The 87,893-nt window shown below is 64.8% G+C and carries 88 protein-coding genes, 1 tRNA gene and 1 riboswitch; of the genes, 56 read left to right on the top strand and 33 right to left on the bottom strand.

Annotation, left to right across the window (positions count from 1 at the left end):
- Positions 1-154: 154 nt before the first annotated feature.
- The 3 genes from AB4Z51_RS18965 to AB4Z51_RS18975 are packed head-to-tail and all read right to left on the bottom strand — an operon-like array spanning position 155 to position 2,832.
- Entirely contained in the window at positions 155-1,543 is a 1,389-nt protein-coding gene (locus tag AB4Z51_RS18965) for an ATP-binding protein (protein WP_028151545.1), read from the bottom strand.
- A gap of 18 nt (positions 1,544-1,561) precedes the next feature.
- Positions 1,562-2,293, bottom strand: coding sequence for a response regulator (locus AB4Z51_RS18970; protein WP_028169830.1), 732 nt, complete (start codon positions 2,291-2,293; stop codon positions 1,562-1,564).
- The gene (locus tag AB4Z51_RS18975; RefSeq protein ID WP_441497784.1) at positions 2,290-2,832 is read right to left on the bottom strand and encodes a MarR family winged helix-turn-helix transcriptional regulator; all 543 of its coding nucleotides are present in this window, start codon (positions 2,830-2,832) and stop codon (positions 2,290-2,292) included. Before AB4Z51_RS18975 ends, AB4Z51_RS18970 begins: the two co-directional genes overlap by 4 nt.
- Before the next feature lie 336 nt (positions 2,833-3,168).
- Between AB4Z51_RS18975 and AB4Z51_RS18980 the strand changes: the two genes are divergently transcribed.
- The 5 genes from AB4Z51_RS18980 to AB4Z51_RS19000 all read left to right on the top strand — a co-directional run bounded on the left by AB4Z51_RS18980 (position 3,169) and on the right by AB4Z51_RS19000 (position 7,554).
- On the top strand, positions 3,169-4,251 hold the full coding sequence (locus tag AB4Z51_RS18980; protein WP_085403340.1) for a branched-chain amino acid aminotransferase: 1,083 nt from the start codon (positions 3,169-3,171) through the stop codon (positions 4,249-4,251).
- Positions 4,252-4,389: 138 nt separating this feature from the next.
- Entirely contained in the window at positions 4,390-4,914 is a 525-nt protein-coding gene (locus tag AB4Z51_RS18985; RefSeq protein WP_085403432.1) for a YegJ family protein, read from the top strand.
- Between the two features lie 84 nt (positions 4,915-4,998).
- Entirely contained in the window at positions 4,999-6,651 is a 1,653-nt protein-coding gene (gene hisS / locus AB4Z51_RS18990; protein WP_085403339.1) for a histidine--tRNA ligase, read from the top strand.
- A 55-nt stretch (positions 6,652-6,706) separates the two neighbouring features.
- Positions 6,707-6,955: a tautomerase family protein gene (locus tag AB4Z51_RS18995; protein ID WP_071909549.1), complete on the top strand. Its 249-nt coding sequence runs from the start codon at positions 6,707-6,709 to the stop codon at positions 6,953-6,955.
- 206 nt (positions 6,956-7,161) lie between these two features.
- A complete protein-coding gene (locus tag AB4Z51_RS19000) occupies positions 7,162-7,554 on the top strand; it encodes a thioesterase family protein (protein ID WP_063985570.1) in 393 nt (130 codons plus the stop codon).
- Between the two features lie 150 nt (positions 7,555-7,704).
- Here AB4Z51_RS19000 and proC read toward each other — a convergent pair whose 3' ends face one another.
- Both proC and AB4Z51_RS19010 read right to left on the bottom strand, forming a co-directional pair.
- On the bottom strand, positions 7,705-8,541 hold the full coding sequence (gene proC / locus AB4Z51_RS19005) for a pyrroline-5-carboxylate reductase (RefSeq protein WP_244623315.1): 837 nt from the start codon (positions 8,539-8,541) through the stop codon (positions 7,705-7,707).
- A 191-nt stretch (positions 8,542-8,732) separates the two neighbouring features.
- Complete coding sequence (locus AB4Z51_RS19010) at positions 8,733-9,233, bottom strand: YbjN domain-containing protein (RefSeq protein WP_028169834.1); 501 nt, start codon at positions 9,231-9,233, stop codon at positions 8,733-8,735.
- A gap of 387 nt (positions 9,234-9,620) precedes the next feature.
- Positions 9,621-9,796, top strand: a riboswitch (FMN riboswitch).
- A gap of 74 nt (positions 9,797-9,870) precedes the next feature.
- On the opposite strand from AB4Z51_RS19010, the gene AB4Z51_RS19015 reads away from it, so the two are divergent.
- From AB4Z51_RS19015 to AB4Z51_RS19055, 9 genes are all read left to right on the top strand, one after another.
- On the top strand, positions 9,871-10,428 hold the full coding sequence (locus tag AB4Z51_RS19015; protein WP_071909551.1) for a 6,7-dimethyl-8-ribityllumazine synthase: 558 nt from the start codon (positions 9,871-9,873) through the stop codon (positions 10,426-10,428).
- A gap of 100 nt (positions 10,429-10,528) precedes the next feature.
- The gene (locus tag AB4Z51_RS19020; protein ID WP_085403431.1) at positions 10,529-11,731 is read left to right on the top strand and encodes an MHYT domain-containing protein; all 1,203 of its coding nucleotides are present in this window, start codon (positions 10,529-10,531) and stop codon (positions 11,729-11,731) included.
- A 365-nt stretch (positions 11,732-12,096) separates the two neighbouring features.
- Positions 12,097-12,960 (top strand): FAD binding domain-containing protein, encoded by an 864-nt coding sequence (locus AB4Z51_RS19025; protein ID WP_085398496.1) that lies wholly within the window; start codon positions 12,097-12,099, stop codon positions 12,958-12,960.
- Positions 12,961-12,973: 13 nt separating this feature from the next.
- On the top strand, positions 12,974-13,474 hold the full coding sequence (locus AB4Z51_RS19030) for a (2Fe-2S)-binding protein (protein WP_063985567.1): 501 nt from the start codon (positions 12,974-12,976) through the stop codon (positions 13,472-13,474).
- A complete protein-coding gene (locus AB4Z51_RS19035) occupies positions 13,471-15,891 on the top strand; it encodes an aerobic carbon-monoxide dehydrogenase large subunit (RefSeq protein WP_085398486.1) in 2,421 nt (806 codons plus the stop codon). Before AB4Z51_RS19030 ends, AB4Z51_RS19035 begins: the two co-directional genes overlap by 4 nt.
- A gap of 2 nt (positions 15,892-15,893) precedes the next feature.
- Positions 15,894-16,760 carry an AAA family ATPase gene (locus AB4Z51_RS19040; RefSeq protein WP_085398487.1) on the top strand — a complete coding sequence of 289 codons (867 nt, stop codon included), beginning with the start codon at positions 15,894-15,896 and terminating at the stop codon, positions 16,758-16,760.
- A complete protein-coding gene (locus AB4Z51_RS19045; protein WP_441497785.1) occupies positions 16,757-17,965 on the top strand; it encodes a vWA domain-containing protein in 1,209 nt (402 codons plus the stop codon). The genes AB4Z51_RS19040 and AB4Z51_RS19045 overlap by 4 nt, the downstream gene beginning before the upstream one ends.
- Before the next feature lie 11 nt (positions 17,966-17,976).
- Positions 17,977-18,816 carry an XdhC family protein gene (locus tag AB4Z51_RS19050; RefSeq protein WP_085398489.1) on the top strand — a complete coding sequence of 280 codons (840 nt, stop codon included), beginning with the start codon at positions 17,977-17,979 and terminating at the stop codon, positions 18,814-18,816.
- Between the two features lie 10 nt (positions 18,817-18,826).
- Entirely contained in the window at positions 18,827-19,285 is a 459-nt protein-coding gene (locus AB4Z51_RS19055; protein WP_085398490.1) for an SRPBCC family protein, read from the top strand.
- Positions 19,286-19,430: 145 nt separating this feature from the next.
- Here the strand turns inward: AB4Z51_RS19055 and AB4Z51_RS19060 are convergent, their stop codons facing one another.
- The 4 genes from AB4Z51_RS19060 to AB4Z51_RS19075 form a co-directional block, all read right to left on the bottom strand.
- Positions 19,431-20,465, bottom strand: coding sequence for a D-alanine--D-alanine ligase family protein (locus AB4Z51_RS19060; RefSeq protein WP_441497786.1), 1,035 nt, complete (start codon positions 20,463-20,465; stop codon positions 19,431-19,433).
- Positions 20,462-21,490: a putative zinc-binding metallopeptidase gene (locus AB4Z51_RS19065; protein ID WP_063985560.1), complete on the bottom strand. Its 1,029-nt coding sequence runs from the start codon at positions 21,488-21,490 to the stop codon at positions 20,462-20,464. The genes AB4Z51_RS19060 and AB4Z51_RS19065 overlap by 4 nt, the downstream gene beginning before the upstream one ends.
- A 254-nt stretch (positions 21,491-21,744) precedes the next feature.
- Positions 21,745-22,698, bottom strand: coding sequence for a ribose-phosphate pyrophosphokinase (locus AB4Z51_RS19070; RefSeq protein ID WP_028151562.1), 954 nt, complete (start codon positions 22,696-22,698; stop codon positions 21,745-21,747).
- Between the two features lie 193 nt (positions 22,699-22,891).
- Positions 22,892-23,506 (bottom strand): hypothetical protein, encoded by a 615-nt coding sequence (locus tag AB4Z51_RS19075; protein WP_085398491.1) that lies wholly within the window; start codon positions 23,504-23,506, stop codon positions 22,892-22,894.
- A gap of 87 nt (positions 23,507-23,593) precedes the next feature.
- On the opposite strand from AB4Z51_RS19075, the gene AB4Z51_RS19080 reads away from it, so the two are divergent.
- Complete coding sequence (locus AB4Z51_RS19080; protein WP_135216021.1) at positions 23,594-24,166, top strand: hypothetical protein; 573 nt, start codon at positions 23,594-23,596, stop codon at positions 24,164-24,166.
- 38 nt (positions 24,167-24,204) lie between these two features.
- Here AB4Z51_RS19080 and pgeF read toward each other — a convergent pair whose 3' ends face one another.
- Genes pgeF through AB4Z51_RS19100 form a run of 4 tightly spaced genes read right to left on the bottom strand, consistent with a single transcriptional unit; the run spans position 24,205 to position 27,700 of the window.
- The gene (pgeF, locus tag AB4Z51_RS19085) at positions 24,205-24,972 is read right to left on the bottom strand and encodes a peptidoglycan editing factor PgeF (protein WP_085398493.1); all 768 of its coding nucleotides are present in this window, start codon (positions 24,970-24,972) and stop codon (positions 24,205-24,207) included.
- Entirely contained in the window at positions 24,969-26,087 is a 1,119-nt protein-coding gene (locus tag AB4Z51_RS19090; protein ID WP_085398494.1) for a class I SAM-dependent methyltransferase, read from the bottom strand. Before AB4Z51_RS19090 ends, pgeF begins: the two co-directional genes overlap by 4 nt.
- Before the next feature lie 21 nt (positions 26,088-26,108).
- Positions 26,109-26,954 carry a prolipoprotein diacylglyceryl transferase gene (gene lgt / locus AB4Z51_RS19095; protein WP_085398495.1) on the bottom strand — a complete coding sequence of 282 codons (846 nt, stop codon included), beginning with the start codon at positions 26,952-26,954 and terminating at the stop codon, positions 26,109-26,111.
- A 14-nt stretch (positions 26,955-26,968) separates the two neighbouring features.
- Positions 26,969-27,700 carry a dienelactone hydrolase family protein gene (locus AB4Z51_RS19100; protein WP_085398497.1) on the bottom strand — a complete coding sequence of 244 codons (732 nt, stop codon included), beginning with the start codon at positions 27,698-27,700 and terminating at the stop codon, positions 26,969-26,971.
- Positions 27,701-27,867: 167 nt separating this feature from the next.
- Between AB4Z51_RS19100 and AB4Z51_RS19105 the strand changes: the two genes are divergently transcribed.
- The 4 genes from AB4Z51_RS19105 to ychF all read left to right on the top strand — a co-directional run bounded on the left by AB4Z51_RS19105 (position 27,868) and on the right by ychF (position 30,862).
- Complete coding sequence (locus AB4Z51_RS19105) at positions 27,868-28,128, top strand: accessory factor UbiK family protein (protein WP_071909564.1); 261 nt, start codon at positions 27,868-27,870, stop codon at positions 28,126-28,128.
- Positions 28,129-28,326: 198 nt separating this feature from the next.
- Positions 28,327-29,043, top strand: a complete 717-nt coding sequence (locus AB4Z51_RS19110) for a 50S ribosomal protein L25/general stress protein Ctc (RefSeq protein ID WP_071909565.1) — start codon at positions 28,327-28,329, stop codon at positions 29,041-29,043.
- Positions 29,044-29,104: 61 nt separating this feature from the next.
- On the top strand, positions 29,105-29,710 hold the full coding sequence (gene pth / locus AB4Z51_RS19115) for an aminoacyl-tRNA hydrolase (RefSeq protein WP_085399290.1): 606 nt from the start codon (positions 29,105-29,107) through the stop codon (positions 29,708-29,710).
- Between the two features lie 54 nt (positions 29,711-29,764).
- Complete coding sequence (ychF, locus tag AB4Z51_RS19120; RefSeq protein ID WP_135216022.1) at positions 29,765-30,862, top strand: redox-regulated ATPase YchF; 1,098 nt, start codon at positions 29,765-29,767, stop codon at positions 30,860-30,862.
- Between the two features lie 160 nt (positions 30,863-31,022).
- Here the strand turns inward: ychF and AB4Z51_RS19125 are convergent, their stop codons facing one another.
- Positions 31,023-31,319, bottom strand: a complete 297-nt coding sequence (locus AB4Z51_RS19125; protein WP_441497787.1) for a DUF4282 domain-containing protein — start codon at positions 31,317-31,319, stop codon at positions 31,023-31,025.
- Positions 31,320-31,475: 156 nt separating this feature from the next.
- On the opposite strand from AB4Z51_RS19125, the gene AB4Z51_RS19130 reads away from it, so the two are divergent.
- The 3 genes from AB4Z51_RS19130 to AB4Z51_RS19140 all read left to right on the top strand — a co-directional run bounded on the left by AB4Z51_RS19130 (position 31,476) and on the right by AB4Z51_RS19140 (position 32,753).
- Entirely contained in the window at positions 31,476-31,928 is a 453-nt protein-coding gene (locus AB4Z51_RS19130; protein WP_085399292.1) for a MaoC family dehydratase, read from the top strand.
- A complete protein-coding gene (locus AB4Z51_RS19135; RefSeq protein ID WP_085399293.1) occupies positions 31,928-32,407 on the top strand; it encodes a MaoC family dehydratase in 480 nt (159 codons plus the stop codon). The genes AB4Z51_RS19130 and AB4Z51_RS19135 overlap by 1 nt, the downstream gene beginning before the upstream one ends.
- A gap of 199 nt (positions 32,408-32,606) precedes the next feature.
- Positions 32,607-32,753, top strand: coding sequence for a hypothetical protein (locus AB4Z51_RS19140; RefSeq protein ID WP_166103493.1), 147 nt, complete (start codon positions 32,607-32,609; stop codon positions 32,751-32,753).
- 42 nt (positions 32,754-32,795) lie between these two features.
- Here AB4Z51_RS19140 and AB4Z51_RS19145 read toward each other — a convergent pair whose 3' ends face one another.
- The 5 genes from AB4Z51_RS19145 to AB4Z51_RS19165 form a co-directional block, all read right to left on the bottom strand.
- Complete coding sequence (locus AB4Z51_RS19145) at positions 32,796-32,933, bottom strand: hypothetical protein (protein ID WP_014492018.1); 138 nt, start codon at positions 32,931-32,933, stop codon at positions 32,796-32,798.
- Positions 32,934-33,352: 419 nt separating this feature from the next.
- On the bottom strand, positions 33,353-33,775 hold the full coding sequence (locus AB4Z51_RS19150) for a hypothetical protein (RefSeq protein WP_071909569.1): 423 nt from the start codon (positions 33,773-33,775) through the stop codon (positions 33,353-33,355).
- Positions 33,776-33,990: 215 nt separating this feature from the next.
- Positions 33,991-34,914, bottom strand: a complete 924-nt coding sequence (locus tag AB4Z51_RS19155; RefSeq protein WP_085399294.1) for a hypothetical protein — start codon at positions 34,912-34,914, stop codon at positions 33,991-33,993.
- Between the two features lie 381 nt (positions 34,915-35,295).
- Positions 35,296-35,736: a nuclear transport factor 2 family protein gene (locus AB4Z51_RS19160; protein WP_063985546.1), complete on the bottom strand. Its 441-nt coding sequence runs from the start codon at positions 35,734-35,736 to the stop codon at positions 35,296-35,298.
- Positions 35,737-35,973: 237 nt separating this feature from the next.
- The gene (locus tag AB4Z51_RS19165; protein ID WP_441497788.1) at positions 35,974-36,426 is read right to left on the bottom strand and encodes a nuclear transport factor 2 family protein; all 453 of its coding nucleotides are present in this window, start codon (positions 36,424-36,426) and stop codon (positions 35,974-35,976) included.
- Positions 36,427-36,718: 292 nt separating this feature from the next.
- On the opposite strand from AB4Z51_RS19165, the gene AB4Z51_RS19170 reads away from it, so the two are divergent.
- A complete protein-coding gene (locus AB4Z51_RS19170) occupies positions 36,719-36,955 on the top strand; it encodes a hypothetical protein (protein WP_028151579.1) in 237 nt (78 codons plus the stop codon).
- A 97-nt stretch (positions 36,956-37,052) separates the two neighbouring features.
- On the opposite strand, the gene uvrB is transcribed toward AB4Z51_RS19170, so the two are convergent.
- Positions 37,053-40,025: an excinuclease ABC subunit UvrB gene (gene uvrB / locus AB4Z51_RS19175; protein WP_135216023.1), complete on the bottom strand. Its 2,973-nt coding sequence runs from the start codon at positions 40,023-40,025 to the stop codon at positions 37,053-37,055.
- A 245-nt stretch (positions 40,026-40,270) separates the two neighbouring features.
- Here uvrB and AB4Z51_RS19180 point away from each other — a divergent pair, with 245 nt between their 5' ends.
- Positions 40,271-41,827 (top strand): hypothetical protein, encoded by a 1,557-nt coding sequence (locus AB4Z51_RS19180; protein ID WP_135216024.1) that lies wholly within the window; start codon positions 40,271-40,273, stop codon positions 41,825-41,827.
- A 15-nt stretch (positions 41,828-41,842) separates the two neighbouring features.
- Here AB4Z51_RS19180 and AB4Z51_RS19185 read toward each other — a convergent pair whose 3' ends face one another.
- From AB4Z51_RS19185 to AB4Z51_RS19200, 4 genes are all read right to left on the bottom strand, one after another.
- Positions 41,843-42,739, bottom strand: coding sequence for an HAD family hydrolase (locus AB4Z51_RS19185; protein ID WP_085399298.1), 897 nt, complete (start codon positions 42,737-42,739; stop codon positions 41,843-41,845).
- A 104-nt stretch (positions 42,740-42,843) separates the two neighbouring features.
- A complete protein-coding gene (locus AB4Z51_RS19190) occupies positions 42,844-43,074 on the bottom strand; it encodes a hypothetical protein (RefSeq protein WP_063985544.1) in 231 nt (76 codons plus the stop codon).
- Between the two features lie 54 nt (positions 43,075-43,128).
- Complete coding sequence (locus AB4Z51_RS19195) at positions 43,129-43,356, bottom strand: hypothetical protein (RefSeq protein WP_071909573.1); 228 nt, start codon at positions 43,354-43,356, stop codon at positions 43,129-43,131.
- Between the two features lie 124 nt (positions 43,357-43,480).
- Positions 43,481-44,398, bottom strand: coding sequence for a LysR substrate-binding domain-containing protein (locus AB4Z51_RS19200; RefSeq protein ID WP_063985542.1), 918 nt, complete (start codon positions 44,396-44,398; stop codon positions 43,481-43,483).
- 307 nt (positions 44,399-44,705) lie between these two features.
- On the opposite strand from AB4Z51_RS19200, the gene AB4Z51_RS19205 reads away from it, so the two are divergent.
- The 3 genes from AB4Z51_RS19205 (at position 44,706) to AB4Z51_RS19215 (ending at position 46,593) form a co-directional block, all read left to right on the top strand.
- A complete protein-coding gene (locus AB4Z51_RS19205) occupies positions 44,706-45,485 on the top strand; it encodes a sulfite exporter TauE/SafE family protein (protein WP_085399299.1) in 780 nt (259 codons plus the stop codon).
- On the top strand, positions 45,482-45,712 hold the full coding sequence (locus AB4Z51_RS19210) for a hypothetical protein (protein ID WP_085399300.1): 231 nt from the start codon (positions 45,482-45,484) through the stop codon (positions 45,710-45,712). The genes AB4Z51_RS19205 and AB4Z51_RS19210 overlap by 4 nt, the downstream gene beginning before the upstream one ends.
- 185 nt (positions 45,713-45,897) lie before the next feature.
- Positions 45,898-46,593 carry a glutathione S-transferase family protein gene (locus tag AB4Z51_RS19215; RefSeq protein ID WP_063985539.1) on the top strand — a complete coding sequence of 232 codons (696 nt, stop codon included), beginning with the start codon at positions 45,898-45,900 and terminating at the stop codon, positions 46,591-46,593.
- A 172-nt stretch (positions 46,594-46,765) separates the two neighbouring features.
- Here AB4Z51_RS19215 and AB4Z51_RS19220 read toward each other — a convergent pair whose 3' ends face one another.
- Positions 46,766-46,984: a cysteine-rich CWC family protein gene (locus AB4Z51_RS19220; RefSeq protein ID WP_085399301.1), complete on the bottom strand. Its 219-nt coding sequence runs from the start codon at positions 46,982-46,984 to the stop codon at positions 46,766-46,768.
- Positions 46,985-47,098: 114 nt separating this feature from the next.
- Here AB4Z51_RS19220 and AB4Z51_RS19225 point away from each other — a divergent pair, with 114 nt between their 5' ends.
- From AB4Z51_RS19225 to AB4Z51_RS19235, 3 genes are all read left to right on the top strand, one after another.
- The gene (locus AB4Z51_RS19225) at positions 47,099-48,655 is read left to right on the top strand and encodes a DUF1800 domain-containing protein (protein WP_135216026.1); all 1,557 of its coding nucleotides are present in this window, start codon (positions 47,099-47,101) and stop codon (positions 48,653-48,655) included.
- Positions 48,656-48,657: 2 nt separating this feature from the next.
- Positions 48,658-49,875 carry a DUF1501 domain-containing protein gene (locus AB4Z51_RS19230; protein WP_167768214.1) on the top strand — a complete coding sequence of 406 codons (1,218 nt, stop codon included), beginning with the start codon at positions 48,658-48,660 and terminating at the stop codon, positions 49,873-49,875.
- Between the two features lie 86 nt (positions 49,876-49,961).
- Positions 49,962-50,285, top strand: a complete 324-nt coding sequence (locus AB4Z51_RS19235) for an antibiotic biosynthesis monooxygenase family protein (protein WP_085399303.1) — start codon at positions 49,962-49,964, stop codon at positions 50,283-50,285.
- Positions 50,286-50,303: 18 nt separating this feature from the next.
- Here AB4Z51_RS19235 and AB4Z51_RS19240 read toward each other — a convergent pair whose 3' ends face one another.
- From AB4Z51_RS19240 to AB4Z51_RS19265, 6 genes are all read right to left on the bottom strand, one after another.
- Entirely contained in the window at positions 50,304-51,245 is a 942-nt protein-coding gene (locus AB4Z51_RS19240) for an aldo/keto reductase (protein ID WP_028151823.1), read from the bottom strand.
- A 262-nt stretch (positions 51,246-51,507) separates the two neighbouring features.
- A complete protein-coding gene (locus AB4Z51_RS19245; RefSeq protein ID WP_085399304.1) occupies positions 51,508-51,963 on the bottom strand; it encodes a GNAT family N-acetyltransferase in 456 nt (151 codons plus the stop codon).
- Between the two features lie 87 nt (positions 51,964-52,050).
- Positions 52,051-52,863, bottom strand: coding sequence for a PAS-domain containing protein (locus AB4Z51_RS19250; protein WP_085399305.1), 813 nt, complete (start codon positions 52,861-52,863; stop codon positions 52,051-52,053).
- Between the two features lie 128 nt (positions 52,864-52,991).
- A complete protein-coding gene (locus AB4Z51_RS19255) occupies positions 52,992-53,150 on the bottom strand; it encodes a hypothetical protein (RefSeq protein WP_085965621.1) in 159 nt (52 codons plus the stop codon).
- Between the two features lie 73 nt (positions 53,151-53,223).
- Positions 53,224-53,388, bottom strand: a complete 165-nt coding sequence (locus tag AB4Z51_RS19260) for a hypothetical protein (RefSeq protein ID WP_441497789.1) — start codon at positions 53,386-53,388, stop codon at positions 53,224-53,226.
- Between the two features lie 152 nt (positions 53,389-53,540).
- The gene (locus AB4Z51_RS19265) at positions 53,541-54,191 is read right to left on the bottom strand and encodes a glutathione S-transferase family protein (RefSeq protein ID WP_071909583.1); all 651 of its coding nucleotides are present in this window, start codon (positions 54,189-54,191) and stop codon (positions 53,541-53,543) included.
- Positions 54,192-54,752: 561 nt separating this feature from the next.
- On the opposite strand from AB4Z51_RS19265, the gene AB4Z51_RS19270 reads away from it, so the two are divergent.
- The 9 genes from AB4Z51_RS19270 to AB4Z51_RS19310 all read left to right on the top strand — a co-directional run bounded on the left by AB4Z51_RS19270 (position 54,753) and on the right by AB4Z51_RS19310 (position 64,176).
- Positions 54,753-55,955: a pyridoxal phosphate-dependent aminotransferase gene (locus AB4Z51_RS19270; RefSeq protein WP_039157959.1), complete on the top strand. Its 1,203-nt coding sequence runs from the start codon at positions 54,753-54,755 to the stop codon at positions 55,953-55,955.
- A gap of 172 nt (positions 55,956-56,127) precedes the next feature.
- The gene (locus AB4Z51_RS19275) at positions 56,128-56,610 is read left to right on the top strand and encodes a DUF992 domain-containing protein (RefSeq protein WP_085399306.1); all 483 of its coding nucleotides are present in this window, start codon (positions 56,128-56,130) and stop codon (positions 56,608-56,610) included.
- A gap of 153 nt (positions 56,611-56,763) precedes the next feature.
- Positions 56,764-58,812 carry an elongation factor G gene (locus tag AB4Z51_RS19280; protein WP_085399307.1) on the top strand — a complete coding sequence of 683 codons (2,049 nt, stop codon included), beginning with the start codon at positions 56,764-56,766 and terminating at the stop codon, positions 58,810-58,812.
- Positions 58,813-59,119: 307 nt separating this feature from the next.
- Entirely contained in the window at positions 59,120-59,392 is a 273-nt protein-coding gene (locus AB4Z51_RS19285) for a helix-turn-helix domain-containing protein (RefSeq protein WP_014492044.1), read from the top strand.
- Positions 59,393-59,488: 96 nt separating this feature from the next.
- Positions 59,489-61,243: a SulP family inorganic anion transporter gene (locus AB4Z51_RS19290; RefSeq protein WP_135216028.1), complete on the top strand. Its 1,755-nt coding sequence runs from the start codon at positions 59,489-59,491 to the stop codon at positions 61,241-61,243.
- A gap of 66 nt (positions 61,244-61,309) precedes the next feature.
- On the top strand, positions 61,310-61,954 hold the full coding sequence (locus tag AB4Z51_RS19295) for a YoaK family protein (protein ID WP_085399309.1): 645 nt from the start codon (positions 61,310-61,312) through the stop codon (positions 61,952-61,954).
- A gap of 53 nt (positions 61,955-62,007) precedes the next feature.
- Complete coding sequence (locus AB4Z51_RS19300) at positions 62,008-62,847, top strand: shikimate dehydrogenase (RefSeq protein WP_085399310.1); 840 nt, start codon at positions 62,008-62,010, stop codon at positions 62,845-62,847.
- A 67-nt stretch (positions 62,848-62,914) separates the two neighbouring features.
- Entirely contained in the window at positions 62,915-63,541 is a 627-nt protein-coding gene (locus AB4Z51_RS19305) for a hypothetical protein (protein ID WP_085399311.1), read from the top strand.
- Positions 63,542-63,555: 14 nt separating this feature from the next.
- On the top strand, positions 63,556-64,176 hold the full coding sequence (locus AB4Z51_RS19310; RefSeq protein ID WP_441497790.1) for a hypothetical protein: 621 nt from the start codon (positions 63,556-63,558) through the stop codon (positions 64,174-64,176).
- A gap of 125 nt (positions 64,177-64,301) precedes the next feature.
- Here AB4Z51_RS19310 and AB4Z51_RS19315 read toward each other — a convergent pair whose 3' ends face one another.
- Complete coding sequence (locus AB4Z51_RS19315) at positions 64,302-65,438, bottom strand: alpha-hydroxy acid oxidase (protein WP_014492050.1); 1,137 nt, start codon at positions 65,436-65,438, stop codon at positions 64,302-64,304.
- Between the two features lie 119 nt (positions 65,439-65,557).
- On the opposite strand from AB4Z51_RS19315, the gene AB4Z51_RS19320 reads away from it, so the two are divergent.
- The 12 genes from AB4Z51_RS19320 to AB4Z51_RS19375 all read left to right on the top strand — a co-directional run bounded on the left by AB4Z51_RS19320 (position 65,558) and on the right by AB4Z51_RS19375 (position 78,679).
- Positions 65,558-65,725 carry a hypothetical protein gene (locus AB4Z51_RS19320; protein WP_166103414.1) on the top strand — a complete coding sequence of 56 codons (168 nt, stop codon included), beginning with the start codon at positions 65,558-65,560 and terminating at the stop codon, positions 65,723-65,725.
- Positions 65,726-65,943: 218 nt separating this feature from the next.
- Entirely contained in the window at positions 65,944-67,287 is a 1,344-nt protein-coding gene (glmM, locus tag AB4Z51_RS19325) for a phosphoglucosamine mutase (RefSeq protein ID WP_441497791.1), read from the top strand.
- 297 nt (positions 67,288-67,584) lie between these two features.
- Positions 67,585-68,835 (top strand): MFS transporter, encoded by a 1,251-nt coding sequence (locus AB4Z51_RS19330; RefSeq protein ID WP_441497792.1) that lies wholly within the window; start codon positions 67,585-67,587, stop codon positions 68,833-68,835.
- A 229-nt stretch (positions 68,836-69,064) separates the two neighbouring features.
- Positions 69,065-69,901, top strand: a complete 837-nt coding sequence (locus tag AB4Z51_RS19335) for an outer membrane protein (protein ID WP_028151808.1) — start codon at positions 69,065-69,067, stop codon at positions 69,899-69,901.
- Positions 69,902-70,069: 168 nt separating this feature from the next.
- Positions 70,070-70,879, top strand: a complete 810-nt coding sequence (locus AB4Z51_RS19340; protein ID WP_193560917.1) for an outer membrane protein — start codon at positions 70,070-70,072, stop codon at positions 70,877-70,879.
- 72 nt (positions 70,880-70,951) lie between these two features.
- The gene (locus AB4Z51_RS19345; protein WP_085399312.1) at positions 70,952-71,542 is read left to right on the top strand and encodes a glutathione S-transferase family protein; all 591 of its coding nucleotides are present in this window, start codon (positions 70,952-70,954) and stop codon (positions 71,540-71,542) included.
- 30 nt (positions 71,543-71,572) lie between these two features.
- Positions 71,573-72,037 (top strand): GNAT family N-acetyltransferase, encoded by a 465-nt coding sequence (locus AB4Z51_RS19350; RefSeq protein ID WP_085399313.1) that lies wholly within the window; start codon positions 71,573-71,575, stop codon positions 72,035-72,037.
- Positions 72,038-72,210: 173 nt separating this feature from the next.
- Entirely contained in the window at positions 72,211-72,402 is a 192-nt protein-coding gene (locus AB4Z51_RS19355; protein ID WP_014492058.1) for a hypothetical protein, read from the top strand.
- A 79-nt stretch (positions 72,403-72,481) separates the two neighbouring features.
- Positions 72,482-73,654 (top strand): phosphoserine transaminase, encoded by a 1,173-nt coding sequence (locus AB4Z51_RS19360; RefSeq protein ID WP_085399314.1) that lies wholly within the window; start codon positions 72,482-72,484, stop codon positions 73,652-73,654.
- Positions 73,655-73,892: 238 nt separating this feature from the next.
- Entirely contained in the window at positions 73,893-75,482 is a 1,590-nt protein-coding gene (serA, locus tag AB4Z51_RS19365; protein ID WP_085399315.1) for a phosphoglycerate dehydrogenase, read from the top strand.
- A gap of 201 nt (positions 75,483-75,683) precedes the next feature.
- Complete coding sequence (locus AB4Z51_RS19370; protein WP_085399316.1) at positions 75,684-76,856, top strand: thiolase family protein; 1,173 nt, start codon at positions 75,684-75,686, stop codon at positions 76,854-76,856.
- Positions 76,857-77,131: 275 nt separating this feature from the next.
- Positions 77,132-78,679 carry an FAD-dependent monooxygenase gene (locus AB4Z51_RS19375; RefSeq protein ID WP_085399317.1) on the top strand — a complete coding sequence of 516 codons (1,548 nt, stop codon included), beginning with the start codon at positions 77,132-77,134 and terminating at the stop codon, positions 78,677-78,679.
- Between the two features lie 79 nt (positions 78,680-78,758).
- Here the strand turns inward: AB4Z51_RS19375 and AB4Z51_RS19380 are convergent, their stop codons facing one another.
- A complete protein-coding gene (locus AB4Z51_RS19380; protein ID WP_441497793.1) occupies positions 78,759-82,211 on the bottom strand; it encodes a PAS domain-containing protein in 3,453 nt (1,150 codons plus the stop codon).
- Between the two features lie 737 nt (positions 82,212-82,948).
- Between AB4Z51_RS19380 and AB4Z51_RS19385 the strand changes: the two genes are divergently transcribed.
- The 5 genes from AB4Z51_RS19385 (at position 82,949) to AB4Z51_RS19405 (ending at position 87,082) form a co-directional block, all read left to right on the top strand.
- Positions 82,949-83,383, top strand: coding sequence for a phasin (locus AB4Z51_RS19385; RefSeq protein WP_063985516.1), 435 nt, complete (start codon positions 82,949-82,951; stop codon positions 83,381-83,383).
- A 191-nt stretch (positions 83,384-83,574) separates the two neighbouring features.
- Positions 83,575-83,651: transfer RNA gene (locus AB4Z51_RS19390), tRNA-His, on the top strand.
- Positions 83,652-83,747: 96 nt separating this feature from the next.
- Entirely contained in the window at positions 83,748-84,557 is an 810-nt protein-coding gene (locus AB4Z51_RS19395) for a hypothetical protein (protein ID WP_135216031.1), read from the top strand.
- Between the two features lie 584 nt (positions 84,558-85,141).
- Entirely contained in the window at positions 85,142-85,579 is a 438-nt protein-coding gene (locus AB4Z51_RS19400; protein WP_135216032.1) for a hypothetical protein, read from the top strand.
- Between the two features lie 36 nt (positions 85,580-85,615).
- Complete coding sequence (locus tag AB4Z51_RS19405; protein ID WP_144030685.1) at positions 85,616-87,082, top strand: tetratricopeptide repeat protein; 1,467 nt, start codon at positions 85,616-85,618, stop codon at positions 87,080-87,082.
- The last annotated feature ends 811 nt before the right edge of the window (positions 87,083-87,893 follow it).

The raw sequence follows: 87,893 nt of genomic DNA on the forward strand, positions 1-87,893 counted from the left end.
GTCACCGCAACGTCTACAATAGCAGACCTGCGGCGCTTCGACTTACAAGGGGTATCTCTCCGCGCGTGACTCTCTTACTTCTGAATTCGCGGAAACAACCCCTCATCCGGCGCTTCGCGCCACCTTCTCCCACAAGGGGAGAAGGAAGAGCCGCCTACACCGGAATCCGGACACTCGCCCTTAATCCCCCCATCGGGCTGTCGCCGAGGGTGATGTCGCCGCCATGCGAGCGCGCGATGTCGCGGGCGATGGCTAGCCCCAAGCCGGTGCCGCCTTCGTCCTGGTTGCGGGCGTTGTCGAGCCGCAGGAACGGCTTGAACACCTCTTCGCGCAAGTGCGCGGGAATGCCGGGGCCGTCGTCCTCGACCGTGACGGTCAAATAACGGTGATCGCGCTGGCCGTTGATGGCGATGCTCTTGCCGTAGCGCGCCGCGTTGGTGACGAGGTTGGCGAGGCAGCGCTTGAACGAGGCCGGCTTCACGGTCACCACGGGCAGACCGTGGAACGCGACGGTCGCGGTGTGGCCGTGGCGCTCGGCGTCGCTGCGCAGCTCCTCGAGCGCCTGCGCCATGTCGGTCGGCTGCGACTGCTCGCCGGAATCGCCGCGGGCAAACGCAAGGTAGTCCTCCAGCATCATCGACATCTCGTCGACGTCCTTGCGCATGCCCTCAAGCTCTGGGTTGTCGCCAATCAGCGCCAGCTCGAGCTTGAACCGGGTCAGGATGGTGCGCAGATCGTGGCTGACGCCGGCTAGCATCGCGGTGCGCTGCTCCATCGTGCGCTCGATGCGTGACTTCATCTCGAGGAAGGCGACCGCCGCGCGCCGTACCTCGCGCGCGCCGCGCGGCCTGAAGTTCGGCGCCTCGCGGCCCTTGCCGAAACTCTCGGCGGCGTCTGCCAGCCGCAGGATCGGCTTGATCTGGTTGCGCAGGAACAGCACGGCTACGATCAGGAGGATCGAGGACGTGCCGACCATCCAGAACAGGAAGATCTCCGAGTTCGAGGCATAGGCGGCGCTACGCTGCGCGAACACGCGCATTACGGCATCGTCGAGCTGGATGCGGATCTCGACGAGGTTGGAGCGGCCGACGGTGTCGATCCAGAACGAGCGTCCGATCTGGCGGCCGAGCTGCACCGACAGCGTCTGGTCGAGCAGCGAGAAGAACGGTTTTGGGCCCGGCGGCGGCATGTCGCCGGCGGGGAGGAAGTCGACGACGAGGCCGAGGCGCTGCTGGGCGATGCGGCGGATCTCGTTGCGGTCCTTGTCCTGCGGATAGCCCTTGTAGACGTCGATCAGCGCGGCGATGTCCTGCACGACGGCAGCCGACAGGCGGCGCGTCACCGTGTTCCAGTGCCGCTCCATGAACACGAAGGCGACGACCGATTGCAGGATCACCATCGGCACGATCATGATGAGCAGCGCGCGGGCATAGAGGCCGGTCGGCATCCAGCCTTTGAATGCGTTGCCCATCCAGCCATTGGCGGCGGAGACGCGGCCGGCGGCGCTCTTCAACAGCGTCAGGCCGGTATCGATCGTGCTCATCGGTCGCGCTTCACTGCTTTATGGCGAGGCCACCAGGCGGTAGCCGATCCCGCGTACCGCCTGGAGGAACAGCGGATTGGCGGGGTCGGTCTCGATCTTGCGCCTGAGGCGGTTGATCTGCACGTCGACGGCGCGCTCGTTGACGCTGCCATTGCCGGTGAGCGCGCTGCGCGGCACGGTCTCGCCCGGGGTCTCCGAGAGAATCCGCAGCATCTCGCGTTCGCGGTCGGTGAGGTGAATGACCTCCTCGCCCTGGCGCAGCTCGCCGCGATCGAGATGGTAGACGTAAGGGCCGAACGCGATCTTCTCCACCGCGGCGGTTTGCGGCGGCGGTGCGGCGCGCTTGAGGATGTTGTTGATGCGCAGCGCAAGCTCGCGCGGCTCGAACGGTTTTGCCACGTAATCGTCGGCCCCGATCTGCAGGCCCTCGATGCGGGCTTCGGCCTCGTGCCGCGCCGTCAGCATCACGATCGGCACCGAGGAGGAGGTCCGGATGAAGCGGGCGAGATCGAAGCCGGTCTCGCCGGGCATCATGACGTCGAGGATCAGGAGATCGAAATGCAGCCCCATGAGCTTCGAGCGTGCATCGCCGGCGCTTGCGGCGGTAGTGACGCGATAACCTTCGCTGGCGAGGAAGCGCGACAACAGATCGCGGATGCGGCGGTCGTCGTCGACCAGCAGCAGATGCGGCGCATCGTCGGCCGGTTCTACCGGCGGGCGGGCGAGCGTGGCAGCGAACGGCACGTTCACTCCTTTCCGTCCTGATTGACGTTGGCGAAGATCGTCTCCAGCACCTTGTCCGGATCGTCGCGGTCGATCATCGCGCGCAGGAAACGCTTGACGGTATCGGCATCCTGCGGCGCCAACTCGGCGAGCGCCTTGGTGATCCGCGTGGTCTGGAGCCCGGCGAGCTTCTGCACCAGCGCCTCGCCCTTCGGCGTCGCGTAGAGCAGGCGCTGGCGGCGGTCATTGTCGCCGGTCTTCTGCACGATATAGCCCTCGTCCAGGAGCTRCTTGAGCACGCGGCCGAGCGACTGTTTTGTGATGCGCAGGACATCGAGCAGGTCGGCGACCTTGAGGCCGGGATAGCGATAGACGAAATGCATGACCCGGTGGTGGGCCCGGCCGAAGCCGAAAGCCTCCAGCTCCTGGTCGGGATCGCCGACGAAATCACGATAGGCGAAGAACAGCAGTTCGATGATATCCCAGCGCAAATTGCCTCCATCGCCTGCGGCCGGCCGCGGCTCGGCTGCGTCTTGAGAGGGAGTTGCGAAATTTATGTCAGGCATATTGACGTATCTTGGGTTCAATGTTACAAAACGATCAGCCCGCACGAAATTCTAGATCGCTTCGCGTCGGGTGGCAGTTCTAGGAGCGGCCGGAGAGAGCCGGACAGGCGACGACGGCCGAAGCAGATCTACCGTGCGATTGTCGAGCGGCATTTCGGCAAAACATACTGGACTTCCGCGTTCCGCAAAAGCATGTCCTCGGCGACATGCTGGCCACGGAAACCGGCCGTAACAAGGCTGGCGGCGGTCCAGCCACAACCTAATCAAGCCAGCCGGGCCCAAACAGGGCAGGCGGGCGCCAGAACAGCGCCGCTACCGGCAGCGGGAGGCAAGGACATGAGTATGAAATTCGACATCCAGCCCGCATCCAATCCGACATCCGAGAAGGACCGCGTCGCCAAGCTGGTGGACCCCGGCTTCGGTCGGGTTTTCACCGATCACATGGCGATCGTCCGCTACAACCAGGCCAAGGGCGGCTGGTACGAAGCACGCATCGAGGCGCGCGCCAACTTCCAGCTCGATCCGGCCGGCGCGGTCCTGCACTACGCGCAGGAAATCTTCGAAGGCCTCAAGGCCTACAAGCGTGACGACGGCGGTGTGAACCTGTTCCGCCCCGACGCCAATGCGCGCCGCTTCAAGGATTCCGCCGACCGCATGGCGATGGCGCAGCTGCCCGAGGACGTCTTCATCGAGGCGGTGGAGCAGGTCGTGCGCATCGACCGCGCCTGGATGCCGGGTGGCGAGGGCAGCCTTTATCTGCGCCCCTTCATGATCGCGAGCGAGACCTTCCTCGGCGTCAAGCCGTCGTCCGAATACATCTTCGCGGTAATCGCTTCGCCGGTTGGCTCCTATTTCAAGGGCGGACCTGCGCCGGTCTCGATCTGGGTCTCGGAGAACTACACCCGCGCCGCGATCGGCGGCACCGGCGCCGTCAAGTGCGGCGGCAATTATGCCGCGAGCCTGCGTGCGCAGGCCGAAGCGATCCAGCACGGTTGCGATCAGGTCGTCTTCCTCGACGCGGTCGAGCGCCGCTACATCGAGGAGCTCGGCGGCATGAACGTCTTCTTCGTGTTCGAGGACGGCTCGCTCTCGACGCCGCCGCTCGGCACGATCCTGCCCGGCATCACCCGCGACTCCATCATCGCGCTCGCGAAGGATGCCGGCAAGACGGTGCGCGAGAAGCCGTACTCGCTCGACCAGTGGCGCAAGGATGCGGCGAGCGGCAAGCTGAAGGAAGCGTTCGCCTGCGGCACCGCTGCCGTGATCTCGCCGATCGGCAAGGTGCGTTCGGTGAGCGGCGATTTCGAGATCAGCGGCGGCGCCGCCGGCCCCGTCGCCACGGGCCTGCGCAAGCAGCTCATCGACATCCAGTACGGCCGCACCAACGATCCGCACAACTGGATCCGCAAGGTGTTTTGATCGACGGCGATTACGTTTCCCCTCTCGCACAAGGGAGAGGGGAAACGCGCAACGTTTGTGGCTTATTGCGCTATGAACGTGCTGCTGCCGACACGCGACAAAGCCAGGAGACATCGAAGCATCCTGGACATCGCGAACATGGCAACAAAACTCTCCCAGCCCATGAAATGGGTCGTTCTCGCCGCAATCACCGGCGTCAGCGTTTTCGGCATCCTGACCATCGGGCCCATGCCGGAGGTCGTAGCGCAAGACCGCTCGCCGATCGTCGACGTGCGCACCACCGATCCCGAGATGAACACCGCGATCGCGCGCGCCCGCGGTACGCTTCCCACCTTCTGGGCGTCCTATGACGCGCCAAAGCCGTCGGAGAGCGGGCACGCCTTGAAGGTGCGCTTTTCGACCCGCAGGGGCGGAGAGCATATCTGGATCGGTGACGTGAAGAAGCTGCCGAACGGTACCTATTCGGGCCTCTTCGCCAACGAGCCGCGCGATCTGCCGGGCAAACGGGCCGGCGACGCGGTCAAGTTCAGCGAAGCGGACATTTCAGACTGGATGTTCATGCGCAACGGCAAGATCGTCGGAGGCGAAACCATCAAGCCGACGCTGAAGTCGCTGCCAAAGGCCGACGCGGATGCCCTGAGGGCCCGGATGGAGCAGCCGTAGATTCTCTTCCCCTCTCCCCGCAAGCGGGGCGAAGTAAAGCGAACTTCGGTTGCCGCACCGCGCGTCGGCTGGTAAACGCCGCGCATGGCCGAGAAACCCAAAAAACCCCAGAAACTGAAGGCGCGCCTGCCGCGCGGGCTCGAGGATCGCGACCCCGCCGCGATCCGGGCGACGCGCGAGATGGTCGAGAAGATCCGCACCGTCTACGAGCTCTACGGGTTCGAGCCCGTGGAAACGCCGGCGATGGAATACACCGACGCGCTCGGCAAGTTCCTGCCCGATCAGGACCGTCCGAACGAGGGCGTGTTCTCGTTCCAGGACGACGACGAGCAGTGGATCAGCTTGCGCTACGATTTGACCGCGCCGCTCGCCCGCTATGTCGGCGAGCGATACGGCACCGACGGTCTGGTCCTGCCCTACCGCAGCTACCGCGTCGGCTACGTGTTCCGCAACGAGAAGCCCGGCCCCGGCCGTTTCCGCCAGTTCATGCAGTTCGATGCCGACACGGTCGGCTCGGCGACGCCGGCGGCGGATGCAGAGATGTGCATGATGGCCGCGGACACGATGGAGGCATTGGGAGTTCCTCGCGGCTCCTACGTAGTGAAGATCAATAGTCGCAAGATATTTGATGGGGTATTGGAATCCATTGGACTGGGCGGCGAAGAAAATGCGGTACGTAGGCTCACCGTTCTGAGGACAATCGATAAACTTGATAAGTTTTCAACCGACGACATCAGGAAACTGCTCGGACCTGGTCGTTGGGATGGCGGTGAGGAAGGCAAAGGGGATTTTACTAAGGGCGCGGGCCTTACTCCAGATCAAATGGAGATAGTCTTTCGTGTTGCAGGCGGACACAATGAGTCTTGGGTAAGAGTTGATAGCGACAACCAGCCCTACGAAGACGACTGGTGCTTAAGTCCCGCGCAGTTCAAACAGCATTTGTCCGACAATCAAGCTTGGGCCGCAGATGATGGTGCCCCCGGCTACTTCTTTTCTAACGACACTTTGCTCACAAATTGGCGACCACTTCTGAATTCTCCAACCGGATTACAGGGGCTAGAGGAGCTTGAGCAGATTTGTTCTATCTTGACGTCGGCTGGTTATGGCTCTCAGCGGATACGTATTGCTTCCGAAGTCGTCCGCGGTCTCGAATATTACACGGGTTCCGTACTTGAGGTCGAGCTGCTGCTCGAGACCAAGGATGAAAAGGGCCGGCCCGTGCGGTTCGGCTCCGTCGGTGGTGGCGGCCGCTACGACGGCCTCGTCTCGCGCTTCCGCGGCGAGCCGGTGCCGGCGACCGGTTTCTCGATCGGCGTATCACGGCTTCAGGCCGCGCTGACGCTCCTCGGCAAGCTCGACACGCGGCCCGAATTCGGCCCCGTCGTCGTCACCGTGTTCGATCGCGACCGCGTCGCCGACTATCAGAAAATGGTGGCGTCCTTGCGCGCTGCCGGCATCCGAGCCGAGCTCTATCTCGGCAATCCCAAGAACATGGGCAACCAGCTCAAATATGCCGACCGCCGCAACAGCCCTTGCGTGATCATCCAGGGCTCGGATGAAAAGGCGCGCGGCGAGCTGCAGATCAAGGATCTGATCGAAGGCGCCAAGGCCGCCGCCGCGATCGCCTCCAACCAGGAGTGGCGCGAGAGCCGCCCGGCGCAGTTCTCGTGCAGCGAAGCCGACCTCGTCGCCAAGGTGCGCGAAGTCCTGGGCCGCCATGACGTAAAGTGGGGATAGCCATTCCGGAAGGCCGTCACGCCCGGGCTTGTCCCCGGCATCCACGTCTTGTTTGATGGCGACCGTCAATGGCCGGTGTTCGGCCGCAAGGGAGAGAACGATGCCTGAGATTACCGTCAGCATGGCCGAAGGCCGCACCGACGAGCAGAAGGCCGGCATGATGCGCGACATCACCCAGGCCCTGGTGAAGAATCTCGGCGTCGATGCCGATGCCGTCGTCATCCAGATCAACGAAGCCCCGCTCCGTCACAAGATGAAGGGCGGCAAGACGTTTGTGGAGCGCGCGGCGGCTGCGAAGAAGTAGCCAGCGCTATATCGGCAGTCTCCACTGTCGTCCCCGCCGAGTGCGCAATTGCGCACGGGAGCGGGGACCCATAACCACAGGCAGTGGTTATTTGGCGAGCTGGTAACTCCGAGTCTTCGCCAAACTACTCCCTGTGGTTATGGGTCCCGGATCGGCGCTCCGCTTCGCTGCGCTTGTCCGGGACGACGGCGGAGTTTGAGGCCCCCATGGACGCACGCGACTTCATCAAGGTCGGCATGAGCGCCGAGCGCACGCTGGTGGTGCCGGCCGAGCGGACGGTCGGGCATTTCGTGCCCGGCATGCCCATGGTCTATGCGACGCCGATGATGATCCTGGAGATGGAGATGACGTCGGGCGATGCGATCCGCGCCGCGCTTCAGCCGGGCTGGGTCACCGTCGGCACCGAAGTCGACATCCGCCACCTCGCAGCCGCTCTCGTCGGTGCGACGGTGCGGACCACCGCGAAGGTGGTCGCGGTCGAGCGCCGCGTCATCCGTTTCGAGGTCGAGGCGTTCGAGGGCACGCGCAGGCTCGGCGAGGGCCGCCATGCGCGCGGGCTCGTGAATGTCGAGATGTTCAACAAGCGGCTCGGGGCGTAGCGGCGAGCGCGATGCCGTAGGGTGGGCAAAGGCGCGAAGCGCCGTGCCCACCATCTTTTCGGGATCGCGAACGAAGTTGGTGGGCACGCTTCCGCCTTCGCTCGTCGAGCTTCGGCGGACAAGCCGCTTTGCCCACCCTACGACACCTGCTTACTTCGCCAGCTCCTTCGACCGCTTCGTCGCGGCCGCGATTGCGCGGATCATCAGATCGCGCAGGCCCGGCTCGCCCATCAGCACGCCGAGTGCCGCGGCGGTGGTGCCGCCGGGCGAGGTGACGTTCTGGCGTAGCGTGCTGGAGGGAAGCTCCGACTGGTGCAGAAGTTCACCAGAGCCGGCGACGGTTTCGCGTGCAAGCTTCGTCGCCAGCGCCTCGGGCAGTCCGGCCTCGACGCCGGCGCGCGCGAGCTCTTCGGCGAGCAGGAACACATAGGCCGGGCCTGAGCCGGACACCGCGGTGACCGCATCCATCAGGCCTTCATCCTCGACCCATTCGACCGAGCCGGTGGCACGCAGCAGCGCATCGGCTACCGCGCGCTGCGTGGTGCTGACGTTCTTCGCCGCGACGGCGACCGTGATGCCGCGACCGATCGCGGCCGGCGTGTTCGGCATCGCGCGCACCACGGCGCCACCGCAGACCTCTTCGAGCGATGCGATCGTGGTTCCCGCCATGATCGAGACCACCGAGGTCTTGTCCGAGACGAATTGCTTCAGTTTGGCGCCGGCCTCGCGGAACATCTGCGGCTTCACCGCGACGACCAGAGTCTCGACCGTGCCGACGGCGCTGACATCGGGATTGAGCGCAACGCCGTTGGCGGCAAGCGCGGTGATCTCAGGTGAGATGTGCGGATCGATCACCGCGACGCGGCGCGGATCGAGCCCGCCCGAAAGCCATCCGGTCAGCATCGCGCCGCCCATCTTGCCGGCGCCGGCGAGGAGGATGGTGCCGGTGATGTTCTTGAGAGTGCTGCTGTCTGCCACTGTGGTCACCACAAACAAAGGTGTCGTCCCGGCGAAGGCCGGGACCCATAACCACAGGCGGTTCTAGTGGATGGAGGGCGGAGCAACAAGCATCGCGCGATACGGAGAAATCACGCGGTATGGGTCCGGATCTGCGCTCCGCCTGTCCGGCACGATGCTGAGGAGGGCGCGCGCGCCCCTCACCATCTTGGAGAGAGGCCTTACGCCTCTCCCACCGTGTCGAACATCGCCGCGTCCATCGCCTGCGCGGTGGTCTTGCCGGCCCACACCACGAACTGGAACGCCGGAAAGTAGCGCTCGCAAGCGTGGATGGCGCCGGCGAGCATGGCTTCGCATTGCGCGGTCGAGGCGGTGAGCCCGCCCGGCAGCACCAGGGCCTGGCGGTGCATGATCATGCCGGTGTTGGTCCACAGGTCGAAATGGCCGACCCACAATTGCTCGTTGACCGCAGCGACCAGCCGTTGCACTTCGCTCCGCCGTGCAACCGGAATCTTCATGTCGAAGGCGCAAGCCAGATGCAGCGCCTCGATCTCACCCATCCAGGTGAAGGAGATCTGATAGTCGGTCCATTGTCCCTTGGAGACAATCGTGAGCTCGTCTTCGCCGGAGCGTTCGAACGGCCAGTTGTTGCTGGCAGCGATGTCCTCGACCACCGCGAGCGGGTGATTTCTGGAATCGATAGTGCCTTCGAGCAGGGACATTCCGTCTCGACCTCTTGCCTTTTTGTTGTCTTTGATACGCACTCGGTCGGCCCGGCGCGCTCCCTCAACGTCGCTGTCGCGATCCCCTCGGATCAGCGCGAGCCTATCGCGGATCAAGTGATGTGATTTGCGGAATCTGCGCAACTGGCTGCCGAGTCCGTCCACAAGCCAGGACTCGTTCGTCCACAGCTCATCTCCGCCACAATTCTTAACGAATGAGAACAAATCGGAATCGGATTCGCCGATGGCGCGCCAATCGTTAATTCCGCCGGGCGAGGCCACACCCGTCATGGCGGCATGGGACCATGCGGTTTTTCATGCGGAACGCGCTTGCTGCGGCCGCCGGGTGGCGTCATATTTCCGGTCAGGCCGTTCATCCCGGGCGGCCGATGTTCTCAGGGCGGGGTGAAAGTCCCCACCGGCGGTAAGGGTCGCAAGGCCCAAGCCCGCGAGCGCCTTCCCCCAAGGATCTTCCTGAAAAGGAATTTTGCCGAAGGGAAGGGTCAGCAGATTCGGTGCAACTCCGAAGCCGACGGTTAAAGTCCGGATGAAAGAGAACGGTCGGTGGCAGACGCATCGCAAGGTGCGGCTGCTTGTCGTTCCGTGTGCCCTGATTCTGGTCCTTTGAAGGAAAGCCATGAATCAGATGTTGCAAGACCCCCAAACCGAAACTTCCGAAGTCACCCAACCGCCGGTTCCGCAGGATCCGGCACCCGAGCATCCGCGCTTCGCGAAACCGCAGCGGGTGGCCTTCGTGCAGGCCTGCTGGCACCGCGACGTGGTCGAGGAGGCCCGCATCGCCTTCGTGAAGGAGGCGGCCGCACGTCACCTCAATCATGTCGACGTGTTCGAGGTGCCGGGCTCGTTCGAGATCCCGCTGCATGCGCAGATCCTCGCCAAGACGCGGCGCTACACCGCGATCGTCGCGGCGGGCCTCGTCGTCGACGGCGGCATCTACCGACACGAGTTCGTCGCCGACACCGTGATCAAGGCGCTGATGGACGTGCAGCTGCGCACCGAGGTGCCGGTGTTCTCGGCGGTGCTGACGCCGCAGCAATTCCACGAGACCGAGGTGCACTACGATTTCTTCCGCAGGCATTTTGCGATCAAGGGCGTCGAGGTCGCCGCAGCCTGTGCCGAGACATTGCTCGGCCTGGAGCGCCTGCGCGGTCAGGTCGCGGCGGGCATTGTGTAGCCGTCCGCTCACACGCCGCTGATTGTCAATCCCGTCGCCGTCCCTATAAAGTCGGCGGCGGGAGGAGGCCGTGCCGTGGAGACGGGCGGCCGACAAGATCATGTTCGAAGGACACGATCCCTATCTCGTCGCGCTCTCTGTGGCRATCGCGAGTCTGGGTGGCTATACCGGCTTTGCGCTTGCTGCTCGCATCCGCAACACGCCCGGCGTCAGCAACCGCGTTCTGCTCGCGGGTGCGGCGGCATTTCTGGCCGTCGGCATCTGGACCATGCATTTCGTCGGCATGCTGGCCGCGCCGCTGCCGCCGGACACGGTCTATCTCGTTCTTCCCACCATCATCTCGTTCCTGATCTGCGCGCTGGTGGTCGGCATTTCTCTTTTCTTTGTCTCGATCGGCGAGCCATCCCTGAAGCGAGTGGCCTCGTCGGCGGTCCTGCTCGGCGTCGGCATCGCCAGCATGCATTATGTCGGCATTCATGGTCTCGCCGGTCACTTCGGCATCGTCCACGACCGGACCATGGTGCTGCTCTCGGTCGTGGTCGCGATCGTCACCGCCTATGGTGGTTTGCGCGCCTTCCTGGCGCAGCAGGAGGGCGTCCGGCTGATCGTCAGTTCGGTTGCGTTCGGCATCGCCGTCTCCGGCATGCATTACACGGCGATGCTCGGCATGCATTTCGAGCCGCTGACCGGCGCGGCGCATCACCATGCCGGCGGCGGTCTTGCCGCGTCGCAGCAAATCCTGTCGATCATCGTTGCGGTGCTGTGCTTCGTCATCGCAGCCGGCTTCCTGCTGTCGCTGGTTCCCGACCAGCGGCGTCAGACGTCGACCTCTGTTGCTGCCGAACCGGCTGCTTCGCCGGTCGCGGCGGCCGCCATCGAACTGATCGCTGCGCCGGCTGCAGCTCCGCGCCCGGTGGCCCCGCTCGGCGGTCTCGGCCAGCCGCCCCGCACGCCGGTTCCCCGGTTGCCGGTCGAGAGCGCCGACGGCACGCACTTCATCGAGACAGCCAATGTCCGCAGCGTCCGGGCCGATGCGCATTACACCCGTGTTCACGACGGCACCCGCGAGCGAATGTGCCCCTGGTCGATCTCGGAGGCCGAGGCCCAGCTCGATCCCTCGTTGTTCCTCCGGGTGCACCGCAGCCATATCGTTGCCATCCCCCATGTCGCATTGGTCCGCAAAGAGGGGGATGGYGCCGTGCTCGAGCTCGACGGTCCGTCGCCGCATCGGGTCCCGGTCAGCCGTGCCAAGATAGCTGAGGTGAAGGCAAGGTTGGGCCTAGCGAACCGGCGGCACGCGTAGAGTCGGGCCGCACGGGAGGCGCGTTCTTTCTTACCCTCCCCTGGAGGGGGAGGGTCGCTTCGCATGGAGCGGAGCGTAGTGCGGAGCGGGGTGGGGTGACGGTCCCTCCGCGATGAATACCCCCCGAGTGGAGAGATCACCCCACCCCGCCCGCGCTTCGCGCGGTCGACCCTCCCCCTCCAGGGGAGGGTAGGTGGCCGCCGCGCCATACGTCGCCTCACCTGACGCAATTCGTGCGTTCCCCGCCGCAACTCGTGCGAAATCCGCTGTTCCGTGCCCGAATGATTGCGGGTTGCCCCTCTCGGAGTGACCGTCCCCTCCAACGTCCGCGCCGTCACGCGCAAGAGGACGACGAGGAGGAGATGATGATCCCAGGCTCATTCAGCTATCACCGGCCGGCGAGTGTCGCCGATGCCGTCAAGCTCTTGGCAGACCTCGGCGAGGACGCCCGGCCGCTGGCCGGCGGGCACAGTCTGGTGCCGATGATGAAGCTTCGGCTCGCCACCCCCGCCCATCTGATCGACCTGCACGGCATCGCCGCCCTCAAGGGCATCAGCCGCGACGGCAACAATCTTGTCATCGGCGCGATGACCACCCAGCACGAGCTGCTGGCCTCCGACGAAATCGCCCAGTCGATGCCGATCCTGCATGAAGCGGCACTGCTGATCGCCGACCCGCAGGTGCGCTACCGCGGCACGATCGGCGGCAATGTCGCCAATGGGGATCCCGGCAATGACATGCCGGCGCTGATGATGACCTTGGGGGCAACCTATCGCCTCGAAGGCCCGGGTGGCTCCCGCGACGTCGCGGCGGCCGACTTCTATCAGGGCGCCTATTTCACCGCGCTCGAGCCCGGCGAGATCCTGACCTCCGTCTCGGTTCCCGTGCCCGCGGCCGGCCACGGCTACGCCTACGAAAAACTCAAGCGCAAGGTCGGTGACTACGCCACCGCCGCCGCCGCCGTGGTTCTCACCATGTCCGGCGGCAAGGTCGCGACCTGCGCGATCGGGCTCACCAACGTCCACGAGACGCCGCTGCTGGCTGCCGATGCCGCCAAGGCCGTGATTGGCACCAGCCTCGATGCGGCGACGTTGAAGAAGGCCGCCGCTGCGGCCGCAGCGATCATGGCACCAGCTGCGGATGCCCGCGGCCCGGTCGAATACCGAAAACATGTCGGCGGCATCATGGTGACGCGCGCGCTTCAGCGCGCCGCCGCTGTCGCGAAGTAAGGGAGGGGGATCGATGGCTAAAACACACGTCACCATGAAGGTGAACGGCGCCGAGGTCGAAGGCCTCGTCGAGCCGCGCACGCTGCTGGTGCATTTCATCCGCGAGAATCTGCAGATGACCGGCACCCATATCGGCTGCGAGACCACGCATTGCGGCGCCTGCACCGTCGACATCGACGGCATGTCGGTGAAGTCCTGCACCATGTTCGCGGTGCAGGCCGATGGCTCCGACATCACCACGATCGAAGGCATGGCCAACGCCGACGGCACGCTGTCGGCCTTGCAGGAAGGTTTCCGCATGATGCACGGCCTGCAATGCGGCTTCTGCACGCCCGGCATGATCGTCCGCGCGCATCGGCTGCTGAAGGAAAATCCCTCGCCGAGCGAGCCGGAAATCCGGATGGGCATCTCCGGCAACATCTGCCGCTGCACCGGCTACCAGAACATCGTCAAAGCCATTCAATACGCCGCCGCAAAGATCAACGGCGTGGAATTCCAGGAGGCCGCAGAATGAACGACCTCACTCCCACGCGGGAACAACGCACCGCCGCACTCGAAGGCATGGGCTGCAAGCGCAAGCGCGTCGAGGACATCCGCTTCACCCAAGGCAAGGGCAATTACGTCGACGACGTCAAGCTGCCCGGCATGCTGCACGGCGACTTCGTCCGCTCGCCGCACCCGCATGCGCGCGTCAAGAAGATCGACGACAGCGCGGCGCTGAAGGTGCCCGGCGTGCTCGCGGTGATCACCGCCGAGACGCTGAAGACCGTGAACCTCGCCTGGATGCCGACCTTGGCCGGCGACGTGCAGATGGTTCTGGCCGACGGCAAGGTGCTGTTTCAGAATCAGGAGGTCGCCTTCGTCGTCGCCACCGACCGCTATGCGGCCGATGACGGCATCAACGCGGTCATCGTCGAATACGAGCCGCTGCCGCCGCTGGTCGATCCCTTCAAGGCGATGGACGCGAACGCGCCGGTGCTGCGCGAGGATCTCGTCGGCAAGATGTCCGGCGCGCATGGTCCGCGCAAGCACGACAACCACATCTTCGAGTGGACCGTCGGCGACAAGGACCTCACAGACGCCGCCTTTAGGAAGGCGGAGGTCACGATCAAGGAGATGATCTCTTATCACCGCACCCATCCGTCGCCGCTCGAAACCTGCCAGTGCGTCTGCTCTTTTGACAAGATCAAGGGCGAGCTGACGATCTACGGCACCTTCCAGGCCCCGCACGTGATCCGCACCGTGGTGGCGCTGATCGCAAAAATTCCGGAGCATAAGATCCACGTGATCGCGCCCGACATCGGCGGTGGCTTCGGCAACAAGGTCGGCGCCTATCCCGGTTATATCTGTGCGGCGGTGGCCTCCATCGTCACCGGCAAGCCGGTGAAATGGGTCGAGGACCGCATCGAGAACCTCACCGCGACCTCGTTCGCGCGCGACTATCACATGACCACCGAGATCGCCGCGACCAAGGACGGCAAGGTCACCGGCCTTCGCGTCCACGTGCTCGCCGATCACGGTGCGTTCGACGCCTGCGCCGACCCGTCGAAATGGCCGGCCGGCTTCTTCAACATCGTCACTGGCTCCTATGACTTCCCGACCGCACATCTGGCTGTCGATGGCGTCTACACCAACAAGGCGCCGGGCGGCGTCGCCTACCGTTGCTCGTTCCGCGTCACGGAGGCGGCCTACTGCATCGAGCGCGCCATGGATATTCTGGCGCAGAAGCTCAACATGGACCCCGCTGAACTCCGGCTGAAGAACTTCATCAAGCCGGAGCAGTTCCCCTATCACTCGGCGCTCGGCTGGGAATACGATTCCGGCGACTACCACACCGCCATGCGCAAGATGATGGAGACGACCGGCTACGCCGCGCTCCGGAAGGAGCAGGCGGAGAAGCGTGCCGCGTTCGCGCGGGGGGAGACCCGCGAGATCATGGGGCTCGGCATCTCCTTCTTCACCGAGATCGTCGGTGCTGGCCCGTCGAAGAACTGCGACATCCTCGGCATTGCGATGTTCGACTCCTGCGAGATCCGGATGCATCCGACCGGGGCCGGCATCGCGCGGGTCGGTTCAAAAAGCCAGGGCCAGGGCCACGAGACCACCTGGGCCCAGATCATCGCCACCGAGATCGGCATTCCCGCCGATAACATCATGGTGGAGGAGGGCAACACCGACACCGCGCCCTATGGGCTCGGCACTTACGGCTCACGCTCGACGCCGGTCGCGGGTGCCGCAATCGCCATGGCCGCGCGAAAGATCAAGGCCAAGGCGCAGATGATCGCGGCCTACAAGCTCGAGGTCCACGAGGACGATCTCGAATTCGACATCGACGGCTTCCGGGTGAAGGGCCTGCCGGAGAAGTTCATGTCGATGAAGGACATCTGCTGGGCGGCGTACAACTCGGTGCCGCCGGGCATGGAGCCGGGACTGGAAGCGGTGAGCTATTACGATCCGCCCAACATGACCTATCCGTTCGGCGCTTATCTCTGCGTGATGGACATCGACGTCGATACCGGCGTGTACAAGGTCCGGCGCTTCTATGCGCTCGACGATTGCGGCACCCGGATCAACCCGATGATCATCGAGGGGCAGGTGCATGGCGGCCTGACCGAAGCCTTCGCCATCGCGATGGGCCAGGAGATCCGCTACGACGAGGTAGGTAACGTCGTCACCGGCTCGTTTATGGATTTCTTCATGCCGACTGCGGTGGAGACGCCGCATTGGGAAACCGACTTCACCGTCACCCCGTCGCCGCATCACCCGATCGGCGCCAAGGGCGTCGGCGAAAGCCCGAATGTCGGCGGTGTGCCGGCCTTCTCCAATGCCGTCAACGACGCGTTCTCGTTCCTGGGCAGCACGCACATCCAGATGCCGCATGATTTCTGGCGCAACTGGAAGGCGGCGAAGGATCTGGGCGCGGTGGCGTAGCGATGAAGGGCCGTGATGAGATCGCGCAAGCGCTGGCCGCATCGGGCTATATCGCCGATGCGGACCTCGCGACTGCGATCTCGCTGATGCAATTGTTGCGGCGTCCGCTGCTGCTCGAGGGCGAGGCGGGCGTCGGCAAGACGGAAGTGGCGAAAGCACTTGCAAAAGTGCATGCGACCGAGCTGATCCGGCTGCAATGCTACGAGGGCCTAGATCAGTCCTCCGCGCTCTACGAGTGGAATTACCAGCGGCAATTGCTGGCGATCCAGGCCCATCGCGGCAGCGATAGCATCGAGGACCAGGTGTTCTCGGAAAAATACCTGCTCGAGCGCCCCTTGCTCGCCGCGATCCGTCGGCCGAAGGCGCCGGTGCTGCTGATCGACGAGATCGACCGCGCCGACGACGAGTTCGAGGCGTTCCTGCTGGAGCTGCTTTCGGACTTCCAGGTCTCGATCCCCGAGCTCGGCACCATTCCCGCAATCACCATCCCGCATGTCGTGCTGACCTCGAACGGCACGCGCGAGCTCTCCGACGCGTTGCGCCGGCGCTGCCTCTATCACTATGTCGACTATCCCGACGTCGACCGCGAGACCCGCATCATCCTGGCGCGCGTCATGGGCGCGAGCCCGTCGCTGTCGCTCCAGATCGCGCGCATGGTCGAGGGTGTGCGCAAGGAGGAGCTGCGAAAAGTCCCGGGCGTGGCGGAGACGCTGGATTGGGCGGCAGCTCTCGTCGGCCTCGACGTAACCAATCTTCACGACGCACCCGAGATTGTGCATGAGACGCTCGTCTGCCTGTTGAAGACTCACGAAGACCGCGCCCGTGTCACGCCAGAGGTGACACAGCGCCTGCTGGGAAAGGTCGCATGAGCTGCTGTGGCTCCAGCCCCGGATATGATGACCTCAACGAGGTCTCGCGCCTCGTCTCCGCGAAGCTTGCGGCGTTCCTGCGCACGCTACGCGAGGCCGGCTTTCGCGTCGGGCTCGCCGAAGGGCAGGATGCGGCGACGCTGATATCATCGGGCTATGCGGCGCGGCCGGGTCTGCTGCGCACGGCGTTCAAGCACCTGTTCTCGGCACGCAAATCCGACTGGGACAAGTTCGACGGTCTGTTCGACGCGTTCTGGTTGGGCAAGCGCGTGCGCTCGCGCTCCCGCACGAATGGATCAACACCGGGCGCCAGCAATCCCTCGCTGAAGAGCTTGCAGGATGCCGCGGCGGAGCAGGGCAGTAACCAGTCCGCCGTAGACCAGCTTCCGTCCTCCGACGACGCGCCGGAAGGCCGTTCCGGCGAGGGCCGCATGGAAGGTGCTTCACGCGCCGACAATTTTGCCGAGGTCGATTTCCGAAAGCTGAGCGATCCAGACCAGGTCGCGCAGGCCCATGAGGCCGCAGCAGCGCTCGCCAAGGCAATGCGGACGCGGCTGACCCGGCGCGATCTGGCGCGCCGGCGTGGCTACCGGCTTGATCTCCGCCGCACGATTCACCGCAACATCAGCCATGGCGGCGTTCCCATCAGCCTGGTGAAACGCCAGCGCAAGGACAAGCCGTTGCGGCTGGTCGTGCTGCTCGATGCCTCGGGCTCGATGAGCATGTACACGGCAGTCTTCTTGCGCTTCATCCACGGTGTGCTCGACCAGTTCCGTGAGGCCGAGGCGTTCCTGTTCCACACGCGCCTCGCCTACGTCTCCGACGCGATGAAGGAGAAGGACGCCGGCCGCGCGCTCAACCGGCTCTCGATCATGGCGCAAGGCGCGGGCGGCGGCACCAGGATCGGCGAGTGCTTGCAAACCTTCAATCGCTGGCACGCCGCGCGCGTGATCCATTCCCGCAGCTGCGTGATGATCGTGTCCGACGGCTACGAGACCGGCGATGCCGCATTGCTTGGCCGCGAGATGGCGGCGCTGCACCGGCGCTGTCGCCGCATTGTCTGGCTCAACCCGATGATGGCGTGGGAGGGCTACACGCCCGAAGCGCGGGGCATAAGAGCTGCGTTGCCGCATGTCGATCTCTATGCGCCCGCGAATTCGCTGAGCAGCCTGCGAGCGCTCGAACCCCATTTAGCGAAGCTTTGAGGAGGCTTCCGATGACCGCTCATGTCGAAGTGCTTGATGTAGTCGCTCAGATGAAGGCCGCCGAGCGTGCCTTCGTGCTCGCGACGGTGGTGCGCACGGTGTCGGTGACCGCGGCGAAGGCTGGCGCCAAGGCGATCATCGCCGCCGACGGCACCATCGTCGCGGGTTGGATCGGCGGGGGCTGCGCCAAGGGCGCGGTGCTGAAGGCGGCGCGCGAGGCGCTCGCCGATGGCGAGCCGCGCATGGTCTCGGTGCAGCCGGAGAACCTGCTGGCCGAGCTCGGCGTCAGCGCGGGGGAGAGCCGCGACGGCATCCGCTTTGCCAGCAACATGTGCCCGAGCAAGGGCACGATGGACATCTTCGTCGAGCCGGTGCTGCCGCATCCCTCGCTCGTCATTCTCGGTGCGAGCCCGGTGGCGCTGTCGCTTGCGGCGCAGGCGCGCGTGCTCGGCTATCACGTCACGTTTGCTGCGCCGTCCGCCGATCTCACGGCGCAGCCGGACGCCGACGCGGTCATCGATGGTTATCAGCTCGGCGAGCTCAACGACTCCAAGCGCTTCGTCGTCGTCTCGACGCAGGGCAAGGGCGACGAGGCCGCCTTGCGCGCGGCGGTCGCGACCAAAGCCTGTTATCACGCCTTCGTCGGCAGCCGCCGCAAGATGGCTTCGCTGCGCGCAAAACTCCTTGCAGAGAGCGCCAGCGCGGCTGCGATCGACGATTTCAAGGCGCCGGCCGGCCTCGATCTCGGCGCGATCACGCCGGAGGAGATCGCAATGTCGATCCTCGCCGAGATCACCAGAGAACGCCGGCGTGGCCAGCGCGCGGCCAATCAAACAGCAAGCAGAGAGTGAGACACCGATCATGCAGATGAACGACAGCCAGCGAATTCCCGCCTCACGCGAGCAGGTGTGGGCGGCGCTGAACGATCCCGCTGTGCTGAAGCAGTGCATCCCGGGCTGCCAGTCGCTCGAGGTGACCGCGCCGAACGAGATGACCGCGACGGTGGTCTTCAAGGTCGGCCCGGTGAAGGCGACGTTCAGCGGTAAGGTGACGCTGTCCGATTTCGATCCGCCCAACAGTTACCGTATCTCAGGAGAGGGCTCCGGCGGCGTCGCCGGCTTCGCCAAGGGTGGCGCGGTGGTGCGGTTGGAATCCGAGAGCGCCGACGTGACGGTGTTGCATTACGAAGTCGATGCGCAGATCGGTGGCAAGCTCGCGCAGTTGGGAGCACGGCTGATCAATTCGACCGCGACGAAGCTGGCGGGGGAGTTCTTCAAGTCATTTGCCGACGTGGTGAGCGCGAAGGCCGAGGCAGGCTAGCTGCCGTAGGGTGGGCAAATCGACTTGTCCGCCGTAGCTCGAAGAGCGAAGGCGGAAGCGAGCCTACCGTCTTCATCGCTACAAAAGAAGGTGGGCACGGCGCTTTGCGCCTTTGCCCACCCTACGATAGTCGCGCAAGCCGCCATCACCCCAACGACACCCCCGCCTTGGCCCGGCTGATCCCCAGCGTCAGGATGCGCTGCAGGAGATCCGGATATTTGAGCCCGGCATGTTGAGCCGCCGTGGCGAACTCCTGGCTCTTGGCGATCTCGGGGTTGGGATTGGCTTCGATGAAATACGGCGTGCCGTCGGCGGCGAGACGAAAATCGATGCGTGCGTAGCCGTCGAGGCCAAGCGCCCGGTAGATGCGCTTCGCGGCGCGCTGGATGCGCGCGGTGACTTCGGGCGCGAGGTCCTTGGCCGGCCCGTCGACGATGCCGAGCTTCTCCTGATAGTCGGTGTCGTGCTTGGCTTTCTCCGTGGCGATGTGCCGTGATCTGCGCCCGCCCATGCTGCCGAATTTCAGTTCCCAAACCGGCAGGACGCGCAGCCGGTTGTTGCCGAGCACGCCGACATAAAGCTCGCGCCCCTCGATGAACTGCTCGGCGATGGCGGCGGATTCGAYCCGCTCGTGGATGAAGGCGACGCGCTCCACGAGCTTCTCGTCGGTATCGACGATCGAGGCCTGCGAGATGCCGAAGGACCCGTCCATGTTCAGGCTCTTGACGATCAGCGGCAGCGCAAGGCGCGTCGGGCGCTTCACCTTGCGGCGCATCGGGAAGACGGCGAAGGCCGGCGCTGCGATCCGGCGGTGATGCACCAGCGTCTTGGACAAATCCTTGCCGCGCGCCAGGATCAGGCCGCGCGGATTGCACCCGGTATAAGGGACCTTCATCAGCTCGAGATAGCTGGCGATGTGCTGGTCGTAGGCGACGTTGTTGTGGAATTCCTCGAGCAGCGTGAAGRCCACGTGGGGCTTGAATTCTTCGATCGCCTCGCGGATCGGCTTGATCTCGTCCTGCGCACCGAGGGCGCGAACCTCGTGGCCGGCCGCACGCAAGGTGCTCACCACGTCGTATTCCGTCTTCCAGTTGTTGATTTCCTGCGGCGTGTATCCGTCGGAGGAGTCCGGAGGCATGAAGTCCGGATGCATCAGCACCAGAATGCGTGAGCGTCTCATAGCGCGATCCATTTGCGCCGAGACGGGCCAAACAGCGCGTGCATCGTCTTGGCGGTCACGAGGACGGTGAAATCGAGAACGAGCTTCTGTTCGGGGCCGACGGCGCGCAGATCGAGCTCACGGCAGCGGGAGATCATATCATCGAGCACGGCATCGAGCGTGAGCTGGTTCTCGCCCGTCCACCGCGCGACCAGCTGCCTGATCTGCGCGCGGTGCCGTCTGATCAGGGCCGAAGCCGGCTTTGAGCGGTGATGCCGTGGATCGGCTGAAAACAGCCGGGAGAGGTCGCGGTCGTAGGTCTTCGGCGCTGTGAAGGCGTAGAACGCCTGCTTCTTCTTGTAGTGGTCTTCGAGCGTCTGGCTGAGCCGGCCCAGCGTATCGACACGCTCCCGCGTCGTGATCAGCGGCCGCTTTCCCGCAATCTCGTGCATCAGCTCGTCGACATATTCGAGCTTCTTCAGCGCCGGCCATCCGGCATATCGCGTCCGCCAGTTCGAGCGTGGGCGCAGCCACACCGCGAAGGTCTCGGCGAAGTCTTCATCCGGATGGCTTTGCGCGTACCACAGCCGGAGGTGCTGGACGTAGCGCCTGCTGGCAGGATTGGGCCGGTAGTAGCGCGGGTAGTGTTTCGACGACGGGCCGAACAGCTGCTGCCAGCGCCGGCGGCGCTGCAGCTGATAGCCGTGCTGCACGGCATGGCCGGCCTCGTGACGGAGGATACCCATGCACTCGCGCCAGGTTCCGCCCTCGACGTCGAACATCATCTTCTTCTCGAGCTTCATCAGACGGGGATGGGCGAGATAGAAGGGGATGGCGATGCCCGGCACATCGCCCGGACTGAACCATTCGCTCGAGATCCATGTGTGCGGTCGCAGCCGGATGCCCCGCTCTTCGAGCTCCTCATGGAGCGTGCTGACGCAGTCCTCGAGCCAGGTGCCTTTGACCGTAACCCTCAGGCTGGAGAGGCGCTGCTTGAGCAACTCGTCATCCGACAGCTTCTCCCAGGCAAATTTCCGGCGCGGCATCAGGAATCCAGGGGGCAGGGATGACTCGGTATCCGGATGATGTCATGGGCGGCGGCGGGCAACAACCCGTGGGGCTGCGAAGCGGGCTGCGGCGCGTCAGCGCTCAACGCCGTAGGGTGGGCAAAGCGACTTGTCCGACGTAGCTCGGAGAGTGAAGGCGGAAGCGTGCCCACCACCTTCAATATAAAAAGAAAAGGTGGGCACGGCGCTTTGCGCCTTTGCCCACCCTACGAGACCTTCCGGGATCGGAAAAACTAGTCGAACAGGCTCGACACCGACTCTTCCGCCGCGGTGCGCGCGATGGCGTCCGAGATCAGGCTGGCGATCGGAAGCGTGCGGATGTTCGGAGCCTTGGTCACCGCCTCCGTCGGCAGGATCGAGTCGGTGATCACGAGCTCCTTCAGCTTCGAGCCCGCGATGCGGGCGGCCGCGCCGCCGGAGAGCACGCCGTGGGTGATATAGGCGTAGACGTCCTTGGCGCCCTTGGCGATCAGCGCGTCGGCCGCGTTCACCAGCGTGCCGCCGGAGTCCACGATGTCGTCGATCAGGATGCAGGTGTAGCCGGCGACGTCGCCGATCACGTTCATGACCTCGGATTCGCCCGCCCTCTCGCGGCGCTTGTCGACGATCGCGAGCGGGGTGTTGATGCGCTTGGCAAGGCCACGTGCGCGCGCCACGCCGCCGACGTCAGGCGAGATCACCATCGTCTTGGAGAGATCGAACTTGTCCTTGATGTCGCGCACCATCAGCGGTGCCGCGTAGAGATTGTCGGTCGGGATGTCGAAGAAGCCCTGGATCTGGCCGGCATGCAGGTCGAGCGTCATGACGCGGTCGACGCCGGCCTGCGTGATCAGGTTGGCGACGAGCTTGGCCGAGATCGGCGTGCGCGAACCCGATTTGCGGTCCTGCCGGGCGTAGCCGAAATAGGGCAGCACCGCGGTGATGCGGCGTGCCGAGGAGCGGCGCAGCGCATCGGTGATGATCAGCAGTTCCATCAGATGGTCGTTGGCGGGGAACGAGGTCGACTGGATGACGAAAGCATCCGAGCCACGGACGTTCTCCTGGATCTCGACGAAGATCTCCATGTCGGCGAAGCGCCGTACCACGGCCTTGGTTAGCGGCAGGTCGAGGCCTTGCGCGATCGCCTGCGCGAGAGCCGGGTTTGAGTTGCCGGCGACAAGCTTGATGGAGCCGTTCTTGGCCGACATGGACGCTTCCTCCCGCGCTTTGCTGGATACGACRTTCAACATCAGAGAATACCCACTGGAAGCACGGTTACGACGGGCGAGGAAATATCAGGCCGGGGCCTGCAATGGCAACCCGGCATGCTACGTTTTCCCTCCGAAATCCTGAGTCGGGCCAACGGTTTGGCCGCAACTTGGGGCCGTGGTTTCGCGGGGGTTATCGCTCGGCATAGCCCAGCGCCGAGGCCGGCATCTCGGCCGCCGGAGCCTCCGGGATCACGCTGGCCACCGCCGGTCCCCGCAAGCCGGGAACAGTGCTCGGCGCGTCCGGCGTTCCGTTGATCATGTTGGAAAGTCCGCTGAATCCGGCCTGGGCGATCTTCCGCAGCACGAGGTCGTCGGCGGCGCCCCAGGGATCGCGGCCGCCCTTGGCGGCGGTCAATTCCTCGCCGGAGAGGCGCAATGCCCGCTGCTGGTTGGCGTCGTAGACGTCCCAGACCCAGGCGATCACGGTCTTGCCGCGCACGATTTGGGCGGAGAGGTAACTGCGCACGCGATAGGCAGCCGTCCCCTCGCGGGAGACGACGGACAGGCTGCGCAGCTTGGATTCGCTGTCGAGCACGCCGACCATGCGGTCGAACACCTGCGGGGGCGGCCCGTCGATCGATTCGAAGGCCACGGTCGCCCCTGAGCCGGTACTCGGCGCCATCGCATAGGAGTTGGCGGCACCGCCGCCGCCGGCGCAGCCGCCAAGCGCGACCGCCGCTGCCAGCAGCATGACCGCCAGCACACGCGAACCCGCGCGGCCCAGGATGAATGACGCGTCCCTCATTATGGGGGGCAGCGATATCGTTAAAATCGATTAAGGTCTAGGGCAGGAAGGACACATCATTGGGCCGATCCGGCCGAGGAATTGTCGATGAGGGGAGCGACTTTGGGGGTAATCGTTGCCTGCCTCATCGTGGGGCGGGCCGCGGCGGCAGAAAGTGCGGCCGAGGCAATCCGGGCTTTCGGACTGACCGGTACCTGGTCGGTTGATTGCAAACGGGATCCGTATCAGGCCTGTGAGAACAACCGCTGTGGCGCGCGATTGACGTACATCGCGTCGTCCTCCGGAGCGCCGACGACAAGGAATGTGATCGGGACGTTCACACCTGGGCAAGTAAGGACATTCATCAGCGCGATCTATTCGGCGACGCGTATTGCCGACGACAAGATCAAGATCGTGTCGGTTCAGGACCCTCCACCCAGCACGACACTGATCTGGTGGCGTCAGCCGGGCGAGGTTTGGGAGATCGTTCTGCTCAAGGTCGGCGACAAATATCGGACTTTCTCCGCGCATCGCGACGATTGGAAGAAGATCGAAGTCGATGAAGGTTTCGAGGTCCGACCGCCGCCGCCGCCTCCACCAGCTCAAATGTACGTTGATTTGCCGACTAAATGGCTTCGCGGAAAGAATGAAACGCCATTGTTCGAAAGATGCAGCGACTAACCTAATGGGTTGCGGCAAGAACTAGGCCGAATTCGTTCTTAATTCTCCAGCGCGATCGCGTGGATGTGGCGGCCGTAATCCGGCTCCTTGCGATGTACCGAGCGGCGATAGCTGAAGAAGCGCTCGTCGGCATAGGTGTCCAGGCCAAGATCGTCGATCATCAGGATGCCGGCGGCTTCGAGCCGCTTCCGGATGAAGCCGGCGAGGTCGAACATCGCGTGTCCGGCGCGCACCGACGGGATGAAGAACATGGCGTTGTCCGCGTCCGCCTCGATGAAGCGGGCCACGAACTCGTTGCCGACCTCGTAGCTGTCCTGTCGGATCAAGGGGCCGATCGCGGCGATGATGCCGCTGCGCGTGGCGCCGAGCTTCTCCATCGCCGAGATCGTCTGTTCCAGCACGCCGGTCAGCGCGCCTTTCCAGCCGGCATGGGCGCCGCCGATCACGCGCGCGTTGGGATCGACGAACAGCACCGGCCCGCAATCGGCGGTGGAGACGCCGAGCGCGATGCCGGGTGTTTTCGTGACCAGCGCATCGCCCTTCGGCCGCGGTCCGCTCGGCCACGGCGCTTCGGCAATGAGGACATCGGGCGAATGGATCTGGTGCAGGCTGATGAAGCGCTCCGGGGCGACGCCGACATGCTCGGCCATGCGGCGGCGGTTCTCCGCGACATGCGCCGGATCGTCGTTGGAGCCGAGCCCGCCATTGAGCGCCGAATAAATCCCGCCTGAGACACCGCCCTCGCGGGTGAAGAAGGCATGGCGCAGGCCGGGCACGGCCGACAGCAGCGACGAAGCAAGCGTCATGAAGCGCCTCCGGCCCGTTCGAGATCGCTGAGGCCGGCGATGCCGGTCAGCCGCGGCTCGGAGATGCCGAGCACCTTGAACATCGAGCCCATGCCGCTGCGCCCGGTATCGGTCAGGCGCTTGAGCGCCACCGAAATGTCGGTGGCGACTTCAGGCGTCGCCTTCTGCATCAGGGCAGCTGCGCGGGTATCGATGCCGACGCGCTTGAGGAAATCGCCCTGCGTCACCGGGCCGTGCACACGGGCGCCGACATCCTCGGCCGCGCGCGCCAGGGCCTGGAAGTCGACATGGGCTGTGACGTCGGCCTGGCCCGGCGCCTTCAGGGGATCGGTGAAGGTGTGGCGCGCGATCGCCTGGAACGTGTCGCCGGCATCGCTGCGCAGATGGCCGTAATCGATGATCAGCGCCGCGCCGTCCTGGTCGCGCACGCGCGTGGCGAGCTTCATGATCTCGCCGTCGGGGCGCCATTCGAACACGGCGCCAACGGGAGCGGCGCGCACCAGAGGCGGCAGCAGCACGTCGAAGCGCGGCGTCGGGTCGGCGGCCGCGCCGAATTGAAGCTTGCCGTTGGGATCGATCTCGATCACGCGCTCGTGCCAGCCGTTCTCGCGCTTCACCATCTGGCGGATCGGCAGCACGTCGAAATATTCGTTGGCGAGGATGATGCTCGGCCCTTCGGGCACGTCGTCGATGCTGTCGTGCCAGGCGATGTTGCGCACGCCCGCCAGCGTCGCACTCTGCCGCTCGCGCAGCACCGGATTGACCTCGACCATGTGGACGTGAAGCGCCTGGTAGAGCGGCGGCAGCACGCGCAGTGCGCGCAGCGCATCCGCCATCATGGTGCCGCGGCCGGGGCCGAGCTCGATCAGCCGCAGGAATTGCGGCGAGCCCATCTGCTTCCACACCGAGGCGGTCCACAGCCCCAGGAGCTCGCCGAACATCTGGCTGACCTCGGGCGCGGTGGTGAAGTCGCCTTCGCGCCCGAGCGGATCGCGCGAGACGTAATAGCCATAGCGCGGATGCATCAGGCACAGTTCCATGTACCGCCAGACCGGCATGGGCCCTGAGGATTTGATCAGCGCCCTGATCTCGTTGAGTAGCGGCTGTTCGGTCACGGTCTGTCTTCTCGAAAGGAATTAACTGATAGCCCCGGCGGGCTTCGGCGCGCCGCGCCTGATAGCCAATACAATAAGTATGAGGCCTACAATAAGCATCGGGATCGACAACAGCATGCCCATGGTTAATCCGCCCCAGAGGAAGCCGAGCTGGACGTCCGGCTCGCGGAAATGCTCGCCGGCGATGCGGGTCAGGCCATAGATCAGGATGAAGGCGCCGAGGATCATGCCGGGCCGCTTCAGGGCGCCGAAACGGATCATGATCGCGAGCACGGTGAACAGCAGGATGCCCTCCATGCCGGCCTCATAGAGCTGGCTCGGATGGCGCGGCAGCTGCGTCGGATCGTTGGGGAAGATCATCGCCCAGGGCAGGCTGGGGTCGGCGGCGCGGCCCCACAATTCGCCATTGATGAAATTGGCGATGCGCCCGAGCAGCAGCCCGACCGGGGCGACTGCCGTGGTGATGTCGCCCAGCGACAGGATCGAGATGCGGTTGCGATAGGCAAACCACATCACCGCGACGACGCAGCCGAGGAAGCCGCCATGGAAGGACATGCCGCCCTCCCACAATTTGAAGATCGCGGCGGGGTGATCGATGAAGAAGGGCAGATTGTAGAACAGCACGTAGCCGGTGCGGCCGCCGAGGATGATGCCGAGCGTGACCCACAGGATGAAGTCGTCGATCTGCACCAGCGACATCGGCGCGGGGCCGCTCCACAGGCGCTCTTTCTTCAGCAGCGAGCGCGCATAGAGCCAGCCGAACACGATGCCGCTGATATAGGCCAGCGCATACCAGCGGATCGCGAACGGACCGATCTCGATGGCGATCGGCTTGAAGGCGGGAAAGTCGATGAGCAGAAAGGGCATCAGGCCTTCTAGACTTAAACGAGATTGCGGCGATAGAGCGCCAGCAGACGCTCCCAATGCCGCTCGGCAGCGTCGCGGTCGTAGACCGGACGCTTGGGGAAGGCGAAGCCGTGATGCGTGCCGGGATAGATCTCGACCTCGGCCTTGGCACCGCTCATGCCCTGCTTGACCTTCTCGATGACCTCGGCGGGCGCGTAGATGTCGGTCTCGGCGCAGGCGAAATAGAGCTCGGCCTTGGTCTTGCCTGAGGCGAGATGCGGGCTGTTGTCTTCGTCGGTCGCCAGATGCGTTCCGTAGATCGAGGCGGCGGCCTTGACGCGGTCGGCAAAGTGCGTGGCCGCGTTGACGGCGTAACGGCCGCTCATGCAATAGCCGACGGTGCCGACGATTTTCGTATTGGCAGCCGCCTGGCCCTCGGCATAGGTGAGCAGGGCCCTGGTGTCCTCCATGATCATGGGAATGTTGAGCGAGGCCATGAGCTGGAACATGCGCTTGCGCTCGGGTGCATTCGGATCGGCCGGCAGCGCGCCGAGCTCCATCACGCCGGAGCGGTAGTAGAGGTTCGGCAGCATCACGTAATAGCCCGAGGTGGCGAGCCGGCGCGCCATGTCGCGCAGCTCCTCGCGGATCGCCGGCGCATCCATGTAGAACAGGATGATCGGAAACGGCCCGCCGCGTTCGGGATGGGTGATGAAGGTTGCGGTGTGGCCGTCCTTGGTGGGAATCGCGATCTGCTGATCGATCATCTCGTGCGCCTTCTGATTCTTGTTATGCAGGGACGTTGAATACGATTGCAAGGAAACCGGGGCATGACAAGGATACCGCCGATCGGCCCTTGAACCGTTTCGCCCGGATTGCCATTGTCTTTTCGCGCGTTCGCGCAAAGTTTATCTGAGGCCGCCAGGAGACCGACATGACCCAGACCAACAACCGGTTTTTCGACGAGATCGGCCGCCTGATGAACGACGCCGCCGGTGCCGCCCAGGGCGTCAAGCGCGAGTTCGACACCGTGATGCGCACCCAGGCCGAGAAATTCCTGCGCGACATGGACCTCGTCAAGCGCGAGGAGTTCGAGGCGGTCAAGGACATGGCCCGCCTCGCCCGCGAGGAGAACGAGGCCCTGAAGGCGCGCATCGTGGCGCTGGAGGCCAAGTTCGGCGGAACGCCGACATAAGGCCGCCGTTCTCGCTTACCCTCCCCTCCAGGGGAGGGTGGGGACCCCGCCGGGCGGGCCATTCTCCTTGTCATTTCCGCATCTTCCGGGTAAAAGCCCGCCAAGTTCGCGGCCCCCGCACCCCTGGAGGCTTGCTGCGAACTGCACCATGGGCCGCGCTGCGGCCCATTAACTTTTGCAAAAACAAGGACTTAGACTATGGCGACGACCGTCAAGGAATTGAAGGCGACCGCACGTCCGAAGAGCGGCAAGGGGGCCGCCCGGGCTGAGCGTCGCGCCGGGAAAGTGCCCGGAGTGATCTATGGCAACAAGCAACCCCCGCTCCCGATCTCGGTTGACGATCGTGAACTGCGCCAGCGCATCCTCGCCGGCCGGTTCCTCACCACGCTGGTCGACATCGACCTCGAGGGCAAGAAGCACCGCGTGATCCCGCGTGACTATCACCTTGATCCGGTCAAGGATTTCCCGATCCATGTCGACTTCATGCGTCTCGGCGAAGGTGCCACCATCCGCATCAGCGTTCCCTTGCATGTGGTGAAAGCGGAAGGTTCGCCCGGCGTGAAGCGYGGCGGCGCCGTCAACATCGTCGCGCATTCGATCGAGCTCGAATGCGGCGTCGAGAGCATCCCGCAATTCATCGAGGCTGATGTCGGCTCACTCGAAATCGGTCACTCGCTGCATCTGTCGGACATCAAGCTGCCGGCCGGCGTGAAGGCGCTGACCCGCGAGGACGCGACCCTCGTCACCATCGTGCCGCCGTCCGGCTACGCCGAAGAGCAGAAGGCCGCGGCTGCGGCTGCAGCTCCGGGCGCTGCTGCGGCTGCTCCGGCGGCTGGCGCTGCGGCTCCGGCTGCGGGTGCTGCTGCTCCGGCTGCGGCTGCCAAGGCTCCCGCCGGCGGCGACAAGAAGAAGTAATCTCTCAAAGAGCTGGGCGCGCGGTCCTTGATCGCGCGCCGAGCGAGGGGCGCGCCGCGTCATGCGACTCTTTGTTGGGCTCGGCAATCCCGGCGCGAAATACGCACGTAACCGGCACAATATCGGCTTCATGGCCGTCGACGAGATCGCGCGGCGGCATGGCTTTGCACCATGGCGCCGCAGGTTTCAGGGCGAGACCTCGGAAGGTGCGCTCGGTACTGAGCGCATCATCCTGCTCAAGCCGACAACCTACATGAATGACTCCGGCCGCAGCGTTCAGGAGGCGGCAAGCTTCTTCAAGATCGCGCCCGGCGACGTCACCGTGTTCCATGACGAGCTCGAACTGCCGCCGGGCAAGGTGCGGGTGAAGATCGGCGGCGGCATCGCCGGCCATAACGGCCTGCGCTCGATCTCCGCGCACATCGGCAACGAGTATCGCCGGGTCCGGCTCGGCATCGGTCATCCCGGCGTCAAGGAACTGGTGCACGGCCACGTGCTGTCGGACTTCGCCAAGGCCGACAACGACTGGGTGGCGACGCTGTGCGAGGCGGTGGCCGAGCACGCGGCACTGGTTGCCAAAGGCACGGACGCGACCTTCGCCAACAGGGTGCATCTCGCCATGCAGGCGAAGGGCTTTTTGACCAAGGACGAGAACGGCAAGGAATAGGGCACCGTTTTCTCCGTCAGGCCCGGCCATGACGAATACGGATAGAGGACGACCATGGGATTTAAATGCGGGATCGTCGGGTTGCCGAATGTCGGCAAGTCGACCTTGTTCAATGCGCTGACCGAGACGGCCGCGGCGCAGGCCGCGAACTATCCGTTCTGCACCATCGAGCCGAATGTCGGCGAAGTCGCCGTGCCCGATCCGCGGCTCGACAAGCTCTCGGCCATCGCCAAATCGGCGCAGATCATCCCGACCCGGCTGACCTTCGTCGACATCGCCGGCCTCGTGCGCGGCGCCTCCAAGGGTGAAGGCCTCGGCAACCAGTTCCTCGCCAACATCCGCGAGGTCGACGCCATCGCGCATGTCGTGCGCTGCTTCGAGGATTCCGACATCACGCATGTCGAGGGCAAGATCGCCCCGCTCGCCGACATCGAGACCATCGAGACCGAGCTGATGCTCGCCGACCTCGACAGCCTCGAGAAGCGCGTCGACAACCTCACGAAGAAAGCCAAGGGCAACGACAAGGACGCCAAGGAGCAGCTCGACCTCGTCAACCGCACGCTGGTGCTGCTGCGCGAGGGCAAGCCCGCCCGCCTCGTCGAGCGCAAGGCGGAGGAGGAGCGCGCCTTCGGGATGCTCGGCCTGCTGTCGTCGAAGCCGGTGCTCTACGTCTGCAACGTCGAGGAAGGCTCGGCCGCCACGGGTAATTCGTTCTCCAAGGCGGTGGAGGAGCAGGCGGCCAAGGAAGGCGCCGTTGCCGTCGTCATCTCCGCCAAGATCGAATCCGAGATCGCCACCATTTCACGCGAGGAACGCGCCGACTTCCTGGAGACGCTGGGTCTCGAAGAGGCCGGCCTCGATCGCCTGATCCGCGCCGGCTACACCCTGCTCGACCTCATCACCTATTTCACGGTGGGCCCGAAGGAAGCGCGCGCCTGGACCATCTATCGCGGCACCAAGGCCCCGGGCGCGGCCGGCGTGATCCACACCGACTTCGAGAAGGGTTTTATCCGCGCCGAGACGATGGCGTATGAGGACTATGTCGCGCTGAACGGCGAAGCCGGCGCCCGCGATGCCGGCAAGCTGCGTCTCGAAGGCAAGGAATACGTCGTCGCCGACGGCGACGTGATGCATTTCAGGTTCAATACGTAAGACGCGAAAGAGCGGTGCTGTAGGGTGGGCAAAGCGACTTGTCCGCCGTAGCTCGAAGAGCGAAGGCGGAAGCGTGCCCACCACGTCTCTCTCAAATCGCGAAAGGATGGTGGGCACGGCGCTTTGCGCCTTTGCCCACCCTACGGCACCTGCAGCCGCCTCACCGCGCCCCGCCGCCCTGGTCGCGGATCGCGCCGAGATGCTCGTTGATGCGGAAGACGATCAGGATCAGCTCCGCGGCGATGCGCGAGAACACGATGCCGACAACGATGCTCGCGATCGATGACAGCAGCACCAGGAAGCCGCCGAACGGGCTGATCGCCATCGTCGCGAGACCGGAGAAGATTCCGGAAAGGCCGAACAGGCAGATCAGTGCGATCACCAGCCAGTAGAAGGTCTTGATGATCGTAGGGGTTATGAATYGGTCCCATTGAAACAGGTCGCTGAWTGAAAACATTGCTCTCCCCAGGGCAAATCGGGCCTCGGCCTGCCGGTTGATCCGACTCAAGACCAACGCCGACACCCCATATGTAGCACGAGCCATGCGGGCCGGCGGGTTGAGATTGCCGCAAAGTGCGGCCACAATCTGTCATTCCCTCAAAGCATTCCCGAGATGACCCTGACCTTCGAAGATTTCCCGCCCGGCCGGTTCGGAACATTCGGCCCGCGCCATGTCACCCGCGACGAGATCTTGGCTTTCGCCGCCGAGTTCGATCCGCAGCCGATGCACCTCGATGAGGAGGCCGCGGCCAACAGCATGCTGCGCGGCCTGTCCGGCTCGGGCTGGCACCTCTGCTCGCTGATGATGCGGATGATGGCCGATGGCTTCATCACACGCGCCGCTTCGCTCGGCTCGCCCGGCGTCGACGAGGTGCGCTGGCTGTCACCCTTGCGGCCCGGCGACGATCTCATGCTCGACGTCGACGTGCTGGAGGCGCGCGCCTCGAAGAGCCGGCCGGAGCTCGGCATCGTCAAGTTCAAATGCACGGTGCGCAACGCCAAGGACGAGGCGCTGTGCGAGATGACCTCGCCGATCCTGATCAAGCGGCGCGAGAGAGCAGTCTGATGCCCTTCTTCGAGGAGATCGAGATCGGCCACCGCCGCGAGATCGGCGCCTATACGTTCACCGCGGAGTCCATCAAGATTTTCGCCGCAAAGTTCGATCCACAGCGCTTCCATCTCGACGAGGAGGAAGGCAAGAACTCGCTGTTCGGCGGCCTTGCGGCCTCGGGCTGGCATGTCGGCTCGGCCTGCATGAGCCTGCTTGTCGCGGATGGCCAGCGTCTGGCGCGTGAGGCCGCTTCGCGCGGCGAGGAGGTCGCGGTGTGGGGGCCGTCGCCGGGCTTTCGCGACCTGCGCTGGATCAGGCCGGTGCTCGCCGGCGACACCGTCGCCTACGTCAACGAAGTCATCGACAAGCGCAGCTCCGCCTCGCGCCCCGGCTGGGGCATTCTGACGGCCCGCACCACCGGCACCAACCAGCGCGGCGAGGAGGTCTATTCCATCACCGCCAGCGCCTTCGTGCCGATGCGGAAGGGCGGTTAGACCTGTTCCAGGATGAACGGTCCAAATGTATGCGCGAGTGTTGCCCGCGCGCTATGGACGCGATTCCGGGCGGCTGCCATAAGCCTGCTCAACATGATGACCCGCGAAGCAGTTGGCGGAACCATCGAGTTGCTAACCAATTATGAACCTGTCGCTGTCTAATTGAAACGAATTGGGCAGAGAACAGGGGACGAGGACCATGGCAGACCGCGGCGCACTCAAGCTGGTGGGATTTATCTTTGCGACCGCGACGCTGGCAGTGATGCTGGTCGCCGGCATGGTGGTGAAGGGCTATGCCGATGGCGGCTACACCCTGGAAGCCTCGACGGTCGACGCGAGCCGTTAAGGGCTCGTTAACTCTTCGGGGCCGGACGTCCGGCCTCCGCCGTCAGCGGCTATAGACGAACGCCAGCACCGCGATCGCCACCGCCAGCAATCCGACGAAGCGCAGCATGATCGTGCCGAACTGGTTCGGCGCGGGCCGCAGCGGGATAGGGTCCGTGTTGTCGGGCCGAATGCTTTCCATCTGAAATGTCCCCAGGCCCGGCCGCAAGGCTGCGGGCGCTTGGCATTGGTCGGCGCTGGGGCGCGGAGGGTTCAAAGCGAACCGGGTCGGCTGCATTGACTGCGTGAACGCATGTCCACTGCCTCAATCTTTCGCAGCCACACCCTCCGCTGTCATGCCCCGGCTTGACCGGGGCATCCAGTACGCCGCGGCGTCCCGGCTCTTGCCTCATTGTCTCTGGAATACTGGATCGCCCGATCCCGTCTCCGCCAAGGGCTTCGCCGGGCCAAGAACTCACTCGGCCGCCGAAGCCTTAGCGAAGGCGGCAAGTCGGGCGATGACACCTATCGTGGGGAGCTTGTGCGCACCCAACTCCCCGCGAATCAAAACCGCCGCGTCCTTTGCGGAACGCGGCGGCCGGTGATGCTTGACGTGAGTGATCAGCTGTTGCGCAGGCCGTCGGCGGCGCGCTTCCACTGCGCGACGTTGTCGGCGATCATGCGGGTCGACTTCATCGCGGCCTGGCTGAGCTGGGCGTAGCCGGAGATCTCGCGCTGGACGCGCTGGCCCTCGGCATGGAGCAGGTCGCGCAGGCTCTCGAGCTCGGAGATCAGGTTCTCGATCTCGGCGAGCGAGGTGCCGGCGACGCGCTGGATCAGCGAGTTGACGTTGGTGACGGTGGCTTCCGCGCTCGGATCGAGCGGCGGCGTGTCGGTGGTTCCCGATGCCGGCCGGCGCAGATAGGCGATGTCGTTGCGGACGAAGTCGCGGATGCCGGCTTCGACTTCCGTCACTGCGGCGAGGTTGGTGTCGACCGTCTCGGTCTCGGTGGGTTCGGTCTTTTCCGGACGCATGGCGTTCATCGTTATTCCCCTGTTCGCGTTGAGCGCAGCGCGAGTGTCCCCCGCACGACGAGTTCGGTCATCCGACTAGGGCGTCGGATTTTGACCGCAACTTGGCCGAGATACGGCAAGGGCGGACGATTCGGGGGCTTTGCCGTGGCGTATGGTTACGAGAGTCTGAACTGCTGGGAAAACGAACCTATCCCGGGATGATGGCAGAGGGGGGCGCAGGACTGCTACCAGCTCTTCTTGAAGCCCGCCGTCAGGCTCTTGTTGATCGCGCCCTGCGAGGTCTCGCCGACCGAGCCGGAGACGGTGACGTTGTCGAACAGCTTTTGCTCGGCGCCGACCTTGCGCAGCCATTTGTCGTCGGTGGTCGACAGCGACTGGCCGGCGGTGATGCTGGTGCCGGTGTCGGTGAGGGTGACCTTGGCGCTCTGCTCGGTCTCGTAATTGCGCGTGATGTGGCCGCCGATGCCGGGCACCGCGGTGGTGCCCTGCTGGTTGACGCTGTAGCCGTTCTGGAGCGTCAGCGACGTGTCGCTCGACAGCGGCACCGACTTGATCAGCGACGCCCCGATCTTGCTCTGCTCGGCGCCGGGATCGACGCGGGCTTCCACCGCGGTCTTGTCCCAGATCGAGCCGGCGCCCGGCGCGGTCGCGGCCGCCCAGGCGCTGCCGGAGGATTGCGGCAGGCTGCCGCCATTGGTGGCTTTCTGCGCCAGCAGCTCGGACATCGTCCGCGGCTCGCTCGTCACCGTCATGTCGGCGCCGATGCGGGCGTCCCAGAACGAGGAGACCGACTGCTTCACCGTCACCGCGGAGGAGCCGTTGGCGTTCGCGTTCGACGACCAGTTCAGGCCGTCCTTGGCCGCGGCCTGGGCGCGCTTCTTGGCGGCCATGACGTCGTTGCCGGTACCGGCGTCGACCGCGAGTTGACTCCAGTCGAGCTTGTCGACGTCGATGCCCTTTAAAATGTCGGGGTCGTTGACGTCGGGAGCTGCGGCGGTCTCCGTGGCTTCGGTCTCGGCCTCGTCGTCAGGCGCAGCCGCCGAGAAGGGCGGGATGATCTGCGCCGAGACCGTCAGAACCGAGCCCAAAATGAATGCGGCCGCCAGCACCGGCAGCCTGGTCCAGCCAAAACCTGTCGAGAATTCCATCGTCCTGCCCGCGAGCCCAGCGCATGCCTGCCGCCACTATAATGCGGCCTTCGGTGATGACCATGCGCCATTCCGTCCGCTCAACACATGGTGATCTATCGTTGCGAAATTGTGGCGGCTCGCCTCGGCCAGAGCATGATCCGGACCCGAAGGGCCGCGCCAGCGCAAAGTGTGCAGCGGTTTTCCCTCGCGACAAACGCGGAACGCGTTTGCGCGGAGATCATGCTCAAACCACTGGAATGGCGAACCAACGGGCCGCGCGAAAGGCGCGCCCGATGACGAGCTTCGCCACGACGGCATCCGGCGGGGCTGGAGGCCAGGACGCGGGTCGGGCGAGCATCAATCATCGGTCCCGGCAAGCGGGGCCCGTTGGCGTCCCCCTCAGCCGACGCGGGTCATCTTCGGCAGATGAATGGCGCGGCCGAGTGCCTGTTCAACCAGATCGAAGGTGTCGACCAGCACGCGCATGCTGATCAGCTTGCCCGCCCTGAACTGGGCGAACTGCGCCACCCGCAAGCTGATCGGCTTGTCGGAATCCAGCGCGGTCAGCGAATAGCGCAGCATCGAGGCGGCGGAATCCACGCCGAGCATGATGCTCTCGCGGTCGAAGCGGCGGACGTGGAAATTGTCGGCGAGCTGGCGGATGACGTCGAGCACGGCGTCCCGGCCCTGGCGCGCGCCGAGGAACGGAAACATGTCGATCGGGCCGTAGATCGCCCACTCGACGTCCTCGTCGATCAGGGCCTCGATGTCCCTGAAATCCCGGTCGTTCACCGCGCGATGCAACGCGCGCGAGAAACGCCAGAGGCTGTGCTCTGTCATTTGGGGGCGTCCTGAAGCTGGCTTGCAGAAAAAACGGAAAGCAACCCCATGCACAGAAAAGGTGCGGGGGCCGCTCAATTCATTCGTATACAAATAAAATAGGCGATTTCGGCCAAAACGCAATTCACGTTTTCGCAATGCACAATTGATGCGGGTTTGTGAGATTTACAACAGAACCCCGTAATCTCCCGGTCTCTGCTCCACCTCTGCCCGTCAGAACGGGGCGAGCGCGAAGGATCATCCCCCGTCCGCCCGCGCGCCCACGATCAGCGGCCCGATCTCCCGCTCCAGCACCTGCTGCACCAGATCGTAGGAATCGATGATCTCGCGGATCTGCGCCACCAGTCCGCCCCGGAAGCTGTAGAACACCGCCATGTCGAACTGCACGACGCGATCGTTGCTGCGCTTCTTGAAGTAGGTGTGCATGTAGGTCGCGACCTCGTCGCCCTCGGCGAGGATGTGCGGCGCCCTGTAGCGGATTTCGGAATAGCGCGACCAGACGGTCTGCCACAGATCGCGCAGCTGCTGCTTGCCGTGGCGCGGCACTATGTGCGGCAGTACGTCGATCGGCGCGTGGGTAAGAAAGTCGACGTCGTCGGTGCAGCACGACAGCGCGGCCTCGATATCGCCGCGCGCAAAGCTGTCCAGCAGATGCAGCACGCGTTGCCTGTTCAGCGATCCAACCGTCATGCCGCTCCCGCCCTCGTGGGGTGTCGATTGCAAACGCCAATGCGCGCTCTGCGGGTCCAGCAATCCGCAAAAACAATGGTGTCCGGATCATATGACGCGCCGATGCAAAGCCCGGTTCATGAAATGCAATTAAAGCTTGTGTTGATGGCCGCCTGCAAGAATTCGAGCGGGCTTTCGCGTCCCGCATGACGCCGCGTGCATGCCGGTGGGCGCGTCCGCCACGCACGGCACACGGGAACCCGCGCCCGTCGGTGCTCGTTGAGACACCGAAACCGATCCGGAGACATCGATCATGAAATCCCCGCTTCTCACCGTCGCCGCAGCACTTCTGATGCTGGGCGCGACCTCCGCCGCCAACGCCAAGGGCTGCATCAAGGGCGCCGTCGTCGGCGGCGTCGCCGGCCACTATGCCGGCCATCACGGCGTCCTGGGCGCCGCCGCCGGCTGCCTCTACGGCAGGCATCACGCCAAGGAGCAGGAAAAGCAGCAGCAACAGCAGGGTCAGGTAAACGGGCAGGGGAAGTTGTAGGCGCGAACGGCACCACATGCTCCCTCGTCATTCCGGGGCGCGCGAAGCGCGAGCCCGGAATCCATAACCACGACAAGCGCGGACGATACTCCGCCGCCTACCTCTTCTTCCACCCACCCCGCCGTCCCGGCTGTCCACCCGTCGACTTCGGCGCAGGTCCGAACTCCGGCCCGGACTGCCTCGAGTCCGTCGGYTGGATGATCCGGCTCGTGCTGCCGAACGGCTTTGCCGGCAGGCTCGGGTTCTCGCGATAGGGCAACGACTCCGGCCCGTGCATCTCGTCGAGATGCGGCTTGTGCACCTTCGAGCCGCTGCCGCCGCCGCTGGCTTTCAGTGCGGAGCTCACGGTCTTTTTCTTCATCGCGCTGACGGGGAGGTTGGCGGCGTCGCCGTACTTCTTGGTGCCGGCATAGGCGCCGGCCTTGCCCTGCACGGTGCGCTGCTTGACGGTGGGGTCGTCGACCACTGCGAGCTCGGTGGCGCGCAGGCGTTTGACTTCGTCGCGGAGGCGGGCGGCTTCCTCGAAGTTCAAATCGGCGGCGGCCTCGCGCATGCGGGTTTCGAGATCGGCGAGCACGGCTTCAAAATTGTGGCCGATCGAGATGACGTCGTCGGTCATGTCGTGGCCGCCGACCTCGACCAACACGTGGTCGCGCTCGTAGACGGAGTTGAGGATGTCGCCGATCTGCTTCTTCACGCTCTCCGGCGTGATGCCATTGGCGGTGTTGTACTCGACCTGCTTTTCGCGGCGCCGGTTGGTCTCGGCGATGGCGCGCTCCATCGAGCCCGTCATCTGGTCGGCATAGAGGATCACCTTGCCGTCGACGTTGCGCGCGGCGCGGCCGATGGTCTGAATCAAGGACGTTTCACTGCGCAAAAAGCCTTCCTTGTCGGCGTCCAGAATCGCGACCAGTGCGCATTCGGGAATGTCGAGACCCTCGCGGAGCAGGTTGATGCCGACCAGCGCGTCGAAGGCGCCCAAGCGAAGATCCCTGATGATCTCGATACGCTCGATGGTGTCGATATCGGAGTGCATGTAGCGAACGCGAATACCCTGCTCATGCAGATATTCGGTGAGATCCTCCGCCATGCGCTTTGTCAGCACCGTGATCAGCGAGCGATAGCCTGCCTGGGCGGTGGCGCGGACCTCGCCGACGAGATCGTCGACCTGGGTGCGGGCGGGGCGGATATTAACGGGAGGATCAATAAGTCCGGTCGGGCGAATGACCTGTTCGACGAACACGCCGCCGCTTTCGTTCAGCTCCCAGCCGCTCGGCGTCGCCGACACCGCGACCGTCTGCGGCCGCATCATGTCCCACTCCTCGAAGCGGAGCGGGCGGTTGTCCATGCAGGAGGGCAGGCGGAAGCCGTATTCGGCGAGCGTCGCCTTGCGGCGGAAGTCGCCGCGGAACATGCCGCCGATCTGCGGCACGGTGACGTGGCTTTCGTCGGCGAACACCAGCGCGTTGTCGGGGACGTATTCGAACAGCGTCGGCGGCGGCTCGCCGGGCAGGCGCCCGGTGAGATAGCGCGAATAGTTCTCGATGCCGGCGCAGCTTCCGGTCGCCTCCATCATCTCGAGATCGAAGGTGGTGCGCTGCTCCAGCCGCTGCGCTTCCAGCAGACGGCCCTGGTCGTGTAGCTGGTCGAGCCGCTGCTTCAGCTCCGATTTGATCGACTTGATCGCCTGCACCAGCGTCGGGCGCGGCGTCACATAGTGCGAGTTCGCATACATCTTGATGAATTCGAGCTCGTCCTGCTTGTGGCCGGTGAGCGGATCGAATTCCTCGATGGTCTCGATGGTGTCGCCGAACAGATTCACGCGCCAGGCGCGGTCTTCATAGTGCGCGGGGAAGATGTCGATGACGTCGCCGCGCACACGGAACGTGCCGCGGGTGAAATCGGCCTGGGTGCGCTTGTACTGGAGCGCGACGAGGTCGGCGATCAGCTGGCGCTGGTCGATGCGCTCGCCCTTCTTCAGCGCGAACGTCATCGCGGTGTAGGTCTCGACCGAGCCGATACCGTAGATGCAGGACACCGAGGCGACGATGATGACGTCGTCGCGCTCGAGCAGGGCGCGCGTCGCCGAGTGGCGCATGCGGTCGATCTGCTCGTTGATCGACGAGTCCTTTTCTATGTAGGTGTCCGTGCGCGGGACATAAGCCTCGGGCTGATAGTAGTCGTAATAGCTGACGAAATACTCGACCGCGTTATCAGGGAAGAAGCTCTTGAACTCGCCATAGAGCTGGGCGGCGAGCGTCTTGTTCGGCGCCAGGATAATGGCGGGACGCTGCGTCTTCTCGATCACTTGCGCCATGGTGTAGGTCTTGCCCGAGCCGGTGACGCCGAGCAGCACCTGCGAACGGTCGTTGCGCTCGATGCCCTCGACCAGCTCCTTGATCGCGGTCGGCTGATCGCCCCGCGGCTCATAGTGGGACTTAAGCTCGAAGCGCACGCCGCCTTCGGACTTTTCCGGGCGCGGCGGCCGGTGCGGCGTCCACACCTTGGTGGAGCCGTCGTCCCTGCGGAACTCCGGACGGCCCTCGCGGATCAGCGATTCCAGCGCATCCGCGGTCGCCTTGACCCCGAGCGCCTCCATTTTGTTGCGCGGCGGACGCGCCAGCGCTTCCGCATCGTCCTCCTCTGTCGGCATCCCGAGCTGCCGCGCCAGTTCCGGATCGAGCGTCGGGATCGTGGCCGCGGTGCCGTAATTGGCCTGCGGCGCCTCGTCGAAGCCGCCGCTCTCCGACGCACGCGCCCCCGGCGGCTGCGGATTGGGCCGCAGCGGCATCGGCTTAGTCAGATTCTTGGCATTATCCTGCGGAAAATCTCTCGGTGTCGAGGCGCGCGCCCGGTGCGCGGCGGCCTCGCCCCCGGCGCGGCGGTCGCGCGAATTGTCCGGCGGCGGCTGCAGCCCGGTGCCCGATCCCAGCCCGGCATCGCCGCGATTGATCGCGGGATTCAGAAGTTCGGCCAGCGCCGGCCCGATCGGCTGCACGTCGGGCCGATGTGCCTTCGAGTTCGGGGCTTTGGATTTGGGGGATTTCGGGGGAGCAGGTTTCTTCGCCATGCCCCGAATATGGGACGAGTCAGCGCTTCAGAAAAGGGCGAATGCCCTTCCGTGCTCAGGCTGCTGACAGCAGGTTGGCAGCAGGAGCCATGATCGCCCCGACGCGACAAATTTGTCGTTGCGTCGGACGGCGATGGCGCTACTTTAGGTAGTGTTTATTGCGCGATGATCTGACCATTTTCATGCATCTCGGCGGCGCTTTCGGCCGCAGGCGCGGCCAGTCGCCTCAACAGCGGGTAGATTCCATGACAATCAATTTCATCCCGAACGACCCCAATGCCGTGACCGACATGCCGCAACGGCAGCAGGACGCGCGGCCCGACCGTCCGGCCGGGCGTGCAAATTTCAACTATGAGGCTCACGCGGCCGAGGCCCCGTTCGGTGTCAATCAGCGGGACTTTCTGTTCTGGCAGAGCCGGGAAGCGGCGCTCGCCGCTGTGGAGGCCTGGGAGACCTATGCCGGCAACCTCGCCAGATGGTCGCAAGGGCCTCGCATCGACATCAGCCTGACCTACAATGACGGTGAAACGGTCGGCCCCCGGCGGTTGAATGCCTATTACGACACGCAAGGTGTTCGGTTCTTCGACTTCAACGACGGCACCACAACCACCTTCTCCGCGGCCAGCACCGACACGGTCAGCCATGAGGTCGGCCACGCCCTGCTCGATTCCCAGCGGCCGGAGCTGTTCAACAGCCCGCTACCTGAGGTCGGAGCGTTTCACGAAGCGTTCGGCGACGTGGTTGCCCTGCTGACCGCGCTGTCGGACCAGGCGACGCGGATCAAGCTGCTTCAGATCACGCCCGACCTGTCCCAGCCGAATTTCGTCGAGGCGAGTTCCGAATATCTGTCGGCCGCCATTCTCAAGCAGTTCGGCAACGTCAACCCCTCGAAGCCGCGGCGGGCGCTGAATACGTTCAAATGGCAGCTGCCCAGCACCTTGCCGGCCGGCAAGTTCGAAGATCCGCCCGAATTGCTCACGCGCGAGAGCCACAATTTCAGCCGCGTCTTCACCGGCGCATTCTATGACACGCTCCGCGGCGTGTTCGCGGCGAGCGGCGCCGGCAGCGAGGCGGCGCTGCTGACCGCCGCGCAGACCTGCGGCAGGCTGTTGGTCGAAGCGGTGCGGCAGACGCCGGAGACGGCGCGATATTTTCAGTCCGTGGGCCGGGCCATGGTCAAGGCCGACGGCCAGATCAACAACGGCGCCAATCGCGAGATCATCGGCAAGGCGTTCTCCGATCACGACATCATGCTCGGCAGCGCCGCCATGACCGCGCCGACGGCGGCGTTGGCGGGGCCGCCACCCAAGATCCTGAAGGCGAGCGCCACGATCGCGCCGAGCACGCTCTCGGATCTGCGCGAGCGGATCGGCGCGAAGGGCGCCAGATTCGCGATCCGCCCGCTCGCCATGCTCGGGGAGGGCGTGGCGGAAGCGGTGCATCGGCGCGAAGTCCCGCTCGGCGATATCGACACCAGACTTCGCGGCGTGGTCGCCTTCGCGGCGGAGCCGGTTCTGATCGGCCGCTCCGGCGCCCGTGCGGCGGTGCTCGGCGCGTTGCCAGAGCACAATCGCACGGAGGACGAGGTCGGCGCCTTCGTCGAGACGCTGCTCAGGAACGGTCGCATCGAGCTCGACGGCAAGCCGAAGGCGGCCGCAAAGACGGCGAAGAAGAAAGGGCTGGTGGCCGCCGCCGCGGCCGACGATGCGTCGTCGAACAATATTCGCACCCACGTCATCCGCACGGTCGGCGGCAAAAAGGTGCTGACCCGCATCCGCTTCCTGTGCGGCTGCTGCATTTGAGGCGGCGGTCTGCGGTCAAAAGGCCGTCAAGCGGCGGCGGCGCAGAATGCGCCGCCCCTCAGAATCCGTTTCCACCCGATAGGTCGGCAGCACGGGCGATGCGGGATCGGGCGGACCGTCGGCGATCTGCTTGTTGGCCGCGAGCGACTGCACATTCAGAATGGCCTCGGCCACGTCGTCAGGACGGGGCGTCGAGTGCACCGTGGTGATGCGACCGGCCGAATCGAGGCTCGCCGCGACCTCCACCGGCAACTCAACATGCACGTCGTTGAAGCTGCCGAGGTCGGGCGAATGCAGCTGCACCAGATTGCGTGCAGTGCCGCGGAGCTTGTTCGGGCTGAGGTCCTCGATGGATTGAAGCTTCAGGCCACGGTCGGCCAAAGCGGGTCTGAACACCGCTTCGCTGTTCTTGAAACCGGCGGCGCCAATGTCCTGCGAGATCAGCAAGGGGGCCTGCGACCAGGATGTGAAATCGGTGCCATATCGCAGGGTCTTCATCCCAAGTTTGCGGCAGGCCGCTATATGCTCGGCATTTTCCGTGATGAACAGCGCCTGATTCAAGCCGCCATCGACACCGGCGCGCTTAAAGGCTGTCTCGAACACCAAGGCATCGGGCTTTCTCGCGCCGGCATGGGTCGACAGCGTCACGCGTTCCTCGACCGGTTCGAAGAAGCGCCGCAGGCCGGTCCTGTCGAGCAACTCAAGGTATTCGGCAAAGGTCGCAGCGATCGCCCGTGATGTCCGCGGTTCAGGCATCGTGTAGTCCGAGACCAGGCACACGACCAGCGGCGCGTGGTCCGCCGTCTCGAAGGTCTCGATCACGCCGAGCGCGTCCTCGACGCCGGGAAACGGTTTTTCACTGGCGGAGTCGATCAGTGTATCGCCGAGATCGAGCAGCAGAGCCTTGATCATCCGTCATGCCTCGCCTGCGCGCGCGGTTGCTGCGCCAGCATAGCAGTTGCAGGGGCCGGATGGAATTGCGATTGCGAGCGTGCGACCGGATCGCCGGTCGCGCCTTACGCCGCCGGCGGCGGGGCCTCGTCGTCGTTGCTCGCCCGGTGCGGCTCGAGGATGTCGAGATGGATCCCGCCGCAATCGGTGCAGCGCATGGTCCAGTACTCGCACCCGGCGCGGCCGCCGATCACGCGAAGCACCGCGAGATCGCCATCGCATTCGGGACATTTCGACAGCACATTGCGGGCATAGATTCTCGGCCGCGGCGTGTCTTCGAATTCGATGACTGACATGACCGGTTCCCCCTTTATGCTGCGCTGTCCCTTGGTTCGCTTGGAGTCCCGCGCTTATTCGTCGTCGTGGTCGTCGGCCCGCCGGCGGAAGCGGTCGATGTGGTGCTTGGCATCGGCGATCGCCGCGTTCTGATCCGGCCAGGCGAAACCGACTTCCATGGCCGGAAACAGCACGCCGTCGATGGCGAGGGGGCTGAGATCGGCGCGGCGGATGCGGGCATGCCAGAGGCCTTTGCCGGCCTCGAAGGATTCGATGTCAAAGCCGTCGTAGATGGTCGTCATTGTAGTCCCCAAATGTTCCGTAAGTGTCTTGTTGAAGGGTCAGGGGACCACGTTTGGCGGGTTCAGTATGTGAAGCCATTCACAAGCGGCCGGCTTTTTTGCCCAGGGCCTCGTGGAACGGGCGTCAGTTCCGCGGCGCGGCGCGGCCGATCCGCCTGGCGGGGCGTGCGGCGGGCTCCGAGGCCGCCCGCATGATCCAGCGCCGGAACGCGGCGAAGTCGCGCTGCTCGGTCTGAAAACTGCGATACAGCAGGTACCAGCGCATGCCCTTGGGAACCGAGAGATCGAACGGCGCGACCAGCCGGCCGGCGGCGAGATCGTCGTCGATATAGGGCCGGATGCCCATGGCGATGCCGAGGCCGTCGGCGGCGGCCTGGAGCGCCTGGCCGTAGAACTGGAATTCCGGTCCGCGCGCGTTGATGCGGGTGAGGTTCGCCGCCTTGAGCCAGATCGGCCAATCCTCCGGCGAATGCGTGACGCGGATCAGGCCTGGCCCTTTGAGGTCGGCGGGCCGCTTCAGGCCGGTGGCGAGGCGAGGCACGCAGACCGGCGTGAGGTCGCCGGCGAATAGCGGCTCGGCGACCAGGCCGGGCCAGTCGCCGGTGCCGAGCTTGATGCCGCAGCTCCAGTCCTCGCCGAATGGGACCTCGGCACCACCGGTGGTGAAGCGCACCTCGATGTCGGGCTCCTCGCTGCGAAACTCCGACAGGCGCGGGATCAGCCAGCGCATCGCAAAGGTGTGGCCGACGCCGATGGTGAGCACGCGGACGCTGGAGGGCGCCGTCACCTGCGCGGTGAGGCTTGCCAGCGCGTCGAAGATCGGCGTCAGCCCGCCTTGATAGGCGCGGCCTGCCTGCGTCAGCACGAGCTTGTTGGCCTTGCGCTCGAACAGCGCGACGCCAAGACGTTCCTCCAGCAGATGCACCATGCGGCTGACGGCCGCCGCCGACACGCTGAGCTCGAGCCCGGCCGCCGCAAAACTGCCGGTCCGCGCCGCCGCCTCGAATGCCTTGATGCCGTTGAGAAACAGCAGCCGCCGCAAATGACCCACCCTCAGGAAAGCTGATGCAAGGCCAAGATAACTCAGTTTGCGCAGCCGGGGCAAGCGAGGCACAAGAATGAGAGTAATTCCAAGTTGTGTTTCGGGGCCGCCGCCGCGTTCTTCGCCTCTCCCCGCACGCGGGGAGAGGCCGGAGTTTGCGAGAGCAAATTCCGGGTGAGGGGGACTCTCCGCGAGTCCCTCTGCCACCTTCCTTGCGGAGACTCCCCCTCACCCCACCCTCTCCCCGCAAGCTGGGCGAGGGAGTGATGCAGCCTTCGTCCCTTACGTGCTTGCAGGAGAATCTCTCGTGACGCCCATCATGATCGCTGCCCTTGGATTGCTGATGGTCACCACCGCGTTCCTGTCGGGGCTGTTCGGCATGGCGGGCGGGCTGATCCTGATCGGCGTGCTGCTGGCGCTGATGCCGCTGCCGACCGCGATGGTGCTGCATGCGATCACGCAGATGGCCTCGAACGGCTGGCGCGCGTTCCTGTGGCGCGCGCATATCCGCTGGCGGCCGGTCGCGAACTACATGGTCGGCGCTGCCGTCGCGCTCGCGGCCTGGTCGCTCACCCGCTATGTGCCGGACAAGCCGATGGCGCTGCTGCTGCTCGGCATCACCCCGTTCATGGCGCGGCTGCTGCCGTCGAACATCAAGCCGGATCCCGACCGTCTCTGGCAGGGCACCGTCTATGGCACGATCTGCATGGGCTTGATGCTGATGACCGGCGTGTCCGGCCCGTTGCTCGACACCTTCTTCCTCGGCGGCGATTTCGGCCGGCGCGAGAAGGTGGCGACGAAGGCGATGTGCCAGCTCGTCAGCCATTTCACCAAGCTCGTCTATTTCGGCCGCATCATCGACCAGGCCGCGAGCCTCGATCCCGTGCTCGCCGGCGTCGCGATCGCAGCCTCTATGCTCGGCACCACGCTGGCGCGGCGCATCCTCGAAGCCATGACCGACCAGCAATTCGTGGCCTGGTCGAACAAGCTGATCACCACCATCGCTTGCTACTACATCGCCTATGGCGGCTGGCTCCTGCTTCGTACCCCGGTGCTGGCGGCTTTCGACAAGGGAGGTTTGCAATGAGCGAGATGGCCGACCCGCTGGTGCTGGACTTCGTCGAATGGATCGCGCGCGAGCCGCGCGCCTATGCCGAGGTGATCGCGACCTGGAAGACCTCATGCCCGCGTCTCACGATCTGGGAAGACGCCGCCGAGCGCGGCTACGTCACCCGCGAAACGATTGCAGGCGTGGGGCTGATCATCGCGGTGACGACGGACGGCGAGAAGTTGCTGCGCACGAACGGGCGGTGACACACACCTCCGCCGCCACATCGTCATTGCGAGCGCAAGCGAAGCAATCCAGAATGGGAGACCCTCACCCTGAGGAGCGCGCATCTTGCGCGCGTCTCGAAGGGCGAGGCCGAGATCGGGCCTTCATCCTTCGAGACGCGCGTTCCGCGCTCCTCAGGATGAGGCTCTGGCAGGGAAGGCCTTTCATGTCGCTCAAGCTCTTCGAACTCGTCGGTACCGATGCCGCGCGCCCGTTCAGCCCATATTGCTGGCGCACGCGGATGGCGCTGGCGCACAAGGGGCTGTCGGCGGAATCGCTGCCCTGGCGCTTCACCGAGAAGGGCGCGATTTCGCCGCACGGCTCGGAGAAGGTCCCGGTGCTCCTGCATCATGACAAGCCCGTGATCGATTCCTGGGCGATCGCGAACTATCTCGAAGACAATTTTCCAGACCAGCCGTCGCTGTTCGGCGGCGAGGGCGGCCGCGCCATGGCGCGCATGCTCAATGCCTGGGGCGACATCGCCATCGTCGGCGGCCTCTCTCTGCTGATCGTCGCCGACATCCCGAAAAACCTCGGCCAGGTCGACGCCGCCTATTTCCGCCAGTCGCGTGAGGCGCGGTTCGGCAAGCCCCTGGAAGAGGTCCAGGCGAGCCGCGAGACCGGCGTCGTCGCGTTCCGCAAGTCGCTCGAAGTAATGCGGCAGACGTTCAAGACGCAGGCCTATCTCGGCGGCAGCGCGCCGAACTATGCCGACTATATCGTGTTCGGCGGTTTTCAATGGGCGCGTGTGGTGAGCCCGTTCAGGCTGCTGGAAGTGGATGATCCCGTCTATGCGTGGCGCGAAAAACTGCTCGACGCGTTCGACGGCATGGCGCGGAAGTCGCCGGGGCACGCGGTGTAAGGCAGGCTCTCTCGACACCGTCGTCCCTGCGAACGCAGGGACCCATACCGCGTGATCTGAATGTTGCGGATGGTCGCATACCGAACGACGAGTCTTCGCCAAACGCCTTCCTGTGGTTATGGGTCCCTGCGTCCGCAGGGACGACACCGAGGTTGTGGCGATCCTCTCACGCTTAACGAGCCGCGCTCACCGCCTCCGCCGCCGCCTTCCTCAGACACTCCCGGCACAAACAATCCTCGCCCTTGACCGGCATCGGCAGGCGCGCCGTTTCCTCCGCGCACCAGCAGGTGCCCGAGAGATCGCAGCCGAATTCGGTGCCGCAACGGGAGCAGGCGAGGCGGCGCGGTTCCGGCAAGGGAAATTCGGAGGGAAATTCTTTCGGATTTGTCATGATTTGCCCAAAGGCTTCGCCGTCATTTTCATGCCGGGTTCATCTCCCGCTACGGTATATTAGGCGCTGCGCTCAGACTCGGAAAGCGGTTGGCAACGCGCGAAGGACACATCGATGGCCCGCGATTCGCAAGCTGCCCTCGTCGCGCTCAACCGTTTCGGTTTCGGAGCGCGCGGCGGGGCGTCCGGCGATCTCATCAACGCGGCCTCCGATCCGCGCGGCTTCGTGAAGGCGGAACTCGCGCGCCCCAACGGCGTGCTGCTGGAGGCGCCGGGCCTGCAATCGACACCGCAGCTGGGCCAGGCCGTGTTCGCCTATCAGGACCAGGTCAAGCAGGCGCGCGAGGCCGCAAAGGCTGCTGCGCCCGCTGAAGGGGCGCAGCAGGCACCGGCCGATCCGAAGCCGGGGCTGCGCCGCAATCTCTCGCTCAATGCGGCCGCGACCGAGATCGCCGGCCAGATGGCGGAGGCCAAGCCCGCCGACAATGCGGCGAAACCGGACGCCATGCAGCCCAACGCTGCCGCGCCCCCTGCCGCCAAGCCCGCGCCGCAGCCGCTCAACGTGATCCAGAAAACCTTTCGTGCCGAGGCGCTGGCGCGGTTGCAGCGCGCGACGCTGGTCGAGTGCGGCTTCACCGAGCGGCTGGTGGTGTTCTGGTCCAACCATTTCTGCATCTCCGCGAGCAAGGGCGAGCTGGCGCGGATCTGGGCCGGCGCGTTCGAGCGCGAGGCGATCCGGCCGCATGTGCTCGGGCGCTTCGCCGACATGCTGAGGGCGGTCGAGCAGCATCCGGCGATGCTGTTCTTCCTCGACAACCAGCAATCGCTCGGGCCGGACTCGCGCGCCGGGCAAAACCGCAAGCGCGGGCTGAACGAAAATCTCGCGCGCGAGATCATGGAGCTGCATACGCTCGGCGTCGGCGGCGGCTACACACAGGACGACGTCACCTCGCTCGCGCGCATCATCACCGGCTGGACCTTTGCCGGAAGGCAGGGGCAGCTCGGCACGCCCGGCTCCTTCGCGTTCAACGCCAACGCGCATCAGCCCGGGCCGCAGATGTTGCTCGGCAAGACCTACGAGCCGACCGGACTCGCGCAAGGCGAGGCCGCGCTCGCCGACATCGCGCGCCACCCTTCGACCGCCAATTTCATCGCCACCAAATTCGTCCGCCATTTCGTTGCCGACGATCCGCCGCCGGCCCTCGTGGCGCGATTGCGCGACGTCTTCGTCAAGACCGACGGTGATCTCAAGGCGATGGCGACGGCGCTCGTCGATTCCGACGAAGCGTGGAAGGCGCCGCTGACCAAGATGCGCTCGCCCTACGACTTCGTGGTCGCGAGTGGCCGGCTGCTCGCGCGCGTGCCGGAGGATCCCGGCGGCTATCTCAACAATCTCAATCTGCTCGGCCAGCCACTGTGGTCGCCGGCCGGTCCCAATGGCTTCCCGGATACCAGCGCGGCCTGGGCCGCACCCGAAGGCATCAAGCTCCGGCTCGACATCGCGGCACAAATGGGCGCGCGGCTTGGGCCCAATATCGATCCGCTCGACTTGCTCGAATTCGCCGCCGCTGATGCGGCGTCCATCGAGACGCGCAAAACCATCGAACGGGCGGAATCGCGCCAACAGGCATTGGCGCTGCTGCTGATGTCGCCGGAAATGCAGAGGAGATGATGATGATCGACTGCGTCGAGAACCGGCTCCTCACCTCGCGCCGCGGCCTCCTGCTCGGCGGCGCATCCTTCGCGGCATGGGCTTATTTGCCGAAATTCGCGCGCGCGGCCGGCGGGCGCGATCCGCGCTTGATCGTGGTGATCCTGCGCGGCGCGCTCGACGGGCTCTCGACCGTCGCGCCGCTCGGTGACCCCGATTATGCCGGCCTGCACGGCTCGATCGCGCTTGCCGCCGACGGCGCGCATCCCGCCATCATGCTCGATCCTTTCTTCGCGCTGCATCCGGCGATGCCGGAATTCGCGCGCATGTATCGCGACATGCATGCCGCGGTGATCCATGCTGTTGCGACGCCCTATCGCGACCGCTCGCATTTCGATGGCCAGGACGTGCTCGAAAGCGGCTATACCGGCCCCGGCCGCGTGCAATCCGGCTGGCTCAATCGCGCGCTCGAAGCGCTGCCGCGCGGCGAGCGTGTGTCGAGCGGGCTCGCGGTCGGGCCGACCACGCCACTGGTGCTGCGCGGCAATGCGCCGACCGTCGGCTGGGCGCCGGTGGCGCTGCCGCAAGCCGACGACGACACCGCGATGCGGCTGGTCGATCTCTATCGCCACCGCGATCCCGCGCTGGCTTCCGCGCTGTCGCAGGGCCTCCAGCTAGAGAAGGCCGCGAGTGGCGACGACATGAAGCCGAAGCCCGGCAATCAGGTCGCGCAGATGCGCCAGGTCGCGCGCGGCGCCGCAAAACTGATGGCGGCCGACGACGGCCCTCGCATTGCCGCGCTCGCCTTCGACGGCTGGGACACGCATGCCAATGAAGGCGGTCCGGTCGGGCGTCTGGCCTTCCTGCTCGGCGGCCTCGATGGCGCGCTTGCCGAGTTCGAAAGCGGCCTCGGCGAGCGCTGGCGCGACACCGCAATCGTCGTCGCCACCGAGTTCGGCCGCACCGCGCGCATCAACGGCACCGACGGCACCGATCACGGCACCGGAACGATCGCGCTGCTCGCCGGCGGCGCAGTGAAAGGCGGCCGCGTCATCTCCGACTGGCCCGGCCTCAAGCTCGCCAACCTCTACGAAGGCCGCGACCTCAAGCCGACCACGGATTTGCGCTCGGTAATCAAGGGCGTGCTGCAGGGACAGTTCGGCCTGTCCGATCGCGTGCTGGCGGAGACGGTGTTCCCGGACAGCGCCGCTGCGCGGCCGATGAAGGGACTGGTGGTGTAATAACAGCCACCGTCATTCCGGGCCCGCGCCTTGCGGTGTGTCCCGGAATGACGACATGATGAGCCGAGCATCAGGAGATCACCCCCATGTACATCGCCATGAACCGCTTCCGCGTCACCAAGGGCTCTGAAACCGCTTTCGAACAGGTCTGGCTCTCGCGCGACACGTTTCTCGACGGGGTGCCGGGCTTCGTCGAATTCCATTTGCTGCGCGGCCCCGAGCTCGAGGACCACACGCTTTATGCCTCACACACGATCTGGGCGAACCACGCCGCGTTCGAGGCCTGGACCAAGTCGGAGGCGTTTCGCGCGGCGCATCAGCGCGCTGGCGATAACAAGCCACTCTATCTCGGCCATCCCCAGTTCGAAGGCTTTGAGGTGATGCAGACGGTGGGACGCGGCGCGAAGTAACGCGCCGCGCTTTAAACATCAGCCCTGCGTGATCTTGTCGATCTCCGCCATCTCATCGGCGCTGAGCTTCCACGCGATCGCCTTGACGTTCTGCTCGATCTGCTCGACGCGGGTGGCGCCCGCGATGACGCTCGAGACCTGCGGGCGGCCGGCGAGCCACGAGAAGGCGAGCTCGAGCATCGAGTGTCCGCGCGCTTGCGCAAAGGCCTGCAGCTTCTCGACGATCGCCTCGTTGCGCGGGGTGACGTAGCGGTCGCGCAGTCGCGGAGTTTGGCCAAAGCGGGTGTCGCCGGGTGCGGACTCACCCTTTTTGTATTTGCCAGTCAGAAGTCCGCTTGCGAGCGGGAAGAACGGCAACAGGCCGAGCTTGTATTCCGTTGCTGCCGGCAGCAGGTCCTTCTCGATGTCGCGCACGACCAGGGAATATTCGTCCTGGCAGGAGACGAAGCGGCTGACATTCATCGCGCGCGCGACGTACTCGGCCTCGGCGATCCGCCACGCGGGAAAGTTCGAATTGCCGATGTAGCGGACCTTGCCCTGGCGGACGAGATCGTCGAGCGCGCGGAGACTCTCCTCGATCGGCGTCAGCGGGTCATAATCGTGCTGCTGGTAGAGATCGATGTAATCGGTCTTCAGCCGCTTCAGGCTCGCGTCCACGGCCGCCATGATGTAGCGGCGCGAAGCGCCCTGCTTGGTTCCGTCCTCCGCCATCGGCTTCGAGTATTTCGTCGCCAGCACGATGTCCTTGCGGCGATCGCCCAACACGGCGCCGAGCACGTTTTCCGAGCCGCCCATGGCCGAATAGATGTCGGCGGTGTCGAACAGCGTGATGCCGAGATCGAGCGCGCGATGGATCACCTTGCGCGAGGCCTCCAGGTCGATGCGCTGGCCAAAATTGTTGCAGCCGAGCCCGACCGCGGACACGCGCAGGCCGGAGGCGCCGAGATTACGAATTTCCATGGGAGGTCCTGTCAGGAGAAAGCGGGCCATTGTGGCTGCGCTGCCCGCTAGCGGCAAGGCGTCGCCTTGCGTTGCTGCCATGCTGCCGGGAACTGAAGCCAAAAAAATGCGGCCCCTGTCAGACGCGGCGACTGACGGGGACCGCTTTGGGGCGCTTGATCGGTGACGGGGGGCCTGATCAGACGCAGGTGCAACGTAGTCCCGCTATGTTACGCGCGGGTGACAGGCAGAGTTATCCACAGGGACTGCGCGACTGCCGCGATCAGAAGATCTTGCGATAGACGATGAAGCCGGAGCGCTCGGCGACCTTGTCGTACAGGCTCTGCGCCGTGACGTTGGTCTCGTGCGTCTGCCAGTAGACCCGCGGGGACCCCGCGAGCTTTGCGCGCTCGTAGACGTCGTAGATCAGCGCCGAGGCGACGCCCTTGCCGCGCGAGGCCTCCAGCGTGAACAGGTCCTGCAGATAGCAGGACGGTTCGATCGCCGTGGTGCTGCGGTGAAACAGATAGTTCGTCATGCCGAGCAGCTTGCCGTCGCTCTCGGCGACCAGCCCATGCACCGGTTCATAGCCATCGAAGAAGCGCTGCCACGTCATCCGCGTGATTTCGGGGGCCAGCGCGGTCGGGCCGGAGCGGCCGTAGAAAGCGTTATAGCCATCCCACAACGGCAGCCATTGATCGTAGTCCTGTTTCGTGACGGAGCGAATGGTGAGCGACATGTGGGTTTCCGCGATCTCGGAGGACGCAAGGCGATGAAGCGTCCTTCATACGTGATGATCGCACTGCCGATCAATCGCGCCGTCGCATCACTCCGCGACGCGCAAGTACCGCATCAGCCTGCGGCCCGCGGGATCGCGCAGCGAGCGGTAGTACTCGGCGCGCGCGGGCGGGTCGGTGTGGCGCACGAGGTCGGTCACGGGCGTGTAGCCCAGCATGCGCCCGCCATCGGGCAGGACGGCGCAGACGAAGCGCAGCACCTCGCCATTGCGCAAGGCGATGTTGATCGGCGTGGCATCGCCGATCCGCACCATTTGCATCCGCTGCGCGATGAAGGTGCCGAGCTCATCCTCGGGCAGCTCGAACGCGCCGGTGTCGCGACCGTGATACATCAGCGCAATGAAGGGCGGCTTGCCGTCGGCCACTTCGTCCGGCAGCGCAAAATAGTCGCGAAATGCGCGGTTGATGAATTCGGCACGCGTTTCGGCGTCGAGCAGCACGATGCCGATATCGACCTGGTCGAGCGCGGCCGACAGCCGCGCGGCGGTGGCGTGGCTCTGGCGCTCGGCGGCGAATGTGCCGAGCAGCCGCTCGCGCATCAGGCCGGTGATTGCGGCCGTGCCGGCAGTCGTCACGGCGAGGAGGCCGAGCCGGACCAGATCCGCCGCCGCATAGCCCGGCAGGGCCCGATGGGCCAGAAAGAACAACGCCGCGCCGATCACCGCGACGGCGGCGCTGGTCATGGCGGAAGCGAGACCCGACAGTGAGCCGGCGAGCGCCACGATGCAGACGAACAGGGGCGCAGGCGAGGGAACATGGATATAGCGATCGAGCAGGATCGCCAGCAGCGCAATTGCCGCTGTCAGCGCCGGACCGGAGATCGCACGCCATCCGAACCGCATGGGCCAGTCTCGCTCCTCCCGAACGAGGTAAGGCCGCAACACTGGCCGATCGTTGCGCCCATGCGATGCGATTTCATGCGGTGCGCTTAAGGAGCACTTGCCGGCAAGGGCAAAGCTTTCGGATGATTTTAGGCCAAATGCGCGTGCCTGAGGCGCTGCTGCTGCGCCGGCGCATTCAGCGTCGACGTCCCCGAGCTCTTGCGCACGCCGGTGAAAATCAACAGCGATGCCGCGACCAGGATGGCCGCAGTCAGGGTGATCGCAACGACTACCACAGGCGATTTCATCGGTGTCCTGTCGCGATGCCGGTCGGCGCGGGCCGCGTGGCACCTTGAAGGCGGGTCCGGGATGAAACGGGGATCAGACCGGCAGACCCATCGCCATGGTCGCCTTGGTCGACAGCACAGTCAGGGTGACGATCAGGCACAGCGAGAGCGCGGCGACGGCGAGCGCGTTGGTCAGCCGGGAAGACGAAACGGTAGCGGTTTGGCCCCGAAAGCCTGCCGTGCCGGACGCCCGAATCATGGTCTAAATCCTTCAACGTGCGAGCGAATCACCCGCGACTCGAACAATTTCCCCGTTTTAACCGGCAATATTGGGGCGGCCATAGCGTCGAAAATGGCGAGAATGCGGCATAGGCTGTCCTTATGCCCGCTATTCCCGGAGCCAGCGCGCCGTCAGGCGCCCGCCGCGATACTGGCGGGGTCGTCGACGTCGGCGGGCCGCCAGTCCATCGCCACGAAGCCGGGTGCAGCTTCCACGCGCTTCAGCCAGTCCCGGATCGCCGGGAAGGTCGAGAGGTCGTAGTCGCAGCGCTCGGCGAGGTGGGTGTAGCCGTAGAGCGCGATGTCGGCGACCGTGAGCTGGCGGGCGGCGAAATAGGCGTTGGTCTTGAGGTGGTTCTCCATCACCTGGAGCGCGCCATAGCCGCGCTCCATCCAGTCTTCCAGGGAGTGGGTCTGGAGATCGCGGCCGCCCTTGACCAGCGACAGCCAGAAATAGGCGGCGCCGATGTTCGGCTCGAGCGCGTGCTGCTCGAAGAACATCCATTGCAGCGCCTCGGCGCGGTCAATGCGGTTCTCGGGCGCAAGCGGCGTGCCGACCGCGACGTACCAGAGGATGGCGTTGGACTCGGCGAGATAGCGGTCGTCGCCGACCTCGAGCAGCGGCACCTGTCCCGACGGGTTCTTGGTCAGAAAGTCGGGCGTGCGACTCTCGCCGCGCAGAATGTCCACCTCGACTGCTTCGTAAGGCACGCTCAACAGGGCCAGCGCAAGGCGGACCTTGTAGCTGTTGCCGGAGCGTTGCATCGAATAGAGCTTGTACATTCTGGAGTTCGTTCCGAGGACGGGAAGGCGCGGTGTTCGTTGCCCCGCACCGCGGCTAAACAATGATGCCGTTGCGAATCCGCCGCAAGACCCGCGCCATAGAAAAACTCGAAAACCCTACCGCACCGCAATGCCGCGAAAGATCATTTTCGTGCGACGCTGCAAATCAGATCACGCTTGCGTTAGCGCGCGGCCGCACGTTCGTGCGGGACGGTTGAACGATCGTGATCGCCTCGGCCGCTGACGGCCAAAGTCTTTCAAAGCAAATCGCTCAAAGGTTGTCTCAAGCGTCCTGTCGAGCGTCAGACTGCCGTCAGCTTCATGGCGGCGCGCAACGCGCAAAATTGCTCCGAGGACAGGCCTTGCCGGATATGAGGGATTCCGGCGGCAAAGTTACGGAAAATTGCGGGAAATCGCGCCTTGAAACGCTCCAGATCCGTAAACTTTTTCGAGATCGGACCGAAGTTTCTTGCAGCGCAGCGGCACACGTTTTAGGGTGGCTCATTCCCACAATCGGAGTCGTGAGGCCAAAGGGTTCACGACGCTTGTCAGGAGATGACGATGTCCTTCCTTGCCGCTGCGCTCGACCGTGTGAAGCCGTCCGCGACCATCGCGGTCACGGATAAAGCACGTGCGCTGAAAGCGGCGGGCCGCAACGTCATCGGCCTCGGCGCCGGCGAGCCCGACTTCGACACGCCCGCCAACATCAAGCTGGCTGCGATCCATGCCATCGAAGCCGGCAAGACCAAGTACACCGCCGTCGACGGCATTCCCGAGCTGAAGGAAGCCATCATCGGCAAGTTTCAGCGCGAGAACGGCGTGGCCTACAAGCCGAACCAGATCATCGTCGGCACCGGCGGCAAGCAGGTGCTGTACAACGCGCTGATGGCGACCATCAATCCGGGCGACGAGGTGATCATCCCCGCGCCGTACTGGGTCAGCTATCCCGAGATGGTGGCGCTCGCCGGCGGCGAGCCGGTGCCGGTGGTCTGCACCGCCGCGACCGGCTTCAAGCTGCAGGCCGAGGCGCTCGAGCGCGCGATCACGCCGAAGACCAAATGGGTGATCCTGTGCTCGCCGTCGAACCCGACCGGCGCGGCCTACACCAGGACCGAGCTGAAGGCGCTCACCGACGTGCTGGTCAGGCATCCGCATGTGTGGGTGATGACCGACGACATGTACGAGCACCTCGTCTATGACGACTTCCAGTTCACCACGGTCGCGCAGGTCGAGCCGAAACTCTACGACCGCACGCTCACCGTGAACGGCGTGTCGAAGGCCTATTGCATGACCGGCTGGCGCATCGGTTACGCCGGCGGTCCGGCGCAGCTGATCAAGGCGATGTCGACGATCCAGTCGCAGTCGACCTCGAACCCGTCGTCGATCGCACAATGGGCCGCGGTGGAAGCGCTGAACGGTCCGCAGGACTTCATCCCCGCCAACAACAAGGTGTTCAAGGAGCGCCGCGACCTCGTGGTCTCCATGCTCAACCAGGCCAAGGGCATCGAGTGCCCGCGTCCCGAAGGCGCGTTCTACGTCTATCCCTCCTGCGCCGGCACCATCGGCAAGACCGCACCGTCGGGCAAGGTGATCGACAATGACGAGACCTTCGTGACCGAGTTGCTGGAGACCGAAGGCGTCGCCGTGGTGCAGGGTTCGGCCTTCGGCCTCGGCCCGGCGTTCCGCATCTCCTACGCGACCAAGACCTCGGATCTCGAAGACGCCTGCAAGCGCATCCAGCGCTTCTGCGGTAATCTCCGCTGAGCCTGTCGCGAATACCTATCGAAAAGGCCCGCCTCCGGCGGGCCTTTTTATTGTTTGCACGCTTATCGTCACGCGTGATCTGGCACCACCACGGCTGTTGTGGCATAGACCATCGCGCAACACGGGTGGGGCGCTCTCTCTGCTCGCATCACATTCATCGCCGGAGATATTCATGCGCCGTTCGTTCATCCTCGCCGGGCTCGCCGCGGCCAGCCTCGTTGCCTCCGTCGCAAACAGCAGCGCGCAGCAGCAGCGGATGGTCCGGGTCGGCGTGCTCGAATGCCGCGGCGGCGCCAGCGTCGGCTTCATCGTGGGATCGGTGACCCATCTCGGCTGCGTCCTGCGTGCCGACGGTTTGCCGGAGGATCGCTACGTCGCGACCATCCGTAAAGTGGGCCTCGACATCGGCATCACCCAGGAGACCACGCTTGCATGGGGCGTGTTCGCGCCGGTCGATCGGCTCGGCCCCGGTGATCTCTCGGGCAACTATGCCGGCGCGCAGGGCAGCGCCTCAGTCGGCGTCGGTATCGGTGGCAACGCGCTGGTCGGTGGCTCCAACAATTCGATCGCGCTCCAGCCGCTCAGCGTACAGGGCCAGGTCGGCCTCAACGTCGCCGCCGGCCTCGAGAGTCTGGAACTCCGTCCGGGTCGTTGACAATTTCGCGTGTGCAGATCGCGTCGGTCCGACGCGATCTCGGCAACGACGCACCGCAGCGATTTTTGATGCTTGCCAAATCTCGGGGACGGGCAGAGCATCGGCGTTTGCCGACCCAATCATGGGCCGAGCTCCACACCAAGGAGGCGGCGAATGGGACAAGACGTCAGAAGTCCCCGAGGTCCACGGTGCATCGCACTGGTGGGCCCATTCCAAAGCGGTAAAACCACACTTCTCGAAGCAATACTGGCGCGAACGGGCGCAATCCCCCGCGCCGGCAGCGTCGACGCCGGAACATCCGTCGGCGACGCCTTCCCGGAGGCCCGTCATCACAAGATGACCGTCGGCCTGACTGCCGCCACCACGAGTTTCATGGGCGACAGCTACACCTTCCTCGATTGTCCCGGTTCCGTTGAGTTCGCCCACGACATGCGCGCAGCGCTTCCCGCTGTCGACGCCGCGGTCGTGGTCTGCGAGGCCGACGAGAAGAAGCTGCCGCAGCTTCAGATCATCCTGCGCGAGCTTGAGGAGCTGAAGATCCCGCGTTTCCTGTTCCTCAACAAGATCGACCGCGCCAACAAGCGCATCCGCGAGACGCTGGCGACACTCCAGCCCGCCTCGCGCGTACCGCTGGTGCTGCGCCAGATCCCGATCTGGAAGGGTGAGCTGATCGAGGGCTTCGTCGATCTCGCGCTGGAACGTGCGTTCGTCTACCGCGAGCACAAGGCCTCCGAGGTGGTCGCGCTCGAAGGCGGAGATCTCGATCGTGAGAAGGAGGCCCGCTTCTCGATGCTGGAGAAGCTCGCCGATCACGACGACGCGCTGATGGAGCAACTGCTCGAGGACATCCAGCCCCCGCGCGATGCGGTGTTCGACGATCTCGCCCGCGAATTGCGCGAGGGGCAGATCTGCCCCGTGCTGCTGGGTGCCGCCGCGCGCGAAAACGGCGTGCTGCGCCTGATGAAGGCCCTGCGCCACGAGGCGCCCGGCATCGAGGAGACTGCAAAGCGTCTCGGTGTGCCGGCCAGCAAGGAGGCGCTCGGCTACGTCTTCAAGACGCTGCATTCGCAGCACGGCGGAAAGCTGTCGCTGACGCGATTGCTCGCCGGCCATCTCGACGACGGAGCCACGCTGCAATCCGCCTCCGGCGGGAGCGGTCGCATCTCCGGCATCCTCGCCGTCAACGGCGCCTACGATACCAAGCGTGCCGCGGCCGAAGCCGGCGACACGGTTGCGCTCGCCAAGGTCGACCCGATCAAGACCGGCGACACGGTCTCGAGCGGCAAGTCCCCGCCGGCTGCGCTGTTCGCCCCGGAGCCGACGCCGCCGGTGCTCGCGATCTCGGTCGCCGCTACCGATCGCAAGGACGACGTCAAGCTCGGCCAGGCCCTTGCCCGGCTGCATGAGGAGGATCCTTCGCTCGGCGTCGTGATGAACGCCCAGACCCACGACACCGTGCTGTGGGGCCAGGGCGAAATGCATCTGCGCGTGGCGAGCGAGCGGCTGCGCGACCGCTTCGGCGTCAAGATCACCTCGCATCCACCCGCGATCGGCTACCAGGAGACCATCCGCAAGCCGATCGTTCAGCGCGGCCGCCACAAGAAGCAGTCCGGCGGTCACGGTCAGTTCGGCGATGTCGTGCTCGACATCAAGCCGCTGCCGCGCGGCGAGGGCTTCAAGTTCACCGAGAAGGTGGTCGGCGGCGCGGTGCCGCGCAACTATATCGGCGCGGTGGAAGAGGGTGTTGTCGACGGGCTCACACGCGGCCCACTCGGTTTCCCCGTCACCGATCTGCAGGTGACGCTGACCGACGGCTCCTATCACAGCGTCGACTCCTCCGACCTCGCCTTCCGGACGGCGGCGCGGGTCGGACTCAACGAAGGCCTGCCGCAATGCCAGTCGGTGCTGCTGGAGCCGATCCACGTGGTCGAGATCGTCTGCCCGACCGACGCCACCGCCAAGATCAACGCGATCCTGTCGGCGCGGCGCGGCCAGATCCTCGGCTTCGACACCCGTGACGGCTGGAGCGGATGGGACTGCGTCCGCGCCATGATGCCAGAAGCGGAGATCGGCGAGCTGATCGTCGAGCTGCGTTCGGCCACGGCTGGAGCCGGCAGCTTCACCCGTCAGTTCGACCACATGGCCGAGGTGACCGGCCGCGCCGCCGACCAGATCATCGCCGCGCATCAGCACGCGGCGTGATGTAAGGGAAGCACGGCTCTCTCACTCCCTCTCCCCGTTCTTTACGGGGAGAGGGGCTGTTTCCGCGCGCACCGTGAAAACTGGACTCACACAGCCTCCTCCTCTCCGTCATTGCGAGCGCAGCGAAGCAATCCAGAGTCTTTCCGCGGAGGGATTCTGGATTGCTTCGTCGCTTCGCTCCTCGCAATGACGGTGGAGACGGACGGGTCGTACGGCAAACTCCCTTGCGTTCGCCTTGCAATGATGTATTTTACATCATTGTACATGCTCCAGATATCACTTATAAACTCTGATACGTGAGGCCACGGTGATCACGTCGTTCCAGATGCGGGCAGCCCGCGCGCTGCTTGGCATTGACCAGAAAGCCCTGGCCGAGCTCGCCGGCGTTTCGCTGCCGACCATCCAGCGGATGGAGGCCAGCACCGGCAATGTGCGCGGAGTGGTCGAGACCTTGATCAAGGTGGTCGAGGCGTTCGACCGGGCCGGCGTCGAGCTGATCGGCGAGCAGGCCCGCAGCGACAGCGGCGGGCGGGGCGTTCGCCTGAAGGAGCCGGGACCGCCGCGCCGCGTGGGAGCATGATCGCGTTGATCGTGCTCGGGATGAGCTAGCGCATCGTCGCACGCGCGCGCTGCACGATGCACCGGAGCATTGTGGGCAGCGGAGCACTCTGCGGACATGAGCATCACTGGCGAACACGCAGGCAAGCTGCATCAGCTGCGTCGACCGACCTTTGCCGAACTCTATCTCCCCAAGCTCGTCACCGTCTGGCGCGAAGGCTACGGCCTCGCGGATCTCCGCGCCGATGTGTTCGCGGGCCTGACGGTTGCCATCGTCGCGCTGCCGCTGTCGATGGCGATCGCAATCGCCTCGGGCGTGACGCCGGACCGCGGGCTCTACACCGCTGTCGTCGGTGGCTTCATCGTGTCGCTGCTCGGCGGCAGTCGCTTCCAGATCGGCGGGCCCGCCGGCGCCTTCATCGTGCTGGTCGCGGTCACCGCGGAGCGGCACGGCGTCGACGGCGTCATCCTCGCCACCCTGATGGCGGGCATGGTCCTGATCGCCGCGGGCCTGTTGCGGATCGGCACCTACATCAAGTTCATTCCCTACCCCGTCACGGTCGGCTTCACCGCGGGCATCGCCGTGATCATCTTCGCCAGCCAGCTCCGCGATCTCGGCGGGATCACGCTGGCCGGGAAAGAGCCCAGCGAATTCGTGCCGAAACTCGTTGCGCTCGCCGCAGGCCTGCACACGATCAATCCCTCCGCCGTCGCGGTCGCGATCGTCAGCATTGCCGTCATCGCCGGCCTGCGGCGCTGGCGGCCGTCCTGGCCCGGCATCCTGATCGCGGTCGTGCTCGCGGCGGTCGCGACTGCCGTGCTGTCGCTGCCGGTCGAAACCATCGGCAGCCGGTTCGGCGGCATTCCGCGCGAATTGCCGTCGCCGGCTCTGCCGGCGTTCTCGTTTGCGAAGACGATGGCCGTGCTGCCGGATGCGATCTCGTTCGCGCTGCTCGCCGCCATCGAATCGCTGCTGTCGGCGGTGGTGGCCGACGGCATGACCGGTCGCCGCCACCGCTCCAATTGCGAGCTGGTGGCGCAAGGCGCGGCCAACATCGGCTCGGCGTTGTTCGGCGGCATCTGCGTCACCGGCCTGATCGCGCGCACCGCCACCAACATCCGCGCCGGCGGACGCGGGCCGCTCGCGGGCATGCTGCATTCGGTCTTCCTGCTGCTGTTCATGCTGATCGCAGCGCCGCTCGCGAGCTACATCCCGCTGGCCGCGCTGGCCGCCGTGCTCGTCGTCGTCGCCTGGACCATGGCGGAGAAGCACGAATTCGCAACGCTCTTGCGCTCATCCTGGGGCGATGCCGTCGTACTGCTTGCGACCTTCCTGCTCACCATCTTCCGCGACCTGACCGAAGGCATCCTGGTCGGGTTCGCGCTCGGCGCGGTGCTGTTCATCCACCGCATGGCGGAGATGACGGGCATCGAGGAGCGCTCCCCGCTGGTGGCCGCCGATCGTCCCGATGACGGCAATGGCGAGCGCGTGCCTTACGATCCCGCGCTCGCCATCGATCGCGACGTGCTGGTCTACCGCATCACCGGCGCGTTCTTCTTCGGTGCCGCCTCGGCAATCGGAAACGTGCTCGACGGCATCGCCGACCAGCGCAAGGGTCTTGTGGTCGATTTCGCCGCGGTGCCGTTCCTGGATTCGACGGCCGCCAACGTGCTCGGTCGCGTCGCCGTCAAGGCGCACCGCCACGGCATCCGGCTGTTCATCACGGGGGCGTCGCCCGCGGTTCGCCGCGCGCTGCTCACCCACGGCGTGACGCCGCCGCGTGCGCGCTATCGCGCGACGATCGCGCGTGCCGTCGCCGACATCAAGGGAGGCGCGGCGCGGCCCGTGGCCGATGACGCGGCCGCGACCTGACGGCAGCGCACTTCTCAAGCCGGCCGATTTGATCGAGACTGCCGCGTCACGGCGGTGGTGCAGGGAATGCTGGATTCGCGTCGCAATATTGCGCTGGCCTGCACGCTCAGCATGCTGGCGGGCTATGTCGACGGCATCGGCTTCCTGCATCTCGGCGGCCTGTTCGTCTCGTTCATGAGCGGCAACTCCACGCGTCTCGGCGTCAGCCTTGCCGAAGCGCAGTGGTGGCAGGCCGCCAGCGCCCTGGGCCTGATCGCGCTGTTCGTGGCCGGAGCTGCGGCCGGCAGCCTCGTCGTGCTCGGCGGCGGGGCCGAGCGGCAGCCCTGGCTGCTCCTCATTGAAACCGGGCTGCTTGCGGGTGCCGGACTTTGCCATGCCTACGGCCTGTCGAACCTCGCGATCGCGGCCATCGTGCTCGCGATGGGCCTGGAGAACGCCGTGTTCCAGATCGACGGCGGCGCGGGCCTCGGCCTCACCTACGTCACGGGCGCGCTGGTCAAGGTCGGCCAGTTCCTCGCGGTAAGCCTCACCGGCGGGCCGCGCTGGAATTGGGCGCCGAACCTGCTGTTGTGGGCGGCGCTCGTTGCGGGCTCGGCGAGCGGCGCGCTCGGCTATGCCTGGATCAACCTCGCCGCGATCTGGTTCGCCGCCGCCGCGGCGCTGGCTTTGGCTGCGATCGCGGCCGCGGCGATGCGGCGGCCGCGCGCTTGACAGAGCCGGCGGGACGCGAAATGGATCGGCCTCGAACACGACCCGAGGGACAGATGACCGCGCTCAGGACTCCCGCAGCCTGTTTGATCGGATGGCCGGCCGCGCATTCGCGCTCGCCGCTGATCCATCGTTACTGGCTGCGCACGCTCGGGATCGAGGGAGGCTACGTCATCGAGGCGGTCCCGCCCGAGGATCTGCGCGACTTCGTGCTGCGGCTGTCGCTGCGCGGCTTCGTCGGCGCCAACGTCACCATCCCGCACAAGGAAGACGTGCTGGCGCTGTCCACGCCCGATGCGCGTGCCAGGGCCGTCGGCGCTGCGAACACGCTTTGGTTTGCCGACGGCGAGCTGCGCTCGACCAATACCGATGTCGAAGGCTTCATCGGCAATCTCGATGCCGGAGCGGCCGGTTGGGACAGCGCGGAAGAGGCATTGGTGCTCGGGGCCGGCGGTTCCTCGCGCGCGGTCGTGTTCGGCCTGCTCGAACGCGGCATCAAGCGCATCCACCTCGCCAACCGCACCGTCGCGCGCGCCGAGACGCTGGCAAAGCAATTCGGGCCGAACGTGCATCCGATTCCCTGGGACGGCATCAACGACGTGCTGCCGCGCGCAAGACTTCTCGTCAACACGACCTCGCTCGGCATGCACGGCCAGCCTTCACTCGATGTCGACGTGGCGCGCCTGCCGGACGGGGCGGTCGTCGCCGACCTCGTCTATGTTCCCCTGGTGACGCCGCTGCTGGCGGCTGCGAAGGCGCGCGGCCTGAACACCGCCGACGGTCTCGGCATGCTCCTGCATCAGGCGGTGCGCGGCTTCGAGCTGTGGTTCGGCCAAAGGCCTGCTGTCACGGCCGAGCTGCGTGCACTGGTCGAGGCCGATCTCACAAAGACTTGAAAGGGTAACGGCGAATAGCACCCCACCTCCGGAGTTCTATCCCCGTGGGGACAATCCGGAGACCGTCATGCCTGTTCAACGTGCAACTTTCACACGTCCGCTCATCGCCGTCGCGATGGTGGCCGCTTCCACCCTCTATGCCGTCGCGCAGAGGGCGCCGGTGCCGACGCGCGTGCGCGGCACGATCGAGAGCGTCAATGGCGACACCATGCAGGTCAAGTCGCGCAGCGGCGAGGACGTCAAGCTTCGCATCGCCTCTGACGTGAATGTGTCGGGCGTTACCAAAATTTCACTCGCCGACATCAAGGTCGGCTCCTTCGTCGGCGCCACCACGGTGCCGGGTCCGGACGGCGGCCAGAACGCGGTCGAGGTCCACGTGTTTCCGGAGAGCATGCGCGGCACCGGCGAGGGCTCGCGGCCCTATGACCTCAAGCCGAACTCCACCATGACCAACGCCACGGTGTCGGAGAGCGTGGTCGGCAATGACGGCCATACGCTGCTGGTGAAATACAAGGACGGCGAGAAGAAGGTGTTCGTGGCCGACAACACGCCGGTCGTGACCTTCGTGCCCGGCGACAAATCCGAGCTGAAGGCCGGGGCAAAAGTCGTCGCCTTCATGAAGCAGCTGCCGGACGGCTCGTTTGAAACCAACCGCGTCAGTGTCGGCCTCGACGGCCTGACACCGCCGATGTGAAGGAGAATCGCAACATGTCGAAATCAAGCTGGATGCCGCGCCTGTTCGTAGCGGCGTTCGCCGTCGCTTCCATGTTCTCCGCCTCGGCGCAGCAGTCGCCGACGGTCCGCATCCGCGGCACCATCGAGAGCGTCGACGGCAACACCCTCGGCATCAAGACGCGCGAAGGCAGCGACGTCAAGGTGCGCATGACCGACAACGTCGCGGTCTTCGCCGTGGTGAAGACCTCACTGTCGGAGATCAAGGAAGGCTCCTATATCGGCGTCACCGGCATGCCCCAGCCCGACGGCACGCAGAAGGCGATCGCGGTGCACATCTTCCCCGAGAACCAGCGCGGCGCGGCCGAAGGTTTTCGTCCCTGGGATGCGCGCGCCAACTCGACCATGACCAACGCGACCGTGGCGCAGACGGTGGAAGGCACCGACGGCCAGAACATCACCGTCAAGTACAAGGACGGCGAGAAGAAAGTGGTGGTGCCGCCGGATACGCCGATCGTCACCTTTGTCGCCAGCGAGAAATCCGAGATCAAGCCCGGCGCCAAGCTGATCATCTTCGGCGCGGCGAAGAAGGAGGACGGCTCGCTCGAGGCCAACCGGGTCAATGTCGGTCGCGACGGGATTACGCCGCCGATGTGAGGGACTAGCGCTGAACTCGTAGGGTGGGCAAAGGCGCACTTGCGCCGTGCCCACCACTTTCCCGCGTTTCGCGAAATTGGTGGGCACGCTTCGCTTTGCCCACCCTACGGCGCTGCCGCTACGCCTCACACCGCAATGATGTGATCGTCGATCTCGTCGATCCTGTTGACGCCGCACAGGCCCATGGTCGTGAGCAGCTCCTTCTGGATGATGTCGATCGCCTTGGCGACGCCGGCCTGGCCGCCGGCACCGAGGCCATGGGCGTAGGCGCGGCCGATCATGCAGGACTTTGCGCCGAGCGCGAGCGCGCGCATCACGTCCTGGCCGGAGCGGACACCGCCGTCGAACATGATCTCCATCTGCGAGCCGACTGCGTCGACGATCTCCGGCAGCGCCTCGATCGAGGACGGTGCGCCGTCGAGCTGACGGCCGCCATGGTTGGAGACGACCAGCGCCTGGGCGCCCGTCTTCGCAGCGAGCTCGGCGTCCTCGACGTCGAGGATGCCCTTCAGGATCAGCTTGCCCGGCCAGATGCTGCGGATCCACTCGATGTCGTTCCAGTTCAGCGAGGTGTCGAACTGCGAGTTGATCCAGGTCGACAGCGAGGTGATGTCGTCGCTGACCTTCAGATGACCGGCGAGATTGCCGAAGGTGCGGCGCTTGCCCTGCAGCACGCCCGACACCCAGGCCGGCTTGGTGGCGAAATCGATCAGCTTCGACAGCGACCATTCCGGCGGCACCGTCATGCCGTTCTTGATGTCCTGGTGGCGCTGGCCGATCACCTGGAGATCGACGGTCAGCACGAGCGCGCTGCATTTCGCCGCCATCGCGCGCTGGATCAATTCCTTGATGAAGCCGCGGTCCTTCATCACGTAGAGCTGGAACCAGAACGGCTTCTCGACATTGGCGGCGATGTCCTCGATCGAGCAGATCGACATCGTCGACTGCGTGAACGGGATGCCGGCGGCCTGCGCGGCGCGGCAGGCGTGAATCTCGCCGTCGCCATGCTGCATGCCCAGGAGGCCGACGGGCGCCAATATCAACGGCATGGTCGAGGACTCGCCGAGGATCATGGTCGAGGTGTCGCGCCTGGAGACGTCGACAAGGACGCGCTGGCGGAACTTGATCGCCTGCATGTCCTCGCGGTTGGCGCGCAGCGTTTCCTCGGCATAGGAGCCGCGGTCGCAATAGTCGAAGAACGCCTTCGGCACGCGGCGCTGATGCAGCGTGCGAAGATCGTCGATACAGGTGATGTGCTTCATGAACGTTTCCCCGGCCCGTCTTGCATCAGAAGTCTTGCTTCAGAAGTCTTGCATCGGAAGATCGAGGGGTCATCTAGCATGGTTGGATGCACAGCCAAATCGTTTGGGAGGAGGGCGCCATGAGCAAACCGCGCGGCCAGCCGACACCGGAAGAGATCAAGGAGAAGCAGGATCTCGACGACGCGCTGGAGGAGGGTCTGGAAGAGACCTTCCCGGGGTCCGATCCCGTCAACGTCACCCAGCCGGCGCCGAGCCGCCAGGACGGCCATGTGAAGCGCTCCGACTAGGGGCGGGTTCCGCTCCGTTCCGCCCTGTCGGCCGGAAATATAGTGCTAACAATAAGTTACCGGGGCGCCTTGGGCCCGGTCCCGTAATGATTAATCACATTTTTTGAAGCCAAGTTGGCCGCGAAGGCATTATAACGTCTCAGCAAATCAGGGATGCGGGTCCCTTTCGGGCATCCCGTAGTTGTAGAGGGGTCCCTGGTTGTTGCGTGGGGGACGATATGAGCCGCAAATATTTCGGGACGGACGGGATCCGGGGCCGCGCCAACGGACTGATCACGCCGGAGCTCGCGCTCAAGGTCGGCCAGGCCGCAGGCCTTGCGTTTCAGCGTGGTGACCATCGCCACCGGGTCGTGATCGGCAAGGACACGCGTCTGTCCGGCTACATGATCGAATATGCGATGGTCGCGGGTTTTACCTCGGTCGGCATGGACGTGCTGCTGGTCGGCCCGATGCCGACGCCGGCGGTGGCGATGCTGACCAAGTCGATGCGCGCCGATCTCGGCGTGATGATCTCGGCCTCGCACAATCTGTTCGAGGACAACGGCATCAAGCTGTTCGGCCCGCAGGGCTTCAAGCTCTCCGACGACGTCGAGAAGCAGATCGAGCAGCTGCTCGACGAATCCCTCGACAAGCGGCTCGCTCAGAGCGCGAGCCTCGGCCGCGCCCGCCGTATCGACGGCGTGCATGACCGCTACATCGAATTCGCCAAGCGCACGCTGCCGCGCGATCTCTCGCTCGACGGCCTGCGCGTCGTGGTCGATTGCGCCAACGGCGCCGCTTACAGGGTGGTGCCGGAAGCGCTGTGGGAATTGGGCGCCGACGTCGTGCCGATCGGCGTCGAGCCCGACGGTTTCAACATCAACAAGGAATGCGGCTCGACCTCGCCGGAAACGCTGTCGAAGAAGGTGCGCGAGATGCGCGCCGACATCGGCATCGCGCTCGATGGCGACGCCGATCGCGTCATCCTGGTCGACGAGYGCGGCCACACCGTCGACGGCGACCAGCTGCTCGCGGTGATCGCGCAGAGCTGGAAGGAAGACGGCCGGCTGTCGCGGCCGGGCATCGTCGCCACCGTGATGTCCAATCTCGGCCTCGAACGCTTCCTCAAGGGGCAGGGGCTCGATCTCGTGCGCACGCCGGTCGGCGACCGCTACGTGCTCGAGCAGATGCTGAAAGGCGGCTACAATCTCGGCGGCGAGCAGTCCGGCCACATCATCCTGTCCGACTATGCCACCACCGGCGACGGCTTCGTTGCGGCGCTGCAGGTGCTGGCCGTGGTGCAGAAGCTGCGCCGGCCGGTGTCGGAGGTCTGCCACCGTTTCGACCCGCTGCCGCAGATCCTGAAGAACGTCCGCTACAAGAGCGGCAAGCCGCTCGAGGATTCCGACGTCAAATCGGCGATCTCCGACGGCGAGAAGCGGCTCAACGGCCACGGCCGCCTTCTGATCCGCTCGTCCGGCACCGAGCCCGTGATCCGCGTCATGGGCGAGGGCGAGGACCGCCTGCTGGTCGAGGACGTCGTCGACACCATCGTCTCCGCGCTCGGACAGGCGGCGGCCTGAGGCGCATCGCTACGCGAAGCACGATCGTAGCCCGGATGGAGCGCAGCGAAATCCGGGGATCGCGCCCGCGGACATAGACGTCCCGGATTACGCTTCGCTCCATCCGGGCTACGAAATCCCCGGACCCTGATGGTGAGGAGCCCGCCAACGGCGGGCGTCTCGAACCAAGCGGGGCGTGTCGCCTCGCAGTGAAACCGGCACGTGCATTCCAGCCATCGACGATTGGCGGTGGTTCGACTGCAGAGAGCATCGTAGTTAGGCGGTGCGGCAATCTGCCGTGCCCGCCGGGATGCTCCATTGAACAAGCCTGTCGTCGTCTCCGAGGAAACGCTGACCGAACCGGTCGTCGTCAGCGACGTGGCGCCCGCCGCCCGGGCTGCCGCCGGGCCGGCCTATGTCGTGCTTGCCGGCATCAGCTTCTCGCACTTCCTCAACGACACCATGCAATCGCTGATCGCCTCGGTGTATCCGATCCTGAAGGACACCTACGCGCTCGACTTCGCGCAGATCGGCATGATCACGCTGGCCTTCCAGTTCACGGCCTCGCTGCTCCAGCCGGTGGTCGGGCACTACACCGACAAGAAGGCGCAGCCCTATTCGCTGTCGATCGGCATGGCCTCGACCTTCTTCGGCCTGCTGCTGCTCAGCGCCGCGCACCAATATCTCGTCATCCTGATTGCTGCCGCGCTGGTCGGCCTCGGCTCGGCGGTGTTTCATCCTGAATCCGCGCGCATCGCGCGGCTCGCCTCCGGCGGTCGCTACGGTTTTGCGCAATCGGTGTTCCAGCTCGGCGGCAGCTTCGGCACGTCGATGGGACCGGTGCTGGCGGCGCTGATCGTGGTGCCGTTCGGGCAGGGCAGCATCGCATGGTTCTCCTCGATCGCGTTCCTCGCGATCCTCATCCTCTGGCGCATCGGCCGCTGGTACGAGCCGCAGATCAAGGCGAAGAAGACGGCGACGGTTCAGGCCCATCCCGACGCGCCGAGCTCGCGCCGCGTCGCGGTCGCGCTTGCCGTGCTGGTGGCGCTCTTGTTCTCGAAGCAGCTCTACGTCTCGAGCCTGTCGAGCTACTACATCTTCTATCTGATCGACCGCTTCGGCGTGTCGACGCAGGCGGCGCAGATCTATCTCTTCATCTTCCTCGCCGCGAATGCGGTCGGCGCGTTCTTCGGCGGTCCGCTGGGCGATCGCTTCGGCCGCAAGATCGTGATCTGGATCTYGATCCTCGGCGCGCTGCCGTTCACGCTGGCGCTGCCTTATGCCGGGCTCTATGCGAGCGCGGTGCTGTCGGTGATCATCGGCCTGATCATCTCCTCGACGACGTCGTCGATCATCGTGTTCGCACAGGAGCTGGTGCCGCACCGCTTCGGCATGATCTCGGGCGTGTTCTTCGGTGTTGCCTTCGGCATCGGCGGCTTGGGTGCCGCCGTGCTCGGCAAGCTCGCCGATCACACCTCGATCGAGTTCGTCTACCAGGTCTGTGCCTGGCTGCCGGCGATCGGCCTGCTTGCGGTGTTCCTGCCCAAGCTGCCGCGGCACCTGCGTTAACAAATCCTGTCTCGCTGCATTGCGGCTTCATCAATCGTTAGCAATTGGGGGCGCCGGGGCGCCGCATTTTTGCAACGCTTCTGCTGCATGCGCGCGAGTGGTGAGAAAAAATCAACCTTAAAAATTAGGGTTAAGTGGCGCTTAAACATTTGGTGCCATCGTCCTCCCGTGAGTTTCCAGAACGTGGGGCGTCAGCATTTTGCCTCACCGGCCATAAGGACGAAGCCAAATGCGTAGCGTTAAGTCTCTCCTTGCCGCAGGTGCGGCGACCCTCATCTCGTCGATGGCGTTCGCCGCCGATATGCCGATCGCCGCTCCGCCTCCCATGTACGCGCCGCCGGCTCCGCCCGCCGACTTCGGCGGCTGGTATCTCCGCGGCGACATCGGCATGACCAACCAGAGCGCCAAGCGGATCGACAGCGCGACCGCGCAGACGTTCCCGACCCAGACCGTGGGCCTCGGCTTCGACAGCTCGCCGCTGTTCGACCTCGGCGTTGGTTATCGCTTCAACAACTGGTTCCGCACCGACGTGATCGGCCAGTATCGCGGCAAGGCCAATCTGCACGGTTCGGACAATGTCACGCTCAGCGCGACCGACTTCGAAGCCAACAACTACTCCGGCAGCAAGTCCGAGTGGGTCGTCATGGCCAACGCCTATGTCGATCTCGGCACCTGGTGGTGCATCACCCCCTTCATCGGCGCCGGTGTCGGCGGTTCCTACAACAAGCTCAGCGGCTTCCGTGACGACGGCACCCGGATCAATCCCGGCGGGCTCTCCAACAGCGTGACCTACTTCGCCGACAACGGTAAGTGGAATTTCGCCTGGGCCGCCCATGCCGGTCTCGCCTACAAGGTCAGCCCCGGCCTCACCGTCGAACTCGCCTACAGCTACATGGATCTCGGCGACGCCAATCCCGGCAACTTCCGCGCCTACGACAACAGCATCTCGGGCCCGTCGACGATCAAGGTCAAGGACATCACCTCGCATGACGTGAAGCTCGGCGTGCGTTGGGATCTGAGCAGCCCGCCGGCCTACATGCCGCCGCCGCTCGTCACCAAGGGCTGATCGTCAGCTCCATCGCTTAACGTCTCTTAACGGCGCGGGATCATCCCGCGCCGTTTTGCTTTGCATATTTTTCATGGCGGGCGGCGACGAAAACGTCAGACGCAACCATTGGTTAAGGTTAACGAGCCATGATCACGAGTGAAAGTTCGAGTTCGATGGAGCGTTGCAATGCGTAGGCTGATGTTGGCGGCGGCGATGTTGGGGACGGCGTCTGCCGCGCAAGCGGCCGACATGCCGGATCTGCCCATCCTGCGCGGCTCGTTCACCGACGGCCTGACCAACTCGCGGCCGAATTGGGAGGGCGGCTACGTCGGCGCCCAGGCCGGTTACGGGGCCTCCGACGAGAACTTCAACGGTTCGACCAACAACATGATGGCGGCGCTGCTGGCCGACACGTTGATCGAGTCGGAAATGGGTGTCTCGCAGTGGAATCTGGGCCTCGGCAAGGCCTCCCGCCGCACCACCGGATACGGCTTCTTCGCCGGCTACAATGCCCAGTGGGACGATGTCGTCCTCAGCCTGGAAGCAAGCTACCTCCACGGCTCCTTCGGCGGATCGGCCACGGCCAGCGAAGCCCGCAGCAACCAATTGTCCGACGGTAACGTGCACTCGGTCACGGCGAGCTCGACGTCTTCGATCGCGATCAAGGATATGGCAACATTCCGCGGCAGGGCCGGTTATGCGTGGGGATGCTTCCTGCCCTACATGTTCGCCGGACTCGCGCTCGGAAATGCCGACATCACGCGGTCTGTGAGTGCGCAGGATTTCGTGACCCCGGCCGGCGTTCTGCAGGGGCCGATCTCCTCGACCGACGTGCAGCACAACCATCTGATCTACGGCTACAGCGCCGGTCTCGGCGTGGACATCAATCTCGTGGGCGGTCTCTTCATGCGCGCCGAGTGGGAATATATCCGCTTCGCCGCCCAAGTGGACACCAACATCAACACCGTTCGYGCGGGCCTCGGCTACAAGTTCTGATCTTGTGCGCCGGGGCAATTGACAGGCCCGGTCAGTCCTGATGCTCTGTCGCTCCAAAACGGGGCGACGGCGATGAAGATCTACGGCGACACGAATTCCGGCAATTGCCTCAAGGTGAAGTGGGTCTGCGACAAGCTCGCGCTGCCTTACCAATGGATCGAGATCGACACCCGCAAGGGCGAGACGCGCACGCCGCAATTCCTTAAAATGAACGGCGCCGGCCAGGTGCCGACCGTCGAACTCGACGACGGCCGCACGCTGGCGCAGTCCAATGCCATCATCCGCTATCTCGCCCGCGACAGCGCGCTCGTTCCGCGCGATGCCTTCACTGCGGCCAAGATGGACGAATGGCTGTTCTGGGAACAGTACAGCCACGAGCCCTATATCGCGGTGTGCCGCTTCCAGCTGGTCTATCTCGGCAAGGATGCGTCCGAGCTCGATCCTGACAAGGTCAAGCGCGGCTATGCGGCGCTCGACCGCATGGAGCAGCATCTTGCGGCGAGCCGCTTCCTCGCCGGCGACCTGATTTCGCTCGCCGACGTCTCGCTGCTCGCCTATACCCGCCTCGCGCATGAAGGTGGCTTCGATCTCGGCCGCCATGCCGCCATCCGCCGCTGGATCGGCGAGGCCGAAGCCTGGCTCGGCCTTCCACCGGCGCGCTGAGAGTCGCGCTGATTCTTGGAGTTTCCCGACATGAACGAGAAGTCCGTCTCCATCCGTCCCGCGCGCCGCGAGGACGTTGCGGCGATCGTCGCCATGCTTGCCGACGATCATCTCGGGCGTGCCCGCGAGCGCGTCGAGGATCCCTTGCCTGAGTCCTATTACCAGGCGTTCGAGCAGGTCGCGCGCGATCAAAATCTCACGCTCGTGGTGGCAGAGAGCGAGGGCAGGGTGGTCGGCTGCCTGCAGCTCGCGATCTTGCCGGGCATCAGCACGCAAGGCGGCATCCGCGGTCTGCTCGAAGATGTCCGCGTTGCTTCCGATTGTCGCAGCCGCGGCATCGGCGAGCAGCTGGTGCAATGGGCGGTCGCGGAAGCGAAAGCGCGCGGCTGCAATCTGGTCGAACTGCTGACGCATCAGACGCGAACAGATGCGCAGCGCTTCTACAAGCGGCTCGGGTTCGCTGCGAGTCACGTCGGCATGACTGTCCGCTTTTGACGCAGCTCGTCGCGAGCCTTGCGCGATCAGCAAATTCGGATCGCGCATTCGTTCATATTAAGAGCCGGTAAACTACCCAGCCGTCGTTCACGTTGAGCCGGGAACGAACGGTGCTACGGCAGCGTCAGACACCGGGCTCGGTCGGTTCGGGGATTTCGATGACAAGCTATTCCATGATCAAGGTCGGCAACGATTACGTCGTGCAGGCCAATGACAAATGCATTTTGAAAGTCGGCAGCCGCCGTCGTGCAGCGCAATTGATCAGCGATGCCACGGACTTGCTGAACGCGCTTGCCGTGGTGGAATCCCCCAAGATTGCGCCGGAAGCGCCTTCACTCCAGCGTGAGACGCCGGAACTTCCTTGACGACTCTTCCCGTTTCCCGTATCAGCCGCGGCGGGACACCTCCCCCCAACGGGAGGCTTACTATCTGGAAGGGTAGATCATGACTGTAGCGAAGCCCGCTTCGCGGCCGAACGTGCCGCATTTCTCCTCCGGCCCCTGCGCCAAGCGCCCCGGCTGGAACGCCCAAAATCTCAAGGACGCAGCGCTCGGCCGCTCGCATCGCGCGAAGGTCGGCAAGACCAAGCTCAAGCTCGCGATCGATCTGACGCGCGAAGTGCTTGAAGTGCCCGCCGATTATCGCATCGGCATCGTGCCGGCCTCCGACACCGGCGCGGTCGAGATGGCGCTGTGGTCGCTGCTCGGTGCACGGCCCGTCACCACGCTCGCCTGGGAATCCTTCGGCGAAGGTTGGGTCAGCGACATCGTCAAGGAATTGAAGCTTAAGGACGTCACCAAGCTCAACGCTGCTTACGGTGAGATCCCCGATCTCTCGAAGGTCGATCCCAACAGCGACGTCGTCTTCACCTGGAACGGCACCACCTCCGGCGTACGCGTGCCGAACGCCAACTGGATCAGCGCGACCCGCGAAGGCCTGACCATTTGCGACGCGACCTCGGCCGCGTTTGCGCAGCCGCTCGACTGGGCCAAGCTCGATGTCGTCACCTTCTCCTGGCAGAAGGCGCTCGGCGGTGAAGCCGCGCACGGCATGCTGATCCTGTCGCCCCGCGCAGTGGAGCGGCTCGAGACCTACAAGCCGGCCTGGCCGCTGCCAAAAATCTTCCGCATGACCAAGGGCGGCAAGATCAACGAAGGCATCTTCGTCGGCGAGACCATCAACACGCCGTCGATGCTGTGCGTCGAGGACTATCTCGATGCGCTGAACTGGGCCAAGTCGATCGGCGGCCTGAAGGCGCTGATCGCGCGCGCCGATGCCAACACCAAGGTGCTGGCCGACTGGAAGGCGAAGACGCCCTGGATCGACTTCCTGGCCAAGGACGCCGCCATCCGCTCCAACACCTCGGTGTGCCTGAAGTTCACCGATCCCGCGATCACCTCGCTCTCCGAGGACGCGCAGGCCGACTTCTCCAAGAAGCTGGTCGCGCTGGTCGAGAAGGAAGGCGCGGGCTACGACTTCGCCTACTACCGCGATGCACCGGCCGGCCTGCGCATCTGGTGCGGCGCCACCGTCGAGGCGAAGGACGTCGAGCTGCTCACGCAGTGGATCGACTGGGCGTTTGCCGAGACCAAGGCGCAGCTCGCCAAGGCGGCTTAGTTTTTTTCACCTCTCCCCGTTCTTGCGGGGAGAGGTCGGATCGCGCCTGGCGATGCGAACCATCGTCCAGCAGCAGTCCGGGTGAGGAGCTCTCTCCGCTTGCACCTTCGCCTGTGGCTGCCGCTCACCCCAACCCTCTCCCCGTAAGAACGGGGAGAGCGGGAAGACAAAGCTTCTTCACTCAATTCCGGCCGTCGCAGGCCGATCCTCCCGTTAGGGAAGGCGAAGGATCATCCCCATGACCAAACCCAAAGTTCTCATTTCCGACGCGCTCTCTCCCGCTGCCGTGCAGATCTTTAGGGATCGCGGCGTCGAGGTCGACTTCCAGCCCAATCTCGGCAAGGACAAGGACAAGCTTGCCGAGATCATCGGCAATTACGACGGTCTCGCGATCCGCTCCGCGACCAAGGCGACCGCAAAAATCCTGGAGAAGGCGACCAACCTCAAGGTGATCGGCCGCGCCGGCATCGGCGTCGACAATGTCGAGATTCCCGCCGCCACGGCCAAGGGCATCATCGTGATGAACACGCCGTTCGGCAATTCGATCACGACCGCCGAGCACGCCATCACGCTGATGCTGGCGCTCGCCCGCGAGATCCCGCAGGCCGACGCTTCGACCCAGGCCGGCAAGTGGGAGAAGAACCGCTTCATGGGCGTCGAGATCACCGGCAAGGTGCTCGGCGTCGTCGGTTGCGGCAACATCGGCTCGATCGTCGCCGACCGCGCGCTCGGCCTCCGCATGAAGGTCGTCGCCTTCGATCCGTTCCTGTCGCCGGAGCGCGCCAAGGACATCGGTGTCGAGAAGGTCGAGCTCGACGATCTCTTGAAGCGCGCCGATTTCATCACGCTGCACACCCCGCTCACCGAGAAGACCAAGAACATCATCGACGCATCCGCGATCGCCAAGATGAAGAAGGGCGTGCGCCTGATCAACTGTGCCCGCGGCGGCCTCGTCGACGAGCAGGCGGTGGTCGATGCGCTCAATTCCAAGCACATCGCGGGCGCCGCCTTCGACGTCTTCGTCGAGGAGCCCGCCAACGCGAACGTGCTGTTCGGCCATCCCAACGTGATCTGCACGCCGCATCTCGGCGCCTCCACCACGGAAGCGCAGGAGAACGTCGCGCTCCAGGTCGCCGAGCAGATGTCGGATTACCTGCTCACCGGCGCGATCTCGAACGCCGTCAACTTCCCGTCGATCACGGCGGAAGAGGCGCCGAAGCTGAAGCCGTTCATCTCGCTCGCCGAGAAGCTCGGCTCGTTCGCCGGCCAGCTCACCGAATCCGGCATCCTCAAGGTGCAGATCACCTATGAGGGCCACGTCGCCGAGATGAAGATCAAGGCGATCACCTCGGCCGTGCTGTCGGGCCTGCTGCGGCCGATGCTCGGCGAGGTCAACGTGGTGTCGGCCCCCGTCGTCGCCAAGGAGCGCGGCATGGTGGTGGACGAGATCGTGCGCGCCGCCCAGAGCGACTATGAGAGCCTGATTACCGTCACGGTGGCAACGGAGCGCCAAGAGCGCTCGGTCTCCGGCACCGTGTATCATGACGGCAAGCCGCGCCTCGTCGACGTCAAGGGCATCCGCGTCGACGCCGAGTTCGGCAAGTCGATGATCTACGTGACCAACGAGGACAAGCCGGGCTTCATCGGCAAGTTCGCGAGCCTCCTCGGCGACGCCAAGATCAACATCGCAACCTTCCATCTCGGCCGCGTCGCGCCGGGCTCCGATGCCATCGCGCTGATCGAGGTCGACGGCGTCGTGCCGCCCGATCTGCTCGCCAAGGTGCAGGCCCTGCCGCAGGTCAAGCAGGTCAAGGCACTGACGTTCTGAGGCGCTCGCGCGCCACGGAATGACGGCCGTCATATATTCCGACCTGCGGAACAACCACGCCGCCCTCCCGAGAGGGCGGCGTTTTTGTTGATGCTGCGGCCCGCTTTATTTCTCCCAAGCCAGTCGAACTTTGTGTACCAATGGCGCCCAAGAACGCCTCGTACCAACGCCTCCGTACCATTGTTCGAAAGGGAGAAAACAATGCGTGAAGCCGTCATCGTTTCCTATGCACGCACGGGCCTCGCCAAGTCCGGCCGCGGCGGGTTCAACATCACGCCGCCGATGTCGCTGGCCGCGCATGCCATTCATCACGCGGTCGACCGCGCCGGCGTCGAGAAGGACTATGTCGAGGATTGCTATCTCGGCAATTGCGCCCATGGCGCGCCGAACATCGGCCGCCAGGCCGCGCTGCTCGCCGGCCTGCCTACGACCACGGCCGGCGTTTCCGTGAACCGCTTCTGCTCGTCGGGCCTGCAGACCATCGCGATGGCCGCCAACTCGATCCGCTCCGACGGCGCCGACTGCATCGTTGCCGGCGGCGTCGAGAGCATCTCGATTCCGGGCGGCGGCTCGCCGAAGGAATCGATCGATCCGGAGTTGCTCAAGGTCGCGCCCGATATCTTCATGGCGATGATCGACACCGCTGACATCGTCGCCGAGCGCTACAAGCTCAGCCGCGAATACCAGGACGAGTTCTCGCTGGAATCGCAGCGCCGCATGGCCGCGGCCCAGCAGGCGAACAAGTTCAAGGACGAGATCGTCCCGATGAAGACCAGGATGAAGGTCGTCGACAAGCAGACCAAGGCGGAATCGATCGTCGACTACGTCGTCGATCGCGACGAGTGCAATCGCCCCGAGACCACGCTGGAAGGCCTCGCCAAGCTCGAGCCGGTGAAGGGCCCCGGTAAGTTCGTCACCGCCGGCAATGCCAGCCAACTCTCGGACGGCGCCGCCGCGGTGGTGCTGATGGAAGCCAAGGATGCCGAGAAGCGCGGCCTCAAGCCGCTCGGCCGGTTCGTCGCCTGGGCAACGGCCGGCTGCGAGCCCGACGAGATGGGCATCGGCCCGGTGTTCGCGATCCCGAAGCTGCTGAAGCGCACCGGCCTGAAGATCGACGACATCGATCTGTGGGAGCTCAACGAGGCCTTCGCCAGCCAGTGCCTCTACTCGCGCGACAAGCTCGGCATCGATCCCGCCAAGTACAACGTCAATGGCGGCTCGATCGCGATCGGTCATCCCTTCGGCATGACCGGCGCGCGTCTCACTGGCCACATCCTCCAGGAAGGTGCGCGCCGCAAGGCCAAGTGGGGCGTCGTGACCATGTGCATCGGCGGCGGCCAGGGCGGCGCCGGCCTGTTCGAGATCTACAGCTGAGATAAGCCACATGAATGTGAAAAGGCACGGCGCCGCAAGCGCCGTGCCTTTTTCGTTGCGGATCGATCGTCACGAAACTATACAGTTCGTGTCGGAAAAGGCAGATTTGGTCTGGTAAGCCCAAATCCTTTCGGTAACGAAAGCTCTGGTCTTTGGCCTTGTGCACGAGATCCCCGCGACGAACATCGGACGCCACCAGGGCGCCCAATCGTTCGTCCGTGTGATTCTCAAGCCCAGGGAACGCTCCGGTCGAACATCGACCTCAGGAGCGTCCCATGCACGATCAATCTTCGAATCCATACGACGTCGTCATTGCCGGTGCCGGTCCCGTCGGCCTGTTTCTCGCGTGCGAGTTGCGGCTCGCTGGTCTCCAGGTTCTGGTGCTGGAGCAATCGCAAGATTCGCATTCGGCCCTGAAGCAACTCCCGTTTGGCCTGCGCGGTCTTTCGCTCCCCACACTCGAGGCCTTTCACCGGCGCGGCCTGCTGGAACAGATTGTGGCCGCGCAGCAGCTTGCCTCAGGCGCGATCAAGAGCTCAGCCCACTGGATGCAGCAGACGCGACGGCCCGCGGGTCATTTCGCCGGCATCCAGTTCTATCAGGACAACATCGATGTCACGAAGTGGTCCTGGCGTCTGCCAACGTCGGCCGATGCCAACCTTGCCGTCGATATGGAAACGCTCGAATCCGTTCTGGCTGCGCGCGCATGCAGCATGGGCGTCGAGATCCGGCGCGGTTTTGGCGTGAATGCCGTTGTCGCCTCGAGCAAAGACGTGACAGTGCAGGCGGCCGGCGAGACCTTCCGGGCACGCTGGCTCGTCGGATGCGACGGCGCCCGCAGCACGGTACGCAAGACTGGCGGCTTTGACTTCGTCGGCACCGACCCCGAGTTCACGGGCTATTCCATCGATGTCGAGCTGGCCGATCCGGACAAGCTTCGTCACGGCCGCAACTACACGCTCGCCGGCATGTATACCTATGCGCAGCCCGGGACGATCGCGATGGTCGATTTCGACGGCGGAGCTTTCCACCGGACCGAGCCGATCACGCGCGAGCATGTGCAGAGCGTCCTGCGTCGCGTCTCCTGCACCGACGTCACCGTCACGGCGCTTCGGCTCGCCGCCACCTGGACGGATCGGGCCCATCAGGCAACCACGTATCGCAGAGGGCGGGTGCTCCTCGCGGGCGACGCTGCTCACATCCATTCGCCGCTGGGCGGCCAGGGCCTCAATCTCGGTCTCGGCGATGCGATGAACCTGGGCTGGAAACTGGCGGCGACGATCCGCAGGCAAGCACCGGCCGATCTCCTCGACAGCTATTCGCGCGAGCGGCATCCTGTGGGCGCGCAAATCCTCGACTGGTCGCGCGCGCAGGTCGCGATCATGCGGCCGACGCCGAGCGCCCGCGCACTTCAGGCCATCATTCGCGATCTCGTCGAGACCCGCGACGGTGCCACCTATTTCGCCGAGCGCGTGCGCGGCGTTTCGCTCCGCTACGATCTCGGTGGCAGCCATCCGCTTGTCGGCCGGAGTGCTCCCGATTTCGAATTGCGCGACGGGACGACGGTTGGAGAACGCCTCAGGACGTCGAAAGGCCTGCTGCTGGATTTCGACGCGCGTTCACCGCTTCAGGCGCTGGCAAGTCGCTGGGGCGACCGGATCACCTATGTCGCGAGCGAGGCGAGGGATCGGCTGGGTCTGAGCGCCGTGCTGCTGCGTCCCGATGGCTTCGTCGCGTGGGCCAGTGACGGCATATCCGACGATAAGGAGGCTGCTCAGGCGGCGGCGAGATGGTTCGGTGACCCCACGATCACGTCTGCGTAGCCCGCATGCGCGGAGCGATATGCGGGACCTTCCCGGGTATCGCTTCGCTCACCTCGGCTACGTAGCTGTTCCGCCGCCCCTACGCCCCCACCGCCGCCGGTGYGAACACCACCTCGATCAGCGTGCCGGAATTGGCCGCGCTCTTGATGTTGAACCTGGCGCGGTTGGCTTCGACCAGGGCCTTGGTCAGTGACAGGCTGAGCGCCGAACTGTCCGCGGCATCGCCGGGCGGTGGCGTCCGGAACGGCTCCATCGCGGCGGCGACCTCGCGCTCGCTCAGGCCGTGGCCGGTGTCGCGGATGCGCAGGGCAATCTCGCCGCGGTCGGTGAGCGCGGTCGAGACGATGACCTGGCCGCCGGCGCTGGCGAGCCGGATCGAGTTCGAGATCAGGTTCATGGTGATCTGCCGCATCGCGCGCGCGTCCACGCTCACCTGCGGCAACGCATGCCCGAGCGAGGTACGGATGATGATGCGCTCGCGGTTGGCCTGCGGCTGCATCACCGTGACACAGGCTTCGACGAGATCGTTGAGATTGAGGTTGGCGAAATTGAGATCGAGCTTGCCGGTCTCGATCCGCGACAGCTCCAGGAGATCGTTGATGATGGTGATGACGCGCTCGCCGGAGGCGCGGATGTCCTTCATGTATTCGCCGTAGCGCTCGTTGCCGAGGGTGCCGAAGCGCTCGGAGATCATCACCTCGGCAAAGCCGATGATGGCGTTGAGCGGCGTGCGGATCTCGTGGCTGATCCGCGCCAGCATGTCGGCCTTGGCATTCGCCGCGCCGTCGGCGAGACGGCGGGCGTTCTTGAGCTCGCTCTCGCCCTTCTTGCTCTGCGAGAGGTCGCGGAACACGGCGAAGAAGTTCGGGCCGTCGGGCCTGGTGCGGCCCATGATCATGGCGAGCGGAATGACGCCGCCCTTCTTCTCGCGCCCCAGCACCTCGCGGCCGTGGTCGAGCAGGCTCGCGATGTCCTGGCTCTTGAGGCTTTCGAGATAGTCGACCACGATTTGCTGGCTCTCCGGCGCGAACAGCGTCACCAGGTTCCGCTGCATCAGCGCTTCGCCGTCATAGCCGAACAGCGCTTCCGCGCTGCGGTTGCAGGCGTGGATGTTGCCTTCGGCATCGAACATGACGATGCCCTCGGCGGTGGTGTCGAGGATCGCGGCGAGATCCTGGGCGTCGGCATCGCCGGCCTCGGGCTCGAGTTCGGGCGCGTAGGGGAAGGATTCCGCGACGACGGGTTCGACGACGACAGGCGGCACGATGACTGGCGCAGCAACGACGGGCGCCGCTTGCGGCAGCGCGCAGATCAGCGCATGCGCGCTCGCGCCGTCCCAGTCGATCGTGTGCAGATGCGCTTCGGTGGTCGGAAGCGGCTCTTCGCCGTTCGCCACCGTCGCGCTGATCGTCACCGGCGTGCCGGCTTGCGACGTGCTGCTCGCCGACGATACGCCGGGCTCGACGTAGAGCGCATCGAGCCCGCCGGCATCCTCGAGCGCGCCCAGGCTGGAATAGCCCATGCGCGCGAGGAAGGCGGGGTTGGCGTAGAGCAGCCGGTCGAGCCGGTAGATCAAAATGCCCGTCGGCAGCAAATCGAGCAGCGCGCGGTCGCGCATGCTGTGGCCCTGCGCGGGCGGCGCCGGTTCAGTCAGCCATTCGGCTGGCACGTGCGGCGCCTCGGGCTCCGGCATCGAAGGTTCGGGCGCGGTTCCCGCCATCGGCGGCTCGGCCGTGACGGCGGCGATGGTCTCGCGTTCGCGTTCGAGCCGCTCGGACAATTGCCGGGCGAGCTCGTTGAACGCGCTGTTCTCGACCGGAGTCAGCGTCGGCGATCGCGCATCGCCGGGCGGGCGGAACGGCACGACATTGGGAGGCGTTTCCACTGATGTTTCCGGATCGGTTGGATGTGAATTCGCGTCGGCTACGGGTTCGGGCAGTTCGGGTTCAGGTGTTGGCTCAGGCTCAGGCTCGGGTGCGGGCGGCTCGATTGGCGGAGGCGGTGCCTCCGCCACGGGCTCCGGCTCGGGATCGGGATCGAGTTCGACGACGTCGGCAGAGAGGCCGTGCTGTGCGGGCGGCGCGGCGAGCAGCTCAAAGCGCCTGAGCGCATCGAGCCGGTTCAGTCCGTCGAGATCGCGACAGACGCCAAAACCCCTAAAGCCCGCGAAATTGCGCTCGCGGTCGTAGACCGGCAGGCCCGCGAGTTCGACCGGCAGATGCTCGCCGCCATCGGCCGGCCAGTTCACGGTGATCCCGGCCCAGGTGTCGTGGCTTGCAAGCGCCTGCGCCACGCGGCCATCAGGGTCGAGTGCAAACTCGTCGGCGATCTCGCGCCAGGGGCGGCCGAAGCCGGCGGCGGTGTGCGCGCCGATCAGGTGGATGAACTCGTCTGAGCCGAGCACAAAGCGCCCCTCCGCATCCACCTGCCACAGGAAGCGCAGCGGATGCTGACGCGGTGCGGACGGCTCCGCTGGCGGCGGTTCGACCATGTGTGAGGTGATCGGCGCGGCCTGCGGCGACACAATGGCCTCTCGCGGGTTTTCAACCGGAGTTTTGGGCGCGGCGTCGATCGCTTCGCTGACAGTGTCCTGGACAGGCGCTTCGGCCGCCTCCGGGATCGTGACGACCTCCGGCATCGCGTCGCTCGCGGCGTGCGCGTCCGCGATCGCCGCTGATGGCGGGACGGTCTCGGCCGGAGCCGGCGTTTCGACCGGCTCGGCGAATGCGTCGAACAGCGCGATTTCGGATGCGGCCTCGTTCGGCCGCGCAGGCTGCGCATGGTCTGGCACCGCAGCCGGAGGGACCGGCGGAGCGTCGGGCGCGGGCTGAGCATCTTGTTCGCGCGCGCTATTCCCTTCGACAGCGGGCGCCGCCGGCCGGGCGGCCGGCTCGATCAGCGCGACCAGGCCGACATCAGCGCCGATGCCGACCCGTTGCAGCACCATCTGGCCGATGCCGATCGGCGTCTCGGCGCGGCCTTTCGCCAGCGCATCGCTGCGGGCCTGGTCAAGACCGGCATCGCCGAGATCGCGGAAGCCGAGCAGGGAGCGGGCGGCTTCGCTGGCGCCGACGAACAGGCCGTCGGGCGCGAACGCCGCCATCGGCACCCTGGCGCCCTCGACGAGACGATGCAGGCGTTCGACCAGTGGCATGGAGCGCAGCGTCGGATCCATCGCGGTGACGAGCACGCCGGAGCTTCCATCGGCGAAGTCGAGACGGGCGCAGGCGCAGGTCATCAGCATGCCCAAGCGGGCGCCGAAGCCGTGCAGCCGTTCCAGCCTGATCGCGCCGTTCGGCGCCAGCCGGCGCGCGAGCCGGGCGACCTGGCGGCGATGGCTGTCGGCCGGGCCGAAGGTCCTGTCCGCGAGCGCTGTGCCATGGGCCGCGCCGAACAGCCTTGCGCCGACCGGATTGGCCCAGAGCACGCGCGTGCCGTCGATCGACCAGAGCCAGGCGGGCAACGGAGAGGTCGCGTGCACGGCCAGCCGGGGATCGCCCACGCCTCGCAACTGGAAATCCGAACTCGTCATCCGACCGGCTTCAAGTCTCGCTTGTCAACATCAGGGTGCAAGGCTGCCGGAATGACAGCCTTAAGAAAGGGTTAGTATCGCGCGCAGGCGCAGGCAGGTCCACGGCTCCGGTCTACACGGCCAAGCCTAAAGCCGCGATAACCTTAATGTAGCCGCCCCCGCAAGCTGCAGCCCAACGGCATCCGCAGGATTCGCGGGCGGGCTGCGCGGCGATGGATGCGGCCAAGCCCAAGCCCTGAGACTTTGCCGAAAGAGCAGGCTGGCGCGGCATCACAGGTGCCCATCCTCCCCTGGAGGGGGAGGATCGGTTCGCATGCAGCGAAGCGCAATGCGAACCGAGGTGGGGTGACAGCCTCTCAATGGAGGCGGTGCTCGAGTGGAGAGATCACCCCACCCCGCTCGCGCTTCGCGCGATCGACCCCCGAGCGAGCTCCGCTCGTCTCGACCCCTCCAGGGGAGGGTAAGAGAGCGGCCACAGCAGGCACCAGACTACCTCAACCCAGGGTTCCCTCATGCGGAACCCTCATCCTGACCGCGATTAAATTTCGCGGCGCAGCCCGGATCACGTTTGCGTTGCACAATGTTGACATCTTAGGCGGCGATAGTGATGGGCGCTGGGCGAGCCATCTTTTTGTATCGCGTTCCAGTGTTCGTTCCCGCTGAATTTGAGGCCTAGGTCGGGGCCGGCGGGCGCGCCAGAAGGCTCACTCCATTTTTTCTTTATCGTGAGGGACATCATGACAGGTGCGACTGATCCGTTTTCTGCCTCGATCATTCCGTTCGAGGTTCCCGAGCAGATGCGTGCGTTCGCCGAAAAGGGCGTGTCGCAGGCCCGCGAGAGCTACGCCAAGTTCAAGGACGCGGCCGAGACCCACAACGGCACCGTTGAGGCCGTGTTCACCTCCGCCAACAAGGGCGCGAGCGAGTACACCGCCAAGCTGGTGGAGTTCATGAAGGCCAACACCAGCGCCCAGCTGGACTTCGCCCAGCAGCTGTTCGGCCTCAAGTCGCCGGCGGAAGCGCTGGAGCTGTGGACCGGCCACACCCGCACCCAGCTCGAGACCTTCCAGTCCCAGGCCAAGGAGCTGGCCGAGCTGACCCAGCGCGTCGCCGCCGAGACCGTCGAGCCGATCAAGGCCTCTGCCTCGAAGTTCTACAAGCCCGCCGCCTGATTAGGCCGGCTGGTTTAAATTAAGAAACCCGGGCCTAGAGCCCGGGTTTTGCTTTGGAAATAACCTCGTCGGAAGCGCGATTCTCGGGTTTTGCGGCCTTGCCAAAAACGCCCGTTGCACCTAGTTTCCGCCCCGTCCAGCCCCCCTTAGGTCGACGGCCCGTCCAGGCGCCCAAGGCGGCTCGCAAGGATGCAGTTGTAGCTCAGTTGGTTAGAGCGCCTGTCTGTGGAACAGGAGGTCGGTGGTTCGAGCCCACCCAACTGTACCAAGATTGCGGATAACACCGCGTTCCCAGCATCTTACTGATAGACCAGCAGGATTTGCGCCGCCTAAAATACAAAAGGCTGCACAAATGGCGTTGCGAATGGTCGCGTTGAATCGAGCCGCAGATGGTCGGTGGTTCGCCCGTAAGGGCATCCCCGAGGACGTACGCGAGGACTACCAACGGCTCTATGGGCACAAGCGCGAGGCGCACCTCAAGCTTCCGGCCGGTACGCCTAAGCACGAAGCCAAGGCCCGCCTCGGAGAGTGGGAGGCCGAGGTCGAAACCCGCATCGCGACCCTGCGAGCCCAAAGGAATGGCGAGGGTCAACCACTCACCAAGCTCAACGCAATCGCGCTTGCGGGCCGTTGGTACAACTGGTTCGTGAAGCTGCACGAGGCCGATCCAGGGAAGCCAAAGTACTGGCGGGACTTCAGCGATCACGTCGTGTGGAATGTGATCCGCCCAGAGGCGCCTGACGAGTACGAAGAGGATCCAGGGTCCGACCCTCACGCAGATTGGCAATATGACCCAGAGGTGCGGGAAGCCGTGAGGCCGCAGATTGCCGAATTGGCGCGGGTCGCAACCTTCCTCGCCAACGAGGGGAAGGCGTTGAACCTTACCGCGCATGCGCTGTTCGTGGACGCTGTCAGCGACAATCTGTTGCCCGCAATCCAGCTATTGGAGAAGCGCGCGAATGGCGACTACGCCCGTGACGAGAGGCCCGATACCTTCCCGTCGTTCGCAGACGGGGCGCCGCGCTCGCCCAGTGTGAGTTGCTGGGAGCTTTTTGAGGCTTTCGTGCTTGCAACAAAGCCGGCGCCGAAGACGGTGACCCGTTGGCGGGCCGTTTTCCTTGAGATGCAGCGAGAGTGGTCCCTCCGACCTAGCTCCGGAAGGCCTAGCATGTAGAACGCCGGGCGCACGTTTTAAGGCCGCTAGACCCCTTCCGCCCTCGGCGAAATCATCACCGATACGAGTTTCGAAACGTGTATCCGGGTTGTGGTGGATCAGTTGCTGACCTTGATTGCTGATGATGATCGAAGTGTGCTCAATTGAAAACGCGCTTTGCCATTTCATCGAATGGGACAGCAGTGCTCGCTTGAAGAGCATCGCCGCCAGTCACATCTCATAGGGATCGGGGATCGTTGGCCCGGCACACTGGCAACGCACCCACCGGCCCTCATTGAAGGTCGCGTGCGTCCAATAAGAGCGAGTACGGGCTGCGTTCGAGCACCGCTCGACACAGTACCTCTACGCAAACGCAACGGCACGAGCCGTCGAGGGAGACCTTGGCGGCTTTTGCGTGTGGCAGGCCTCCTGTGATTGACAGTTGAGCGAACCCGTGTCGACCCTTCGGCGCTGTCTGTGGGAACAGGAGGTCGGTGGTTCGAGCCCACCCAACTGTACCACCGTTGCGGATAAGTCCGCTTTCCCAGCAACTTACTGATAGGCCTGATGTATTTGCGCCGCCTAAAATACAAAAGGCGCTACAAATGGCATTGCGGATGGTTGAGTTAGTTCGAGCGAAGGGTGGCGGCTTTATCGCTCGAAAAGGTATCCCGGCCGATGTGCGCGACGACTATGGGCGCTTGTATGGGGTGCGCTGGGAAGCTCAGCTTCGGATACCGAGCGGGACGCCAATCCCCTTTGCGAAGTCACAGCACGGCGAGTGGTTAGCTGAGATTGAGACCCGTATCGCTGCATTACGGGCGCATAGGAATGGCGAAGGCCAGCCTCTCACCCGGCTTAACGCTATAGCGCTCGCTGGGCGCTGGTACGTTTGGTTCGTGAAGCAGCACGAGGCCAATCCTGGTCCCGCGAAATACTGGCGGGAGTTCGGTGACCATCTCGTGTGGAAGGTCATCTACCCCGAGGCGCCCGATAGCTACCACGAAGGCCCTTATATGGACAGCTTTGCAACCTGGTTGTAACTTTCCAAAGGTTGACGTTCGGAGGAACGGTGGACGGTGGCAGACACGCCCCTAAACGACGCTCCGAAGTTGAACGATAGCAAATCCGCATCGTTCTCCACTCGTCTGCGTCTTCGCCTTGGGAAACTCGGCGCGATCATTGCGTCCGTTGCTGCGGTTGGTGCTGTGGTCGGCGGGCTCGCGGGCTACTGGCACGCGTGGGACATTTTGCACAGCCACGTCGGCAGAGATACGACCACGACCACGACTGCCGCGTCCACCGGTCTGATCGTCTCGAAGGGGCCTTCAGTAGCTGTATTGCCTGTTTCGAGCCCCATTGCCGCGCCGGGGCTTGGTTCGTTTGCCGACAGGGTAACCCAACAACTTGCATCCTCCCTCGGGAGGTTCAGCACTTTGCGAGTGATACCGCGCGCAACCGCTGCAAACTTTCTAAAGGAAGGTGATGATGCCATCAAAGCGGCCCGGAAGGCGCAAGTCGACTATCTGGTGAGCGGTGAGGTTCACCCATTGGGCGGCGGTGCTCGCGCGAATATCCACGTTTCGGACCTGCGCACTGGTACAGAGATTTGGTCGAAGTCCTTCGATGCGAATGCCGAAGGCGTGCAAACGGAAACGTCCGCGTACGAAATTGGCGACGCCGCCGCCGTGCAGATTGGTGGCTACCCCGGCGCAATTATGAACGCAGATTACTCGCAATCCCAGAACAAGCCGGTCTTCGAACTCAGTCCATATGAATGTATTGTTCATGCGGTAGTCGGGTCTGTACGTGGATTGTCATCCGCAATTCTGAAAGCGTTAGAGTGCTCCAAGCGACTTACCGAGCGACAGCCGAATAACGCATTCGCGTGGTCAGCACGCGCCACTGTTCTTTTTAACCAAAGAAGCATGGGGATCGGTCTACCTTCCGACCAAATTCAACACACCGATAAGCGTCTGTATTTGAACGAGGAAATCTTACGGGGCGCGACACGCGCCGTTGAGCTTGCACCCGACGATGCGTTCGCTCAAAGAACCTACGCTCTGGCGATGAGTACCAAATGTCAAATCCACCTGTACCGACAAGAATTGGAAAAGGCCCTCGCGCTCAATTCCAACGATGCGCGAACCCTCTCAGGAGGTATGTGGCTCGCCTTCATGGGGGACTGGGATGACGGGACCGCAATGGCCGAAAAGGCCATTCGCTTGGCGGGTCCCAATGCCTCGTTTGCTTGGTGGTTAGCGCCCGCAAAGCGACACTGGTGGAAAGGCGAATATCAACAGGCGCTTGAGGATTTCCGGCACGCCTACCTTGAGGGTTTTTGGCTCAGTCATCTCGATCAGGCGTACGCGCTGCCGTTTCTCGGTCGGTTCGACGAGGCCAAGGCGGAGGTCGGAAAGCTGCTGAAATTGCGCCCGGATTTCACCATTCGCGAGGCCGACAGTTATTATCGAATGTTCTGCTTTCAGCCCGAATACATCGAGAAGATGAACAGCGCGCTACGGCAGGCAGGGCTGCCAGAATAGAGAGGAAGCTCTGGGAGCCGGCGCACAGCAGGCAAGTGCCTTCCCTATTAGATGGTCGTGAAGCTTCAGTGCCAGTCGTGCTCCGGCTACGTCGAGCTGCTCAAGAATACAAAAACACGCTACAAAAGCCGATCTTTGGCGAGCAAAAAAGCTAGGTTTATCAAAGACAAAGTTGAGCGGCGGCAGTACCCACCCAACTGTACCAGTGATTTCAGTTGGTTATTCCAGGATCGTTGAACCGGTGCACTGGGGCGGCTTTTGGTTCGTCTTTCCGGGCGGCCAGTTGCAGCCCTCGCCCGATTAGCTCTGCAAAGATCTCTTCCGCTCATCGAGTACCCTTGCTTGCAGAGAGCCTTCGTCTGCCCTCCATCGGCCTCTCGGATTGCATCGGGCAAATTTTTGAAGCAGCGGTCTCCAGCTCAAAGCATCCGTTCGACGCTTCTTCTCAGCCTCCGTTGTCGCTGTGGCTCTCTTGGCAATGCGGCGATGCACAATCGACTTTTTGTCGGGGATAGGCGGAACTCAATCGTTGCCCGCTTTGCCGCTTTCATGTCTTGTTCCTCTTTTCAACCTTTGGGTGACGGAATGGTAGGCGAGAAGCAAGCCTATAAGCTGACCGTGGCCGGGCCTGGCCACAATTTCGAGCGTGAGATCGACGAAGCGTGCTGATTCCGCTCGATGTCGCCCACCATTCCAGAATGATCTCGCCCACCGTTCCGATTTGATGTCGCCCACCATTCCGGGATGATGTCGCCCGGGGTGACGAGGCCTCTTCTGGCTCCGATACGGTCCCGCCTTTCGGCTTTGCGAA

The sequence above is a fragment of the Bradyrhizobium sp. 2TAF36 genome (assembly GCF_052114925.1).
GTDB classification, from domain to species: Bacteria; Pseudomonadota; Alphaproteobacteria; order Rhizobiales; family Xanthobacteraceae; genus Bradyrhizobium; species Bradyrhizobium barranii.

Bases quoted from the DNA above. Each gene is read 5' to 3' on its own strand.
- AB4Z51_RS19320 (WP_166103414.1), top strand. From the start codon at position 65,558: ATGAGCAAACCGCGCGGCCAGCCGACACCGGAAGAGATCAAGGAGAAG.
- AB4Z51_RS19015 (WP_071909551.1), top strand. From the start codon at position 9,871: ATGAATCAGATGTTGCAAGACCCCCAAACCGAAACTTCCGAAGTCACC.
- AB4Z51_RS19105 (WP_071909564.1), top strand. From the start codon at position 27,868: ATGACCCAGACCAACAACCGGTTTTTCGACGAGATCGGCCGCCTGATG.
- AB4Z51_RS19190 (WP_063985544.1), bottom strand. From the start codon at position 43,074: ATGTCAGTCATCGAATTCGAAGACACGCCGCGGCCGAGAATCTATGCC.
- AB4Z51_RS19170 (WP_028151579.1), top strand. From the start codon at position 36,719: ATGAAATCCCCGCTTCTCACCGTCGCCGCAGCACTTCTGATGCTGGGC.
- AB4Z51_RS19040 (WP_085398487.1), top strand. From the start codon at position 15,894: ATGAAGGGCCGTGATGAGATCGCGCAAGCGCTGGCCGCATCGGGCTAT.
- AB4Z51_RS19100 (WP_085398497.1), bottom strand. From the start codon at position 27,700: ATGATCGATCAGCAGATCGCGATTCCCACCAAGGACGGCCACACCGCA.
- AB4Z51_RS19135 (WP_085399293.1), top strand. From the start codon at position 31,928: ATGCCCTTCTTCGAGGAGATCGAGATCGGCCACCGCCGCGAGATCGGC.
- AB4Z51_RS19315 (WP_014492050.1), bottom strand. From the start codon at position 65,438: ATGAAGCACATCACCTGTATCGACGATCTTCGCACGCTGCATCAGCGC.
- AB4Z51_RS19145 (WP_014492018.1), bottom strand. From the start codon at position 32,933: ATGGAAAGCATTCGGCCCGACAACACGGACCCTATCCCGCTGCGGCCC.
- AB4Z51_RS19400 (WP_135216032.1), top strand. From the start codon at position 85,142: ATGGCATTGCGGATGGTTGAGTTAGTTCGAGCGAAGGGTGGCGGCTTT.
- AB4Z51_RS19245 (WP_085399304.1), bottom strand. From the start codon at position 51,963: ATGTCGCTCACCATTCGCTCCGTCACGAAACAGGACTACGATCAATGG.
- AB4Z51_RS19195 (WP_071909573.1), bottom strand. From the start codon at position 43,356: ATGACGACCATCTACGACGGCTTTGACATCGAATCCTTCGAGGCCGGC.
- AB4Z51_RS19165 (WP_441497788.1), bottom strand. From the start codon at position 36,426: ATGACGGTTGGATCGCTGAACAGGCAACGCGTGCTGCATCTGCTGGAC.
- AB4Z51_RS19065 (WP_063985560.1), bottom strand. From the start codon at position 21,490: ATGCCGCGCCGGAAATTTGCCTGGGAGAAGCTGTCGGATGACGAGTTG.
- AB4Z51_RS19270 (WP_039157959.1), top strand. From the start codon at position 54,753: ATGTCCTTCCTTGCCGCTGCGCTCGACCGTGTGAAGCCGTCCGCGACC.
- AB4Z51_RS19140 (WP_166103493.1), top strand. From the start codon at position 32,607: ATGGCAGACCGCGGCGCACTCAAGCTGGTGGGATTTATCTTTGCGACC.
- AB4Z51_RS19030 (WP_063985567.1), top strand. From the start codon at position 12,974: ATGGCTAAAACACACGTCACCATGAAGGTGAACGGCGCCGAGGTCGAA.
- AB4Z51_RS19210 (WP_085399300.1), top strand. From the start codon at position 45,482: ATGAGCGAGATGGCCGACCCGCTGGTGCTGGACTTCGTCGAATGGATC.
- AB4Z51_RS19275 (WP_085399306.1), top strand. From the start codon at position 56,128: ATGCGCCGTTCGTTCATCCTCGCCGGGCTCGCCGCGGCCAGCCTCGTT.
- AB4Z51_RS19235 (WP_085399303.1), top strand. From the start codon at position 49,962: ATGTACATCGCCATGAACCGCTTCCGCGTCACCAAGGGCTCTGAAACC.
- AB4Z51_RS19310 (WP_441497790.1), top strand. From the start codon at position 63,556: ATGTCGAAATCAAGCTGGATGCCGCGCCTGTTCGTAGCGGCGTTCGCC.
- AB4Z51_RS19010 (WP_028169834.1), bottom strand. From the start codon at position 9,233: ATGTCCCTGCTCGAAGGCACTATCGATTCCAGAAATCACCCGCTCGCG.
- AB4Z51_RS19290 (WP_135216028.1), top strand. From the start codon at position 59,489: ATGAGCATCACTGGCGAACACGCAGGCAAGCTGCATCAGCTGCGTCGA.
- AB4Z51_RS19160 (WP_063985546.1), bottom strand. From the start codon at position 35,736: ATGACAGAGCACAGCCTCTGGCGTTTCTCGCGCGCGTTGCATCGCGCG.
- AB4Z51_RS19180 (WP_135216024.1), top strand. From the start codon at position 40,271: ATGACAATCAATTTCATCCCGAACGACCCCAATGCCGTGACCGACATG.
- AB4Z51_RS19080 (WP_135216021.1), top strand. From the start codon at position 23,594: ATGAGGGGAGCGACTTTGGGGGTAATCGTTGCCTGCCTCATCGTGGGG.
- AB4Z51_RS19375 (WP_085399317.1), top strand. From the start codon at position 77,132: ATGCACGATCAATCTTCGAATCCATACGACGTCGTCATTGCCGGTGCC.
- AB4Z51_RS19280 (WP_085399307.1), top strand. From the start codon at position 56,764: ATGGGACAAGACGTCAGAAGTCCCCGAGGTCCACGGTGCATCGCACTG.
- AB4Z51_RS19075 (WP_085398491.1), bottom strand. From the start codon at position 23,506: ATGAGGGACGCGTCATTCATCCTGGGCCGCGCGGGTTCGCGTGTGCTG.
- AB4Z51_RS19150 (WP_071909569.1), bottom strand. From the start codon at position 33,775: ATGAACGCCATGCGTCCGGAAAAGACCGAACCCACCGAGACCGAGACG.
- AB4Z51_RS19000 (WP_063985570.1), top strand. From the start codon at position 7,162: ATGGACGCACGCGACTTCATCAAGGTCGGCATGAGCGCCGAGCGCACG.
- AB4Z51_RS19230 (WP_167768214.1), top strand. From the start codon at position 48,658: ATGATCGACTGCGTCGAGAACCGGCTCCTCACCTCGCGCCGCGGCCTC.
- AB4Z51_RS19255 (WP_085965621.1), bottom strand. From the start codon at position 53,150: ATGAAATCGCCTGTGGTAGTCGTTGCGATCACCCTGACTGCGGCCATC.
- AB4Z51_RS19350 (WP_085399313.1), top strand. From the start codon at position 71,573: ATGAACGAGAAGTCCGTCTCCATCCGTCCCGCGCGCCGCGAGGACGTT.
- AB4Z51_RS19265 (WP_071909583.1), bottom strand. From the start codon at position 54,191: ATGTACAAGCTCTATTCGATGCAACGCTCCGGCAACAGCTACAAGGTC.
- AB4Z51_RS19215 (WP_063985539.1), top strand. From the start codon at position 45,898: ATGTCGCTCAAGCTCTTCGAACTCGTCGGTACCGATGCCGCGCGCCCG.
- AB4Z51_RS19395 (WP_135216031.1), top strand. From the start codon at position 83,748: ATGGTCGCGTTGAATCGAGCCGCAGATGGTCGGTGGTTCGCCCGTAAG.
- AB4Z51_RS19385 (WP_063985516.1), top strand. From the start codon at position 82,949: ATGACAGGTGCGACTGATCCGTTTTCTGCCTCGATCATTCCGTTCGAG.
- AB4Z51_RS18980 (WP_085403340.1), top strand. From the start codon at position 3,169: ATGAGTATGAAATTCGACATCCAGCCCGCATCCAATCCGACATCCGAG.
- AB4Z51_RS19045 (WP_441497785.1), top strand. From the start codon at position 16,757: ATGAGCTGCTGTGGCTCCAGCCCCGGATATGATGACCTCAACGAGGTC.
- AB4Z51_RS19335 (WP_028151808.1), top strand. From the start codon at position 69,065: ATGCGTAGCGTTAAGTCTCTCCTTGCCGCAGGTGCGGCGACCCTCATC.
- AB4Z51_RS19055 (WP_085398490.1), top strand. From the start codon at position 18,827: ATGCAGATGAACGACAGCCAGCGAATTCCCGCCTCACGCGAGCAGGTG.
- serA (WP_085399315.1), top strand. From the start codon at position 73,893: ATGACCAAACCCAAAGTTCTCATTTCCGACGCGCTCTCTCCCGCTGCC.
- AB4Z51_RS19155 (WP_085399294.1), bottom strand. From the start codon at position 34,914: ATGGAATTCTCGACAGGTTTTGGCTGGACCAGGCTGCCGGTGCTGGCG.
- AB4Z51_RS19130 (WP_085399292.1), top strand. From the start codon at position 31,476: ATGACCCTGACCTTCGAAGATTTCCCGCCCGGCCGGTTCGGAACATTC.
- AB4Z51_RS19355 (WP_014492058.1), top strand. From the start codon at position 72,211: ATGATCAAGGTCGGCAACGATTACGTCGTGCAGGCCAATGACAAATGC.
- pth (WP_085399290.1), top strand. From the start codon at position 29,105: ATGCGACTCTTTGTTGGGCTCGGCAATCCCGGCGCGAAATACGCACGT.
- AB4Z51_RS18995 (WP_071909549.1), top strand. From the start codon at position 6,707: ATGGCGACCGTCAATGGCCGGTGTTCGGCCGCAAGGGAGAGAACGATG.
- AB4Z51_RS19370 (WP_085399316.1), top strand. From the start codon at position 75,684: ATGCGTGAAGCCGTCATCGTTTCCTATGCACGCACGGGCCTCGCCAAG.
- AB4Z51_RS19185 (WP_085399298.1), bottom strand. From the start codon at position 42,739: ATGATCAAGGCTCTGCTGCTCGATCTCGGCGATACACTGATCGACTCC.
- pgeF (WP_085398493.1), bottom strand. From the start codon at position 24,972: ATGACGCTTGCTTCGTCGCTGCTGTCGGCCGTGCCCGGCCTGCGCCAT.
- lgt (WP_085398495.1), bottom strand. From the start codon at position 26,954: ATGCCCTTTCTGCTCATCGACTTTCCCGCCTTCAAGCCGATCGCCATC.
- AB4Z51_RS19305 (WP_085399311.1), top strand. From the start codon at position 62,915: ATGCCTGTTCAACGTGCAACTTTCACACGTCCGCTCATCGCCGTCGCG.
- AB4Z51_RS19360 (WP_085399314.1), top strand. From the start codon at position 72,482: ATGACTGTAGCGAAGCCCGCTTCGCGGCCGAACGTGCCGCATTTCTCC.
- ychF (WP_135216022.1), top strand. From the start codon at position 29,765: ATGGGATTTAAATGCGGGATCGTCGGGTTGCCGAATGTCGGCAAGTCG.
- AB4Z51_RS19220 (WP_085399301.1), bottom strand. From the start codon at position 46,984: ATGACAAATCCGAAAGAATTTCCCTCCGAATTTCCCTTGCCGGAACCG.
- AB4Z51_RS19250 (WP_085399305.1), bottom strand. From the start codon at position 52,863: ATGCGGTTCGGATGGCGTGCGATCTCCGGTCCGGCGCTGACAGCGGCA.
- AB4Z51_RS19225 (WP_135216026.1), top strand. From the start codon at position 47,099: ATGGCCCGCGATTCGCAAGCTGCCCTCGTCGCGCTCAACCGTTTCGGT.
- AB4Z51_RS18985 (WP_085403432.1), top strand. From the start codon at position 4,390: ATGGCAACAAAACTCTCCCAGCCCATGAAATGGGTCGTTCTCGCCGCA.
- AB4Z51_RS19295 (WP_085399309.1), top strand. From the start codon at position 61,310: ATGCTGGATTCGCGTCGCAATATTGCGCTGGCCTGCACGCTCAGCATG.
- AB4Z51_RS19240 (WP_028151823.1), bottom strand. From the start codon at position 51,245: ATGGAAATTCGTAATCTCGGCGCCTCCGGCCTGCGCGTGTCCGCGGTC.
- AB4Z51_RS19070 (WP_028151562.1), bottom strand. From the start codon at position 22,698: ATGTCGGCCAAGAACGGCTCCATCAAGCTTGTCGCCGGCAACTCAAAC.
- AB4Z51_RS19035 (WP_085398486.1), top strand. From the start codon at position 13,471: ATGAACGACCTCACTCCCACGCGGGAACAACGCACCGCCGCACTCGAA.
- AB4Z51_RS19300 (WP_085399310.1), top strand. From the start codon at position 62,008: ATGACCGCGCTCAGGACTCCCGCAGCCTGTTTGATCGGATGGCCGGCC.
- AB4Z51_RS19260 (WP_441497789.1), bottom strand. From the start codon at position 53,388: ATGATTCGGGCGTCCGGCACGGCAGGCTTTCGGGGCCAAACCGCTACC.
- AB4Z51_RS19025 (WP_085398496.1), top strand. From the start codon at position 12,097: ATGATCCCAGGCTCATTCAGCTATCACCGGCCGGCGAGTGTCGCCGAT.
- AB4Z51_RS19345 (WP_085399312.1), top strand. From the start codon at position 70,952: ATGAAGATCTACGGCGACACGAATTCCGGCAATTGCCTCAAGGTGAAG.
- AB4Z51_RS18965 (WP_028151545.1), bottom strand. From the start codon at position 1,543: ATGAGCACGATCGATACCGGCCTGACGCTGTTGAAGAGCGCCGCCGGC.
- AB4Z51_RS19050 (WP_085398489.1), top strand. From the start codon at position 17,977: ATGACCGCTCATGTCGAAGTGCTTGATGTAGTCGCTCAGATGAAGGCC.
- hisS (WP_085403339.1), top strand. From the start codon at position 4,999: ATGGCCGAGAAACCCAAAAAACCCCAGAAACTGAAGGCGCGCCTGCCG.